We start from the raw sequence: 113,002 nt of genomic DNA on the forward strand, positions 1-113,002 counted from the left end.
TGATCGAGATCAGCGCGGCGCTCAGCACTCAACGCGATCGAAGTCGATCAAGGCAATCAATAGGCCAGAAACGCAAAACGGCGCCATCATGGCGCCGTTTTGGAAGCTTCACGCACTCGCTATTAACGGAATGCGCGGGAAGCGATGTTGCGGATTTCGTAGCGGTTGACACCGATGTCGGACAGCGTCTGGTTCGACAGGCTGGCGAGTTCGGTAAGCGTACGGCGGTAGCTGATCCAGCTCTTTGCAATGCGAATAGGGTTCATGGTCGTTTCCTTAGAATGACAATCGTGGGCGGCGTCATTGCCGCTCGAACGTGGTTGACGCTTATATAGGCTTCTGCAGTCATATTGTGCAGTGCAAATATTAGTCGCCTGCCATGCAATTGTGCATATGATGCACACCCAATGAGCAGTCGTCATTTTTTGAGCAAGTGCAAGGCACGGGAGTTGGCCGCAACCGGAGCGGTATCCAGCTGATGGACAAAAGAAAACACCCGCGGCCTGAGGCAGCGGGTGTTTCAATAAGGCGATCTGCTAGGGAGGAAGCCGATCGCTATGTATTAACGGGTTGCTTCGCGAGCAACGCGATGAATGTCGGAGCGGTCGATGCCGAGGTCGTGCAGCTCACGGTTGGTCATGCGGCCGAGTTCGCTGACCGTCTGACGATACTTGCGCCAGTTGTTGAAAGAGCGTGTAAGGTTCATTTTAAGTCCCCTTTCCGAGGGTTGCGTCTGCCAGCTGCCGCCCATCGGCGCTGACTTCCAATTCGATGACTCCAATATATGTTGCGCTGCGAAGAACTAACAGAGCCAAGATTTCAGAGCACCTATGCGGTAGCTGCATTTCTCAATGGCTGGATTGGGCTATTTTCGCCGCTCTTGATTAACGGATAGGCAGAATCCCCGATTTTTTGAGGCGTCGGCTTGGTGTCCTGCCAATCGAATCCCACGCAGGCGTGCGGCTCCGTCACCTTTGCCGGGCCGCGCGATCGCGACAGGGCAAACGAAAACGCCCACCGGGGGAGGATCCGGTGGGCGTCGTGTAGGTGACTGACGACTGGGAGGAGGAGTGTCATCAGTCTATCGGAGTGCGCTGGGAGGAGGAGTGCGCGGCTCCGAATCTCGTTACGAAGATAACTTCGCAGGCTTTCCGGCAAACCGGGCCGGGGCACCATCCCCAAGCTTCTGATCGTCTAAATAGTATGACTTATTTGATTTTTGCAGTGCAATATCGACATGGTGGGTATGCCGCTTGTGCATGGCTACTTCGATGCATCCCATTTTCGGTGTCAGGCGTTATCGCGAGATTAAGATAAGGCCCCAAACTCATGTCATGGGGAATTTGTCGCCGCCCGTTTCCTCCGCGGCCAATCAATGTCTATAAGATTGCACGTTGGGGCGCAGCGTTGCGCATATTGCGGAGTGAGGCATGTACCGCGGTCGTCTGGAAAGAGACTTAGCAACGTGGGTCGGCAAGGGGTTGTTGACCGATGAGGCAGCAGATTCGCTGCTCAAGGAATACGACACACGCCCAGCCAGCTTCAGTCTCGGCAATGTGCTGATGATTCTGGCGGCGATACTGCTGGCGGCTGCCATTCTGCTGGTCATTGCATCCAACTGGGAGCAGATCCCGCGTCTGGTGCGCGTCGGCGTGATACTAGCCTTGATCTGGGCTGTGCACCTGGGAGCTGCGGCCATGCTGGCGCGCGGTGCTGTTGCGGCAGCCAGCGGATTGCTTGTTATCGGGACCCTGAGCTTCGGCGGAGCGATCTCGCTTGTTGGGCAGATGTACCATTTGTCGGGGGACGAGCAGACCGTCATGTATCTGTGGTTTGCCATCGCTGCTGTCTCGGCCGTGCTTTTTAGATCGGCCGTCGTTACCGCAGTCGCAGGCTTCCTGTCTTGGGCGAGCTTCGCCGTCTACCTCAACGACTATGACATGCGGTGGATGAGCTTCCATCCGTGGGTGGCGCCGTTGATGACGGTCGTGATCATCGCGCTGGTACGGTACACCGGCGCCGACCGCGCTCGACATCTTGCCTATCTGCTGCTGGTCGGGTGGTTGGCATGGCTCTATACATTCGACTCGGACATCCGGTTCGCGTATGCCTATGCCATCGTCGGCATGCTGGTCTTCGTTCTCGTCGGTCTGCCTATCTCGCCATTGTCTCGACTGGCCAGGACGGCAGGCGCGGCGCCGGCATTTTACGCATTTCTTGTTGCGATCATCGGTCTGTTCTTCCTGCACGTGGAAATCGATCAAGGCGGGCATTTGATTGTCCTCGGGGTGGTCACCCTGGCATCAGCGATCCTGGCCATTGCCTTGCAGGGGCGGGACAACGGCGCCGTCCGTTATCTCGCTTACACGGTGTTTGCGATTGAGCTGCTTTATCTCGGCTCCGTGACGGTTGGATCGGTCCTGGGGACGTCGGGCCTCTTCCTATGCTCCGGGCTTTTCGTCGCCGCGGTTGCATGGGTGGTTATTCGCCTAGAGCGCAGATTTGCGGTGAAGGCCGGGGAGGTCAGCCAATGAGCATCTTTGCAGCCGCCGCTGCCTCCATACGCCGCTATTGGGTCGCAGCTATCGCCGTTGCTGCACTGCAGACGGCAGTACTTGGCTACATCATCGAAAGCCGTGCTGCGATCCTGAGGAACGGAGCGGAGGTGCTGTTGAAAACAGCGCCCGTCGATCCGCGCGATTTCCTCCGCGGCGATTATGTGGTGCTGAACTATGACATTTCCTCAGTGCCCGTTCAGTCGATCGTCGGTGGGGTGCCCGCCGAGCCCGGTGAACGCAGTCTCTGGGTGCGCCTGAAGCCGAGCGATGGCGGTTTCTGGAGTGTTGCCGAATCGTCGTTCCAGCCTTTGCCCGAACAGGCGGGGGCTGTCGTTGTGCATACCAGGCCATTCTATAGCTATGGCTCTTCGACTGGCGACAGCATCCATGTCGAGTATGGCATCGAGCGCTATTATGTGCCGGAGGGCGCGGGCAGGGCGTTGGAGCAGGCCCGGCAGGATGGCGACGTGTCTATCGCCGTGCGCGTTTCGTCCGATGGTACGCCGCAGATTCGCAGCCTGCTCGTCGATGGCAAACCGGCCTACGACGAGCCTCTCTACTGACTTCGCGCCGTATCGTGCGAAAAAGGGCATGTGAACATCGGAAATCCCTGTCATTTGCCCTTCATTTTTCCTTTGCCTCCACCAAATCGGGTGATATAGAGACGCCGCGCTCCGGAAGGCCTCATGTGCAGGCATATGCATGCGGTTTTTGAGAACGCGGGTATGGTGAAATTGGTAGACACGCCAGATTTAGGTTCTGGTGCCGCAAGGCGTGGGAGTTCAAGTCTCTCTACCCGCACCAAAGCTGGCTTGCAGGCGAGGGACCGAAACCGGTGCCCCTCGATTACCCGGCAGCAAGCGCCGTCCCGTTTAAACGGGACGAACAAGAATTGAGAACAGGCCACGCCCGGCAACTTTCCGGCGTCGTGCTCACCGAAACAAACGGCGTCTGGGCACGGCCGCCACGAATTGAAGGTAGGAAGACATGCAGGTTATCGAAACGCTCGCTGAAGGGCTGAAGCGCGAAATCAAGGTCGTAATCCCGGCCAAGGACATGGAAACCAAAATGAACGAGCGTCTGGCCGACGTGAAGGACAAGGTCCGGATCAACGGCTTCCGTCCGGGCAAGGTTCCTGCCGCTCACCTCAAGAAGGTTTACGGCAAGTCCATCATGGCCGACCTCGTTAACGAGATCGTTCGCGAGCAGCCGACCAGCATTCTTGCTGAGCGCGGCGAAAAGTCTGCTACGCAGCCGGAAATCGCGATGACCGAGGACAAGGACGAGGCAGAACTGATCCTCGCCGCTCAGAAGGACTTCGAGTTCACGCTGTCTTACGAAGTTCTGCCGCCGATCGAACTGAAGTCCGTCAAGGGCGTCAAGATCACCCGCGAAGTCGTTGATATCTCCGACGAGGAAGTCAACGAGCAGGTTCTCAAGGTTGCCGAAAGCGCCCGTTCTTACGAAACCAAGAAGGGCAAGGCTGCCGACGGCGACCGCATCACCATGGACTACGTCGGCAAGGTCGACGGCGTTGCCTTCGAAGGCGGCACCGATCAGGGCGCCGAACTCGTTCTCGGTTCTGGCCGTTTCATCCCCGGCTTCGAAGACCAGCTCGTCGGCACCAAGGCTGGCGACGAAAAGACCATCACCGTCACGTTCCCGGCTGACTATCCGGCCAAGAACCTTGCTGGCGCTGAAGCCACGTTCGACGTTACCGTCAAGGACGTTGCTGCTCCTGCAGACGTTGAAATCAACGACGAACTGGCCAAGAAGCTCGGCCTGGAATCGGCTGATCGCCTGAAGGAAATCGTTCGCGGCCAGATCGAGTCGCAGTACGGCTCGCTGACCCGTCAGAAGGTCAAGCGCCAGATCCTCGACCAGCTCGACGAAATGTACAAGTTCGAGACTCCGACGTCGCTCGTCGACGCCGAGTACAACGGCATCTGGAACCAGGTCGCCAACGACCTCGCGCAGTCCGGCAAGACCTTCGAAGACGAAGACACGACGGAAGAGCAGGCTCGCGAAGAGTACAAGAAGCTTGCTGAGCGTCGCGTTCGCCTCGGCCTCGTTCTCTCCGAAATCGGCGAAAAGGCCGGCGTCGAAGTGAGCGAAGACGAAATGCAGCGCGCCATTTACGAGCAGCTGCGTCAGTACCCGGGCCAGGAAAAGCAGATCCTCGAGTTCTTCCGCAGCCAGCCGGGCGCCGCTGCTTCGATCCGCGCACCGATTTTCGAAGAGAAGGTCATCGACCATCTGCTGACCGAAATCGACGTCACCGACAAGAAGGTAACCAAGGAAGAGCTGCTCGCCGACGAAGAAGGCGAAGGCTCGGAAAAGGAAGCCAAGAAGACTGCTCCGAAGAAGAAGGCTGCTGCCAAGGCAGAAGCTGCTGAAGGCGAAGAAGCCGCTCCGAAGAAGAAGGCCGCTCCGAAGAAGAAGGCTTCCGAGGAAGGCGCCGAGTAATCATCGGTACCAACTAGACATGAAACCCCGCCTCGTGCGGGGTTTTTTGTTTTCCGGTTCCTGAAGAGAGGTGTCGTGATCCGGACGTCATACGTCAATGGGAGAGGACGTACGCTGCATAGTTGCAATCTCGATCGATCGCGCTCAGATTGAACGCATGAAGAGGAGGCGCGGGCAATGGCATCAGGTGCGGATCTCAGGCAGGCGGTAGAAGAAATCTTCAAGGCGCGCGTCGATGGCGATATCGACCGATTGATGTCACTGGTGGATGACAATTGCGAATTCCGCGTTGTCGGCAACCAGCACCTGTCGCCGATGACAGATGCGGTCAGGGGCGTCGAGGCCATCCGCACTGCGATGGAACAGCTGGCGGCGAATTGGGATATGGCCGGGATCGAGATCGAATCCATCCATGTCGACGGCAATGTGGCATTCGTTCACCGTCGCGGCCAGATGCGCGCCGGCCCCGTGGCGTTTGATACCGAGATCATGGACAAGCTGACATTCGAGAACGGAAAGGTTCGGGAATGTGTAGAGTTCATCGATACGCTTCAGACCGCTGCCGTGCTTAACCTTGTCCAGCTAAACACTGCTCAGCAATGACAGGGCAGCATCAAGAGCGTGTCACCATCTGGGGACGACGGGTGGCGCCCCTCAAAGCGCGCCACTGGTTTGATGGGCATGGGTCAGTTCCGCCACCTTCTTGATATGCGAAACAGCGGCTAGGCCGCCGGCGGTCTTGGTGAAGAGCTCCAGCGTTTCGTCCTCGTGGTCACCGACCGGTGTCAAAGCCTGGTCCATGTAGCTCTTCGTTTTCTTGTCGCGGGCGATGAAGAAGGCGCTGATCGCCAGCCGCGCGATGGTGCCGCCGAACGAGAGATGTTTGGCGATGGTCTGCGCAACGAAACGCGGCCAGAAGACCAGGGCGCTTTCGCGAGGCAGACCGGGACGTCGTTCGGAAGGGTGCTTCAATCTCAGCAGCCCGCTTTGCAGCGGATGTACGTTTTCCAGCGGAACGGTCGTGGCAAAAGACACGAGGACCTTCACGAGGCTGGCCAGCGGCACGCCGGTCGCAACGGCACGCCGCAACAGCGTCTTCATATGCTCAGGCGAGTAGTAGAGCGACCATGCTTCCTGGTAGATGCTTTCCCATTCCTGCTTGGTCATCTTCGGGTGTGCCGTACACACATGCTCGACATCATAGATGTTGAGGTCTGCGTCCATCTCGACGCCCTTTCTCCAGAGCGTCTGGTGGTCTTCGGAGCCGGGCAGCGGTGTAAGGACGAAGAACTCGATGACATCAAGCGGCAGTTCGTGCTGGATGATGGCGATATCGCGCCGGATCGATTCCGGTGTGTCGGACGGAAAACCAAGAATATAGCCGGCGAGCGTCATGATGCCCTGGGCTTTCCAGGCCAGCAGCATCTTACGATACTCGGTGATCTTGTTCTGGTTCTTCTTGGCGACGGTCAGATTATCGGGATTGACGTTTTCCAACCCGATGAAGACGCGGGTAACGCCGGCGCGTTTCGACTTTTCGATGAAATTGGGGATCTTGTGGCACAGCGTATCGACCTGGATCATCAGGCCGAGCGGAATGCCGTCCTTCTCTCGAAGCTGGATCAACCGGTCGAAGATGGCTTCCCAATCGCGGTTGCGCGCGAAGTTGTCGTCGGTGATGAAGAACTTATGGATGCCTTGCGCCCAGTTCATGCGCACCAGCTTCTCGACATCGTCGGCTGTGCGAAAGCGGGACTTGCGTCCCTGCACGTTGATGATCGTGCAGAAGGAGCATTGATAGGGACAGCCGCGACCGGCATCGAAGCTCGTGCTGAGGCCCAGCGTCTGCGCGACATTGGCCTTCGGCAGAAACGGCACCGCGGCACCTTCGATGCTCGGCAGATCGTTCATGAAATTGTAGAGCGGTTCCAACTCGCCCTTGGCGGCATCCTGAAGGACCTTGTCAAGGCGCCCCTCTGCCTCTCCCGCGAACATGGAGATGCCCATTTCACGGCAGGCTTCCAGGCCGACAGCAGTGCCGTCCAGCATTGCGAGACAGCCCGAGACGTGGAACCCGCCCATCGATACCGGTATGCCGGCGTCGCGGAAGGGGCGGGCGATATCGAGCGCTCGCGGATACTGGTTCGACTGAACGCCGATCAGGCCCACCATGCCGAAATTGTCATTGGCCTTCAGTTGCTTGAGAAGTGCCGCGATATTGACCCGAGTATTGGTCTCATCGACCACGGTAATGTCGATCGTGACATTCGGTCCGAGCACCTTTCTCTCAGCGCAATCCGCGGCAATGCCGTAGAGGGCCGCGAGCGAGTTAGAAGGGATCATTGCCCGCCACCAGCGGATCACATAGCCATCGTCGTCGTAGTGCGACGGCTTGATGAGGATGAGCTGGAATTTCCGTTCAGCATTCTCAGACGAATCGTGCACGGCTACTCGCTGGTAAGAGAGAACCCCAGTCATTGACGCTAACAGACACGGCATAGAATACAAGCCACGCTTTGTCGCGCAGCCCGAACGAAGAAGGCGCACCCGTTCTGGATGCGCCTAAGCCGTTGTTAGGATGTATGTATTCACGAAAGCGGGAGGCGCCGAGGCGATCGCGCCAGGCGCATTACAGCTCGGATTTGATATCGCCCATTCGGTTCCAGGCATCGAGTCCGGCAATTTTGTAGGCCTCTGCCAGCGTCGGATAGTTGAAGGTATTCTCGACGAAATACTCGACCGTGCCCTTCAGATTGAGCACCGCCTGACCGATGTGAACCAGTTCGGTTGCGCCTTCTCCGACGATATGAACGCCGAGCAAGCGGCGCGTCTTCAGCGAGAAGATCAGCTTCAGCAGGCCCGTATCGAGACCCATGATGTGGCCGCGCGAGGTTTCGCGGAAGCGTGCAATGCCGCATTCATATGGAATGCCGCGCTCCTTCATTTCTTCCTCGGTGAGCCCGCAGGTCGAAATTTCCGGCACGGCGTAGATACCGTACGGGAAGTATTTCGGCGGCTCCTTGGCGACTGCGCCGATCGCCACACGCGCTGCGATACGGCCCTGTTCCATGGAGGTCGAAGCGAGGCTCGGGAAGCCTACGACGTCGCCTGCCGCAAAGATGTTCGGCACCGATGTCTGGAAGGTTTCCGGGTTGACCTTGAGACGACCGCGGCTGTCCGCCTCGAGGCCTGCTGCTGCCAGATTGAGCGTATCGGTCGCGCCCATGCGGCCAGCAGCGAAGAGAACCATGTCTGTCACCAGTCGGCGACCATTGTCCAGCTGCAGCTCGACCTTCCCATTGTCGAGCTTCGTCACCTTGTCGGCCTTGGTGCCGAGCAGGATCTTCATGTTGCGGTCGCGCAGCTGATAAGTGAAGTCTTCAACGATCTCTTTGTCGATGAAGTCGAGCATTGTCGACTTTGGATCAACGAGCGTGACGGCGGTGTCGAGCGCGCTGAAGATCGTCGCATATTCGATGCCGATGACGCCGGCGCCGATCACGACCATCGAGCGCGGCAGCTCCTCGATGTCGAGCAGCTCGTCGCTATCAAGCACCGTCTTGTTGTCGAAGGGAATGTAATCGGGCCGGAACGGCTTGGTGCCGACCGCAAGCAGGATGCTTGCGCCCGTGACCTTGACCACTTCTCCATCGTCCTTGACGATTTCGAGTGTCGAGGGATCGACGAAGCTCGCCTTGCCGCGCATGTGCTGGACACGGTTGCGGGCGAACTGGTGTTCCAGAACCTCGACTTCGTGGTCGAGCGTGATCAGGAGGCGACGCCGCAGATCGTCGGCGCTGATCTCATCCTTGACGCGATAGGCCTTGCCGTAAAAGCCACGTTCGCGCCAACCCGATAGATTGAGCGCCGTTTCGCGCAGTGTCTTGGAAGGGATCGTACCCGTGTGAACGGAGACACCACCGACACGCTTGCCCTGTTCGATGACCAGAACCTTCTTGCCGAGTTTGGCAGCCTGAATTGCGCCGCGGCGACCCGCAGGGCCGCTACCTACAACAACGAGATCGAACTGGAACATGAAGTGGTCCTGATTGGGAGGCTAGAATCATTTTGCGACGCAATATGTCGCGTGTCCACGGGTAGCTGGTCAATGTTACAGATTGTTTTACGAGCATTGCTCAGGAATAAGAGACCCAAACTTGGGTTCCGGCTAGTTGTGGCGTTCGATCCGCCGCCCAATGAACTCAGATCAGCCGCAGTCCCTTGAGGCTCGCGTGACCTTCCTTGCCGATGATGATGTGGTCGTGAACGGCGATCCCGAGCGGCTTTGCCGTATCGATGATCATCTTGGTCATGTCGATATCGGCACGCGATGGCGTCGGATCGCCGGACGGGTGATTGTGGACGAGAATGAGCGCGGTGGAGGAGAGCTCCAGCGCGCGCTTCACCACCTCGCGCGGATAGACCGGCGTGTGGTCGACCGTTCCAAGCCCCTGCACCTCGTCGGCAATCAGAGCGTTGCGCTTGTCGAGAAAGAGAATGCGGATGTGTTTCCTCGTTGAAGAAAACACATATATTACAATCGATTACGGGAGACGTCCCCCAAACGTCCCCCGCGCGTCCCTCATTCCGTGTTCTCGGTACGTTTTGCCAGCCGCATCTCTGCAACGCGACTGGTCTGCTTGAGCGTGCCGCGGTTATATCGAGCACTTGTCTGGCGGTTCTTGTGACCCGCCGATTTCATGACGTCGGTCTCAGCCGCGCCGAGATCGTACGCTTCTGTGATGGCGCCTGCACGAGCGTCCATGCTCCAAACGCCCTTGGGTATTCCGGCCTTGTCTGCGACGACGCGCCAACGCTGAGTGAACTTCCTATTCTTGTAGGGCGTGTCGTCGACACGCTCCGCGATAATCATTGGACCGACACGGCGCTCGACAGGGACCATGCCAATTTCTTCTAGGACGGTCGGATGCAGCTTCAGATCGTGCTCCACGGGAAAGCCGGTTTTTGTGTGTGTCTTGCGCAGCACCATATCGTCGTCGATGTCGCTCCACACCAGACCGTTGACCCATCGCTTGTCGCGAAAACGGATACCGCCTTCGGTCTGCTCGGCCACCGGCTCCCATTCGCCAATGACGTCCTTTTGGCGCATTGCCAGCTCGAACTGCAACACAGTCGCCAGCGCAATCGACGGAAAGCCCTCGGCGTGAGCCGTTGTCCGAATGGCTGCAACATGATCAGCCGTCATTACTGACGTGCGGGCCGGCGGCGTCTTGAACCGGATCTTGCCAAGTACCGTGTCGGCGCGAAAGCAATCTTCGATGCCGAGCGTGACGCCGTAACTGACAAGCTGGCGCACGGTATCAATGGCGTGCTTGGCTCGCCAAGGGCGAGGGGACTTACCAGGCACCTTCGGCTCGCCCCAGGACGCATGCCAGCGCTTATAATCTGGACCTAGCACCTTGCCGACATTGCGAGCGCCAACGGTTCGTTCGATGATGACGAGCGACTTGAGGATGTTCTCGCGACTGTTCCACTTGATCGTCTGGAAGGGAGAGTCCTCGTTAGTCTGAAATAGACGAGATAGGCTCTTGAACGAACCATCGTACGATGGGGCGGCGTGTTCGCCACGAGACGCCCAGGCGATCATTTCGGCCTGCTGGATCTGGCAACGCGAGGCGAGCTGCAGGCGGCCTTCCGGTGTCACCGGGTAGTGAAGACGGATCGATGAAGGCCGGTAGCCACGCTTCACGAGATCGGCGCGAGCTTCCCAGTATTCGCGGAACGTCCCGTCTTTGTTGCGCTTTCGCTTCAAACCAGGTGCATCGGTCACTGCCAATTCTCCACACCGTCAACGCCAGACGGCAACTGAGATCCGCCCAAGCCGTGGCGGCGGTCGAGGAAGGCTCGCACCGCCGGCCAATAGCGGCAGCCCGTCAATGGATCGATGCGCGGCAAGCCTTCTCGCTCCCACACGACGGCGAGGGCGGTCCACTGCGTTCGGCTTTTGGCACCGAGCACCCGTTGAGCCACGGCGGCCTCCGAGAGGTAGAGCGGCGAGTTGTCGTTGGCGGCGGCTGGCATCGGTCCTCCTGCTGTTGAAACTGGACGAAGTTCAGGACTGATTTACAAATTGTGCAAGAGCACCGGCCGGCGCGCCTCTGATGTGGGCGAGGGTGGTGACCGCGCCGGCCATAGGTGACTGGGAATAAAAGAGGGTATGCCGAGATTTGGGCATACCCGGCGCGCATTTTTCGCGCCTAAAACTCATCGCGGATCCAGCTGGTGTAGAGCAGCCAGTCGATAACTCCGCGGCTGTCGGTGCAGGTCTTGCAGACCAGGGCGAGATTATCTTTGCTGTCTCGCCCGCCGTCTGCTCTGCGGCGGAGGTGCTCTAGCATCCCCGCGTCGTGCCTCTGACGATCAGGCGGCCAGTAGCTCAGGCGGACGAACTTCCGGCAATACGCGCACCGTCCCTCTTGCAGTACGAACAGGAGCGCGGCGAGTGCCCGTTTTTGTTTCGTCGTGAACCGGCGCAAGGTATTGCCCCCGTACGGTGCGCTGCTGGCGCTCGGCGCATTGGATAGTGATGTCGTAGATCTCGCGCCCCATGGCAGTCAGCTGGCGGCCTGTGATGACCGCGCGATCGCCATGAAAATCGACCAGTTGGCCGATGCGGAATTCGAATGTGGGTCGTCTTCTGCCTACCAGACTACGAGGTAGTGCAATTCTTTCGATGTGGCTCTGTCCTGCTGGCATCTTTGGTCTCCTCGATTGCGTCACCGTTCTAAATTCGGTACAACGTATCAATATCGAAACATTTTCGATACGTCAACACGATTTTGAAGCGGTGTATCAAAAATGAATGCCACGCAGTGCAAAATGGCTCGGGTAGCCCTTAACCTTGGGGTGCGCGATCTCGCCGCTTTGGCCAAAGTAGCGCCAGGAACGATCTCTCGGTTCGAGGGTGGCGAGGAATTGAAAGAGCGTACCGTCGACGACATACGCTCCGCCCTAGAATCTGCCGGTATCGAATTCATCAACACCGACCGCGGCGACGGCGTCGTCAAGCTACGGAGCGCTCAGTGAGAGCCGCAGCCGTCCTGTCGTTTGCTTCTCTACTCTTGCCAACGGCCGCGCTTGCCTTGCAGTGCGCGCCAAAGGACAATTCAGCAAGAATCCTATCCTCACCGTCGCCTAACAACATTCATCCGGATTGGCGGGGCGATGCGTATGTCGGCATGAGCTGGACATTTGAGGCCTATGGAAGCGCCGAAGACGGAACCGGTAGGTATCTTAGAGGAAACCTTATCTCGCCCCGCGGCGGATTGGCGAATACCGACGTGTATATTCTCCGCAAAGAGTGGGACTGCGAATGACCAACAGCCTCCGCGATATGCCGCTCACTTCCGAAGACCTTGCCGTCTGCAACACGGTCCTCGACGACATCTCACGAGAGTTCGGCATTGTCGCTGACACGCAGACCGTAGCGCGGCTCGCGTCCATTATCATCGAGCTCTTCAGACAAGGCGTGCGCGATCCGGAGCAGCTCAAGCTGCTGGCCGCGGCTACGCGGGAAGAGGAAGCGTCGTGAGTAAAATATCCGATTTGATCGCGTCTGCCATTACTGTTCATGACCGCTATCGGGCCGGTCTGATGGAACGCGAGACGGTTCGGGAATGGGTGTCGCGCCTCGGCGCCTATCCTGGACCGCACGGCGAGCGCGTGCGCGAAGCAGCCGATTGGTTTCGAACAAATAAGTCGGAGCCCGTATCCGCCGAAATCTGGCTAGTGGATGTCGAGCGTCTTAAGGCAATCTCCGACGGGTGAGAGCGTGCGGAGAGACTACCTGTCAGAAACGGCAAGTCCAGTTATTCGTCGGTCTGAACCCCGCGCCGCAAGCCGGATTTCGAGAGGTCCGGGGATTGTATTGAAAGTCGGGCGGAGTCGGGTTGGGATGCGTCGTGCAGGCTGCATTCAGCACTGCCATGCCGATCATTAATCCGGCGGCTATCAATGATTAAATTTTGCTCATTGGGGAAGTTTTCATAATAAAAACCGGCCGCAAATGCAGACCGTTTTCAACCCGGTCTATTTAGCCACTTGTTTAACGTGGCTGCAAGCCGACTGGCCAAATCACCACGGGATAAAGCTGCAATACTGCCGTTGCGCGCTTGCGCGAATGTGTCGAATTTGGTCTTCTGGACTTCCTGGCAGCGGGGAATGCGGCATCAGCTTGCAGGCAAACCGCACTCTCCCGCGTCAGGTGGCTCCCCAAGGGCGGGATCAGCGCAAATGCTGATCTCGCCGACAGCCAGAAACACACTGCTATAAGTGCTCCCCTACCGCAACCAACTGTGTTGTGAAAATCGCAACTTTTCCACGACGGGATGCGCGACACGTCGCTAAAACGTCGAGTTCGTGCGCTGTCCGAGATCAGCCTGGGTTCGCGCAAGCTCGTCAGACCGAAAGAGCGTCCATCATCCCCAACGAAATCTTGAGAAGTCCAACTCAGAGATCGACTCTTAGTTGAAATTCTGTTTCGTTTTGATCGGGACATTGGGGACTCATATGAAGCTCAAAATCGCATCAGCGCTGGCAATCGGCGCGCTTCTTGCCGCGTGCCAATACAAGGCGGAGCCACTGCCGGTTGCCACATACAATGTGTACTCATCATACGACGGGAAGCTGCCCGGAAAGTATCTGCTTTACGTCGATGCCAGCAAGCTAAACAAGCCAATTAAGCCCTCAGATTACAACTGTGCGGCTCATACGTTTCCGCTAGATCTCTCGACTAGCTTTGCGAGTTCAGTACGACAGACCTTTGCCAACCTAGTGACTGAACTTGAGGTCGTACAACAGCCCGTAGGTCGTGACGATCTTAAGTCCCGAGGCGCCCGGGGTATGATCATTGTTCGCGGCGAGGAACTGAACGGACGGCTCCGGGTCGTACCGGGGTTCTGGTCAGCGGGAATGGAGACTGAGGTCGCGCTAGCGGCCTCGATCACGGTCGATGGTCTAGGTGGGCGCCTGCTCGGCACGACGGTCTCCGGCAGTGGCAACGGTCAAGCCGATGCGGGTTTGGCATGCGAAGGTGGAGCAAAGTCACTGGTGGAATCCGCGGAGCATGCACTCAAAGAGGCTCTTGGGCGCTTAGGTGAGGCGCTCACAAACTCGGATCGCGTTCGAAAAGGAGCATGAGCGTGGGAGGCGGACAATGAAAACTATGCTCGTTTTGCCAACTCCTTCGAGGATGGGCTAACTCATGGCGAACCAAGTGGGAAAACAAGCTATTCCCGGTCCTCAGCCAGAAGTCAGCGCGATGATTTTTTCTTGCGGTGTACTCGGAGGGGTGATTGCAACTGTATTTGGAGTTGTTGCAGCTGGCACCTCCCAATCCGCGTGGATCAGCGCGGCGGACTCTGCCACCTTGATATCGGGGTTTGGTGGCGCAGCGCTCGGCGGAGGAATCTCATGGCTCCTAGCTCATCAAACCTCGCGGCAGGCAAATGAGAAGGATGAAAGGCGACGGTTAGAAGAGGAGATCGCCACCGCGTCGTCGGCCTGCTTAAAGCTTCTCTCAATTGCCAACGGCCTTTTCACGCTCAGAAACTATATACGAAGAGAGCGTGATCTCCACCCGGAGGCAACTCGGCTGCATGAGGCAATACGCCCGATAACCGGTCTAATCGAGCTCAACTCGCCCTTCTTAACGTCGGATTTTGCGGCATTCTTTCGGGTAGACAAGGGTGAGTTGGCCAACCAAGCCCTGCTATTGGAACCACGCTACAGGGCGACACTTGCGGCAATCAGGACGTACAACGAAGAACATGTGCAGTTCCAGCGGATGCTTATGCCGTTCCGAAGAGGCAAGGATCAGCCCATGCGCATCGAGGCAGATCAAGCAACTTTGGCGGAGATCTTGACTAGGATAGAAATCCTCGATGCATTGATTACGCCAATCGTGGCGCATGTGGAAGCCGACTTCACGGAAGCGAAAGCGCTATGCGAAGCGTGGGACCATGCACTTTACGACCTTTATGGAAAACACTTTCTGCAGATCGCCGATGTGGCTTCGAACGACGCCACTGAATAGCTAAGTCGACCCGCCTGCCGGCCCGGAGTTCCCAAACACTCCGGGCCGGCTAGCCGACTTCAAGCCGCGACCGGATCTATCTTCTTCCCGACCTCATCCGGCCAGGTCACAAGACGACGCTGTTCGTATCCGTGCGACCGGATGATGGTCAGATCCAGATGCCCCCCGACGCAGAAGATTTGTTCCGCAGCCGGATTCGATGGATTTGGCCGCTTTCGCGCACGCATGTATTCGAACATGAATGGGCCAAATTTCTCTAGTGGCGCGACGCCGTCGCCCGGCTGCCAGCCCTGAGCAACCATTTGCTCGTGCGGTGGATGCTCGCCCTGTCCGAAACCAAAGGGCATCTTGTGCAGAGCAAATGGCGCAGGGGCGCCCAACTCGTCGAACGTCGCAAAATAGAGCGTAACCGGACCATATGTTTCGGAGATGGCGCCGATCGCAATCTTGACTGGGCTATCGCTTGCAAAACCCTCGGACGCGATAACACTGAGGGAATTCTCCAAAATGGCCATGGTGCCATCAACAGAGCCGGTCGCCATGGCTGCTTCGAGGATCATGTTGGATAGCGCGTCGATGGCGCGCACGGACCCGCTACCCGTCACGGCCAATGGGACGAACGGCGATGTTTTGACCTTGCAGCCAATCCCAACGACGGTGCCGTCCGGAAGGTACGTGGCAGCGTCGGAAAGTATCTCGACGCGATCTCGATATGGCTTCAAAGTGAATGCGGTCACGGACGGCCCTCCTCTAAGATGAAAATTGTGCCGCTTAGGCTCTCCTGAGCCTTTGTTTGCGCTTCGATCGCGGCGGTTCTCTCCTGAACCTGCTTCACCTCTCGATCGTAGTCGTCGAGCTTGTCGCGCTTTGTTTTGCCAGAGCCGGAAGACGGAACCTTGTATTTCTGGCCATCGAGGTCTACTTGCTGCGGCGTCCAGCCGTCTGGCACTTTCGGACCTTGCATCTCGCGAACGCGGCCCGTTTTCGCGCCTTTCTGTCCTAGAACGCTGTTTTGAATGGCGTCGGCGGTCAGCTTGCCGGCGTTCTCGATCTGGCCTGCAAACGCATCGTTGATGCGGCTTGTGATCAGGTCATTCTGCTTGATGGTAAGGGCGCCGCCGAAATACGATTTGACGGTTTCATCACCCGGCAGCATGTCAACGAGAGCCGCGCCAATCGCGCTGGCGCCACTTTTGTCGCCGAGATATCGGAAGAAATCTTCGGCCGTCGTACGAGCTTGATTGAAGGCCGAGGAGATTTCTCCGATTTGCAGGATGAGTTGATTAAAGTTGATCTGGTCGATTTCCGTCGAAATCTTCCCAATCGCTTTTCCGACCGTTTCAGCCGCAGAGGAATTTTCATTGAATTTTGTCGTCGCGTTGATCAGCGAGTTTCGAAGATTGTTGAAACGCTGCGCAATGGTTTGCGTCGATCCAGCCAGCTTTTCATCGAGGACGTGCGAACCTGCTTCGATCCCGTCGAAGAAAGCCCGGTTCGAAAGCTTTCCAGCCTTAACCAGGGCCGTGAGCTTGGAGACATCGCCACCCGCCTGCTTGATGCCGGATGCGGCCGCCTGAAGCAGCGCCGGCATGCCGTCGACTAGGGAACCCCATTCTTCGGCCTGTATCTTGCTGCCGCCGAGAGCTTGAGCGAGCTGCAGCAGAGCGCCGCTCGACGCCTCAGCGCTTGAACCTGAGATGCGAAGCGCCTTTCCGACATTGTCAGTCAGTCCCACGAGCTGGTCACTGGAAACGCCGAGCTGCTTTTGAACCAAGCTAACGCGACTATACAGCTGCACCAGGCTTTCGATCGGCGCCGAATTCTTCTGTGCGGATGCAAACAACCGATCATAGGTTTTCGCAAGCTCGTCACCCGAAAGGCCCGCAACCTTGAGCGCGTTCGTGATATTCGTGGCCGAGTCCGAAAGCGACTGGAAGCCGCGCGCGCCGCCAAGGATTGCGAAGGCCTTGGCCGCAGTCGAACCGATTGATGAAAATGAGTTGGAAAGGTTCTTGTTCATCGCGACAGCGCGACGCTCGATCGCCGATAACTGCTTGTTGCCGGCGTTGCTGGCGCGGGCCATCGCGCGCTCGTACTTCGTTATATCTGCCGAGAGCTGGACAACCAGCTTTTCGAGATCTTGAGCTGCCATCAGCCGTCACCTCGCAAGAGCGTGCGGAATGGTTCGCCCGTGGGGGCGTCAGCTGTAGTTTTCATCGGTTTTTCCTTAAATTCAGCGTTGTGAAAATCGCACGACGCTAGACAATTTACGCGCGAATCACCTAGCCTGCATGTTGGTTGCCATCGGCTACTTTTGTTTCGGCGATCTTCGGATCGTTACTCGGCACGGGCACGGGGCCGCATTAAGCGGAACTGGAGCGGTGGGCTCGTTCCCGCTGTGAAACGAAGGGGGATAACAACTTGACCAACAGGTTGAAGTCGAAGCTCGTGAAAGTACGGGCGTATGTCCGTCGACGGTTCAATCGCCAGGAGCACGTTCGTGCACATTGGCGGTCGCACCCGGACCAACTTTCATTCAACTTTTAGATCAGGCGCGTGCACCTGATCCGTCGATGGCAGCTACCGAATGTTTCGAGGAGGAGATTGGAATGGTGATACTCAGGTCATCTGCTATCCGGCAGGTTGAATACAATTCAGCGAGCAGCACTTTGAGCATTTGGTTTGTCGAAAGTGGCGGACCTTACGATTATTATGGCGTGCCGCAACGGATCTATGAGGGGCTTATTCGGGCACGTTCGGCGGGAACCTTCTTCAACGATTACATTCGGGACCACTATAAATCGAACCGTTAACGCCGGCGCTTGCCGCGCTTCGGCCGCGGATCACCGAATATTTCGAGCGCCCACGGTGACGGCAGTTCAGGATGGCGTGGCTTTTCCAGGTATGCCTCTCCCATAGTACGCCAGGCCTCTTCGATCACAGCGGTGTCAGGACGCCCGTACTCGTCCATTTCGACGCCCAGCATCTGCAACTCCCACAGCAGATCGTAGCCCGTCGAGAAGACGGCATCCCACGCATCTACATCTCCTTGCCGTCGGATCTGAACTCGCCGTTTTACCGGCATCAGGCGCGCCCTCCGTAGTCTCTCGTTCGTGACATTCGAGGCGCCTCAGGTGTGTCAACGCCGTCGAGGGCGAGCTCTCGCAGTAGCCGAGCGAAGGCAATTCGAGCGTTCTGCATGATGTTCACCTCGGGGCGCTCCTTTGGCTGTCCAAAACGATCGAGGAATGTCTGGCCGTCTCGATCGAGCACTTCGCGTGCGCCCTGCGCCTGGTCCCAGGCTTCGGCAGCCAGTTGCAGCAGTCGAAGGTGATGGTCCTCCAGGTCGAAGTCAGCCATCACCGAACGCCACCATTTTTGCGTCGCCGGCCGCAAATGCGGCGGCGCTTTTTGCGTTTTTGCCATCTTTTTTCACCGTTTTTGGATGGGTTTCCAGATCGAAATGCCTTGCCGCAAAGGGCTTCCAGCTGGGCCAAATATTTTCTCAACCGGGGCATCACGATTGTGCGCGATGGAGCCTCACCGTTCCGCAGAGAGGCGGCCGGCAAAGCCGTGAGTACCCCTCCCACCCACATCACCAACCGATCACGCGTTCGATGCGGTATTCAGGACACCAAGTCTCTGAGCCATCGTCGAGCTCGAGCCGATAGCTTCTGAAGAGCGGATCCGATCGACCGGTCGATACAGACATCGCGACGATCTTGCCGCTGTCACCTCGGCGCGTGCGCACGACGTCGCCAAGCGCATATTTGAATTCGACTTGCATGTGGTTACCTCAGTGGAATACCGCGGCTACGCATTGCAGCCTCAGCTTTACTGGTGGGCTTGGAACGATTGGCGACGACCGCTGCTGACGTGGTCTCGTAAGCTGGCATGCCGACCAGAGATACTTCCCAAAGCGCTGCCTCGGTGATCGTGCGGAGCGGTAGATCTTGGCCGTCATCGCGCCATTCCTCGGCAACGACAGTCATGGCAAAGGAACATCCCTTCACATCTTGTCGGCCGACCGTTCCCAGTGCTTCTTGTCCGGATGGCGTTGTCGGATCTGGCCGCAGCCAGAAGTACAGGCCGATGCGATCATCTCGAAGATCGAGAGTGCCTGCAGATACCCGACCGAGCACTCGACCCTGATCGTGAGCCAAGAGGGCCAACACGTCGGAATGATCCTTGAGCGAACGACTGAAGCAGCCAGGCGCCAACCGTTCCCGGAAGGCTCCTGCAATCACCGTCTCTTCGTTGTAGATAGCAGCATAGCCGCTAATCGCGTTCGTCATTTTCTGGCGGCCTCGATGCGTTTTGCGAGGCGAGCAGACCGGATTTCAAGCGCGATCTGCTCTGGCTTCTTGTCTGTTTGAACTGCCGACTTGCCAGGAAGGGTGACGGAACGCTTGCCGGTCCCGCGCCGCTCTATTGCTCGCTCAATTGACATGGCCGTTGCCCTTTGCTTCCGACACAAATCGGGTGACGCCGTTATCGTTGCCGGCGAAGAAAGAGGTCCGAGCCGTCGGCATATAGCCGATCTGCACTCCTTCGCGCTCGAGAGCATCGAGCACGCTCTCTGCTTCGTCATAGGCAAACTTCGCAGCTTCGAGGGCCGCGACGAACTTCCCGATGCGCTTGGCGTACTCGCCTTTGGCGATCTTACAGGCGGCCAGCGAGGCGGCGCCGAGGCGGTCGTCGCGTCGACGACGAATGATCTCGACAGCCTGCTCCAGATCTGCCGCCCGCTGGCGCAATTCGCGCAGCCGCTTGGGACGCTCAAGCAAAGATAGATCGACGGTCTCGCCGATCAGTTCGGCAACGCCTGGGCGCATGGCAGGGGCGCGGCGCGCTCGAATGTCTGCCTCAAGATCGTCAGCATCACGGGAGATCTGGGCGAGTTCATTGCTGAGAGTGGTGTAGCGCTCAGACAGCGCCCCATATTCGCTGTCGGCGTCGGCGAGACTTGGTACTTCGAATGCTTTAGCCATTGACGGCCTCCCTTATGAACTGTGCGAACGCCGATCCCGGAATGCGCGTGGCAATGCGGGCCTGCGAAGATGGCTGATGATTGGTGAGACTGCCTGCCGTCTGGAAGCGCTGGACGTTGCCGTCCGCCCAGATCAGCGCCAGTTCCGGCCACCCGTGCACGACCTCGATCGTGAGGCCTTCGAGATTGTCACCGTCTAGAGACATGCTGGCGAGAACGGCCAACTGGATCTCCGCATTTCGCGGAATGGTAAGTGGTCCGCCGCTGACGTCTGCGCCGCCAGGTGTGGTGGCAAGCGCTGCGCGGGTCGCGGACGCGACGTTTTCGAGCAACGCTCCCGACGCAGTGGCAACGGCGAGGACGATCGCGTCAGCGCGGTCGAATTCCGGTGCTCGGCCAGGCCCGCCAGCAGGGAGCATTCCGCTCTCGCGAAGTCGTCGGGACACATTGTTGACGCGCGTCAGGCGAACGCCGGTCAGTTCGCTGACAAGGCGGTGAATTTTGGTGGCTTCGGTCATGCCGCCACCCAAGCGAGTTTGTCGCCGGGCTGGGCGTAAAACGTATACTCGGTAGCTGCCGCCACGAACTGCCGCGGGCCTGACGATGCGTTGGGCACCGGGCCGAGCGATACGAAGGAATCGACCGTCGAACGAACCTGAAAGATTGGATCTCCGGCCGTGTCAGAAGATGCCGGCGCAGTGTTGGTGGTGGTGCCTGGTGACGCGAGGGTCTCGCTCCAGATGGTCCGGCCTATGGCTGATAGCGTTGCCCATCTGTTTGTGGACGAGCCTGCGTACCCGCAAGCTACATGCATTCCTGAAAGCGCCATTGGCGTTCCTTCCGAATATTTTGCTGATGGATATGTCAAAAAAAGCGCCGTGAGGCGCGTTGAGGCAGGCGGCGCGCAGCCGGGTGCCTGATGGCCGCGCGCTCTGCCGATCGACCGACGGAAAGGAAGATAACCGACGGGATGGTATCTGCGTGGCGTACATCCGGCCTCCGCAAATGGGGTCCGACGACAACCTGCCCGTTGTCGTCGGCGTTTGATGGCATCGACCAATGGCCCTGCCGTCAAAAACAAAAGGCGACCCGAAGGCCGCCAATTGAAATCATAAAACCATTATATCACATCCGGGCGGGGCGACCCCCACCCCCTATGCGACGCTTCGAATGGCCCTGCGGTTATCGTTTGCCGCCTTGTGGAAAGCGATAGGCAGATCGGCCGACTTTCTGCCAAGCGTTGTGACGTGCGGGTTCTCCATAGGCGTGTTGTCGTTTTCCGCCCGTCGCTCTTTTGCTTTCATGTCGCGCAAGTCAGCGAAGCACTCGTGCGCAATCAGAAGCGCGTCGATGACTTTCTGCCTTCCGAGCTTCGCCGAGTCTTCTTTGTTGCCGCCGTACTCGCGGCCAATCGAAGCCATCGTCTTGCCGAACACCAGGGCGTCAACCAAGGGCCGCCAAAGGTGCATGAGCCGATAGCGAACGAAGGCTGCAGCCGACTTTGCGTCGATGTGGCGCTCACTAATGCCGCGGCTCCCAGTGTTCGCTGTTTCGTACACGTCTGCGAAATCGGCAGCGGTGGAGCGAAGCTTTTCACCAATCCGGCCGGTTCGGAATTCTGCCTCTACCGGCATGCCTTCCGCGGCCCACTTACGCTCTTCGGGGGAGGCCAACAGCGGCCTGGCATCCTCGAGGAGCTCTCGACTTGCTTCCTTCGAACCTATGTTGCCGCGGACCGCAAGGCGATAGCGGTGCGGCATCTCCGTGGCCTGATCTTCGGCAGCCTTCCTGGCCAACGTGATGCGGGCGCTCTCCAGGGAGTCGCGTTCACCAGTATCGAAGAGGTGGGAATCCAACCAAGCGATGCCCGATGACAACCGAAGTTTCATCGGCTTTTTCGGGAGCGGCTTTTCGAAATCCCACCTCCCGCTCGCATCGCGGCCGTATGTCTCACCAGTGCGGTAGGGGTGCCGTTCCATTGTGCGGTAACCAGCGCCACGCTCGGTGTTGCCGAGCCAATGTGCCCGGTCTGCAATCGGTACGTCCTTGAAGTCGACGGCGTTATCGTTGGCCGGGATGTGCTTAAGGGGTGGTTTCGCAAGGGTGATTTTCTTCGACAGGGGTGCAGCCTTTCGAAAGAGGAAGTCTTGCCGCCTCGGGACGCCGAGCGGCCGGCTAAAGCCATGCCGATGCGGCTGGCCTATGTATTTAGGCTGTTGCGCGGGAAATCCCAAGTGAGCGACTTCCCAAATAGTCTAAAGTTGAAAAGCGCGAAAACCGTCAAGGGCAGGGTAGCGATTTATTTTCACGGAATGGTGGAGTTTTTGATGTAGCCCGCTTGCGCGATGCGACCGCGACAACCATCTTAGGTGCAACAAGCGAACAGCCGGGTGAAGATGGCCACCGCCCTTGCTGTAATGCTGAATGGGAAACAGCCGTCACACTGGTCTATTGTGCGCTCGCCGGCTCATCAAGGTCCACAGCACACAACGATTGGAAAGGGAGCGTCATGCACGCGAAGTTTCTTATCGAGGCCAACCAGTCGGAAGGAATGTTCCGGATGGGGTTTGATCTCAAGATCAGTATGGCCTCGGTCCTGGCTTTCTTGCGATTCTGGTGAGAAAGGCCCTCTCGCGAAAGCGGGAGGGTTTTTTGTTTGCCTGTGGATAACTTCGCCTCATTTTAGCTTTCGGGCAGCTGATTTTTCATCAGTTGGCCAACAAAAGAAAACAATGCTTTAGATGCGCTTGCCCGCAGATGCTTACCGTTTTCGCGTTTAAACGGTTGACAGTGCAAGGGAACAGAGTTATCCCCACCGTTAATTTTCCGTTAATGTATAGCTTGTGCATGGTTGCGACTCATGCGAAAAAAGGCCCGTCGAAATGATTCGACGAGCCTTTGTTTGTTTGTGCCGCGGATGCCTAGCTTGCCGCGAAGCAAGCAGTGCGTCCACAGCGGTAGTCTCAGCAACTCCGTAGATAGCGCCCAAAGGTTAATTTGGCAAGCTAGGAGAAAGAGCCATTAAGAAATGGCAAATGGAAGCAAGACTACTCCTCGCGGCCGCGACTCCAGTTCCGGCCAGTTCATCCCTGTTAGCGAAGCTGTTCGGCGCCCGAGCACTACCACGGTAGAGCGCGTGCCAAAGCCTGGCTACGGCGACACCAAGAAGTAGGCGAACATTCGGCGGCGGGATCGCTCCCGCCGCTATTGTTTTCAATGGAGAAGCCATGACAGACAGAAAACTTCCCACGCCACCCTCGACGACGTCTAAGGGTAGCCCACTGCCGGGCAGGACAGGCGTCGGAAACGCCGAAGCCACCAAGTCGTTCACCACGAACAATGTCCCCAACAAGATTGGTAAGCCCAAGCCTGGCGGCGGCTGATGGCTGACGTGTGGAGTTGGCCAAACGCGGATCTCGGTTGGCTATCTGATCTCATCACAGTCGTTGGATTACCAATCGCCATCATCGGTCTATTTGCTGTTCGCCGACAGATGAAGAACGACCGGCTAGCCGTGTCGGCTGGCGCGCTCGGTGAGCTCCGGGCGAGCATGATGCAGCGTGTTGACCGTCTGCACCACGCCAACAAAACCGAAGATGTGGTTCTCTGGTCTGACGAAGTTCAGGAACTGATGAACGATATCGAGATGGCCTGCGCGATCTACCTAGACGGCCAGATGTCAGGGCGAACCGGAAGGTTGGCAAAGAACATGATCTGCGACTTCTTGGACATGTTCAACCACGATGAAGATCTCCGCGAGGAAATGGTGAAGGCAATTCATGCGCCCGATACCTTCGCTAACATTCGAGATTTTAGGGCAAGGGTAATTCGACATGATTAGATCAAGCCAATTGGCACATAAGCGTGTCGCCGAGCTGCAACCCGGTGAGCTTCTCCGGATCAGCTTTGGTACCACAGCGGGCATTGCTGTCTTTATGAAGCATCTGAACAGTGGTGGCGGATTGGTCGGTGTGATCAAATCGGCAGATTTCAATCGGCCAATGACCTGGTACGCCCTCGATGACGGCGAGCGAGTTATGTCATACGGACCAGACTGGTTCCTTGAGGAAGTGCATGGCGACGCGACTGCTGCCGGTCGCCGTCACGTCGCTGATAGTGCACGCCTTCATGTCCAAGGACATGAATTGGTAATGACCTTCATTCCGCCGGAACATCAAGTAGGTCAGCCAGTCATATCCTTTGGTTTGAGCACGCTAGACAAGACGGAGCTCAGCCGTCACGCAGCACCTGTTGTTAAATGGCAGATATGGGAAAGCGAGGGTCACCGGGATCGAGGCGGCGCCCCTCTGGTGGATATGACGCAGCCCGCATGATGTTAGCTCACACGGCCCATTAAGCGACGTCGAGTTCTTCATCTTCATCCTCGTAGGCCGTGCCAATCTTCGCGCACCATCCACCTATCGGAGTGGTATCGACGACTTCCTTGAAGCGCTTAGTTAGACGCGGCCCGCTCGTATTTGGCACCCAAGGCCGCGAGCACGAAACGAAGCTATTGCCGTTGATCATCAGGTCGACCTTGCATCCGACCAGGTCTTGAGCGTCATTCGTCTCGACCAAGTCCACCGCCTCCAAGACCTTTCGAAGATCTTCCTGGCCACGTTCCTGTTCTCCTTGGTCGGGACTTTCGTACATGAGGAACTGCTCGATTTCTTTGCCGTCATGCGTTCGGTAGTAGATCTTCAACGACTTCCCGCCATCGTCTTCGTAGGTATAGTCTTCCACCCGCTCAATTACGCCTAAGGCAGGCTGATCGGGATACACTGTGAAGTCGGGCGCTTCCTTTTCGTCTTCGGTCTGGTTGTCGTTGGTGGGCTCTGGTGTTGGTGCCGGCGCGTTTGCCTGTTTCCCGGCCTTCTCCTTGGCCTTGTATCCTGCCGGCGGATCGCACTCGAACTCTTCGCGCTCCAGCCACTTTGCCAAGGTAAACCGGGGAGCGTCAGCTTTGCCTTGCGCAGCCCATGCGGAAAGCCAAAGGCCGGCCGCATCGACGATCCGTGTATGCAGGTCTCCATCCGGTGACAATTTCGCATAGGCGGCTTTCGCTTCAGCTTTCGCCTTGCGATATCCGTACGCTTTCCATAGCTCTTCGAATCCACCTTTCGCCGTTCCCGCCGTGTCGGCCGATAGGCCAGACAAAGGCGGCGCCACCGGCGCGGCGAAATCAATATCTCTTTCAGGTAACTCGGCCTGTAGGCCGGTTACTGTAAGAGATGTTTTGGTATCGTGGGCAATACCTCTAAAACTTCCAGAGGTATCGTCAGCAATACCGCATGAGGTATCGTGGACGATACCGCTAGTAGCGGTATCGCGTGCAATACCACTAGAGACGAAACCAAAATTGAGGGCGTATTCGGTGGGCCTGGTACCGGCGCCTTCGCGGACAACAGAGAACGCACCGTGCTCTACAAGACGTCGGGCGGACGCAATGATATTGGGGCGGGTGGCGCCAGTCTTCTCTTCAAGATAGCGGAGGCTAGCTCGCGAGTTCCCGTAGCGCCCGAAGTAGCGCTCGATGATAACTGCTGCGACCTTGTGATCGAGCCGTGTTGCCCAATCCGTGTGGATGATGGCGAGCAATAAGTGATGCTGGCTGAGCAGGCCGTCAGTTCTGTCGCTCATCACGCAGCCGCCTTAAATGCTTCAACAGCAAGTTCGGTCAGGCGGGCAGACAGGGCTTCGGAAAAGGTGGCAACGCGGCGAGATCCTGCGGCCTGCGGGGCGAAGATGAAGTGCCGACCGTCGCTTTTCTTCATCAGGCGGAGGCCGTAAATGCGAACGTGCTCGTTGAGCTCGAAATCGACAGAAGCAATGCATTCGGTGCTGCGAGGATTGCGCACCTTGTGGCAGTATAGAACCTTCAACGGTTTTCTCCCATGTTTGCGCGCACAAAGGCGCGGCCCGCCGACGGCTGCCAGCAGGCTGTTAAGTGCTAACGGAGTAGGGGACGTCACCTAACGTGACGCGGGACGCGATATAATTAAATCAATCGCTTACGATAGAATGCGGAACTGCTCGCGCGTTTCATGCGCCATGGCCGCGTGGCAGTATTGAATGACCGATGACCAGGACGACAGAACCTGCTTGCCACGCAGCTCGCCTTTCAGCGTCCTGTGAGCGACCGTCGAGACCAGTTTCAGGTCGAGCGCTACGGCTTCGCCGATCCCCTTTATCTCCTGCAGGAGCGTAATCGGCGCGCCAAATACGCCGGCCAGGGAACCGAAGCGATCCAGGAGCGCCTTCGCGATCGGTTTCGTATCCCGACGGGGTATCAGGCGAAAGAGCAGCAGTTCCAGGAGTTCATAGTCGGCGAGAGCCGTATCGCCATGTTCGCGAAAGCGGCTCCGCAGCCGCTCGCGATGTCCATGGTAATGTTCTACCGCACTCGCGGGCGCCGCTTGGTGGGATGATGCTGGTGCCCTGGCTGGATGCTGCTCGGCGAAGAACAGGCGTTCGTCCGGGGCCTCGCTGATCGCGAAGGCCTTTTCGTCATCACTTTGTGAAACGGGATCCTTCGCCATCAACCACTCATCGGCTCAAGGGAGGCAACCCAGGGCGATCAAGGCCGCCGGGCGACAGGGTGAAGATCTCGCAGCCCGTGGCCGTGACACCGACCGCATGCTCGTACTGAGCCGACAGCGAGCGGTCTCTTGTTACCGCGGTCCAGCCGTCGGCCAGGACCTTCACGTGCGGGCGTCCGAGATTGATCATCGGCTCGATCGTGAAAATCATGCCCTCGCGCAGTTCCGGGCCTTCGTTGGCGCGACCGTAGTGCAGAATGTTCGGAGAGTCGTGGAAGAGCGCACCGAGGCCATGGCCGCAGAAATCGCGCACCACAGAGCAACGCTCCGCTTCCGCATAGGTCTGGATTGCTTCGCCAATGGCGCCGGTGCGCGCGCCGGGACGGACGGCGGCAATCCCGCGTAGCAGCGATTCGTACGTCACTTCCAGCAGTCGCTCGGCAGCGCGCTTGATCGTGCCGACTGGATACATGCGGCTGGAGTCGCCGTGCCAGCCATCGACCACATAAGTCACGTCGATGTTGACGATATCACCCTCGCGCAGCGGCTTGTTATCTGGGATGCCGTGACAGACGACGTGATTGATCGACGTGCAGGTGGACTTGGTATAGCCGCGGTAATTCAACGTCGCGGGATAGGCGCCGTTGTCCATGCCGAACTCGAAGACGAACCGGTCGATCGCGTCGGTCGGCAGGCCGGGCTTCACGATCGCTGCCAATTCATCAAGGCAGCGCGCAGTCACCTGACATGCCTTTCGCATCCCCTCGAATGCCTCGGGGCCGTATAGCCTGATGGCGCCCGTGTTTTTCGTGGGCGCGGAGGAGGCTTCGATATAGTTCACCATTGCAGGGCCTTAGCAGAAATTGTCTCAGTCGTTCATAATGCAGCTATGCCGGGTTCGTCCATCGCCATCAATGGAGGGACCATGATTTCTGGCCTGATCGGCGCCCCTTGGATCAGGAGCGCGACGAAAACAGGGAGGCGAGGGTTGATGACGGCTTGCTCTGCATGCTGGTGACGACCACCAGCTGGCGGATATCCCCACGCTTGAAGGCAGCGAGGAAGCGCCTGTAATCCTTGAAGGAAACGCAACCGTTGGAATCGCCGCGGGCGCCGAGCATGTAGGTGTGCGCAAGCAGACCGACACGATTGTAGACATTGCCTGCGCCGCCGACCGGGTTGAGGCGGATCGCCTCGACACCGTGGAACAGGCTTTCGCGCATGGTGAGCTGATAGGTATGCGGCGGCGTCGGCCCACGGTTCTTTTCATGCACGAAGCGGGGGTTGTCGCGCATCTTGCCGAGACCGGAGTGCGCTTCAAGGCGCTCGCCGCTCGGAAGGTAGACCGTGTTGGCAGAGATGTCATAGACGGCTACGCCATTACGGGCGACAGCATTGGACCGCTTCGGCACCATCGGTATCTGGCCTTCGTCGTCGCCGACATCCGGCCGCGCATAGGCGAGGACGGGTTCGGCTGGGCGCGAGGCGTGGTCCGCAGCAGGCGCGCGCTTTAGCCCATCCGGGCGGGCCATCGGCAGCGGTATCGATGCATCACGATCACTGAGGACCAGATCGAATGGCTGCGTAGCATTGTCCTGTGCGGCGTCCTTCATCTCGGTGTCGGGCGCGACGCTCGCGACCTCGATGTCGGCAGTCTTGGTGGGGCCGCTGTTCGGTGCGGTCGTCGCGCGCGGTGCGCTGGCAAGCGCAAGAAGTGCCGGGCCTTCAATCGCCGCGACCTCTTCCTTTGACGGAATGACGATGCGATCGTTCGATGCCACCACGTTGGTCGCGGTTCGTACGACCGGCAAACTGTCGTCCTTGGTCTTTTGCTGAGCAGGTGCTGCGGACGCGACAACTGTTGCTGCGTGCGGCGGCGCGGCTTCCGCGACGGCGACGGGAGCGGAAGTACCAATGAACGCCGTCATCAGCGCCGACGGGGCCAGAACGCGACCGTTCTTGGACGGGCTGGGCGCCTTCTCGGCAGTCAGCATGCCCAGGCGCGAAAATTTCGTAACGTGGACAAGGCGCTGTTTCGCCGGCGCAACGGCGGCGACCTTCGGTGCGAGCGTTATGTCTGTGAGTGATCTGACCGGTGTCGACGGCGCAGCCACATGCATCGCTGCGATCGTTGTCACGATCCAGGCAGAAGCTGCAAAGCTAGCACCAACAAGAGTTGCACCCGAGAGAAAGTTGAATGAGCGGCGTAAACGAGAAATGGACTTACCTATGGGCCTGGTATTGGCAAACACATCGACCGCAAACGCCATGACACTCGTCTTTCACAACTCGTTACTAGGCCGGCGGTACTGACAGGTGAATACTTCTTCGCCGGGGCCGGTAATGGAGCAACGGGGCCAAAATGCGGCCCGGCATCATTTCCGGCTGATTTCTAGGATGACGAATTATGGTAACCAATTTCTTTACGTGAGCGATTTATCTGCTCGATAAGAAGGCACGCAGATACGATTTTTGGGGTCGTGTCCCGGAGCTTCAGCCTCCCGATTCATGCCAAATCGCCTCTATCCTTTTGTGTTAAATTGAATATTAGTGAAATGTGTTATTGGCACCAAAGTCTGCTATAAAAGCGCAACGACAACCCGCCTTTGGGAGAAGCCGATGTCTTCGACGGATGGTGTGGCCGGCAGCGATATCTCGCCGGCATTATTGGTTGATGCCATGTTCGCGACGCGCAAGACGTCGGCGATCAAGGCGGCGATCGAGATCGATCTCGTCACAATTCTGGGCGACGGCGGAACCGCCAGACAGGTGGCTGAGAAGGCGCGGTGTGCCGAGCGCGGCGTGCGGATCCTCTGCGATTTCCTCGTCGTATCGGGATTTTTGACGAAGAGCGGCGAGACCTATGCGCCGACCCCATCGAGCAAGGTCTTCCTCAACAGGCATTCGCCAGCCTATATGGGCGCCGCGATCGATTTTCTGGCCGCTCCGCAGATGCTGTCGCTTCTGCTCGACGACCCCGCAGCCTATGTTCGCAACGGCGGCGCCGTTGGCTTGGCGAACGTATCGGCCGACAATCCCGTGTGGGTGAAGTTTGCCCGCGCCATGGGGTCCTTTACCGGCACGAGTGCGATGGCCCTGGCGTCGGACGTGGCGACGTGGCCGAAGCCGCCGGCCAAGGTGTTGGACATCGCAGCCGGTCCCGGTGCGTTCGGCATAGAGATCGCCAAGGTGGCGCCATCGGCGAAGGTGGTTGCCATTGATTGGAAGCCGGTCCTAGCAGTGACCGAGGAGAATGCGACGAAGGCGGGCGTCGCCGGACGCTTCAGCTTCCAGCCCGGCAGCGCTTTCGATCTCGATTGGGGACGTGACTACGATCTCATCCTCCTTCCCAATTTCCTGCACCACTTCGATTTCGATGCGTGCGTCACGCTTTTGAAGAAGGCGCGGGCAAGCCTGGCGCCCGCGGGCCGGGTCGCAATTGTCGAGTTCGTTCCGAACGACGATCGCGTCTCACCAGAGTTTCCGGCTGCGTTTGCGCTGGTGATGCTGGCCTCGACACCGAAGGGCGACGCCTACACGGAGCGGGAATTTGGTGAGATGGCGAAGGCAGCCGGCTTCGGCGGTGTGACAATGAAACCGCTGCCGCCGACGCCAGCGAGCCTGATCTTCCTGCAGTGAGAGGGCGTTACCGAACCCCGTGAGCTCACGCTCGTTCGGTCACGTAGCTTCCCGGTGCTTCTTCAATTGCATTGAGCGCAGCCCCTCCGGGCTTTCGTGCCGGGACGCGTTTGTCGTCCTTTGCCTCGATCCAGGCCTGCCAGTGCGGCCACCAGGAGCCGGGGGCCTCTTCCGCTGTATCGAGCCAGGTTTCGTATTCGTGTTTAGCGGGGCCACCGGTCCAGTATTGATACTTCTTCTTGTCCGGCGGGTTGACGACGCCGGCGATATGCCCGGATCCAGCGAGAACGAAATCGACCTTGCCGCCGAAAAACTGGCTGCCGAGGAAAACCGACTTGGCGGGCGCGATGTGATCCTCCCGCGTGGCAAGATTGTAGATTGGAATCTTCACGTCCTTCAGCGACAGTTTCTGGCCGCCGAGAACCATTTCGTCTTTTGTCAGCGCGTTTTTGAGGTAGCAGTTGCGCAGATAGAAGGCGTGGTTTGCCGCTGCCATGCGCGTGGAGTCGGCATTCCAGAACAACAGATCGAAGGGCATCGGTTCCTGACCCTTCAGGTAATTGTTGACGAAGTAGGGCCAGATCAGTTCGGAGGCGCGCAGCATGTTGAAAGCCGTCGCCATCTTCGATCCGTCGAGATAGCCCACCTTATCCATCTGCGCCTCGAGCGACGCAAGCTGCTCCTCGTCTACGAAGACCTTGAGGTCGCCGGCGTGGGTGAAGTCCACCTGTGTCGTGAAGAGCGTGGCCGTCTTGATGCGCTTGTTCTTTTCTTTGGCATGCAGCGCAAGCGTAGCCGCAAGCAGCGTTCCGCCAACGCAATAGCCAATGGCATTCACATCCTTTTCGCCCGTCGCCTTCTCAACCGTCCCCAGCGCGAAGTCGATGCCTTCGCGGGCATAGGCGGTCCAATCCTTTTCAGCGTGGCGTGTATCGGGATTGACCCAGGAAATGACGAAGACCGTGTGTCCTTGGTCCACGCACCATTTCACGAAGGATTTCTGCGGGTTGAGGTCGAGGATGTAGAACTTGTTGATCCACGGTGGGCAGATGAGGAGAGGACGCTTCAGCACCGTCTCGGTCGTCGCCTCGTACTGGATGACCTGGCAGATCTCGTTTTGCGCGATCACTTTGCCCGGCGTCAGCGCCATGTCCCGTCCGACCGCAAACTTGCTCATGTCGGTCTGGCGCAGTTTCAGATCGCCGTGCCCGGCAACGATGTCTTCCGTCAGCATCTTCATGCCGCGAACAAGGTTGTCGCCGCTGGTTGCAATCGTCTCGCGATAGAGCTGCGGATTGGTGGCGACGAAGTTCGTCGGCGAAAGTGCCGCCGTGATCTGCTTTACATAAAAGCCGGCCTTGTGGCGCGTATGCTCGTCGAGCCCCTCGGTCTCGCTCACGAGCTTTTCAGCCCAGTCGGCGGTGATGAAATAGACCTGCTTCAGGAATTCGAAGAAGGGATTCTTCTGCCAATCCTCGTCCGCGAACCGCTTGTCCTTGCGCTCCGGCTCCGAAACCGGCGATTCGCCCTGCATGCGCTGCATCGACCGCATCCAGACGCCGAAGTAACTGCTCATGAGTTGGGTTTGCGCCTCAAACGCCCGACGTGGGTCCGAGATCCAGTATTCGGTGACCTTGGAAAGCGTCTTGACCATATCAGCCATCGGCTCTGCAACGTTCTGGCTGATTTCGCCCCGCTCGCGAGGCGCAAGCCAGGCGGAGGCCGCTTTGCCGAGATTTTCCAGGGCGCGCGCCAGGTTCATCGCCATCGCCTCCGGATCCTTCATGAGGTAAGGATCGAGGTCTTTCGCATCAAAGCTCGGGGCTTTCGCCTTCTCGTCGCTCTCGTGCTTGCTGTCGGTCACGCATATCCTCCGGCGGCAGCATGTCTCTGCATATCGAGTTGTACATCTGGAAAGATCAAGAAAACAAGTTCCGCTGAGATGCGCTCATGCTATTGCTTTGTGGGTGCGACGAATCTAACAGTCGAAGCAGCTTAGGATCTGGAACCTCTGGCATGACCAAGAACGGCATTCGCATTATCGCAAACGTTACCCGCATCGCGCTGATTGGCGCCGCCGCGGCGATGACGCTTGCGGGATGCATGCGAACGCCTGAGGAGAAGGCGGCGTTCGCAGCCAAGCAGGCAGCGCCGACGGCGGTCGTCATGAATCCGACAAAGGGTGCGGCGCCGACTGAAAGCGGCCTGGCGCACACGCCCGATGGTTATCCATCCTTCGGTGCACCGCTGACGGCGGCGAACGTTCAGATGAGCGACGAGGAAGCCGCGGGCCTTCAGCACAAGCTGTCGGCACTGGCGTCCCAGCGTAAGGCTGGAACGATCTCCGAGGCAGAGTATCAGCGTCGCGTGGCCGAATATCGCAAGCTCGCAGCCGAACACGGCGCCGACACGCTTTCCGAAATCAACAATTAAGGCCTTGCCTTCGCGGTGATTTGGAAGCAAAGCCTTCCGCGAGTAGCGGAAGATGAAATTTTCCTGATAATGCGCAGTCTGCGCGGAATTCCGTCAAAGAATCGCCGCGCGCTCAAGGTCTGATCAATACGGCGCTCGCGATTGTGAAGTTCGTATCGCAAGCGACCGGAGTTAGGACGAACTTCGATTGGCGGTCATGGTGGCCGCATTTCCGTGGGGAAAGAAATGGAAGAGTTTCACAAAGTCCGGCGTTTGCCGCCTTATGTTTTCGAACAGGTCAACCGTTTGAAAGCAAGCGCGCGAGCGGGCGGGGCCGATATCATTGATCTCGGCATGGGAAACCCTGACCTGCCGACACCCAAGGCAATCGTCGACAAGCTGTGCGAAGTGGTCCAGGACCCGCGCACTCACCGCTACTCCTCGTCCAAGGGCATTCCCGGCCTGCGCCGCGCCCAGGCCGCTTACTATGCGCGCCGCTTCGGCGTGAAGCTCAATCCGGATACGCAGGTGGTCGCCACCCTCGGCTCCAAGGAAGGCTTCGCCAACATGGCGCAGGCGATCACGGCACCGGGCGATGTCATTCTCTGCCCGAACCCGACCTATCCGATCCATGCCTTCGGCTTCCTGATGGCTGGCGGCGTGATCCGCTCCATGTCGGTCGAGCCGGACGAGAGCTTCTTCCCGCCGCTGGAACGCGCCGTGAAGCATTCGATCCCGAAGCCGCTTGCGCTGATCCTCAACTACCCCTCGAACCCGACGGCATTCGTCGCGACGCTCGATTTCTACAAGGACGTCATCGCCTTTGCGAAGAAGCACGACATCATCGTGCTCTCCGACCTTGCCTACTCGGAAATCTACTTCGACGACAACAATCCGCCGCCGTCGGTCCTCGAAGTGCCGGGCGCCATCGATGTTTGCGTCGAATTCACCTCGATGTCGAAGACCTTCTCCATGCCCGGCTGGCGCATGGGTTTTGCCGTCGGCAACGAACGCCTGATTGCGGCGCTGACGCGCGTCAAGTCTTACCTCGATTACGGCGCCTTCACGCCGATCCAGGTTGCAGCCACCCACGCGCTGAACGGCGATGGCTCCGACATTGCCGAAGTACGCAATGTCTACAAGCGCCGCCGCGACGTGATGGTGGACAGCTTCGGCAAGGCAGGCTTCGAAGTGCCGCCACCGGCCGCGACGATGTTCGCCTGGGCGAAGATCCCGGAAAAGTTCCGCCATCTCGGGTCGCTGGAGTTCTCCAAGCTTCTGGTCGAGAAGGCTGACGTGGCTGTCGCGCCTGGTATCGGCTTCGGCGAGCAGGGCGACGATTACGTTCGTCTGGCGCTCGTCGAAAACGAGCACCGCATCCGCCAGGCGGCCCGTAACATCAAGAAGTTCATGTCCACTGCGGACCAGACGATGCACAATGTCGTCTCGCTGAACGCTCACCGCTGATATAGTAATCCCTCACGGCAGCCGCTTCTGGCGGCTGCCCTTCATGACACATTTCAGGATCGATCCATGGCAGATGCCCTCAAAATCGGCATTGCGGGCTTGGGTACCGTTGGTGCTTCGCTTGTCCGTATCATTCAGCAGCGCAGCAACGAGCTTGCCGCTACGTGCGGCCGGCCGATCCTGATTACGGGCGTCTCAGCCCGTGACAAGACCAAGGACCGCGGCATCAATGTCGGCGGTATCGAGTGGTTCGATCGTCCGGAAGATCTGGCGGCCAAGGGTGATATAGACGTGTTCGTCGAACTCATCGGCGGCGCTGAAGGTTCGGCCCGGGTGGCCGTTCAGACGGCACTTGAACGAGGTCTCCATGTGGTGACCGCCAACAAGGCTTTGCTTGCCTATCACGGCGTGGGCCTGGCGACCATCGCGGAAGAAAAGGGCGTGCTCCTCAACTTCGAAGCGGCCGTTGCCGGAGGTATTCCGGTCATCAAGGCGCTGCGGGAGTCGTTGACGGGCAATACCATTTCGCGCGTCTACGGCATCATGAACGGCACCTGCAACTACATCCTCACCAAGATGGAGAAGGAAGGTCTTTCGTTTGCGGATTGCCTGAAGGAAGCGCAGCGCCTCGGCTATGCCGAAGCCGATCCGGCTTTCGACATCGAAGGCAACGACACGGCCCACAAGCTGTCGATCCTGACGACGCTCGCCTTCGGCAACCAGATTGCCGCCGATGACATCTACCTCGAGGGGATCACCAATATCTCCATTGAGGACATTCATGCAGCCGCTGATCTCGGTTATCGCATCAAGCTGCTGGGCGTGGCCCAGCGGACCGATACCGGCATCGAGCAGCGCGTGCATCCGACCATGGTGCCGGTCGATTCCGTCATCGCGCAGGTCGATGGCGTTACCAACGCCGTGGCGATCGAATCCGACGTCCTCGGCGAATTGCTGATGGTCGGTCCCGGTGCCGGCGGCAACGCCACGGCGTCGTCGGTCCTCGGCGATATTGCCGACATCGCCAAGAGCCGTCCGGGCGCGCAGCAGGTTCCGGTCCTCGGTCATCCGGCCAAGGCGCTCGAGCCCTATCGCAAGGCGCAGATACAGAGCCATGAAGGCGGCTACTTCATCCGCCTGACCGTGCTCGACCGCACCGGCGTCTTCGCCAGTGTTGCTACGCACATGGCTGAAAACCACATCTCGCTCGAATCGATCGTGCAGCGCTCGAAGCAGCATCTCGCCCCCTCGCACCACCAGACCATCATCATGGTCACCCATGCGACGACCGAGGACTCGGTCCGCAAGGCGGTCAACGCGATCAAGGAAGAGGGCTTCCACGTCGGTGAACCGCAGGTCATCCGCATCGAGCGGCCGAAAGAGAACTAGGTCGCTGACATAGAATTGCCGCCAAAGGCAACGATGAACACCGCAACGACGAAGACGCCGGCACGTAACTGTTGCCGGCGTCTTCGTTCCAATGTTCTGTGGGCAGACGTATATTCAGGTCGACACGCCTGTAATTAGCCAGACAATGCGCACAGAGGCGAATAGATCGCCACAAGCGGGTTGTTTATCGGCAGACATGATCAAACACAGAAACGATATCGACGGATTGCGGGCCTTTGCCGTCGGCTTCGTGGTTCTCTATCACTGCGGTTTCTCGAAGTATGTCCCCGGCGGATTTGTCGGTGTCGACATGTTTTTTGTGATTTCCGGCTTTCTGATCACCGGAATAGTCTACTCCGCCATTGAACGGGGTGAGTTCAGCATCGTTGAATTCTATAATCGCCGCGTACGACGCATATTTCCAGCCCTTGTCCCCGTCTATCTCGCAGTAATGGCGTGGGCGTTCATCACCAAGATGCCCTCGGGTGCCCACGAAGTGGCGAGCAATGTCATTTCGTCACTCCTTTTCGTCTCAAACTGGTTCTTCTATACCAAGGCGGGCTATTTCGACGATGCGGCAGCATCGAATTACGTCCTTCATACTTGGTCGCTCTCCGTGGAAGAGCAATTCTACATCTTTCTGCCACTTGCCTTGCTCATGCTTTCGCGTGTCAGACGCATGCCTACCGTTGCCTTGCTGGCGGCCATATCTGTTGCCAGCCTCGCTGCTGCGCAATGGATGGTCTCGGTAGACCAGTCTGCGGCTTTCTATCTCCTGCAATACCGTGCTTGGGAGTTGCTCGCGGGCGCGCTTCTGGCGATCGGGCGGTTCTCGCAGCCATCAGATGCGAGGATTGGCAACGCTTTGGCGTTGTTTGCGACGGCGCTGATTGCTGCAAGCGCTTTCGGACTTTCCGAGGCCATTCCGTTTCCCGGATTGGCGGCGTTGCCGGTGTGCATCGGGACGCTTCTGCTTATCTACACCGGGGCAGGTGGTGGAACGGTCGTGTCACGCATGCTGGGCGCTCCAGCCATCAGATTCGTCGGCCTGGTCTCCTATTCCTTCTACCTCTGGCATTGGCCGGTTTGGCTCGCCGGGTCGGAGCTGTTTGATCCGAACGGCGTCCTTGAAAAGCTCATGCTGATAGCGATCAGCTTCGTGCTGGCGGTGTTGTCGTGGCGATACGTCGAATCGCCCTTTAGGAGAACGCCTTACGGGATAAGCAGTCTTCGTGCTGTAAGCTACGGCGTGATCTGCCTGTCTGCGATGTCCGTCGCCGCAGTGTCCTTACCGCTTCTTTCGCAGGCGGTCTGGCAGGTCCCGCCGAGTGTCGAGACGCTGGATGGCTTTCGGTATTCCGGCAACGCCACCGATTATCGAAGCGGCACATGTTTCCTGTCGTCCGCGAGCGAGAAGCCCGAGAAGTTCCAATCCGACAAATGTCTCGCCATCTCGGATGTGAAGCCGGACTACCTGCTAATCGGTGACAGTCATGCCGCCCATCTCTACGCGGGACTGGTTGCCACAAGAAGCATCAATGTCTTGCAGGCCTCCGCCTCGGGCTGCAAACCCATGATCGGTTCGACGGGCGCGGAGCGCTGCACGAAGTTGATGTCGTTCGTGATGAACGATTTTCTGCCGAAGCACCGCGTGGATACCATCATGCTCTCGGCACGGTGGAAGCAGTCAGACCTTCCGAGCTTGCTGCAGACAGTTGAATGGTTGAAGCAGTACTCTGATCGCATTCTCGTCTTTGGTCCGATTGTGGAGTATGAGGAGCCGCTACCCAAGGTCCTGGCGAAATCATTGTATTACGGCGATCCTGATCTCGTTGCGGAGTATCGTGTAGATGACCAACAAGATACGGATCGCATCATGAGCGCGGAGTTGGGAAGGGCTGGGGTTGAATACATCTCTGTCTACAAGGCGCTTTGTCCCGACAAGAACTGTACCGTCTGGGACGCCGCCCACCTGCCGATCCAATTTGACTACGGACACCTGACGGGCGCCGGCTCACGCTTGCTGATCAACAGGGTCGAAACGGCTCTGCTCGAGCCGCGCAAAACCATGCGGGGAACGCGTGACGGAAATCGATAAACTATCTAGCTGGGCGTTGAATCCCTTCGCCCCCACGCCCACCAATCCAGTTTGAGATAAATGACTTTAGAACCTGCCGATCCTGTACAGCGAGCGTTTCTGGGTGTGGAGAAATCGGTTCTCGACAACCGCTGGATAGCGCGGCTGGATCAGGCTGGCCAAAACCGCGCGCTTGCGATGTCGCAGATGCATGGTCTCCCGGATCTGATTGCGCGCGTTCTTGCTGGACGTGGCGTCAGCGTTGAAGAGGCTGTCGAGTTTCTGGATCCGACGCTGCGTGGCCTGATGCCCGATCCCTACACGCTGACGGATTGCGAGACTGCTGCCAAACGTCTGGTCGAGGCGATCCGTGGCCGGCAGCAGGTTGCGATTTTCGGCGATTACGATGTTGATGGTGCATCGTCCTCTGCCTTGATGTACCGGTTCCTGACGCATTTCGGCGTGAAGGCCGAGATCTATATTCCCGACCGCATCTTTGAAGGCTATGGACCCAACCCCGCCGCGATCGATCAACTGATCGACAACGGCGCCCGCCTCATCGTCACCGTCGACTGCGGCTCGACAAGCCACGATGCGCTGGCCGCGGCGGCCAAGCGGCATGTCGACGTCGTGGTCGTTGATCACCACCAGGTGACACACGAGCTGCCGCCCTGCCATGCCCTGGTCAATCCGAACCGGGAGGACGACCTTTCAGGGCAGGGGCACCTCTGCGCAGCCGGCGTCGTGTTCCTGGTACTCGTTGCCACTTTGCGCTTATTGCGCGAGGCCGGCGATCAGCGCGCGCGTTCCATCGATCTGTTGCAGTGGCTCGATATCGTGGCGCTCGCCACCGTGTGTGACGTTGTTCCCTTGAAGGGGCTGAATCGCGCCTATGTCGTCAAGGGTCTGATCGCCGCGCGCCATCAAGGCAATGCCGGGCTATCCGCGCTGTTTCGCAAGGCCGGGCTCGCCGGACCGGTGACACCATACCATTTCGGATTTCTGATCGGCCCTCGCATCAATGCGGGCGGGCGGATCGGCGATGCCGCCCTTGGTAGCCGGCTGCTTACACTGGACGATGCGGGCGAGGCGGAGGTGATTGCCCAGAAGCTCGATGAGCTCAACCGCGACCGGCAGGTCATGGAGACGGCAATGCTGCAGGAAGCCGAAGCCGAGGCGCTGGCGGAGTATGGTGACGGCGAGGGCGCTTCCGTGATCGTGACGGCGCGCGAGAAGTGGCATCCGGGCATTGTCGGTCTGATCGCCGCGCGGCTCAAGGAGCGGTTCAAGCGACCGGCCTTCGCGATCGCCTTCGATCCATCGGGCAGGGGCACTGGTTCCGGCCGGTCGATCAACGGCTTCGACATGGGCAAGATGGTGCGCGCGGCCGTTGACGAAGGCTTGCTCGTCAAGGGAGGCGGCCACGCCATGGCGGCCGGCCTGACGGTCGAGCGTGACAAGCTGGGTCGGCTGCGAAGCTTCTTCTCCGAGCGCGCCGAAAAGACCGTGGCGGCGCTGGTCGCCAACGAAACACTGAAGATCGACGGTGCCATCGGCGCAAGCGGTGCAACGATCGACCTGATCGATCGTCTTGAAACTGCAGGTCCGTATGGTTCCGGCCATGCGCAGCCGGTTTTCGCCATTCCAGCCCACCGGCTTCGCGATGCGCGCCTCGTGGGAGAAAAGCACGTCAAGGTGACCTTGGAGGCGATGGACGGCGCCCGCCTCGACGGCATCGCCTTCCGCGCGGCTGACACCCAGCTCGGCAACCTGCTCCTGAATTCGAGAGGCGGAAGCCTCCACGTCGCGGGCTCGCTTGGCGCCGATCACTATCAAGGCTCGCGCCGTATCCAGCTGCGCGTCTTCGACGCCGCCTTGGCGCGATAACGTGCTGCCCCACCCGTCCCACGGCGCGGTGGGATCCGCGCGAGATACTAACCCATCGCATTGCCCATCAAGTGCACGGACGCCGAGAGACTACCGATTGTCCAAAGACTGGCGGCCGGTAGACGCTGCGACTCTGTCGCAGGCGATCATCTTAACCCGCTGAGTTTTCGGCCTGCCACACTGCACGCAGATGCGTATTCCGGTACCAAGTTCGGCGCGAAAAATGTGGAGACCGGACTTGGTCGCCGTCTCGCCAAGGCTTTCCTTCATCAATATCGACTTCCCGCCTTAAGTCATGGAGGCTTCTCGCAGATTAAATCGCAGGGTAGCCACCGAGGAGGGCGTGGCAAGATCAATTTTTGATTTAATTGACAAATGTCAAAAAGCAATCTCAGATTGATTTGAAGTGGAGCATTGGAACCTCGTCGACCGCCGCATCTGGACTTGGAATTAGATCATGACCACCTTCGCCAGGCTAGGCTAGCTTGGCTGCCTTGTGGTAGGCACTATCCCTCAGCCTAGTGTTGGAGCCATTGCATGAAAGGCCTTCGCATCTATGCCAGCCCGGATGGCGAGTCACATTTCGATGAAATCGAACTGCCGACGACGAAGAGGGCGGTACACTCCGAAGCCGCCCCGTTCGACGTCACCGGCAGCTATACGGCCTCCCACGTACGGATCACCCATATCCCGGCCGGGATGCGTGAGGTTGCGTGGCATAGGGTGCCGGAGCCCGTGCTGACGGTGAGACTTGATGGCTCGGTAGAGTACGAGACGAGCGACGGTGAGGTGCGGTACGTTCCGGCGGGCAGTTTCGTGCTAGTTGAGGATACCCACGGCAAAGGCCATTTGTCGCGCCATTCCCCGGAAGCGCAGACGGTCATCTGGATTTCGCTCCCCAACGGTCTTGAACTGCCGCCAGAATAGCTGGTCAACTCGGCGGACAGCGGCGTAACAGGAACGACCTTGCTGCCGGAAAGTCGTCAACTACGACCGGCCGCTTTATGACTGTTGGATAAACGTCGGATAGGGCAGGGCTTGTCCTGCAGACGAAACTTTCGCTTAGCCGCGAGCGATTTGCGTAAACATGTCGCATGGTAGCAATAAGCTATATCAGCAGACAGATTTCCCGACATCCGTATAGGGGAAAGCGGCAAAAAATCAGCGAACCCGGAAAGTCGAATTTCTGTCCTTGCACAGATAAATATTTGATTCTAAAGAGAAAACGATGGCACGCCCTAGGGGAGTCGAACCCCTCTTCCCAGAATGAAAATCTGGTGTCCTAACCGATAGACGAAGGGCGCTTCCTTCGTGGTGGCGCCCTTATAGTCAGGCACTTTGAGTCACGCAAGCGGCAAAAGAGGAAAAAATGGCGATAGGGCGTATTTTTCTTTGCCTGTGGATTAATGCCGGCATCCGCAGTCGCCGAAAAATCGAAGGTGAAGGCTTATGTCATTGATTGTGAATGATATTTAATGACAAGAAAATAGAGGCTTGCCGCACACGAGCGGTGCGGCAAGCCGATTAAGTCGTCGGCAGTTCAGGCGCGAACCTCGAAAACCATGTTGAACGGCGTCTCGGTCGCGCGGTGGAAGTGTTTGAAGCCGGCGTCGAGGGCCACCTTGCGCAACTTCATTTCTCCCGCCTGCGCGCCGAGTGCCAATCCGACGTCCTGAGACATCGAGGCCGGCGTGCAGATCATCGTCGACGCCCCGTAGTAGACGCGGCCGACCGGGTTGAGATTGTCCTTGAGGCGATCATGCGCAAAGGGTTCGACAATCATCCAGGTACCATCAGGAGAGAGCGATTCCTTGACATGCTTGCCGGCGCCGACAGGGTCGCCCATGTCGTGCAGGCAGTCGAACATGGCAATCAGGTCGTAGCGCTGAGCGGGGAAGCTTGCCGCGGATGCCTGTTCGAAGGTGACGCGATCGTCAACACCGGCCTCCTTGGCGGCGGCCCTTGCCCGTTCGATGGACGGCATATGATAGTCGAAGCCATAGAACTTGGAGGCGGGATAGGCCTGGGCCATGAGAATGGTCGATGCCCCATGGCCGCAGCCGATGTCGGCCACCTTGGCGCCTGCCTTGAGCCGTGCTTCCACGCCCTCGAGTGAGGGTATCCAGTCGGCGACCAGATTGTTGTTGTAGCCGGTGCGAAAGAAGCGTTCGGTTCCGCGGAACAGGCAGTTGCTGTGTTCGTGCCAGCCGACGCCTTTGCCGGTTCGAAATGCTTCCGCGATCCGCGGTTCGTCCGTCCACATCGCCTGCACGACCTGGAAGGCGCCGGCGAAGAAGGCGGGGCTGTCTTCTTCCGCAAAGACCATCGCCTGTTCGGGCGTAAGGCAGAAGCGGTCAGTCTTCTCGTCATAGGTCAGATAATCGGCGGCCGCGAGAGCGGAGAGCCATTCGCGAAGGTAGCGCTCCTTGATCGTGGTCTTCTTGGAAAGCTCCGTCGATGTCACGGGTTCACCATCGGCCATCGCCTTGAATAGACCCACTTCATCGCCGAGCACCACCAAAGCACCGGATACGGCAGCACCGACGTCGCCGATCAATCGGCCAACGAGGGATTCCACTTTTTGCATGTCGGGTTGGCGCATGTCATCCTCCATCAGAAATGCAGGGAAGAACCAGCGCGGTCATTCTACCACCCGCTGCCATGCTCGCGCAAACGGAACGGATGGCGCCGCATTGCCCACGCCGGCGCCCCGCTCGGTGCCCGACAATTTATCGTAGCGGTTGCGAAAATGCCGCGTTGACAAGAAAAATACCGGGAATGATAGTCGATTTGCCTATCCGAGGCGTTGGAGGAATGACCATGATCAAGCATTTGACAATTCTTGCTTCCGTTTCCCTGCTGGGCGCTCTTGCGTTCGCAACGCCATCCTCGGCGCTGAGCATGAAAGAGTGCAGCGCAAAGTATAAAGCGGCGCAGGCCGATGGCTCCGCCAAGGACACAAAGTGGAACGACTTCCGCAAGGCACAATGTGGCCCGGATGCGACCGCCGAGCCTGATGTCTCCATGGCCACCGGCGAAGAGCCCGCAAAGCCGACGATGAAAGCTCCGACAGGCGTGAAGTTCCCGACCGCGGTCGATTCAAAATATTCCAGCGAGACACCCGGCAAGGCGCGCATGCACACCTGTGTCGATTCCTATCACGCCAACAAGGACGCCAACACGCTCAACGGCCTGAAGTGGATCCAGAAGGGTGGCGGCTTCTACAGTCTCTGCAATGCGAAGCTGAAGGGCTAGTACCAGATTTCGAAAGAAGAGCCTGTCGATCCGCGAGGGCTTAGATGTTGTTAGCGAGGCTGGAACATTGTGATGATGTTCCGGCCTCGTTTGTCATTGAGATGCCGCAGCATGTGCATGGCAATAAAAAACCGCCGGGCTCGCCCGGCGGTTTTCGCTATCGCTCTTGTCGCGCGCCCTAGTGCAGGATCTGGCTGAGGAAGAGCTTGGTGCGCTCGTGCTGCGGATTGTCGAAGAACTCGGCCGGCGAGTTCTGCTCGACGATCTGCCCCTGGTCCATGAAGATGACGCGGTTGGCGACCTGGCGCGCAAAGCCCATTTCATGGGTCACGCACAGCATCGTCATGCCTTCTTCGGCGAGACCGACCATCGTATCCAGAACTTCCTTGATCATTTCAGGATCGAGCGCCGATGTCGGCTCGTCGAACAGCATGATCTTCGGGTTCATGCAGAGCGAGCGAGCAATTGCCACGCGCTGCTGCTGGCCGCCCGACAGCTGGCCCGGATATTTGTTCGCCTGTTCCGGAATCTTGACGCGCTTGAGGAAGTGCATGGCGATCTCTTCCGCCTGCTTCTTCGGCATCTTGCGCACCCAGATCGGCGCCAGCGTGCAGTTCTCGAGAATGGTCAGGTGCGGAAAGAGGTTGAAGTGCTGGAACACCATGCCGACTTCGCGGCGCACTTCGTCGATCTTCTTGAGATCGTTGGTGAGCTCGACGCCATCGACGACGATCTGGCCCTTCTGGTGTTCCTCGAGACGATTGATGCAGCGGATCATCGTGGACTTGCCCGAACCAGATGGGCCGGCGATGACGATGCGTTCGCCGCGCATGACCTTGAGGTTGATATCGCGCAGCACGTGAAAATCACCGTACCACTTGTTCATGTTGACGATGTCGATTGCCACATCGGTCGTCGACACCGTCATCTTTTTCTGTTGGGCTTCAGCCATGTTTCTTTCCCTCATTCTTATCGTTTGTGGCCGGTATCAAGATAGCGCTCCATGAAACCTGAATAGCGCGACATGCCGAAGCAGAATAGCCAGAAAACGAAGCCTGCAAAGATCAGGCCGGTCCTGGCAGTTACGGCGGTTGCCCAGTTGGCATCGGTGAAATTAAGCTTCACGATGCCGAGCAGGTCGAACATCCCGATGATTGTCACCAGCGACGTGTCCTTGAACATGCCGATGAACGTGTTGACGATGCCGGGGATGACCAGCTTGATCGCCTGCGGCAGAATGATCAGCCGCGTCTTCTGCCAGTATCCGAGACCGAGCGAATCCGCGCCTTCGAACTGTCCCTTCGGGATGGCCTGCAGACCACCTCGGATTACCTCGGCCATGTAGGCGGACGCGAAAATGGCGACGCCGATCAGCGCTCGCAGCAGCTTGTCGATCGTCCAGCCGGTCGGCAGGAAGAGCGGCAGCATCACGCTCGCCATGAACAGGACGGTGATCAGCGGGATGCCGCGGATGACTTCGATGAAGACCACGCACACCATTCTGATAACAGGCATGTGCGACCGCCGACCGAGCGCCAGGATGATGCCGAAGGGCAGGGACACCGCGATGCCCACAAAGGAGAGCACCAGCGTCACCATCAGGCCGCCCCATAGGGACGTTTCCACCACCTCGAGGCCCAGGCCGCCATAGAGCAGCCAGAAGGACAGGATGGGGAGCGCAGCGAAGAGAAGGAGGGCGTTCAACCCCTTCCTGGGTATCTTCGGAATGAGCATGGGAACGAGCAGCAGCACGAAGAGAACGCCGACGATCGTCGGGCGCCAGCGCTGATCCAGCGGATACCGACCGAAGATGAACTGGTCGAACTTGGCGTTGACGAATGCCCAGCACGCGCCGCTCCAGCCGTCCGGCTGGATGCCGCCCTGCACGGTGGTCGCGCAGAATGTACGATCGGAGCCCTGCCAGACTGCCTGGATGAACAACCAGTTGATCATGTGCGGCAATGCCCAGGCGAGAACGGCAATGGCTGCGACGGTGAGGACGACGTCCTTTGGCGTTGCGAGCAGGTTCTTGCGAACCCAGGCCGCTGCGCCCCTTTCCCCGCGTGGTGCCGGTTCCGGCGCAAGGATCGCTTTTCTGACGTAAGAGGTGTTCGATACCGACATCTTATCTCTCCACCAATGCCATCTTGGCGTTGAACCAGTTCATGAAGATGGACGTCAGGATACTGAGCGTGAGGTAGACGATCGCCCATATCAGGACGACTTCGATGGCCTGACCTGTCTGGTTGAGGATGGTGCCGCCGACGGCGACGAGATCGGAGAAGCCGATGGCGATGGCCAGCGACGAGTTCTTCGTCAAGTTGAGATACTGGCTCGTCAGCGGTGGAATGATGATGCGCAGCGCCTGGGGCACGACGATCAGCCGGGTCGTGCTCGAAGGATGCAAGCCAAGTGCGCCAGCCGCTTCGGACTGCCCTTTCGCCACGCCGCGGATGCCCGCCCGCACGATCTCGGCAATGAAGGCTGCCGTATAGAACGACAAGGCGAGAAACAGCGACATGAACTCAGGGCCGACCACAGAGCCGCCGGTGAGGTTGAACTTGCCCGCAATCGGAACATCGAAGGACAGCGGCATGCCGCTGACAAGGAAAGCCAGGGCCGGCAGGCCGACAACAAGGGCGATGGACACCCAAATGGTGTGAAACTGCTTGCCCGTTGCTTCCTGTCGCTTGTGTGCCCACCGGGCGGTGACAACGCTGGCGACAATGCCAACGAGCAGCGCCGCGCCCACGAACCACATCCCTATATCGAAGAGCGGCTTCGGAAAGGCCAGGCCGCGGTTGTTCAGGAACATGTTGAGCGGCAGGTGCAACGATTCGCGCGGCTGCGGCAGCACCGCCAGAACGCCCTGGTACCAGAAGAAGATGACCAGCAGCGGCGGAATGTTGCGAAACACCTCAACATAGACCGTACACAGTTTGGCGATCAGCCAGTTGTGCGACAAGCGCCCGATGCCGACGACGAAGCCAATGATCGTGGCGGTGATGATGCCGGCAACCGCAACGAGGATCGTATTGAGCAGGCCGACGATGATCGCCCGACCATAGGTCGAGTCGCTGGAGTAGGAGATCAGCGATTGGCCGATTTCAAAACCGGCGCGTCCGCGCAGGAAGCCGAAGCCTGAAGCCGTGTTGCTTCGGGCGAGATTCTGCGCGGTGTTGTGAGCGATCCACCAAACGAAGCCGACGAGGACAACAATGGTAAGGACCTGAAAGAATATGCCCCGTAGCCTGGGGTCATATATGACCGACCGGAAACTCCAGCCGGTGCTAGGCAAAGGTGTCGTCTGCACAGCCTCTTGCGTCATGCCGAGCCAATTCCCCTATGAGCCCTTTTTTTGGGCTTTTCTTTGTGGTGGAAAGGCGACGCTAGCCGCCTTCCCACGCTTTCAGAACCGGTGGCGCGCTTAGCGAACCGGAGGAGCGTACTGGATGCCGCCCTTGTTCCACAGAGCGTTTAGGCCGCGCTGGATCTTGAGCGGGCTGCCCTGGCCAACGTTGCGCTCAAAGACTTCGCCGTAGTTTCCGACGCCCTTGATGATGTTGTAGGCCCAGTCGTTGGTGAGGCCGAGATCCGTGCCGATCTTCGTATCGGCTTCCGTGCCGAGGAAGCGCTTGATGTCAGGGTTCGGAGAGTTCTTCATCTCGTCGACGTTCGCCTGGGTGATACCGAATTCTTCGGCATTGATCAGCGCGTAGGCCGTCCAGGATACGATATCGAACCACTGGTCGTCGCCCTGGCGAACGGCCGGGCCGAGCGGCTCCTTGGAGATGATCTCGGGAAGAATCATGTGCTCATCAGGATTCTTCAGCGTCAGGCGCAGCGAATAAAGGCCCGACTGATCGGTCGTGTAGACGTCGCAACGGCCTGCGTCATAGGCGGCATTGACCTCAGGCAGGTTTTCGAAAACGACAGGATTGTACTGGAGGTTGTTCGCCTTGAAGTAGTCGGCGAGGTTGAGTTCGGTCGTGGTGCCCGACTGAACGCAGATCGCTGCACCCGACAGCTCCAGAGCGGACTTCACGTTCAGGCTCTTGCGAACCATGAAGCCCTGGCCGTCGTAATAGGTGACCGGGCGGAAATTGAAGCCGAGAGCGGTGTCGCGGTTGATCGTCCAGGTCGTGTTACGGGAGAGGACGTCGATTTCGCCGGACTGCAGCGCGGTGAAGCGCTCCTTGGCGTTGGTCGGCGTGTACTTGACCTTTGTAGGATCCCCGAAAACTGCAGAGGCGACGGCCTTGCAGAAGTCGACGTCAAAGCCGGCCCAATTGCCGGATGCGTCTGGTTGCGCGAAGCCGAGAAGGCCGGTGTTGACGCCGCACTGGACGAATCCCTTTGCCTTGACATCTTCGAGTGTGGTTGCCGAAGCTGCCGAAGCGCCAAGTGCGAAAACCGCTGCGCCAATCGCGGCCGACAGAAGCTTAATCTTCATTTTTCCCAACCTTTTCCGTTATCTTATCTTTTCTTGTGGGAGCGCCGGCTGAAGCGCGCAGACCCCCCAAGCGACCCGACACCCTCCCGGCGCGAGTGGGTCTATCACAGTCGCAAATGTCACTATGGTCAAGTGTCGCGCTGCAAGATTGCGTGATAATTCGGCAATTCGCTAATTGAGGTGCGTAAAATAAGCAAATGACTAGGAAATGAGCACGGGTTGACGAAAAAAACTGCTTGATTTTGCTGATATATCTGGCGATTCCGCCCTGGCGCGATGTCGTCCAGTGTTTCCGGTGGGGTTGACCGCACGCAAAGGCGGGTCCAAAAGTTTCGGAAATTGCATTTCCTGCCAAAGGCTATTTCCGCATGAAAGATAGAGACGGTCTGCTTCGGAACGCAGGCATCAACACCCGCCTTTCCCACCTGGGCAACGATCCCGCAGATTACCATGGTTTCGTCAATCCGCCGGTCGTGCACGCCTCGACCGTGCTTTTCCCGACCGCCAGGGCAATGGAGACGCGTGCCCAGAAATACACCTACGGCACGCGCGGCACACCGACCACGGACGCGCTTTGCGAAGCTATCGACGCGCTTGAAGGATCGGCCGGAACGATCCTCGTTCCCTCGGGTCTCGCGGCTGTCACCGTTCCTTTCCTGGCGTTTCTCTCCGCAGGTGATCATGCGCTGGTCGTTGACTCCGTCTACGGCCCGACGCGTCACTTCTGTGACACGATGCTGAAGCGCCTTGGTGTGGATATCGAATATTACGATCCCATGATCGGTGCGGGTATCGAAGCCCTGATCAAGCCGAATACGAAGCTTGTTCATACCGAGGCTCCTGGTTCCAACACCTTTGAAATGCAGGACATTTCGGCAATTTCGGCAGTCGCGCACAAGCATGGCGCCGTGGTGACGATGGACAACACCTGGGCAACCCCGGTGTATTTCCGTCCGCTCGACCATGGTGTTGATATTTCGATCCACGCAGCAACCAAATACCCGTCCGGCCATTCCGATATTCTGATGGGGACTGTTTCGGCCAATGCCAAGCACTGGGAGCAGTTGCACGAGGCGAACATTACGCTCGGCATCTGCGGCGCGCCCGACGACGCCTATCAGATCCTGCGTGGCCTGCGCACCATGGGCGTTCGCCTTGAGCGTCACTATGAAAGTGCCTTGACGATCGCCGAGTGGCTTGAAGGCCGCGATGACGTTGCCTCGGTGCTTCACCCTGCGCTGCCGAGCTTCCCGGGGCACGATCTGTGGAAACGCGATTTCAAGGGCGCGAGCGGCATATTCTCCTTCGTGCTGAAGGCTGATGCGGCCAGCAGCTTCAAGCCCAAGGCGCATGCCTTCCTCGATGCACTGCAGATCTTCGGCCTCGGTTGGTCATGGGGCGGTTTCGAGAGCCTTGCGGTTCACGTGAACCTCAACGACCGCCGAATTGCGAAGGGGCCGACGGAAGGGCCGGTCATCCGGTTGCAGATCGGCCTGGAAGACGTTGCCGACATCAAGGCCGATATCGAGCGCGGCTTTGCGGCGGCAAGTGCCGTCTGATCAGCTGATGGCCTGGTAGCCGTAAATCCAGTCAAGATCCGCCGCGAGACTTTGCGGCGGCTTCAGCGACAGTACGACATCGCGGGCCATGCGAATGGGCCCGCGGGCATGATAAGCGAATTGGTTGAAGGCGCCGCGTTGCCGCAGACGATTGATACGCGGCACGCGATGGGCTTGGAAAAGCGGTAACGCCTCGCTGGCCGAGCGTGTGGCAAGGAAAGCGGCAAGTTCGCAGGCATCCTCGATCGCCATTGCCGCGCCTTGCGCCGCAAAGGGCATCATGGCATGCGCTGCGTCGCCGATCAGGACAGTATCGCGACCATTATGCCAGTTGCCGCCTGTCGCCTCGTAAAGTGGCCAATATGTAATGTCGCTAGCTGTTTCGAATAGGGAAACAAGCTTGCTGTCCCAGCGCGAGAATTGGCGCATCAGCTGCCGCCGTTGCGTGTCTGACGGCTCGCTCAGCCATTCGTGCGGGGCAGCATGTCCGGCAGCAATCGCCACCATGTTGAAGCTGTCCGTCTCCCGAAGCGGATAGCAGACGAGGTGGGCCGACGGTCCTAGAAACGCCGTTACGCTGTTGCGGTCGAGAAATGCAGGGGCTTTCGCCGCGGGCAGGGTGAAGCGATAGGCGATGTTGCCGGAAAATCGGGATGATGGACTGCCGGCAATAAGATCTCGTGTCTTCGACCAGACGCCGTCCGCGCCGACCGTCACATCCGCTTTGCGCGCGCCAGCGAACATGTCGCCTGCCTCGACATGGGAACCGAGATGCAGGCTACAACGTGGGTTGCTCCGAACGGCATCGAGCAAGGTGTTTTGCAGCGTCGCGCGATGCAGTACCCCGTAGGGTGCGTGCCAGCGCGCCCGGGCAAACTGGCCGGAAGGGACTGACGCGAGTTCGCGCAGCGACTTTCCCGACACCAGCCGGATCGATTGCGGCTCGAACCAGACCTTTGTCAGCTGTTCGAGAACGCCGAGCCTGTCGAGAAGCCGCGATGCGTTAGGCGAAAGCTGGAGACCCGCGCCGACGGTTGTCAGCGCAGGTGCCTGTTCGAAAATCTCGGAACTAATGCCGTGGTTCGCCAATGCGAGCGCAGCTGTCAGCCCGGCAATACCGGCACCGACGATAGCGACATGTTCGACCGGCATCAGGGGTCCGATCTCTCCGCAGTGGTGTTAGGCGACCTGGAAATGGAAAACGCAGCCGGCAGGATTCGTCTGGGTTGCCTTCAGCGAGCTGTTGAAACGGTACAGCGTCGAGCAGTAGGAACAGACCTTCTCGTCTTCGTCGCCCATGTCGATGAAGATGTGCGGGTGATCGAAGGGAACAGACGCGCCGGTGCACATGAATTCCTTTACGCCGACTTCGATAACGCGGTGTCCGCCGTCGTTCTGGAAGTGAGGAATATTGTGACCGGCCATGGTGATCTCCGAATGCCTTTGAAATGTGCGCGGACCTTATAGTCCTTCATCGCAAATGTGTAGAGCCAAAGAGACGCACAGCCGATTTTTGGTGGAGGCAGGGGTTCCCGTTCGCAGATCGATAAAATATGGTCCGGTCAAAAATAGGACTGCCCCGATGAACTTGAATACGCCTGCCTTTTCCAGCTTTACACACGATGGCCTGAACCTTGCTTACTTCGATGAAGGCGATCCGAACGGGGCGCCCGTTCTGTTGATCCATGGCTTTGCTTCGACCGCGAGCGTGAACTGGGTTCATCCAGGCTGGTTGAAGACCCTCGGCGATGCGGGCTATCGGGTGATCGGGATGGATAACCGCGGGCACGGAGCAAGCGACAAGCCGCATGACGCCGAGGCCTACAGGCCCTGGCAGATGGCGGGCGATTCTATCGCGCTTCTCGATCACCTCGGCATTCCCGAAGCCAATATCATGGGCTATTCGATGGGCGCGCGCATCTCGGTGTTTGCAGCGCTGGCGCGTCCCGATCGCGTTCGCTCTCTGGTTCTCGGTGGTCTCGGGATCGGCATGACGGATGGAGTGGGCGACTGGGATCCGATCGCCGACGCGCTGTTGGCGCCCGCGCTGGATGGTGTCAGCCATGCCCGCGGCCGGATGTTTCGCGCCTTTGCCGAGCAGACGAAGAGCGACCGCCAGGCGCTGGCGGCCTGTATCCGCGGTTCACGCGATCTTGTACCGCGAGAGGATATGGGAAAAATCGACGCGCCGACGCTGATCGGCGTCGGAACCAAGGACGACATTGCCGGATCTCCGCAGGAACTTGCATCCCTGATGCCGAATGCCGAAGCGCTTGATATTCCCGGGCGCGATCACATGCTGGCCGTGGGTGATAAAGTGTTCAAGCAGGCCGTTCTCGGCTTCTATGGCAAGGTCGCCGGTCGGTGACATTCTGCTGTCGGCCGACGGAGTAGGGCAAATGTGGGAAACCATTCTCGCATAAGCCATTTGTGTCAGCGGCTTTTTGCCTTATATACTGCCGTTCATACGGAATACGAGGAGACCTTCCATGGTCGCAAAGACAGATATTCGTCCTCTTGAGACGTCAAGCTCGCTCAAGGTGATGGATCCGATCTGGGACAGCCTGCGCGAGGAAGCGCGAGCAGCAGCGGAAAGTGATCCGGTGCTGGCGGCGTTTCTCTATTCGACGGTTCTCAACTATCGATCACTGGAAGAGTGCGTGATCTATCGCATCTGCGAACGCCTCGACCATCCCGATATGCAGGCGATCCTGCTGCGCCAGACCTTCGACCAGATGCTGGAAGACTGGCCCGAATGGGGCACGATCCTGCGCGTCGACATCCAGGCCATCTACGACCGCGACCCGGCATGCCTCCGGTTCATGGAAGCCGTGCTCTATTTCAAGGGATTCCATGCGCTGCAGACCCATCGGCTGGCGCACTGGCTGCTTAATCGCGGTCGCCGGGATCTCGCGCTCTATCTTCAGAGCCGGTCGTCGAGCGTATTCCAGACAGATATCAACCCGGCTGCCCGTATCGGTCGCGGCATTTTTCTTGATCACGCGACGGGCCTCGTCGTCGGCGAAACTGCTGTGATCGGCGATAACGTATCGATCCTCCACGGTGTGACGCTTGGCGGCACAGGCAAGGAGGGGGCTGACCGCCATCCGAAAATCGGCAGCGGTGTCCTCATCGGCGCCGGCGCCAAGATACTCGGCAACATCGAGATCGGCTACTGCTCGCGCATCGCCGCAGGTTCGGTGGTTCTGAAGGCGGTTCCTCCAAAAACGACCGTCGCGGGCGTGCCGGCGAAGGTGGTAGGAGAGGCCGGGTGTTCCGAGCCGTCGCGAGTAATGGATCAGGTTATCGGCGCCGACATCTGACGTTGCCGGCGCAGCAACAACACATGAAAATGGCCTGAACTTCGGCGGGGAAAGCAATCAAGCATCGCTTCCCGTGCCTTTACAGGCCCGTCTTTCCCGTGCAAGAAGCGGCCACCGAGACCGCTCAGGAGATGCAGTGTGAAGCCCGAAGAAATCAAGAAACTCGACGCCTATTTCAAACGCACGTTCAACCCGCAGATGATCGTCAAGGCACGTCCGCGCAAGAACGATTCCGCTGAAGTCTACATGGGCGAAGAATTTCTGGGCGTCGTTTACATCGATGACGAAGACGGCGACCGCTCCTACAATTTCTCGATGGCGATCCTCGACGTCGATCTTTGATCTGGCATTCGACGAACGTCTTCGTTGCCATTCAGCAAGTCGCACGCGATGCGGCTTGCAAATCGGCGGATAGCCGCCCCGACGTTTCGGCGCGCCTGCCGCCAATTTTCCCGAAATAGCTGAAATATATCGATTCAGTCGCCTGACAGTGGATTGAAATGGCCTTGCAGTCTGGACCACCGGCACCGCTGCCCCATCTTCCGCCCGGAGCATGTGCTCAAGCGCCAGCAAGGGGACATTGAGAATGGGTATTTTCGACAAGATCAAGCACGCGATTTTTGGAGAGGCCCAGGCGGCTCCGGTCACGCCGGCCACGGCACCGAGGGTCGAGCCGGCACAGGCGCCGGTTTCTTCTTCCGCTGCTCCGTCACCGGCACCGACGACTGCCGCGCCCGCCCAATCGGCGCCGGCTGCCGCGGTGGATATCGTACCGCTGCTCGATGCCGCTGTTAAAAAGAGTGGTCAGAAGCTTGATTGGCGCCGTTCTATCGTCGACCTGATGAAGGCGGTGGGAATGGACGCAAGCCTTGCCGAGCGAAAGGAGCTTGCCTCCGAACTCGGCTACACCGGCGACACGCACGACACGGCCACCATGAACATGTTCCTGCACAAGGCACTGATGAAGCGCCTCGCGGAAAACGGCGGCAAGGTTCCAGCCGACCTGCTGGACTGACCGATCCGGCGCCGTGGCATTATTTTGAGCAAAGCTCCTGGTTGCGGCGACCTGATATATTTTAGCAAAATCAAAGAATGATGGACGTCGCTCGGCGGCGTCCTGATCTCCATATTCTGAATATGCAATTATAGGTTGTTTTGCATCGCACAAGACTACTTGACTCTGTGTGCGGTGCAGCTAACGTCAGCTATGCCTACAGGGAGGATAAAGCATGTTGACCTTCGATGATGCCAACGGGAAGAGCAAGGAAGCCATGGACACGATACTGAAGAGCTATTCGGACACGACCAAGGGATTTCAGGCGATAGCGTCGGAAGCCACAGAGTACTCGAAGAAATCTTTCCAGGATGCGATTAGCCATTTCGAAGCGCTCGCGGGAACCCGCAGCTTCGAAGCCGCTCTGGAACTCCAGACCAAATACGCGAAGTCGGCCTATGAGAACTTCGTTGCGGAAGCAACCAAGCTGGGCGAAATGTACTCCGATCTCGCCAAGAGCGCCTACAAGAGCTACGAGGCGCCGGTTGCTGCGGCTGTCGCGAAGGCCAGCAAGGCCGCGACTGCGGTTACCAGCAACGCGGCATAGTCTGCCGCTAAAAACCAATATACCCCTTGAAAAACGAAGACCGGCTACGCACTTGCGGCCGGTCTTTTCGTTTTTCACGAAACCTCGAACGCTTGGCCCTGTAGTTTTTGTGTCTTTGCACAAACTCCGGGTGAATTGTGATTGCAGTGTGAAACGAGGGGCTTAAAATCGCTCTACGATGAACTAAGTTAGTAGTCAGATTTTCGGCGGGTAAAGCAGTCTCCCGATGCACCGTCGAACTGATCGAGGAATGAATGAACATGATCGTAAAGCCGATCCGGATGCAAAATGATAGCGAAAGGAACGGGGACAACGGAAATCGCGGAACCTCGGTCATCACACGCACGAAACCGAAGACCAAGAAACCCAATCTGTACCGCGTATTGCTTTTGAATGATGACTACACGCCGATGGAGTTCGTCATCCATATCCTGGAGCGTTTTTTTCAAAAGGATCGTGAAAGTGCCACCCGCATCATGCTTCATGTCCATAACCACGGCGTCGGCGAGTGCGGAATATTTACATACGAGGTAGCGGAGACCAAGGTAAGCCAGGTGATGGACTTTGCCCGGCAGCACCAGCATCCGCTGCAATGCGTCATGGAAAAGAAGTGAGGATCTGAACGTGCCAACATTTTCGCCTAGTCTTGAGAAGGCGCTCCATCAGGCACTGACCTTTGCCAACGAGCGGCATCACGAGTATGCGACGCTCGAGCATCTGTTGCTTGCGCTGATTGACGATGCCGATGCGGCAGCGGTCATGGGTGCCTGCAATGTGGACCTCGACGCGCTGCGCAAGACGCTTATTGAATATGTCGATAACGAACTTTCAAACCTGGTTACCGGTTATGACGAGGACTCGAAGCCGACATCCGGCTTCCAGCGCGTCATCCAGCGTGCCGTCATCCATGTCCAGTCGTCCGGCCGCGAAGAAGTGACCGGGGCAAACGTGCTTGTCGCGATCTTCGCCGAGCGTGAAAGCCATGCGGCATTCTTCCTGCAAGAGCAGGAGATGACCCGCTATGATGCCGTCAACTATATCTCCCACGGCATCGGCAAGCGCGCTGGGTCGTCCGAGTCGCGTGCGCCACGTGGCTCCGACGAGGGTGAATCCGAGAACAAGCCTGCATCTCGCGGAAGCGGCGAGCAGGAGGAAGGCGGCGCCAAGAAGCAGCAGGACGCTCTGAAGGCCTATTGCGTGAACCTCAACGAGAAGGCCAAGGGCGGCAAGATCGACCCGCTGATCGGCCGTCACGCCGAGGTCAACCGCACCATTCAGGTCCTGTGCCGCCGCTCCAAGAACAACCCGCTCTACGTCGGTGATCCGGGTGTGGGCAAGACCGCAATCGCCGAAGGCCTCGCCAAGCGCATCGTTGAAGGCAAGGTCCCGGAAGCCTTGGCTGACGCCACCATCTTCTCGCTCGACATGGGCACGCTGCTTGCGGGCACGCGTTACCGTGGTGACTTCGAAGAGCGCCTGAAGCAGGTCGTGAAGGAACTGGAAGAATATCCGGGTGCCGTGCTGTTCATCGACGAAATCCATACCGTTATCGGTGCGGGTGCGACGTCCGGCGGCGCGATGGATGCTTCGAACCTTCTGAAGCCGGCGCTGTCGTCCGGGGCGATCCGTTGCATCGGTTCGACCACGTACAAGGAATATCGCCAGTTCTTCGAGAAGGACCGCGCGCTGGTTCGTCGTTTCCAGAAGATCGACGTCAACGAGCCCTCGATCGATGATGCCATCGAAATCATGAAGGGCCTGAAGCCGTATTTCGAAGAATATCACCACCTCCGGTATTCGAACGAAGCGATCAAGACGGCCGTCGAGCTCTCGGCGCGCTACATCTCCGACCGCAAGCTGCCGGACAAGGCGATCGACGTCATCGACGAAACCGGTGCGGCCCAGATGCTGCTGCCGCCGTCCAAGCGTCGCAAGCTGATCACGGAAAAGGAAATCGAAGCCACCGTGGCGACGATGGCCCGCATTCCGCCGAAGACCGTGTCGAAGGACGACGAAGCCGTTCTCGCCAACCTCGAGCAGGAATTGCGGTCCGTCGTTTACGGCCAGGACACGGCAATCGAAGCGCTCTCGACCTCCATAAAGCTGGCGCGTGCCGGCCTGCGTGAGCCGAACAAGCCGATCGGTTCCTATGTCTTCTCCGGCCCGACCGGCGTCGGCAAGACCGAAGTGGCGAAACAGCTGGCGGCATCGCTCGGCGTGGAACTGCTGCGCTTCGACATGTCGGAATATATGGAGCGGCATACCGTATCCCGGTTGCTCGGTGCACCTCCCGGCTATGTCGGCTTCGACCAGGGTGGTCTGCTGACCGATGGTGTCGATCAGCATCCGCATTGCGTGGTGCTGCTCGACGAAATCGAAAAGGCCCATCCAGACATCTACAACATCTTGTTGCAGGTGATGGACCATGGCACGCTGACCGACCACAACGGCAAGAAGATCGACTTCCGCAACGTCATCCTTATCATGACGACCAATGCGGGTGCGTCCGAGATGGCCAAGGCTGCTTTCGGCTTTGGTTCTTCCAAGCGCACGGGCGAGGACGAAGAGGCGCTGAACCGCATCTTCACGCCGGAATTCCGCAATCGTCTCGACGCGGTCATTCCGTTCGCGCCGCTGCCGACTGTCGTCATTCACAAGGTCGTGCAGAAGTTCATCATGCAGCTCGAAGCGCAGCTTTCCGAGCGGAACGTTACCTTCGACCTGCACGAAGACGCGATCGCATGGCTGGCTGAAAAGGGTTACGACGAAAAGATGGGCGCTCGCCCGCTTGCTCGCGTGATCCAGGACGTCATCAAGAAGCCGTTGGCCAACGAAATCCTCTTCGGCAAGCTGAAGAAGGGCGGCGTCGTCAACGTCACGGTCGGCATCAAGGAAGACGGCAAGCAGGGCATCATCCTTGAGTCGGTGTCGGACAGCGCGCCGATCAAGCCCAAGCCGGAAGCCGAGGTTGTGCATCCGGAAACGGACCACGAGGATGATGGTGAGCTGAAGACAAAGTCCCGCGCCAAGAAGGCGACGGCGACCGTCAAGAAAGCCAAGGCTGCTGTCGCGGCCGAACCCGAGACGAAGAGCCCGCCCAAGAAGGGCAGTGCGGTTCCCCGGGTTCCGAAGAAGTAAGAAAAAAGGCGGCTCTTGAGCCGCCTTTTTTATTTGCCGTCAAACGTGATCCGGCAGCTTGGAGCGGAAAACCTGCGATCAAAGCTCGGCCTTGATCTTTTCCGCATTGGCCGCGAGCACGGCGTTGTCTTCCATCTTGCCCGAATGCGGTTTCAATGCCACGCCCTCGTGGCGTGGAATCACGTGGAAATGCAGATGGAAGACCGTCTGCCCGGCGGCCGGTTCGTTGAACTGGCAGACGAAGACGCCATCGGCGTCGAAGGCTTCCTTGACCGCGTTCGCGATCTTCTGGACCACCGGAATCGTTTGGGCGAGGGTCGCCGGATCGGCGTCTAGCAGATTGCGCGAGGCCGCCTTTGGGACGACGAGGACATGGCCCGGCGCCTGTGGCATCACGTCCATGAAGGCAACGGTGTGCTCGTCTTCGTAGATCCGGTGAGAGGGGATTTCACCGCGCAGGATCTTGGCGAAAATGTTGGTGCTGTCATAGGCGGCGCTTGGCATTCGATATCTCCTGGTTGCAGCATCTGGTTCGCGTAGCGCGATGAAGGCGAGCGCGTCAATCCTCCTGTAGCCGCTCGCCTTTTCGAAAGGGGCTATGCTCGGTCAGAATGTCGTTCATATGCTCGACATCGTCCCGCTCGCGCTCGAGATAGTCGGCGATCGCGCGGCGCAGGCCCGCATGGGCGACGTAATGCGCGGAATGGGTTGTCACCGGCAGGTAACCACGCGCCAGCTTGTGCTCGCCCTGCGCGCCGGCCTCCACCCGCTTCAGGCCCTTCGCCAGGGCAAAGTCGATCGCCTGATGGTAGCAGACCTCGAAATGCAGGAAGGGATGGTCCTCGATGCAGCCCCAGTGTCGGCCATAGAGCGTATCGCCGCCGATGAAGTTGATCGCACCGGCGACGTAGCGCCCATTGTGCCTGGCCATGATGAGCAGGATGTCCTCGGGCATGCGTTCGCCAATCAGCGAGTAGAACTTGCGCGTCAGATAAGGACGGCCCCACTTGCGGCTTCCGGTATCCATGTAGAAGGCGAAGAACTGATCCCAGATGCGTTCCGTCAGATCCTGACCTGTCAGCCAGTCGATGCTGATGCCGTTTTCCAACGCCGCCCGCCGCTCCCTGCGCAACGCCTTGCGTTTGCGTGACGCGAGCGTTTCGAGGAACTCCTCGTGGTTGGCATAGCCGTCGTTGATGAAGTGAAATTGCTGGTCGGTCCGGTGGAGATAGCCATCGCGCTCGAAGATGCTGACTTCGTCTTCCGGCAGGAAGGTCACATGCGCCGTGGAAACACCAAGCCGGCGCACAACCTCCTTCAGGCTCTCCGCCATTGCGTCCTGGATCGGCCGGCGGTCCAATCCTTCCGCCACCAGCAGGCGCGGGCCGGTCGCAGGCGTGAAGGGAATGGAGCATTGGAGCTTCGGGTAGTAGCGGCCGCCGGCGCGTTCGAAGGCATCCGCCCACCCATGGTCGAAGACGTATTCGCCTTGGCTGTGGTTTTTCAGGTAGCCGGGCAGGGCGCCGACGAGCTGCCCGCTATCGGTTTCCAGCAGCATATGATGCCCGAGCCAGCCGGTCTGCGCGGTGGCGGATCCGGATTCTTCCAGCGAGGACAAGAAGGCGTGTGAAATGAATGGATTATACGCAATCGCCTTGCTCGTCTTGGAGGCCCCGGAAAGCCGTGACCAGCTCTCAGGGGAAATGTCGGCAAAGGACCGCTCGATGCGGATTGAAAGATCGTCTGTCATGGAGCAAATGCGAGACCGTTTGGGAGGAGAATAGGGCTCCCGAACAGTCTGCGCATGATCTTGTCCAAAAAGCGAGCGTCAAACCGACGCGCGCGGATCGAATCCTTCGAAGGTCATCTGGTCGGCGTTCTCGAAGGTATGCTTGCGCGCCTTCTCGTCGTGGACCGTCCATGTGATGACGACGATGCCTTTTTCCCGCTGCTTCGTTATGAAGGGATTGGGGAGATCGGCGAAAAAGTAGGAGATGAAATCGAGGCCGAGGCTCATGGCCTTCTCGTGAACCTCGAACTCTTCGGCATTGTTGCCGCCGGCCGTAAGGCCCAGCGGATAGGGAGCGTTGAGTGCCTTCAGTTCGCGAAGCAGCCAATGGTCGAAGCTCATCAGCGCAACCTTGCCTTCGTACCCTTCGAGCACCTCCAGCACCGCCTCGACAAAGCCCTCATCGTCTGCTTCCCTGCCCTTGAGCTCGATCACCAGCGGAACCTGACCTTTGACGAGGTCCAGGAGCTGCTTCAGCGTCGGGATCTTGTCGCTCGTGCCGCCGACGGAGAGCAGTCCGAGTTCCTTTGACGTACGATCGCGCACGTCACCCTTCAGATTGCACAGGCGCTCCAGATCTTCGTCATGGAACACGACCGGCACACCGTCTGACGCATAGTGCAGATCGCATTCGATGGCGAAACCAGCTTCGATGGCGCGCGAGAATGCCGAGAGCGTATTCTCCCAGACGGCCTTGTTCATGTCGTGGTAGCCGCGATGGGCGACGGGCTGTTCTTTTAGCCAGGCAGCAGAGGTCATTGTCCGATTTCCATGATCGCATCGATTTCGACGGCGGCATTCATTGGCAGCGCCGCCATGCCGACGGCTGCTCGGGCATGCTTGCCGGCTTCACCGAGAACAGCGGCGATAAGGTTCGATGCGCCGTTGATGACCAGATGTTCCTCGACGAAATCAGGCGTGGCGGCCACGAAGCCGTTGAGCTTGATCACGCGCTTGATGCGTCCGAGATCGCCGCCGAGCGCTGCATTGGCCTGCGCCAGGATATTGATGGCACACAGCTCGGCTGCGCGTTGGCCGGTCGGCACGTCAACATTCTTGCCGAGGTGACCGGTGACCGCGATCTTGCCGCCTTCGAGCGGCAGCTGGCCCGATATATAGAGAAGGCCACCGCTGATGACATAGGGAACATAGTTGGCGGCGGGTGCGGCGGCTTCCGGCAGGGATATCCCCATCTCTTTGAGCCTTGCAGCGATTTGATTGGACATTTTCCTCTCCGCTTTTGTTGTCAATAGTTCTAGAATTATGCATCAAGGCCGTAATCTATTTTGTGACATCTTCGAGCCTCGATTTGGCCGAAAGCGTACTTATAACATCGCAGGCGAGTCCAACAGGAGATTATCGATGGTCCGAGCGAGTCTTGCCGCACTCTTCCTAGCAGGCGTTTCGGCGAACGCCTTCGCAGCGGCACCTGCAACCAGTGCGGCGATTGCCACGGGTCTGGTTGCGCATCGGGCCGTTTATGATCTTGAACTGAAGGATGCATCCGAGCGCTCCGGCATATCAGGCATGTCCGGGCGAATGGTCTATGAGTTCCAGGGCAATTACTGCACGGGCTTTACCACCAGCTTTCGATTCGTGACGCAGATCGACACGGGCGATGCTGTGCGCGTCAGCGACCAGCAGACCAAGACGTTCGAAAACCTGAAGGATCGGAAGTTCACCTTCGACACGAAGTCCTTCACCGACGACCAGCTCGACAAGGAAGTCAACGGTGCCGCCGAGGACCAGGCGGAAGGCGTGAAGGTCGATCTCAAGCAGCCAGCGAGCAAGGAGCTCCAACTGGCGGCAAGTCGTTTCCCGACGGAGCACATGCTCGATGTGATCCAGAACGCCAAGGCCGGAAACCGCCTTTTCGAGGCGCGCGTCTTCGACGGTTCGGATGATGGTGACAAGGCCCTCGTCACGACGACCGTGGTCGGAAAGCCTGTCACCCCGGCTACCGACGAAGCCGATTCCGGCAACGCCGGCGTCTTTTCCAAGACGGCCTTCTGGCCGGTGACGATTTCCTATTTCAACGAGAACACCAAGACGGATGCGCTGCCGGTCTACCGCATGTCCTTCAAGCTCTATGAAAACGGCATCACCCGCGACCTCACAATGGATTACGGTGACTTCGTACTGTCGGGCAAACTATCCAAGCTTGAGCTGATCGACGCCAAGACGGCTGCCTGTAAGTAATTACGGATATTGGCTGATCGGGCGATATTGGTAGGATCGCCCGATGTATCCAAAGCGACTCTCCCTGTGCTAGAAAGCAGCTTACGATTCAGTGTCGACGGCGGGTGGAGTGAGGATCTTGGCGGCAGGTTTCAGGGTTTCGACGAGTGTCGTGTTGCGGCTGGCAGCTGGAATGATGGCGGCTGGCTTCGCCAGTCCGGTCCTCTCCGCTGATTGCGGCAGCACGCCGTCGGCGGGCATCGACTGGGGTGACTGCAACAAGAAGAACCTGATGCTGGAGGGCAGCGACTTCCAGGGTGCCAACCTTGCTGATGCGGATCTTAGTCTGACCAATCTCAGCAGGACAAATCTCGTTTCCGCGAATCTGGAGAAGGCGACTCTTGTTCGCGCTTGGTTTACCAATGCGCAAGCAGGCAAGGCCAATTTCGCCAAGATCGAGGCCTATCGTTCCGGTTTCGAGAACGTTGCAGCCGAGGGAGCATCTTTCGCCGGCGCCGAGTTGCAGCGTGCCAATTTCAATGGCGCCAAACTGACCGACGTGAATTTCGAAAAGGCTGAGCTTGGACGTGCCAGCTTCAGGAACGCGACCCTGACAGGGGCGAAGTTTGGGCTTGCGAACCTCTCACGTGCGGACCTTGGAGGAGCGACGATCGAGGGGCCGGTTTCGTTTGACCGCGCCTTCATGTTCCTGACGCGAATCGAAGGACTGGACCTGTCCGCCGCAACCGGTCTGGAGCAGGCGCAGATTGACCTGGCCTGCGGAGACGCAAAAACCAAGCTGCCGGCCGGTATGACGCCCCCCGACAGCTGGCCCTGCGCGTCCGATTGAAACGGAAATGCTTCACCGGCTGGCCGATCTCCCGAGATTGAAGCGGCGACGCTCGACCCGGCGCAGATTTTTGACTCAAAGTCTTGCATTTCTGTCGAAGGGAGGGTAAGGCCACCCGCATTCCACACGTAAGGCATGGGATTGTCCGGGAGAAATCCGGATGGTTCCGCCCGGTGGCATCCTCGAAGAGGGTGCTGTTAGCCTTGCGGAGGTTCAACCGGAAAAGGATAACAAGGCATGGCATTGCCCGATTTTTCTATGCGCCAGCTCCTCGAAGCAGGCGTCCACTTCGGCCACCAGACTCACCGCTGGAACCCGAAGATGAAGCCGTACATTTTCGGCGATCGTAACAACATCCACATCATCGACTTGGCTCAGACCGTTCCGCTTCTGTCGCGCGCTCTGCAGGTTGTCTCCGACACCGTGGCCCGTGGCGGCCGCGTTCTGTTCGTTGGCACCAAGCGCCAGGCTTCCGAGCTCATCGCTGACTCGGCCAAGCGTTCCGCTCAGTACTACGTCAACTCGCGTTGGCTCGGCGGCATGATGACCAACTGGAAGACGATCTCCAATTCGATCCAGCGCCTGCGCAAACTCGACGAGATCCTGTCTTCGGAACAGTCTGGCTACTCCAAGAAGGAGCGCCTGAACCTCGAGCGCGAGCGCGAAAAGCTTGACAAGGCTCTCGGTGGTATCAAGGACATGGGCGGCACGCCGGACCTGATGTTCATCATCGACACCAACAAGGAAAAGATCGCGATCGACGAAGCCAAGCGCCTCGGCATCCCGGTCGTCGCAATCATCGACTCGAACTGCGACCCGGACCTGATCGACTATCCGATCCCGGGCAACGACGACGCTTCGCGCGCCATCGCTCTTTACTGCGACCTGATTGCTCGTGCAGCTATCGACGGTATCGCTCGTCAGCAGAGCTCGTCGGGCCGTGACCTCGGTGCATCGATCGAAGCTCCGGTTGAGCCGGCGCTCGACGAAACCGGCGCCTGATAAAAGAAGCAGGTGGGCCGAAAGCCCGCCATGCTTTCCAGAGATTGGGAAAGGCCGCTCGCGACTCTCAGAAGTTCGGCGGCCTTGACCGTTTCAGGCGAGGGCGGTTTGCCCGCCCATCGCCCTATGAGTTTCGTGATGACGCGTCTTTCATCACGCTGTCACACATACAGGTACATTTCGTGCCTCAATCCGGTGCCGCGCCGCCTTTGCGGCCCACCGTTTGAACCGACAAGAGGAAGCTTATGACCGAGATTACGGCTGCACTGGTGAAGGAACTGCGCGAAAAGTCTGGCGCAGGCATGATGGACTGCAAAAAGGCGCTGCTGGAAAACAACGGCGACATCGAAGCATCGATCGACTGGCTCCGCGCCAAGGGTATCTCGAAGGCCGACAAGAAGGCTGGTCGCGCTGCTGCTGAAGGTCTGGTTGCCATCGCCGGCGCCGGCCACAAGGCTGTTGTCGTCGAGCTCAACTCGGAAACCGACTTCGTTGCCCGTAACGACGCCTTCCAGGATCTGGTTCGCGGCATCGCCAACGTTGCCCTGACGACCGACGGTTCGGTTGAAGCCATCTCGGCTGCGACCTACCCGGCATCCGGCAAGCCGGTCGCCGACACCATCAAGGACGCGATCGCGACGATCGGCGAAAACATGACGCTCCGTCGCGCTGCCAAGCTCGAAGTCGAGCACGGTGTTGTTGCGACCTACATCCACAACGCTGCCGGCGACGGCATCGGCAAGCTCGGCGTTCTGGTTGCCCTGAAGTCGGAAGGCGACAAGGCTGTCCTGACCTCGATCGGTCGTCAGGTTGCCATGCACATCGCTGCGACCAACCCGCTCGCGATCCGCGCTGAAGAAGTCGACGCTGCTGTTGCAGAACGCGAACGCAACGTCTTCATCGAGCAGGCTCGCGAATCCGGCAAGCCGGAAGCCATCATCGAAAAGATGGTCGACGGCCGCATGCGCAAGTTCTTCGAAGAAGTTGCTCTTCTCTCGCAGGCTTTCGTCATCAACCCCGACCTGACCGTCGGTGCTGCTGTTGAAGCCGCTGCAAAGGAAGCTGGCGCCAAGATCGAAGTCGTCGGCATGGCCCGTCTTCTCCTCGGCGAAGGCGTCGAGAAGGAAGAGAGCGACTTCGCTGCTGAAGTGGCTGCGGTCGCCAAGGGCTGATCGACCTATATATGTGAAAACAGAAGGGCATCGCGTGACAACGCGATGCCCTTCGTGTATCCGGCACTCAGCGGTCATAAACGAGGAGCCAAGATGTCATTAGAGCCTGTCTACAAACGCGTTCTACTCAAGGCTTCCGGCGAAGCCCTCATGGGCAGCCAGGGATTTGGTATCGATGTAGCAGTTGCCGATCGCATCGCGGCTGATATCGCCGAAGCGCGGCAGATGGGTGTAGAAGTCGGCGTCGTTGTCGGCGGCGGCAACATCTTCCGCGGCGTGGCCGTTGCCTCAAAGGGCGGCGATCGCGTCACCGGCGACCACATGGGCATGCTGGCCACCGTCATCAATGCGCTGGCGCTGGCGACCTCGCTGCGCAAGCTCAACGTTGATACGGTTGTTCTTTCGGCCATCGCCATGCCGGAGATCTGCGAGAGCTTCTCGCAGCGCGCGACGCTCTATCACCTGTCGCTTGGCCGCGTCGTGATCTTCGCCGGCGGCACCGGTAATCCCTTCTTCACCACCGACTCGGCCGCGGCACTCCGCGCCGCCGAAATGGGTGCCGAAGCCATCTTCAAGGGAACCCAGGTCGATGGTATCTATTCGGCTGATCCGAAGAAGGTACCTGACGCGACGCGCTTCGACCATCTGACCCATAAGGAGGTCCTCGACAAGGGACTTGCCGTCATGGACGTCGCAGCGGTTGCCCTGGCACGCGAAAATGCCATTCCGATCATCGTCTTCTCGATCCACGAGAAGGGTGGTTTTGCTGAAATTCTCCGGGGCGGTGGTTTGAAGACCGTCGTCACCGACAACTGACAGAGTAGCGGCATTCATTTGCCGCGGCTTCTACCAAGACGGGAGCACTGAAATGAGCCAAGGCATAGACATCAACGACATCAAGCGTCGCATGGATGGCGCGATCAATGCGTTCAAGAGCGATATCGCATCGCTGCGCACCGGCCGCGCGTCGGCCAACATTCTCGATCCAGTCACAGTCGAAGCCTATGGTTCGCGCGTGCCGCTGAACCAGGTGGCAAACGTGACTGTTCCGGAGCCTCGCATGCTCGGCATTTCCGTCTGGGACAAGTCGATGGTCAACGCCGTGGATCGCGCGATCCGCGAAGCCAACCTCGGCCTGAACCCGATTGTTGACGGCCAGAATCTTCGCATTCCGCTGCCTGAACTCAACGAAGAACGCCGCAAGTCGCTGGTCAAGGTTGCCCATGACTACGCCGAAAAGAGCAAGGTCGCGATTCGCCATGTGCGCCGCGACGGCATGGATGGCCTTAAGAAAGCCGAAAAAGACGGCGTGATTGGCCAGGACGAAAGCCGGGCGCAGTCAGATCGTGTGCAGAAGATGACGGACGAGACGATTTCTGAGATCGATCGCTTGCTTGGCGAGAAGGAAAAGGAAATCATGCAGGTTTAGGGCGCTTTGCGCCTTAGCCTTGGCCGAGAAGAACCGGACGGAAAATGTCGGAACGAACGTTTTTGACTGTGCCAGAACATGTTGCCATCATCATGGATGGCAACGGCCGATGGGCCAAACAGCGTGGATTGCCACGTACCATGGGACATCGCAAAGGCGTTGACGCAGTGCGGGAAGTCGTCCGCGCGGCGGGTGACGTGGGCATCCGGTATCTTACGCTGTTTGCCTTTTCGTCGGAAAACTGGCGCCGTCCGGAAACGGAGGTCTCCGATCTTCTTGGTCTGCTGAAGGCTTTCATCCGGCGCGATCTGGCGGAATTGCATCGCCAGAACGTTCGGGTGAAGGTGATCGGTGATCGCTACAGCCTGCAAAACGACATTCTTGACCTGCTGGTTGATGCCGAAGAGACAACGCGCGACAACACAGCGCTGACACTCGTGATCGCGTTCAATTACGGCTCGCGCGACGAGATTGCGCGGGCTGTCGCGGGTCTTGCGAGAGATGTCGAGGCGGGGCGCCTGCGCGCCCAAGACATCACGCCGGCGTTGATCAGCGCCCGGTTGGATACGACCGGCATTCCCGATCCCGACCTGATCATCCGCACGAGCGGAGAGGAACGTCTGTCCAATTTTCTCCTGTGGCAGGCCGCTTATTCAGAATTTATTTTCGTTCCGGAATATTGGCCGGATTTTAGTCGTGAATTATTTTATTCAGCGCTGGAGACCTTCGCATCGCGCGATCGCCGCTTTGGCGGACTGGTTGCCCAGGCGGCAGTAGGGACCTGATGCAGCAGGAATTGAAGCTTCGAATCGTCTCGGGATTGATTCTCGCCGTTATCGTTCTCTGCGCCACATGGTATGGCGGGCTCGCCTTCAGCATACTGTCGGCTCTGATCGCTCTGCTGGTCTACTACGAGTGGTCAACCATCACGAAGCTGCAATCGGAACACCCTGTTGCCAATACGGTCGGCTGGATAGGCCAGGCGGCGATTGCCGTTGCTGTGGTTGCAGGGACGTCGGCCTACGCGCTGGTTCTTCTCGGGCTTTTCTTCCTGATTGCGATCGGCCTGGTCGTGATGCAAGGCGCATCACGCTGGTTTCCGGCAGGAATGGTCTATGCCGGATTGATCGGCATCTCGCTTGCAGCAATCCGCGGAGCCGACAGCATGGGCCTCTATGCGATGCTGTTCGTGTTTGCGGTGGTCTGGGCGACTGATATTCTCGCCTATTTCGTCGGTCGCGCCCTTGGTGGCCCAAAGCTCGCGCCGAAAATATCGCCAGGCAAAACATGGTCCGGGGCGGTCGGTGGGGCAGTGTCCGCAATCGTAGTCGGTAGTCTGGTTGCCTATTACTTCGTCCCCGACAGTGTTCTTATCGCTGCGCAGATTGCATTTATCCTGTCGGTCTGCAGCCAGGCAGGCGATCTGTTCGAGTCTTTCATCAAGCGCCGGTTTGGCGTGAAGGATTCCAGCCGTCTCATTCCTGGTCATGGCGGCGTCATGGACCGTGTCGATGGGCTCATTTTCGCCTGTTTTGCCGCGTTCTTGCTTGGAGGACTTTTTTCGCTGATAAAGGGCGGAGAAATAACGTCGCTCGGCTCGGCTCTGTTCGGCGTATAATGTCTGTAAAGGCTGGCGGAAAAAACTGATGGCAGGCTTGACCGAAATATTTGCGTTCCTGACGGGATATATCGTTCCGTTCGTTCTTGTGCTGTCGCTGCTCGTCTTCGTTCACGAGATGGGGCACTATCTCGTCGGCCGCTGGAGCGGTATTCGGGTCCTCGCTTTTTCCGTTGGCTTCGGGCCTGAAATTCTGGGCTTTAGTGACAGACACGGGACGCGCTGGAAGATCTCTCTCATTCCGCTCGGAGGTTACGTTCGCTTCTTTGGCGACGAGGACGCTTCCAGCAAACCCGATGAGGACAGGCTTGCCGCCATGTCGGCCGAAGAGCGGAGCCGGTCGTTTGCCGGAGCCAAGCTCTGGAAGCGGGCCGCAACCGTTGCCGCCGGGCCGATCGCCAACTTCATCCTCGCGATCGCCATCTTTACCGTGCTGTTTTCGATCTACGGTCGTTCGGTCGCCGATCCCGTCGTTGCCGAGGTCAAGGCGGGAAGCGCTGCCGCTGAGGCTGGTATCGTGCCCGGCGATCTCCTGATCGCCATCGATGGCAGCAAGGTCGAAACCTTCGACGACGTGCGCCGCTATGTCAGTATTCGTCCACAACAGAAGATCACTGTCACGATCGAGCGTAATGGCGAGAAGCTGGATGTCCCGATGGTGCCCACGCGTACCGACATGACGGACCAGTTCGGCAACAAGATCGAGATCGGTCTGATCGGTATCGTGACCAACCAGCAGGTCGGTCACTTCCGAGTGCAGACCTATTCGCCGCTGGAGGCCCTCAAGGAAGGGACGGTTCAGACCTGGCATATCGTCACCGGGACTTTCAAATACATTGGCAATCTGGTTTCCGGCTATATGAAGCCCGATCAGCTCGGTGGGCCGATCCGTGTCGCGCAGGCTTCGGGCCAGATGGCGACGCTGGGCGTTGCAGCCGTGCTTCAGCTCGCCGCCGTTTTATCCGTTTCCATCGGATTACTGAACCTAATGCCGGTTCCGGTACTTGATGGCGGGCACCTGATGTTTTATGCGATTGAAGCGGTGAGGGGAAAACCGTTGGGATCGTCGGCTCAGGACATTGCGTTCCGCATTGGTCTGGCCATGGTCTTGGGCCTGATGGTTTTTGCTACCTGGAACGATATTAGCGCGCTTATTGGCTGATTGCACGACGAGGGAAAATTACCGTTTATTTACGATGTTTCAAAGCTGTAGTGGCGAATGCGTCACGGTTTGAAATGAAGTAAACAGAAATTAACTTGCTCCCTTGCTTGTATATCAAAAGCGGGTAAAACGACACACGTGGCCGGAATCGGGGGACGCCTGAAGCCGGGGACGAGAAAAAAGGTAATGGGTGAAATGAAGGCTGGTTCAAGATTTTTGAACGCAGTATCGGCGGTTGCGCTGTCTGCTGGTGTTGTTGCTTCGGGAGCAGGTGCAACGGTTTTCGTCTCGGCTTCGACGGCTGAGGCTGCGGTAATCCAGCGTATCGATGTCCGCGGTGCGAGCCGCGTCGGCGCCGAGGCTGTACGTTCCAACCTGACGATTGCGCCCGGCAAGAGCTTCTCGAACACCGACATCGATGACTCGGTCAAGCAGCTCTATGACACCGGCTATTTCTCGGACGTCAAAATTTCTGTTTCTGGCGGAACTCTCGTTGTTACGGTTGAGGAAGCCAAGCTGATCAACCAGGTCGTCTTCAACGGCAACCGCAAGATCAAGGACGACAAGCTCGCATTGGTCGTCAAGACGCACGCTGCCGGCCCATACAGCGACGCCCAGATCCAGGCTGATATTCAGGCTATCAAGGACGCTTACGCAGCCACCGGCCGCAGCGAAGTTGAAGTCACGACACAGGTCGTTCCGCTCGGCGAAGGTCGTGTCAATCTCGCCTTCGTCGTAAACGAAGGTGATCGCACGAAGATCGATTCGATCAACTTTGTCGGCAACAACGCCTACAGCTCTGGCCGTCTGGCTTCGGTTATCAACACGAAGCGTTCCAACTTCCTTTCCTTCCTGACCCGCAAGGACGTCTACAGCGAAGACAAGCTGCACGCCGACGAAGAAGCGCTGCGTCAGTTCTACTACAACCGCGGCTATGCGGACTTCCGTATCGTTTCGTCCGATGCCGCTTTTGATGAGGCGACCAACAAGTACACGCTGACGTTCAATATCGAGGAAGGTCCTCGCTATAACTTTGGTGCTGTCTCCGTTCAGTCGACCGTGCAGGGCATTGACGGCGCGCAGCTCCAGGGTCTGGTGCGCACGCGTGAAGGCGAAGTTTACAGCGCCAAGGAAGTTCAGAAGTCGATGGAAGCGATTTCTGACCAGGTCGCGTCCGCGGGTTATCCGTTCGCTCGCGTTACGCCGCGCGGCAATCGTGACCTGAACAACAATACGATTGGTGTCGAATATCTGGTCGACCAGGGCGAGAAGGCCTACGTCGAGCGTATCGAAATCCGCGGCAACAGCCGCACGCGCGACTTCGTTATTCGTCGCGAATTCGATATGAGCGAAGGCGACGCCTTCAATCAGCAGATGATCACCAAGGCAAAGCGCCGCCTTGAGGCGCTCGGCTACTTCTCGTCGGTCAATATCACGACCCAGCCGGGCAGCTCGCCGGACCGTGTCGTGGTCGTTGTTGACGTGCAGGACCAGGCAACCGGTTCGTTTGGTATCGGTGCAGGTTATGCTGCTGGCGGCGACGGCCTGATGCTCGAAGCTTCGGTCGAAGAAAAGAACTTCCTCGGACGTGGCCAGTATATCAAGGTTACGGCAGGTGGCGGTCAGGAAGGTTCGCGGACCTACGGCCTGAACTTCACCGAGCCTTATTTCCTCGGTTATCGTCTGGCTGTCGGCTTCGACCTCAACCACAGCGAAACGTCGAGCAACGACAACTACGACTACGAAGAAAACAACGTCGTTCTGCGTGCGACCGCGCCGATCACCGAAGATCTGGCGACGACGTTCCGCTATAACTACAAGCAGATGAAGTACGACAATTCTAATGATCTGAGCGACCTGTCGGCGCCTTATCAGAACCTTGTCGAAAATGGCCCATGGGTGAAGTCGTCGGTCTCGCAGACGCTGACCTACAACACCCTCGACGATATGATCCTGCCGCGCGAGGGTATCTACGCCTCCGCGACGCACGAAATCGCCGGCCTCGGTGGCGACTCGCAGTTCTACAAGATCTACGGCAAGGCTCGTTACTACCACCTGCTGGCCGACGACGCCGATATCATCGGCTCGGTTTCCGGATCCGCTGGTTATGTCATCGGCTTCGACAAGAACCTGAACGTATTCGATCAGTTCACCCTGACGAATGGCGATATTCGCGGCTTCGAGAACAAGGGTATCGGTCCGCGCATCGCTGGCAGCAACGATGATCCGCTCGGCGGCACGACCTACTTTACTGTTTCTGCTGAAGCAACGTTCCCGCTTCCGGCCGTTCCGCGTGACTTCGGTCTGCGTGGTGCTGTCTTCGCTGACGCGGGTACGCTGTTCGGCAACGACGTCGACCCACGCGGCGATAGCGTCAACGGCGAAGATGCGTCTCTGCGCGCTTCCGTCGGTGTCGGTCTGGTGTGGAATTCGCCGTTCGGTGCCCTGCGCGTCGACTACGCCCTTCCTGTTCTCAAGGAAGACTACGACAAGGTTCAGCACTTCAAGTTTGGCATAAACAACCAATTCTGATATCGGCAGTCCGGAACCGTAAATTCGAATCCGTTCTGGAGATTTGCCGATGGAGCAAACTGGATTTTTTCTGCCCCATGATGGCGTGAAGCTCTCGGAGTTGGCGCAGTTTCTTGGGGCAGAGCTTGCTGACCTCAAGCAGGCAGATGTCGTTATCCGTTCCGTGGCGCCCGTGAGCCGCGCGAAGACGGGTGATATTTGTTATATAATATCGAAGCGCAGCAGGGACGAGCTCGCAACTTGCGAGGCGTCTGCAGTGATTTGCTCTGCTGGGCTGCAATCGATCATACCGTCGCACATCCCGGTCCTCCTGTCGAAGAACGCACATGCTGCCTTCGCCATGGCGGGCGGTTTTCTGTACCCGACGGCGCTGCAGCCGTTGACGCTGAGGTCAGACGATGCGGGCGTTTCTGACCGAGCCGCGGTAGATCCGACGGCAAAGTTGGAGGCGAACGTCGCGATTGAGCCTTTTGCTGCGATCGGCGCACATGTTGAAATCGGCGAAGGTACGCGTATTGGCGCGGGCGCCGTGATCGGCCCTGGGGTCAAGATTGGCCGCAACTGTTCGATTGCAGCAGGCGCAAGCGTTCTCTGCGCTCTGGTCGGAAACCACGTGATCATCCACAATGGCGCCCGCATCGGACAAGATGGCTTCGGCTATGCGCCTGGTCCGCGTGGAATGATCAAGATCGTCCAGATCGGACGCGTGATCCTGCAGGACAATGTCGAGGTCGGCGCTAACACGACGATCGACCGCGGGACCATGGATGATACGGTTATCGGTGAAGGAACCAAGATCGATAACCTGGTCCAGATTGGGCACAATGTCCGCATCGGTCGCCACTGCGCCATCGTCTCGCAGGTGGGTATCGCCGGCAGCGCCGTTATCGGCGACGGCGTACAGGTCGGTGGTCATAGCGGAATCAAGGGCCATATAACGATTGGCGACGGCGTACAGATTGCAGCGATGAGCGGCGTTGTCGCGGATATCCCCGCAGGGGAAAGATACGGCGGCATCCCTGCACGACCGATACAGGATTTTCTGCGCGAAGTCGCGGCGGTCATGATGCGGACGACTGGTGCCAAGAAAACGGGAGAAAAAGAATGACCGAAGAAGTCAAGAAGTCGCTTTCTTCAGCCGACATACTGGAAATCATGAAGCTGTTGCCTCATCGGTATCCGTTCCTTTTGGTCGATCGTATCGTCGATATCGACGGGGATGATGCCGCTGTCGGTATCAAGAACGTGACTGCGAACGAACCGCACTTCACAGGTCATTTTCCTGACTCGCCGATTATGCCTGGCGTCCTGATCGTAGAAGGCATGGCGCAGACCGCGGGCGCGATTTGCGCGAAGAAGGAAGGCGAAGGCGGCAATCTCGTCTATTTCATGACGATCGATAACGCGCGTTTCCGTAAGCCCGTCGTACCGGGCGATCGCCTCGAATATCATGTGAAAAAGCAGAAGCAGCGCGGCAACATCTGGAAATTCCACTGTGATGCGAAGGTCGATGGAGCGCTCGTCGCCGAGGCCGATATCGGCGCTATGATCATTCGCAAGGATCAGGCATGAGCACGATTGCAGCAAGCGCCACAATTCATCCGATGGCAGTTGTCGAAAGCGGCGCCATCATTGGTGAAAACGCGAGAATTGGTCCTTTCTGCCACGTCGGTCCACACGTGGTACTGGGCGACAATGTCGAGTTGCTGGCGCATGCCGTCGTGACCGGTCGCACGACCATCGGCAAGGGCACGCGGATCTTCCCGATGGCAGTGATCGGCGGTGATCCCCAGAGCGTCCATCACGGTGGTGAAGAGACGACACTGACGGTTGGTGACAATTGCACCATCCGCGAAGGCGTCACCATGAACACGGGAACGGCCGATTTCGGCGGAAAGACGATCGTCGGCAACAACAATCTGTTCCTCGCGAATTCGCATGTGGCGCACGATTGCCGCGTCGGCGACAACGTCATCATGTCGAACAACGTGATGCTGGCTGGCCACGTGACTATCGAGGACCGCGTCATTCTGGGTGGCGGTTGCGCCGTTCACCAATTCACGCGCGTTGGCCGGCAGGCGTTCGTCGGCGGTCTTTCCGCCGTGAGCTACGACGTCATTCCCTATGGAATGCTGAACGGTAACCCCGGCCTCTTGGGTGGTTTGAACGTTGTCGGCATGACGCGTGCAGGGATCGATCGCGCGACAATCCACACCGTTCGCCGCGCCTACAAGGCGATCTTTGAAGGCACGGGGTCCATCCGCGACAATGCGGCTGCGATACGGCACGAGTATACCGACTGCGAGCAGGCCATTCAGATCCTCGATTTCATCGCGGCTGAAAGCGATCGCGCGCTGTCCTCTCCGACCAGGGGACAGAAAGGCTGATCCTTGTCTCTCGCTGGTGATACGCCCAAAGGCCGCTTGGCAATCATTGCAGGAAGCGGCCTCCTGCCGTCGCATGTCGCCGAAGCCGCGCGCGAAGCGGGTGAAAACCCCTTCATCATCGCACTCAAGGGCGAGGTTGACCGCTCCTGGGATGGCTTTGACCACGCCGTCATCGGCGTCGGCGACTTCGCCGGCGTTATACGGGCGCTCGAGAGCAATGGCGTTGATCGCGTCGTCATGTCCGGCGGCGTCAAACGTCGACCGGAATGGCGCGAGGTGCGCCCGACGTTCAAGACCTTGATGAAAGTGCCCGCGACAATCCGTACGCTGCTGTCTGGCGGCGACGATACGGTGCTGCGCATGGTGATCAAGCTCATCGAGGTGGACGGCAGGCGCGTGGTCGGAGCGCATGAGATCGCGCCCGATCTCCTGGCCTCGGTCGGACCGATCGGAGCCGCTGGCTTCAGCGCCGACGATGCCAGGGACATCGCCAAGGCTATCGAAGCGGCGGAGGCACTCGGGCGGCTTGATGTCGGGCAGGGTGCGGTCGCCGTCGGCGGGCGCATCGTGGCGCTTGAAGGCGTCGAGGGCACGGATGCGATGCTCGAGCGGGTCGCTGAATTGCGCGCCGCCGGACGTATTTCCGCGCGCCGCCGCGGTGTGCTGGTCAAGCTTTGCAAGCCGCAGCAGGATATCCGCGCCGATCTGCCGTCGATCGGAATTTCCACGGTTTCCAATCTCCGCAAGGCCGGCCTCGCCGGTGTCGCCGTCGAAGCCGGACGCTCGCTGATCCTCGATCGCAAGGCCGTCATGAAGGCGGCAGACGACGCCGGTATCTTCGTCGTCGGTCTGGATCGGGGATTGCCGAATTGGGGACTGTCATGAGCGCGCGTCCGCTGAAGGTTGCCGTCGTCGCCGGCGAGGTCTCCGGTGACCTGCTTGGCGCCGATCTGATCGCAGCCTTGAAGCGGCAGCATGATGGCCCTGTCGAACTTCTCGGCGTAGGCGGCGAGGGGCTCGAGGCCGAGGGGCTGAAATCGCTCTTCGACTATTCCGAGTTGTCGATCATGGGCATCACCCAGGTTCTCTCCAAACTGCCGACACTGGCGAAACGCATCCGCCAGACAGCCGCTTCCATCATCGCGGCGAATCCGGATGTGCTGCTGATCATTGATAGCCCGGATTTCACCCATCGGGTCGCCAAGCGCGTTCGCGCCGCGCGTCCTGACATGCCGATCGTGAATTACGTGTGTCCGAGCGTCTGGGCCTGGAAGGAATACCGGGCGCAACGCATGCTTGCCTATGTCGATCACGTCCTGGCCGTGCTGCCATTCGAGCCCGAGGCAATGCGCGTGCTCGGCGGACCGCCGACCACCTATGTTGGTCATCGTCTGGCCGTCGATGCGGATCTGCTTGAAACACGCCGGCTTCGCGCGCAATCGCCTGTGAAGGCACCCGCCGATGTCAGGACGATCATGCTGCTACCGGGCTCGCGCGGATCGGAGATCACCAAGCTCCTGCCGTACTTCGGCGACGCCATCGCCGAATTTGTCGAGCGCAACGGCGAGACGCGCTTCATATTGCCTACCGTGCCGCGCCGTGAAGCGATGGTGCGCGAGATCGTCAAGGACTGGAAGATCCAGCCGGAAATCCTGGTGGGAGCGCCCGCCAAATGGAAGGCCTTCGCGGAGGCTGACGCCGCCATGGCCGCGTCAGGCACTGTGATCCTGGAGCTTGGGCTTTCCGGTGTCCCCACGGTGTCTGTCTACAAGACGGACTGGATCATCAGCCTGATGACGGGGCGTATCAAGACTTGGACGGGCGCCATCCCGAACCTGATTGCTGACTATGCCGTCGTACCTGAATACCTAAATAATGTGGTTCGCGGCGCAAGCATTGCGCGCTGGATGGAGAAGCTGTCGGTGGACACCCTTCCGCGGCGCGCGATGATGGAGGGATACGATCTCGTCTGGCAAAGAATGCAGACGCAAAAGCCGCCCGGCGAGCACGCGGCGGAGATCGTCCTCGACGTCATTCAAAAGAAAAAGCCCGGTCATTTCTGACCGGGCTTTTTTGTGTCCGGGTGGGCCGATTAGCGCTTGGAAACCGGCATGTAGTCGCGCTTCGGCTCGCCGATGTAGAGCTGACGCGGACGACCGATGCGCTGCTGCGGATCCTCGATCATTTCGTTCCACTGTGCGATCCAGCCGACGGTGCGGGCGAGAGCGAAGAGAACGGTGAACATGGTCGTAGGGAAGCCCAGCGCCTTCAGCGTGATGCCCGAGTAGAAGTCGATGTTCGGGTAGAGCTTCTTCTCGATGAAGTATTCATCGGTCAGTGCAATGCGCTCCAGTTCCATTGCCACGTCGAGCAACGGATCGTCCTTGATGCCGAGTTCGCCGAGCACTTCATGCGTCGTCTTCTGCATGATCTTGGCGCGCGGATCGTAGTTCTTGTAGACGCGGTGGCCGAAGCCCATCAGGCGGAACGGATCGTTCTTGTCCTTGGCGCGGGCAATGTACTCGGGAATACGGTCAACCGAGCCGATTTCCTGCAGCATGTTGAGGGCTGCTTCGTTGGCGCCGCCGTGAGCGGGACCCCAGAGGCAGGCGATGCCGGCCGCGATGCAGGCGAACGGGTTTGCACCCGAAGAGCCGGCGAGACGAACGGTCGAGGTCGAAGCGTTCTGCTCGTGGTCCGCGTGCAGGATGAAGATGCGGTCCATGGCGCGGGCAAGCACCGGATTGACCACATATTCCTCGCAGGGAACGGCGAAGCACATGCGCAGGAAGTTCGACGCATAGTCGAGATCGTTCTTCGGATAAACGAAGGGCTGGCCGATGTGGTACTTGTAGGCCATGGCCGCGATGGTCGGCATCTTGGCGATCATGCGCAGCGAGGCAACCATGCGCTGGTGCGGATCGGTGATGTCGGTCGAGTCGTGGTAGAAGGCCGACAGGGCGCCGACACAGCCGCACATGACAGCCATCGGATGCGCGTCACGGCGGAAGCCGGTGAAGAAGCGCGACATCTGCTCGTGCACCATCGTGTGATGCGTGACGCGATAGTCGAAGTCCTTCTTCTGCGCGGCGGTCGGCAGTTCGCCGTAGAGCAGCAGGTAGCAGACTTCGAGGAAGTCACCGTGCTCGGCCAATTGCTCGATCGGATAGCCGCGATGGAGCAATACGCCCTCGTCGCCATCGATGTAGGTGATTTTCGATTCACAGGATGCGGTCGAGGTAAAACCAGGATCGTACGTGAAGGAAGCGGTGTTTTTGTAGAGGGCGCCGATATCGATGACGTCAGGGCCGATCGTGCCGCTTTTAACGGCAAGGTTGACCGACTTGTCACCGATTTTCAGTGTTGCGCTTTGATCCGTCATTCTGATCCTCCAAACTGGCGGGTGGCGCCATAAAAGCGCCATAGGGTTAAGCGTCGTCTGCGATAGCTATATGATCGCGGGGTTAATGCCAAGTTCTCTTGATGCCATTTTGTGCATCGCAGTATCAACTTTTAAGCACTACAGCGATGCCCGTCACGCATAGCAGAAGCCAATGATAATCCTTGTCTTTTCCGATCATTGATCAGCCTCTTCTTTTAAATCGATTATTGTTGCGCTCGCGCTCAAGAGCTTGCATTCTGGTTGCAATGGCGGCTTATTTCGAGGCGCAATTGCATGTCGGAGTTGAAAACGATCGAGGCAATGCCGACTGCTCAGAGCGCAGATACATCTGCGCGCCTGCCGATCAAGGGGGCTGTCGACCTTCGTGCCAAATCGACGCAGCTCCAGCTTACCCAATCCCTGAGACCCTGGCGGTCGCGGGTTGCAGGTCGAGCCTCCGGATACTGGCCGCATGTTCGCGTTGCGATGTCGCAGGAAGCCGAACATGGCTGGTACTTCCTGATGTCGCCGGTTCTTTTCGGCAGCGGCGCGATTGCCTGGTTTCAGTTCGACGCCGATCCTCCACTCTTGCGGCTTTGTGCCTGGCTGGCAGTCTTCGCGGTGATTGCCTTGGCATTAGGGCCTGCGCGGCCGATCGCGCGCAAGGCGGCGCTTGCGGTCCTGCTTGTCGTGTGCGGCATGCTGTCGAGCCAGGTCGAGACATGGCAGGCAGGGACAGTAATGCTCGATACGCCAGTGACGACCACGGTCACCGGCCGCGTCGAGCGCAGGGAAGGGGACGGAGAAGGTCGGTGGCGCTATATCGTTGCTGTTACTGGTACCCGCGAACCGACACTTGGCCGACCTCCAGAACGTGTTTCGCTCGTGGCGCGCGGCGCCTCCACGCCGTTTGAAATCGGGCAGTGGGTGACCGGACGTGCTCGCCTGACCCCGCCGTCCGGCCCAGCCCTGCCGGGCCTGGATGACTTTTCGTTCGGAGCCTATTTCGACGGCGTCGGCGCGAACGGTTTCTTCTATGGCGCGCCAACAGCGACCGTGGCACCCGAGACCGGCGATAAGCGGCAATTTCTGGCGGAGGGGATCGAATATCTATACGGCCTCAGAAGCACGATTGGAGACCGCATTCGATCCATTCTTCCCGGTGACACCGGTGCCTTTGCAGCATCGCTTGTCACCGACGAGAGACGTGCGATCTCCCGCGAGACGACGGCAGCTCTAAGACAATCCGGCCTCGCCCACATTGTTGCGATTTCGGGGCTCAACATGGCTCTCTCCGCCGGTATCTTCTTTGTCGGTTTTCGAATGGCGCTCAGTCTCCTGCCATCGGTGGCCCAAGCCTACCCGACGAAGAAGATCGCCGCCGCCGGCGCTCTTTTGGCGTTGACCGCCTACTACATGATTTCGGGCTTTGCCGTGTCGGCTGAGCGGGCATATATCATGATGATGATCATGCTGGTTGCAGTGCTGTTCGATCGACCGTCGATTAGCCTTCGCAACGTCGCCTTGTCGGCGCTGGTGATCGTGATGCTGTCGCCGTCGGAGGTCCTGGGTCCCAGTTTCCAGATGTCCTTTGCGGCGACACTGGCGCTGGTCGCCGGCTATTCCATCTGGACCGGGCGAAGGCCGACCGACAACGCCTTTCTCAAGCTTCCATGGGTCATGCCGGTGGTCGCCGTCGCACGCTTCTTCGGCGGCATCGTGCTCACTTCCATGATCGGCGGCTTCTCGACGGCGTTGTTTTCGATTGAGCATTTCCATCGGCTGAGCTCGTACGGCTTGCCGGCAAATCTCATGGCGATGCCAGTCATATCCTTCGTTGTCATGCCCATGGGCATGCTTGCGATGTTGCTGACGCCCTTCGGTCTCGATGTGCTGCCGTGGAAGATCGCCGGCCTCGGGCTCGATGTCGTCATCGGGATCGCCAAGCTCGTGTCGTCCTGGGGTGGCAATGTCGATATCGGGCGCCTGCCGTCCTGGTATTTCCCGGTAGCGGTTCTCGGATTTCTGGTCCTTACTTTGCTGCGAACGCGTTTGCGCTATCTGGGCGCCGCCATCGTCGGTATCGCGACATTCACGGTGGCGCTGCTGCCTTCGTTGCCCGCACCTGACGTCGTTGTTGCGGAAGACGGATCCCTGGTGGCAATTCTGCGCGGAACCCGCATGGCTTCCAACCGGGAGCGACCGCCCGATTTCATCTTCGGCCAGTGGCAGCGAGCCCTCGCCGCCGAAGAGCATCAGCCTCCGGCGTTCATCAAGGCCACACTTCCCAAGAAGACGAAGGAGCGCAACGATCGATCATATGCTCTGTCGTTTGACGAACGACGAGCGGTGCTTCGAACAATGCGCAACGCTGCGGCGAATGGCACGGCAAACAGTTTCGTCTGCGTTAAAGGCGCCTGGTGTATTGCCACTCTCGATAACGGCTATATCGTCAACGTCATCGAGGATTTGGCCTATCTCGGGCCGGCTTGCGACGCCGCCGATATCGTCATTACCCCGGCCCGCATTCGTCTGCGCGAATGTCGGTCCGGCGCAATGCTTATTACCGGCCAAACTTTGCGTCGAAGCGGCGCGGTCGAAATCTGTATGGATCAGCAGGGCACACCAGTCCTGACAACGACGTACGATGGCCTATCACGCCCATGGCGCATACATCGCGCCTACGATTGGCGCAGCGGTACGTTTGACGTCGCCGTCAGTGATATCGGCGAATAAGCCCTACCAGCTTGCCCTGAACCTTTACGCGATCGGGTCCGAAGATGCGTGTCTCGTAGGCGGGGTTGGCCGCTTCGAGCGCAATGGATGCGCCCTTGCGGCGGAACCGTTTCAGCGTCGCTTCTTCGTCGTCGACCAGCGCCACGACGATATCGCCCGGATTGGCCGTATTGCCATTGCGGATGATCACCGTATCGCCGTCGAAAATACCGGCTTCGATCATCGAGTCGCCCTTGACCTCCAGCGCATAGTGTTCGCCTGAGCCGAGCATGTCGGCGGGGACAACGATGTCATGCGTGTTATTCTGGATTGCCGAAATGGGCACACCCGCCGCGATCCGGCCCATGACCGGCACGGAAACGGAGTTGCCGTTGTCGGCACTCGGTGCCGGCTTGGCCGGTGCCGGAGGCGTGACCAGCTGAGGCTTGCCAAGGCTCCCTTCGATGACGCTCGGCGAGAAGCCACGTCGTTGCTGAAGGCTCGGATTATAGGCCTCCGGAAGCTTGATCACCTCGAGCGCGCGTGCCCTGTTTGGCAGCCGGCGAATGAAGCCGCGTTCCTCTAGCGCGGTGATCAGCCGGTGAATGCCGGACTTGGACGCAAGGTCGAGCGCATCCTTCATTTCATCAAAAGACGGGGGCACGCCCGACTCCTTCATTCGCTCGTGAATGAAGAGGAGAAGTTCCTGTTGCTTGCGCGTGAGCATTGAAGTCGGACCCCAGGGTTGTGAAACAAAGCCAGAACAGACACTATATGTTCCATATGTGTTCCGCAAGTGGCTAAATTTTCGTAAAACTTGGCTCTGAATTGTCCGGTTTTTACACTTCATTCGATCTATGCGGCGGTAGCCTCTTGCATTGTCTCGCTTAGCAGCGCACATCATTCGCGATTTCGGGAGAGGATCTGCCATGAGTGAAGCTCATCCGCTGGACCACGTGGTGCTGCCCGTCGCCAATATCGACCTTGCCAGGGAGCGTCTCGGCAAGCTTGGGTTCACCGTCGCGGCGGATGCGCGTCATCCGTTCGGAACCGAAAACGCCTGCATCTTCTTCGCCGACAAAACATACCTCGAGCCGCTCGGTATCGCGAGCGCCGATGCCTATGACGCCTCGGTCAAGAAGGGCAATGTCTTCACTGCCCGCGATCGTGCTTTTCGCTTCCGCTGCGGCGATGACGGTCTATCAGCGGTCGTCTTCGGCACGGCCGATGCCGATCGCGATCACGCCCGCTTCAACGCTGACAGGATAAGCGGCGGCGAAATGCTGCAATTTGCTCGACCGATGAAGATGCCGGATGGTTCCGAGACGACCGCAGCCTTTCGGCTTGCCTTTGCTGCCGATCTTCGCGCCCCTGATTTCTTTCTGTTCACCTGCCAGCGGATCAATCCTCTGCCCATGGACCGCAAGGCGCTTGAGACACATGTCAATGGCGTAACCGGTATCGCCGAGATCGTGCTGGCGGCACCGGATCCCAAGGCGTTTGCCACATTCCTGCGGTTTGCCTCCGGCGTGGCGTCGGTGCGGGAGGAGGCGTTTGGTATCAGCCTTGCCACCCCGAACGTCCGCATCAGCATTTTGTCGGCGGATGGGTTGAATGCCTATTTCGATCTCGTCGCGCCCAGCGCGGATCGCGGTCTGCGTGGCGTCGGCATTGTCTACAAGGTTGCTGATCTCGCCGTGACAGAAGCGCATTTGGCTGCTAACGGGATCACCTACACGCGTAAGAACAATCGAATTCTGGTGAAGGCTGCGTCCGGGCAGGGCGCGCTCTTCGCCTTCGAGGAGAAACGATGAGCCAGACAAATTCCGAAGTAACCGTCGGCCAGGGTACCAGCCAGGTGGTGTTTTCGAACGCCGGCAAGCTCTCGCTGATCGCCGGCCCCTGCCAGATGGAGAGCCGTGATCATGCGTTCATGATTGCCGGCGTGCTGAAGGAACTCTGCGACAAGCTCGGCATCGGTCTCGTCTACAAGTCGTCTTTCGACAAGGCGAACCGGACGTCGCTCTCCGCCCAGCGCGGCATCGGCCTGGAAACGGCACTTGAGGTCTTTGCCGATCTCAAGAAGGAATATGGCTTCCCTGTTCTGACCGACATTCACACCGAAGAACAGTGCACCGAAGTCGCCACCGTCGTCGATATCTTGCAGATTCCGGCTTTCCTCAGCCGCCAGACCGATCTTCTGGTCGCTGCCGCCAAGACGGGTCGCACGATCAATGTGAAGAAGGGGCAGTTCCTCGCACCCTGGGACATGAAGAACGTCCTCAACAAGTTGAATTCGAGCGGCAATCCGAACATCCTGCTGTGCGAACGCGGTGCCTCTTTCGGTTACAACACGCTGGTCTCCGATATGCGCTCGCTGCCGATCATGGCGGCGATGGGCGCCCCTGTGGTTTTTGATGCCACGCATTCGGTCCAGCAACCCGGCGGGCAGGGCGGTTCGAGTGGCGGCCAGCGCGAGTTTGTCGAGACGCTGGCGCGCGCGGCGGTTGCGGTCGGTGTCGCCGGTGTGTTCGTCGAGACGCACGAAGATCCCGACAACGCGCCGTCGGACGGTCCGAACATGGTCTATCTCAAGGATATGCCGAGGCTTCTCGAAAAGCTTCTGGCCTTCGACGCGATCGCGAAAGGCTGACGTTCAAAAGACTGACATGTTCGTGTAATAGGCCACGCACGAACATCGCTGCGAAGCATGCGCAAAGCGCCATTGTAATTTGCGCATCTTCGATTAAGACGGATTTCAAACGATTTATCCACCCTCAAGCAGGAAAAGCCGATGACCGCAATTACCGACATTATCGCCCGCGAGATTCTCGACAGCCGTGGCAACCCCACGGTCGAAGTCGACGTGTATCTTGAAGATGGCAGCATGGGCCGCGCGGCTGTTCCGTCGGGCGCGTCGACCGGCGCGCACGAAGCCGTCGAACTCCGCGATGGGGGCAAGCGTTACCTCGGCAAGGGTGTTGAAAAGGCGGTCGAAGCCGCCAACACGGAAATCTTCGACGCCATCGGCGGCATCGACGCCGAAAACCAGATCCAGATCGACAACATCATGATCGAACTGGATGGCACGCCGAACAAGTCGCGCCTCGGCGCCAACGCCATCCTCGGCGTTTCGCTCGCCGTTGCCAAGGCTGCTGCCGAAGCTGCCGGTCTGCCGCTCTATCGCTACGTTGGTGGCGCTTCCGCGCACCTGCTGCCGGTTCCGATGATGAACATCATCAACGGTGGCGCACATGCCGACAACCCGATCGACTTCCAGGAATTCATGATCCTGCCGGTTGGCGCCGATTCGATCCGCGAAGCCGTTCGCATGGGCTCGGAAGTCTTCCACACCCTGCGTAAGGAACTCGCGGCTCAGGGCCACAACACCAACGTCGGTGACGAAGGCGGTTTCGCGCCGGGCCTGAAGAGCGCTCCTGAAGCCCTCGACTTCATCATGAAGTCGATCGAGAAAGCCGGCTACAAGCCTGGTGAAGACATCCACCTCGGCCTCGACTGCGCCTCGACCGAATTCTTCAAGGATGGCAAGTACGTTCTCGAAGGTGAAGGCCGCACGCTGGAACCGGGCGCCATGGCTGAATACCTGGCGCAGCTCGCTGCCCAGTATCCGATCATCTCGATCGAAGACGGCATGGCTGAAGACGATTGGGATGGCTGGAAGGCTCTGACGGATCTGGCCGGCAAGAAGGTTCAGCTGGTCGGCGACGATCTCTTCGTCACCAACTCGGCTCGCCTGCGCGACGGCATCAAGATGGGCGTCGCCAACTCGATCCTCGTCAAGGTCAACCAGATCGGTTCGCTGACCGAAACGCTCGACGCCGTCAACACCGCGCACAAGGCTGCCTACACCGCCGTCATGTCGCACCGTTCGGGCGAAACCGAAGATTCGACGATCGCCGATCTCGCCGTTGCCACGAACTGCGGTCAGATCAAGACCGGCTCGCTGTCGCGTTCGGATCGTCTTGCCAAGTACAACCAGCTGATCCGCATCGAAGAAGGCCTTGGCCCGCAGGCACAGTACGCCGGCCGTTCGATCCTTCGCGGCTAAGTCGTCTGATTTCAAGGATTTGGAGCCCGCGCCCTAACCGGCGCGGGTTTTTTGTTGCGCCGCGTTCATAGTCAACGGACGGTTAATCTCTGGCCGGTAGTCTCGTTCGCAAGGGTAATGCGTTTCGAGATGCGTGTATGTGGACCAAGCACCATAAGAAGAAAAAGATCGGCCGTTTCGTCATTCCGGCGATGACTGTCGCGTTTCTCTCCTATTTCGGCTATCATTGCATCCATGGCGATTACGGCCTGCGCGCAACGGAGGTGTTTGAGCGCACGCGCATCGCCCGGGAGAGGGAGCTGGCAACCCTGAAAGACAAGCGCGAGCATCTCGAGAGGCAGGTTGCGCTGCTGAGTGATGGCTCGATGGACAAGGATATGCTGGACGAAAAAGCGCGTCTTCAGCTCAATTTTTCTCGTGCCGACGAGATCGTCATATTCAATCATTATTCGAATTAACCGAAAACAAGTTAATCGAAATAAGCATATATTTATCAGTAGTTTAACGCCGAATACGAGCCATGCATTTATGGCATTGCTGTGGCGAAATTTCTTCCCTATGGTACGCGCCACCTAAGAACCGATAAACCCATAGGGAGGGTTGAATGGCGCCGCGAAAAAACGCGACCGTTTCCAGCCGCAAGACCAGCGCGAAACCAGCAGCTAAGGCATCGAATGGCGGCCCCGTCGCCGATTTCGATCGCGACGAGGAGCTGAAGGCCTATCGCGAGATGCTGCTTATCCGCCGCTTCGAAGAGAAGGCCGGCCAGCTTTACGGCATGGGCTTCATCGGCGGCTTCTGTCACCTTTATATCGGCCAGGAAGCTGTCGTCGTCGGCATGCAGATGGCGCAGAAGGAAGGTGACCAGGTCATCACCGCTTACCGCGACCACGGTCACATGCTGGCAACCGGCATGACCGCACGCGGCGTCATGGCCGAGCTGACCGGCCGCATTGACGGCTACTCCCGTGGCAAGGGCGGCTCGATGCACATGTTCTCCAAGGAGAAGCATTTCTACGGCGGTCACGGCATCGTCGGCGCCCAGGTGTCGCTCGGCACCGGTCTCGCCTTCGCCAACCGCTATCGCGGCAATGACAGCGTCTCGATCGCCTATTTCGGCGACGGCGCTGCCAACCAGGGTCAGGTCTACGAGAGCTTCAACATGGCTGCTCTCTGGAAGCTCCCGATCATCTACATCATCGAAAACAACCGCTACGCCATGGGCACGTCCACGGCCCGCGCCACGGCGCAGTCGAACTACTCGCTGCGTGGTTCCGGCTTCGGCATCCCGGGCGTCCAGGTCGACGGCATGGATGTTCGCGCCGTCAAGGCTGCGGCCGACGAGGCGCTCGAGCATTGCCGCTCCGGCAAGGGTCCGATCATCTTGGAAATGCTGACCTATCGCTATCGCGGTCACTCCATGTCCGACCCGGCGAAGTATCGCTCCAAGGAAGAAGTGCAGAAGATGCGCTCCGAGCAGGATCCGATCGAGCAGGTCAAGGTACGCCTCATTGAAAAGGGCTGGGCCTCAGAGGACGATCTCAAGGCGGTCGACAAGGACGTTCGCGACATCGTTGCCGATAGCGCCGACTTCGCCCAGGCCGCACCGGAGCCGGATGCATCCGAGCTCTACACCGACATTCTGCTGTAATCGGGGAGGGTAGACCCATGCCAATCGATATTCTCATGCCCGCCCTCTCTCCGACGATGGAAGAAGGCACGCTGTCCAAGTGGCTGAAGCAGGAAGGTGACAAGGTCACCTCCGGCGACATCATTGCCGAAATCGAAACCGACAAGGCGACGATGGAAGTCGAAGCCGTCGACGAAGGCGTCATCGGCAAGCTGCTCGTTGCCGCCGGCACCGAAGGCGTCAAGGTGAACGCCAAGATCGCTGTTCTCCTGCAGGACGGCGAATCCGCATCCGACATCTCGGCTGCACCTGCCGCTGCCGCACCGGCCGCCGCCGAGGCACATAAGGCTGCTGAAGCGCCCGCCGCTGCCGCAGCTCCCGTTCCCGCCGAGCCGAAGGCTCAGGTTCCGAACGATCCTGAAATCCCCGCCGGCACCGAAATGGTCTCCATGACCGTGCGCGAAGCGCTTCGCGACGCCATGGCCGAGGAGATGCGCGCCGACGACAACGTTTTCGTCATGGGCGAGGAAGTGGCCGAATACCAGGGCGCCTACAAGGTCACCCAGGGTCTGCTGCAGGAATTCGGCGCCCGCCGCGTCATCGACACCCCGATCACCGAGCACGGCTTTGCCGGCGTCGGCGTCGGTGCTGCGATGTCCGGCCTGAAGCCGATCGTCGAGTTCATGACCTTCAACTTCGCCATGCAGGCGATCGACCAGATCATCAACTCCGCTGCCAAGACGCTCTACATGTCCGGCGGCCAGATGGGTGCACCGATCGTGTTCCGTGGCCCGAACGGTGCCGCTGCCCGCGTCGGCGCCCAGCACAGCCAGGACTACTCGGCCTGGTACAGCCAGATCCCGGGCCTCAAGGTCGTCATGCCCTACACGGCATCCGACGCCAAGGGCCTGCTCAAGGCCGCGATCCGCGATCCGAACCCGGTCGTCTTCCTTGAAAACGAAATCCTCTACGGTCAGCACTTCGACGTGCCGAAGATGGACAACTTCGTTCTCCCGATCGGCAAGGCCCGCATCCACCGTCCGGGCAAGGACGTCACGATCGTCTCCTTCGGTATCGGCATGACCTATGCCACCAAGGCTGTCGCCGAACTCGAAAAGATCGGCATCGACGTCGAACTGATCGACCTGCGCACGCTGCGTCCGATGGACCTGCCAACCGTGATCGAATCGGTCAAGAAGACCGGCCGTCTCGTCACCGTCGAGGAAGGCTACCCGCAGAACTCGGTCGGTACCGAAATCGCCACCCGCGTCATGCAGCAGGCCTTCGATTATCTCGATGCGCCGGTTCTGACGATCGCCGGCAAGGACGTTCCGATGCCTTACGCCGCCAACCTCGAAAAGCTCGCGCTGCCAAGCGTCGACGAAGTCGTCCAGGCCGTGAAAGCCGTCTGCTACAAGTAACAAGGGAAGGGTATTTCGATGCCTATCAACATCACGATGCCTGCCCTGTCTCCGACCATGGAAGAGGGCAACCTCGCCAAGTGGCTGGTCAAGGAAGGCGATACGGTTAAGTCTGGCGATGTCATCGCCGAGATCGAAACCGACAAGGCGACGATGGAAGTCGAAGCGGTCGACGAAGGTGTCGTCGCCAAGCTCGTCGTTCCCGCCGGCACCGAAGGCGTCAAGGTCAATGCCTTGATCGCCGTTCTGGCTGCCGATGGCGAAGATGTCGCCGCCGCGGCAAGCGGCGCTGGCTCTGCTGCTCCGGCACCGAAGGCTGCTGAAGCGCCGAAGGCCGAGGCAAAGACCGAAGCCGCTCCAGCTCCGGCCGCAGCCCCCGCGGCTGCTCCTGCACCAGCAGCGGCGCCTGCCGCTGCTTCCACGGGCGGAAACCGCACCTTCTCCTCGCCGCTCGCGCGTCGTCTGGCGAAAGAAGCCGGTATTGATCTCTCGGCTGTCGCTGGCTCCGGCCCGCATGGCCGCGTCGTCAAGAGCGACGTCGAAGCTGCTGTCGCTGGTGGTGGTGCAAAGGCTGCGCCTGCCGCTGCTCCGCAGGCTGCCGCATCGGCTCCTGCCGCCGCACCGAAGGGCGCTTCCGACGAGACCGTTCTCAAGCTGTTCGAGCCGGGTTCCTACGAACTCGTGCCGCATGACGGCATGCGCAAGGTCATTGCCAAGCGCCTGGTCGAATCCAAGCAGACCGTGCCGCATTTCTACGTCACCGTGGATTGCGAGCTCGATGCGCTGTTGGCGCTGCGCGCCCAGCTCAACGATGCCGCTCCCCGCAAGGACGGCGGCGCTGCCTACAAGCTCTCCGTCAACGACATGGTCATCAAGGCCATGGCGCTTGCGCTGCGTGACGTTCCGGACGCTAACGTCTCCTGGACCGAAGCCAATATGGTCAAGCACAAGCACGCCGATGTCGGCGTTGCTGTCTCGATCCCGGGCGGCCTGATCACCCCGATCATCCGCAAGGCAGAGGAAAAGACCCTGTCGGTCATCTCCAACGAGATGCGCGACCTCGGCAAGCGTGCCAAGGATCGCAAGTTGAAGCCTGAGGAATATCAGGGCGGTACGACGTCGGTTTCCAACATGGGCATGATGGGCGTGAAGCAGTTCGCAGCCGTCATCAACCCGCCGCATGCAACGATCCTCGCGGTCGGCGCGGGCGAGCAGCGCGTGATCGTCCGCAAGGGTGAAATGGTCATCGCCACCGTGATGAGCGTCACGCTGTCGACCGACCATCGCTGCGTCGATGGTGCGCTTGGAGCGGAGCTGCTGCAGGCGTTCAAGGGCTACATCGAAAATCCGATGGGCATGCTCGTCTGAGACAACGGCGGAGACGGAAATGACGAAGACCGTTCTTTGCTATGGTGACTCTCTGACCTGGGGTTATGACGCCGCGTCGATCGGGCGTCATGACTACAAGGATCGTTGGCCGAGCGCGCTTCAGGCGGCGCTCGGCAACGAGGTCAGGGTCATTCCGGAAGGTCTGAACGGTCGCACGACCGCTTTCGACGATCATCTCGCCGATTGCGATCGCAACGGTGCCCGTGTCCTGCCGACCATTCTGCAGACGCATGCACCGCTCGACCTCGTCATTCTGTTGCTTGGCACCAACGATATGAAGCCCGTCGTGGCAGGGTCGGCGTTTGCCGCCTGCCAGGGCATCGCCCGGCTGGTGAGGCTGATCCGCAATCATGCCTGGCCCTTCGAGTTCGATGCTCCGGATATTCTGATCGTGGCTCCGCCGAAGATCTGCGAAACGGCCAATGTGCCGTTCGCGGCCTCTTTCGTCGGTGGCATCGAGGAATCGGCGATGCTGGCGACACTCTACCGGGATCTCGCAGACGAGCTCGGGTGCGGTTTCTTCGACGGCAACTCGGTCGCCAAGACGACGCCGCTCGACGGTATCCATCTCGACGCCGAGAATACCCGCGCTCTCGGGCGCGGTATGGAATCGACCGTGCGGATGATGTTGGGGCTTTGACCGTGGCGTCCTTCGTGACGCTGCGTCCCGCCACACGGGATGACGCGGCCGAACTCGCGATCCTCTCGGACATTGCCTCGCATGGCTTCGCCTCCTGGCTCTGGCTGGGTGAGCTAGGCGGCACCGGAAGCGACACGCCGATGGAGCTTGGCCGGCTGAAGATGCGTCAGGACGAAGGTTACGGCACATGGCGCCATGCGGTGCTGGCCGAAGCCTACGGAGAGACGGCGGGCGCGGCGATCGGTTATGCGCTGGGCGATGACGTAAAGAATATGGAGGTCGACCGCGTGGCTTTGCAGCCGGTGATCGATCTGCAGAAGACGGTTGTTGGCAGCTGGTTCATTGCAACGCTCGGCGTCTACAGCCATCTGCGCGGCATCGGGATCGGCAAGGAAATACTTAAAGGTCAGATCGACAGGGCAGGGATGCTGCCGGTCAGTCTGATCACCGCAAGTGACAACGAAGCGGCTCTGTCGCTTTACAAGAAGAATGGATTTTCGGAAGCGGCGCGCCAAGATGCGATGCCTCTTTTCGAAAGCAGCAGGAAACACGAGTGGGTGCTTCTCACCCGCGACGCCCGATAACAAAGGCAGGAAAACATGGCTGAGAATTACGACGTCATCATCATCGGCTCCGGTCCCGGCGGCTATGTGGCCGCTGTGCGCGCCAGCCAACTCGGTCTCAAGACCGCGATCGTCGAGCGCGAGCACCTGGGCGGCATCTGCCTGAACTGGGGCTGCATCCCGACCAAGGCTCTGCTCCGCTCGGCCGAGGTGCTCGACCACGCCAACCACGCCAAAGACTACGGCCTCGTGCTTGAGGGCAAGATGAGCGCCGACGTGAAAGCCGTTGTCGCCCGCTCGCGCGGTGTCTCCGCGCGCCTCAACGGCGGCGTCGGCTTCCTGATGAAGAAGAACAAGGTCGATGTGATCTGGGGCGAGGCCAAGATCACCAAGCCGGGCGAAATCGTCGTCGGCAAGTCCTCCAAGCCCGTCGTCGAGCCGCAGAACCCGGTTCCGAAGAACGTCAAGGGCGAGGGCACCTACACCGCCAAGCACATCATCGTCGCAACCGGTGCTCGTCCGCGCGCGCTGCCGGGCATCGAGCCGGATGGCAAGCTGATCTGGACCTATTTCGAAGCGATGAAGCCGGCAGCCCTGCCGAAGTCGCTGATCGTCATGGGCTCTGGCGCCATCGGCATCGAATTCGCGAGCTTCTACCGCTCGATGGGCGTCGACGTCACCGTCGTCGAAGTCATGCCGACCATCATGCCGGTCGAGGACGTCGAAGTCACCGCGATCGCGCGCAAGCAGCTTGAGAAGCGCGGCATGAATATCCTCACCAGCGCCAAGATCACCAAGGTCGAAAAGGCCGCTGATAGCCTGACCGCGCACGTCGAGACGGCTGACGGCAAGGTCCAGCAGATCACCGCCGACCGCATGATCTCGGCCGTGGGCGTTCAGGGTAATATCGAAAATCTCGGCCTCGAAGCCGTTGGCGTCAAGACCGACCGCGGCTGCGTCGTCATCGACGGTTACGGCAAGACCAACATCGCCGGCATCTACGCCATCGGCGATGTCGCCGGCCCGCCGATGCTCGCCCACAAGGCCGAGCACGAAGGCGTCGTCTGCGTCGAAAAGATCGCCGGCCTGCCGAACGTTCACGCCACCGACAAGGGCAAGGTCCCCGGCTGCACCTACTGCCACCCGCAGGTCGCCTCCGTTGGTCTGACGGAAGCCAAGGCCAAGGAAGCCGGCCGCGACATCCGCGTCGGTCGCTTCTCCTTTGCCGCCAACGGCAAGGCGATCGCGCTTGGCGAGGATCAGGGTCTCTGCAAGGTGATCTTCGACAAGAAGACCGGCGAACTGCTCGGCGCCCACATGGTCGGTGCCGAAGTCACCGAACTCATCCAGGGCTTCGTGGTCGCCATGAACCTGGAAACGACCGAAGAAGAACTGATGCACACCATCTTCCCGCATCCGACGGTTTCCGAAACCATGAAGGAAGCGGTTTTGGATGCTTATGGTCGTGTCCTGAACGCTTGATAATTTTCTTCGCTGCTCTCTATGAGGGATTGGATTCCATCCGGTCCCGGACTGGAAAAAGCGAAAGGAAATCATCATGTCTATGGGTACGCAGGCACTCGTCATCTTCCTCCTGATCGGTCTGGTCGCGGGATTCCTCGCCAGCCTGATCGTTGGCGGAGGCGGATTGATACGGTGCCTGCTCAGCGGCATCATCGGCGCGTTCGTCGGAGGCTTTCTCTTCAACGCGCTGGGGATTTCGCTCGGTATCGAGAATGCGCTTGTGGTGCAGATCATTCATGCCACGGTCGGCGCCATCATCGTGGTGTTGATCGCAAGGGCGATAGCTTGAGGGGATAAGACTGCATGGAAGGTGTGGGCTGGATTACGGCCATTATCGTCGGAGGCCTGGCGGGCTGGCTCGCCGGCATTCTGATGGGCATACGCTTCGGCGTTTTGATGAACATTTTCATCGGCATCGTCGGTGCTGTCATCGCCAGTGCGATCTTTGCCCGCGCAGGGATCTATGTCGCCAGCGGTTGGCAGGGTTACCTTGTGACGGGTTTCATCGGCTCTTGTATCTTGCTATTTCTGGCAAAACTCGTCAGACGCTGACGAAGAAGGCCGTTTCGGCGGTTTGAAGGCAGGTTATTGATGGTAACTATTCTCGACAGGATCAATCCAAACGCTGAAAAGCGCGTGCGGCACCCGGAAAAGGCGCATCGCCCGGATACGGAAGTCATGCGCAAGCCGGACTGGATCCGCGTCAAGGCGCCGACCTCCAAGGGCTACGCCGAAACCCGCTCGATCGTGAAGGAGCACAAGCTCGTCACCGTCTGCGAGGAGGCCGGCTGCCCGAATATCGGCGAGTGCTGGGACAAGAAGCACGCCACCTTCATGATCATGGGCGAGATCTGTACCCGCGCCTGTTCCTTCTGCAACGTCGCGACCGGCAAGCCGAACGCGCTCGACATGGCCGAGCCCGAGAGCGTGGCGAAGGCCGTCAAGGAGATGGGCCTCAGCCACGTGGTCATCACCTCCGTCGACCGCGACGATCTGGAAGACGGCGGCGCCGAGCACTTCGAGAAGGTGATCTGGGCGATCCGCGCCGCATCGCCGACGACCACGATCGAAATCCTGACGCCCGACTTCCTGAAGAAGCCCGGTGCGCTGGAGCGCGTCGTCGCCGCCAAGCCCGACGTCTTCAACCACAACATGGAAACCGTTCCGGGCAACTATCTGACGGTCCGTCCCGGCGCCCGCTATTTCCACTCCGTTCGCCTGCTGCAGCGGGTGAAGGAACTGGACCCGACCATGTTCACCAAGTCGGGCATCATGGTCGGCCTCGGCGAGGAGCGCAACGAAGTGCTGCAGCTGATGGACGACCTGCGCGTCGCCGACGTCGACTTCCTGACGATCGGCCAGTACCTCCAGCCGACCCGCAAGCACCACGCGGTCATGAGCTACGTCACGCCCGAGGAATTCAAGTCCTACGAGACGGTCGCCTACACCAAGGGCTTCCTGATGGTCGCCTCCAGCCCGCTGACCCGCTCCTCGCACCACGCCGGCGACGACTTCGCCCGCCTGCGCGCGGCCCGCGAGAAAAAAATGCTGGTGGCTGCGGAATAATCAACGAACGCTTGCATTTTCTCAAAGCCGCAGCGATCTTCCCGCGGCTTTTTGTTTGCAGGAGCGACGAGGATGCCGGCTTACATCAACGACATCGGCAAAGCCGCCGGGTTGCTGCGGCAATCCGAGCGCATCATGGTCATCGGTTGTTCTGGCGGCGGCAAGAGCACCTTGTCGCGAAAGCTCAGTCGCGGGCTCGATCTGCCTTACTTCTCCATGGACAAGGAGTTCTTCTGGCTCCCCGGTTGGATCAAGCGCTCCAAGGATGAAGAGCGCCGGCTGATCACCGATGTCGTTGGCACCGAACGCTGGCTCATGGACGGCACTGGCCCATCCACCTTCGACCTCCGTGTCCCGCGCACGCAACTGGTCATCTGGGTGCGCATGCCCCGTTGGCTCTGCCTGTGGGGGGTCTGCGAGCGCGCGTTCTTTCATTTCGGCAAGACGCGGCCGGACATGGCATCAGGATGCCTGGAGCGCGTGCCGGACCGGGAGTTTTTGACTTACATCTGGACGTTTGAAAAGCGGTTTGCACCGCTGGTGATTGACGGGCTCGACAGGCACGGCCCTGAAGTGCCGGTTTTTCAGCTGAAAAGCCGGCGAGACGTGAACCATCTTCTTGATCTTCTCGGCGCGCCCGCTTAACTGCCGCTCATGCCTCAGTTCGAAACGCATCGCCCCGTCCCGCACTCCGCTGAACAGATGTTCGACCTCGTCGCCGATGTCGAGCGCTATCCGGAATTTCTGCCGCTCTGCGAAGGGCTTGTGGTGCGCAGCCGCAAGGAACGCGACGGCAAGATCTTGCTGATTGCCGACATGACCGTCGGCTACAAGGCGATCCGTGAGACCTTCACGACCCAAGTGCTGCTGAACAAGGCGGAGCGGGTCATCGATGTCAAATACATCGACGGACCGTTCAAGTACCTCGACAACCGCTGGCGCTTCGAGGATACCGCGAGCGGCTCGAACGTCCATTTCTTCATCGACTACGAATTCAAGAGCCGTATCCTCGGTGCCCTGATGGGCTCGATGTTCGATCGCGCTTTCCGCATGTTCTCGGAAGCCTTCGAAACGCGGGCCGGCAAGATCTACAACTGAGCGAGCTGGCGGATCATCTCGAGCGCTGTCCTGACGGTCGCGAGCCGAACTTGATCGCGGCCGATATCGCCGTAGAGCATCCTTTGATGAGCAAGCCCTGATGTGCGGGACTTGGCGGCGAGGTGAACAAGCCCGACCGGCTTTTCAGCCGAACCACCACCTGGTCCCGCCACACCCGTCACCGCGACCGCGATATCGGCGCGGGAGCGGAAGAGGGCGCCGTGCACCATCTGCCGGGCAGTTTCCTCGGAGACCGCGCCGTAGCGGGCAAGCGTCGTCTCCTGCACGCCAAGCATCTCCATCTTGGCGGTGTTCGTATAGGTGACGAAACCGCGATCCACCACGGCCGACGAGCCCGGTATTTCGGTCAGTGCGCCAGCGATCAGCCCGCCGGTGCAGGACTCGGCCGTCGAGATCATCAAGCCGGCTGAGGTGAACGCGCGAACGATCGCCTCGGCTTGCGACATGATGTCAGAGGGAAAGAGGCTCATGGTTCCTTGCCCTGATAGACGACAGTGGCAGTGGCAATCGCCGCAATGCCTTCGCGCCGGCCGACGAAGCCGATGGTTTCGTTCGTGGTCGCCTTGACCGAGCAGCGGTCTATGGAAATGCCGAGAAACTCCGACAGATTGGCACGCATTGCATCACGATGCGGGCCGACGCGCGGCGCTTCGGCGATGAGTGATACGTCGGCGTTCATGATCGTACCGCCGCGTTCGCGAACGATCTTGGCCGCGTGTTCGATGAAGATGCGCGATGGCGCACCCTTCCATTGGGGATCCGATGGCGGGAAGTGGTCGCCGATATCGCCAGCGCCGCAGGTGGCCAGCAGCGCGTCGGTCAGCGCATGCAGCGCAACGTCGGCGTCGGAGTGTCCCTTCAGCCTCTGGTCGTGCGGAATGAAGACGCCGCACAGCGTCACGCCATCGCCGGCTTCCAGCTGGTGGACGTCGTAGCCGTTGCCGGTGCGCACGTCGGGAAGCTGTTGCCTGGAAAGTCTCTGGTCGGCCATCTCGATGTCCCGCCTTACTGTCAGTTTCACATTATCCGGTGATCCGTCGACGATCTTGACCTCGATACCGGCCCATTCGGCAATGGAGGCATCGTCGGTGAAATCGGTGCGTTCCTCCGCAGCTGCCTTCTCATGCGCCGACAGAATGGTCTCGAAGGCGAAGGACTGAGGCGTTTGGGCCGCGTAAAGCTGAGCCCGCGGCACCGTCTCGATGACATCGCCGGATGGGCCGGCACGTTTCAGCGTGTCCGCAACCGGCGTGGCTGGCAGAACAGCGGTGGCGCCCCCCGACAAAGCGTCCGCGACCCGATCGAGCAGCGCATGGTCGAAGAATGGCCGTACGGCATCGTGGATCAGGACATGTGTGATGTCGCTGCTAGCCTGGAGTTCACGCAGACCCGCCAGAACCGATTGCTGTCGCGTCGCTCCGCCGTGAACGATCGTGACCTTTGCCGCGGAGGGGACCGTCGAAAGTGCAGCAGCAACGAGCGCCTTGTCGTCAGGGTGAATCACCACGACGATGCGCTTCGCCCGGTCCCAGGTCTGGAATACATCGAGCGTATGGGCGATGACTGGCTTGCCGCCGATGGGGCGATATTGCTTCGGCCCTTCTTCGGGTGCCCCGGCGCGTTCTCCGCGTCCGGCAGCGACGATGACAACCCCAGCCGATATCGGTTGCTTTTGATGCATTTGCGGCATAAATCCCCAAAAAGCAGAATTTGTACTGGTGCTCTAACGGCTTGGCGCACCGAATTCCAGCATTTGCCCGAAAAATATCAATTCGGACACTGCCCCCTTGGCAAGCCCTTCAAACATGTCTAAAAATAGTGCACCCACCTGGCGTGCCTGAAAGATAATCAATTGGCTGATATGGATCTCGCATCACCTTTGCGTATCGGAAATGTTGCCGTGCGCAATCGCGTCGTGCTGGCGCCGATGTCCGGTGTGACGGACATGCCGTTCCGGCAACTCGCGTGGCGCTACGGTGCCGGCCTTGTGGTGACCGAGATGGTGGCGAGCCGGGAACTCGTCAACAATACCTCGGAATCCTGGGCGCGACTGGAGGCCGCGGGCTTTCAGCCGCACATGGTGCAGCTCGCGGGACGCGAAGCGCATTGGATGGCGGAGGCCGCAAAGATCGCAGCGGATCATGGCGCCGATATCATCGACATCAACATGGGCTGCCCCGCCAAAAAGGTCATCGGCGGCTATTCCGGTTCTGCGCTGATGCGCGATCCGGACCACGCGCTGGGTCTCATCGAGGCAACGGTCAAGGCGGTCGATATTCCTGTCACGCTGAAGATGCGGCTTGGCTGGGACGAAAATTCGATCAACGCGCCAGAGATAGCAAAGCGCGCCGAGGACGCTGGCGTGCAGTTGGTGACTATCCACGGTCGTACGCGCATGCAGTTTTACGAAGGGCATGCAGACTGGGACGCGATTCGTGCGGTTCGTGACGTGCTCCGCATTCCGCTCGTTGCCAATGGCGACGTGGAAACAAGCGAGGACGCCCAGGAGATTCTTCGCCGGTCGGGTGCAGATGCGGTGATGATCGGGCGAGGCTGCCAGGGACGACCGTGGCACGCGGGCGTGCTGGCCGGCGCGCAAGAGCCGCAGTCCTGGGAGATTCCCGACATCGCGGTCGAGCATTACAGGATGATGCTGGAGTTTTATGGCGAGGCAGTTGCCGTGCGCCATGCGCGCAAGCATCTCGGCTGGTACCTCGAGCGCTTCGCACCCGCCATAACGGCAACCGAGAAGGCAGCGATCATGACAGCGCGAGATCCCCGCGACGTTTCGCAACGGTTCCGCGATGCGCTGATGGCCGCAACATCGAAAACCGAAAATCGGGAGGCCGCATGACAAACGATACGCCGGTAGCTGCCGACCACGCGGGCAGCGCGGTTGCCATGGCTGTGCTGAATGCCATCCAGAACCCTGTCGTCATGGTCAACGAGGCAGGCCTCGTCGCCTTTGCCAACTGGGAGGCTGAGGCGTTCTTCGGCGCCAGCGCCGCGCATCTGGCGCGCTACAAGATCTCGACGTTTATTCCTTTCGGAAGCCCGCTCCTTGCCCTGATCGATCAGGTGCGGGAACGGCGTGCTCCGATCAACGAGTATCGCGTCGATCTGAGTTCGCCGCGACTTGGGCAGGACAAGCTGGTCGATATCTACGTGGCGCCTGTCATCAGCGAGCCGGGATCGGTTGTGATCGTCTTCCAGGAACGCTCGATGGCCGACAAGATCGATCGGCAGTTGACGCACCGCGCAGCCGCCCGCTCGGTTACAGGCCTAGCGTCGATGCTGGCGCATGAAATCAAGAATCCGCTCTCGGGTATTCGCGGGGCGGCCCAGCTTCTGGAGCAGTCGGCGGTCGATGACGACCGTGCCTTGACGCGTCTTATCTGCGACGAGACGGATCGCATCGTCTCCCTGGTCGACCGCATGGAAGTGTTTTCCGACGAGCGTCCCGTTGATCGCGTCCCGGTGAATATCCATTCGGTGCTTGACCACGTGAAGGCTGTGGCCAAGGCAGGCTTCGCGCGTCATCTCAAGATTACTGAAAGCTACGACCCCTCGCTGCCATCGGTTTATGCGAACCGCGATCAGCTCGTTCAGGTATTCCTCAACCTCGTCAAGAACGCTGCTGAAGCCATCGGTGACCGGCCGGACGGCGAAATCGTTCTGACGACGGCCTATCGCCCCGGTATCCGCCTGTCGGTTGCCGGTACGCGCGAAAAGATCTCGCTGCCGCTCGAATTCTGCGTTCAGGACAATGGACCCGGCGTGCCGGCCGATTTGCTGCCGCACCTCTTCGATCCGTTTATCACCACCAAGACGAATGGAAGCGGGCTTGGCTTGGCGCTTGTCGCCAAGATCATTGGTGACCACGGCGGCATTATCGAGTGCGACAGCCAGAACTACAAGACGACCTTCCGTGTCCTCATGCCCGCATCCAAGGATGCGTCGCTTGAGGATGCAACGACCATGAACCCCACAGGACCTTCTCGATGACAGCAACGATCCTCGTCGCAGATGATGATGCGGCAATTCGTACCGTGCTTAATCAGGCCTTGAGCCGCGCCGGCTATGACGTGCGTATCACCTCCAACGCCGCAACGCTGTGGCGCTGGGTATCGGCGGGTGAGGGCGATCTGGTGGTGACCGACGTGGTCATGCCCGACGAAAATGCCTTCGATCTGCTGCCCCGCATCAAGAAGGCGCGCCCTGATCTCCCGGTCTTGGTGATGAGCGCGCAGAACACCTTCATGACGGCGATCAAGGCGTCGGAGAAGGGGGCTTATGACTACCTGCCGAAGCCCTTTGATCTGACCGAACTGATCGGCATCATCGGTCGTGCTCTTGCCGAGCCGAAGCGCAAGCCTGCCAAGCTCGACGAGGACATGCAGGACGGGATGCCGCTGGTCGGTCGCTCTGCGGCGATGCAGGAAATCTACCGCGTGCTTGCGCGCCTCATGCAAACCGACCTGACGCTGATGATCACCGGCGAGTCCGGTACCGGCAAGGAACTGGTTGCTCGGGCACTCCACGATTACGGCAAACGCCGCAACGGTCCTTTCGTCGCCATCAACATGGCTGCCATTCCTCGCGATCTGATCGAATCCGAACTCTTCGGCCACGAGAAGGGCGCTTTCACCGGCGCGCAGACGCGCTCGACCGGACGTTTCGAGCAGGCGGAAGGTGGTACGCTGTTCCTGGACGAAATCGGCGACATGCCGATGGACGCCCAGACGCGCCTCCTGCGCGTCCTGCAACAGGGCGAATATACGACCGTGGGCGGCCGCACGCCGATCCGCACGGATGTCCGCATCGTCGCCGCGACCAACAAGGATCTGAAACAGGCTATCAACCAGGGCCTTTTCCGCGAAGACCTTTACTACCGCCTCAACGTCGTGCCGCTGCGCCTGCCGCCGCTGCGCGACCGCGCAGAAGACATCCCGGATCTCGTCCGCCACTTCATCCAGCAGGCGGAAAAGGAAGGTCTCGGCACCAAGCGCTTCGATCAGGAAGCGCTGGAACTGATGAAGGCCTACGCCTGGCCGGGGAACGTGCGTGAGCTGGAGAACCTGATCCGGCGTCTGATGGCGCTTTATCCACAGGATGTAATCACCCGCGAAATCATCGAGGCTGAGCTCCGTTCGGACGTTCCAGACAGCCCGATCGAGAAGGGGCCGATCCGCAACGGCGACATCACGATCGCCCAGGCGGTCGAAGAGAATATGCGGACGTATTTCGCAACTTTTGGCGAAAATCTGCCGCCTCCGGGCCTCTACGACCGGGTTTTGACGGAAATGGAATACCCCCTGATTCTGGCTGCGTTGACCGCCACGCGCGGCAACCAGATCAAGGCGGCCGATCTGCTTGGTCTTAACCGCAATACCTTGCGAAAGAAGATCAGAGAGCTCGGCGTTTCGGTCTACAGAAGCTCCCGCACAGCTTGACAATGTGACCGACTGCGTTGCATTTTCGCCACAATGCGTTGCTTATAAGTCACGCAAGGGGTTGGTGTTCTCGCGGTTGGTCTGGCGTCCGAGAACCTTGGGTCAGCGTTGAGCTGAGCCGAGGGGGAACGCAGTTCTCGATCCTGGTCCGTGGGATGCGGCAGATGAAATTCTGCCGCAAGGAGAAATAAGCGAATGAAGCAGGATGCGGTGCCGCCGGCGGCGGAAGACGAGTCGATCACGACCGTTACCGATCGCCGTGCGCTGTTTGCTCTGCCCGGTCTCGTGCTTGCCGGGGGCGCACTGCTTTGCGCAACGATGACGCTGTTTGTGTTGCTCGGGCTGACGCCGATTGCGCCGACGTCCCAGGTCGTTATCACCTCCGTGGTCGTGAATTCGTTCTTCGTCCTCGGGCTCATGGCCCTGATCGGGCGCGAGGTGTTGCGCCTTGTCAAGGCGCGTAAGCGCGGTCGTGCTGCCGCGCGGCTTCACATTCGCATTGTCGTGCTGTTTTCGCTCGTCGCGATCACGCCGGCAATTCTCGTTGCCATCTTCGCCAGTATCACGTTGAATGCCGGCCTCGACCGCTGGTTCGCCTTGCGGACGCAGTCGATCGTCAGTTCTTCCCGAAATATCGGGCAAGCCTACATGATGGAAAACGCGAGCTACCTCCAGGGGCAGACCGTTTCCATGGCAAACGATCTCGAGCGCAACCGCCAGCGGTACAGCCTCGATCGCACCGGTTTTGCAGATTTGATGACGCGGCAGGCGCGCGGACGCGGCCTTCTCGGCGCGTTTCTCGTGCGGGCGGACGGCTCCGTTCTCGCGCAGGCGGATATCAAGACCGAAAAGCCGCTGCCGGCCATACCCAAGGACGCGCTGAACAAGGCCGCTGCCGGTCAGCCCACGCTGATACCGCCCGGCGTGACCAATCTCGTGGGCGCCATCATCAAGCTTGAAGCAATCGATGGGGCCTACCTTTACACCGTGCGAGCGGTTGATCCGAAAGTCATGACCGCAATGCGCATGATGGAGGAGAACGCCACCGAATATCAGTCGATGGAGTCGGGGCGGTTCTCGCTGCAAATCGCCTTTGCGGTTCTCTACATCGGCTTCGCCCTGATCGTGCTGCTTGCCGCCATCTGGACCGCGATCGCGGTGGCCGACCGTATCGTCCGCCCGATCCGGCTGCTGATCACCGCCGCCGACAATGTCGCGTCCGGCAACATGGATATCGTCGTTCCCGTGCATGCGGTGGATGGCGACGTTGCCAATCTTTCGCGCACCTTCAACAAGATGATCTCGGAAATTCGCACGCAGCGTGACGAGATTCTGGAAGCGAAGGACGAGGTAGACGATCGTCGCCGCTTCATCGAAGCCGTTCTCTCGGGTGTCACGGCCGCGGTTATCGGTGTCGAACACGATCGTCGTATAACGATCGTCAACAGTTCCGCTGAAGCGTTGATGGCGCTGCCCGCGGCCGAGATGCTCGGCAAGCTGGTCTCTGAAATCGCGCCCGAGGTTGACCAGGTCCTGACGGAGGCGGCAACCCGCTATCGCGGCGATTTCCGCAAGCAGATCGCGTTGGTTCGTGGCGGAACGGTCAGGACCCTCAGCGTTCAGGTGACCCGTGAGGAAGTCCGCGACGCGAGCGAATCCTATGTCATCACGCTGGACGACATCACCGATCTGGTGATCGCGCAGCGCTCGACAGCATGGGGCGACGTGGCGCGACGCATCGCCCACGAAATCAAGAACCCCCTGACGCCGATCCAGTTGTCCGCCGAGCGCATACAGCGCCGCTACGGCAAGCAGATCGACCAGGCCGATCGTGGCGTCTTTGACCAGTGCACCGAAACCATCATCCGTCAGGTCGGTGACATCGGGCGCATGGTCGACGAGTTCTCGTCCTTCGCGCGTATGCCGAAGCCGATCAAGGAGCCGAGCGACCTGCGCAAGATCCTCCACGATGCGGTCTTCCTGCGCGAAATGGGCAACAGCCACGTCGCCTTCCTGCAGGAACTGGGAGACACTCCGCTGGAAGGTCAATTCGACAGTCGCATGCTTGGTCAGGCGTTCGGAAACCTGATCAAGAATGCGGTGGAAGCAATCGAAACGGTGCCGCTCGAAGAACGAGACGAGCGCAAAGTGCTGGTGCGAGCATCGCTTGATGCCGCACGCGACCGCTTTACCGTCGATGTGATCGACAACGGACGAGGGCTGCCGGTGGAAAATCGCCACAGCATCCTGGAGCCCTACATGACGATGCGAGAAAAGGGTACGGGCCTCGGCCTCGCCATCGTGAAGAAGATTATTGAGGAACATGGCGGGCAGCTCGAGCTACACGATGCGCCCGCCGATTTTGACCGAGGGCGAGGGGCGATGATCCGCGTGCATCTGCCACGCGTGGAAACAACACCCGCCGCTCCGGCCGCAAATGACAAGGAAAGCGCATATGGCCTCTGATATTCTGGTCGTCGACGATGAGCACGACATTCGCGAGATTGTCTCCGGCATTCTGTCCGACGAAGGACACGAGACACGCACGGCGCACGATAGCGATAGCGCGCTCGCGGCAATTTCCGATCGCGCGCCGAGGCTGATCTTCCTCGATATCTGGATGCAGGGCAGCAAGCTCGACGGCCTTTCCTTGCTGGACGAGATCAAGACCCGCCATCCGGATATTCCGGTGGTCATGATCTCTGGCCACGGCAACATCGAGACGGCGGTTTCGGCGATCAAGCGCGGTGCATTCGATTTCATCGAAAAGCCGTTCAAGGCCGATCGGCTTATCCTGATTGCCGAGCGCGCGCTGGAGAACTCTAAGCTCAAGCGCGAAGTGTCCGAGCTCAAGCGCAAGGCCGGCGACCCCGTCGAGCTGATCGGCACGTCTGTCGCGGTCTCGCAGCTGCGCCAGAATATCGAGAAGGTGTCGCCGACCAATAGCCGCATCATGATTTTCGGCTCCTCCGGTTCCGGCAAGGAGCTCGTCGCGCGCATGATCCACAAGCGGTCTTCGCGCGCTAATGGCCCCTTCGTCGCGATCAACGCTGCAAACATCACGCCTGACCGCATGGAGATCGCGCTCTTTGGAACGGAAGGTGGACCGGGGCAGGCGCGCAAGATCGGTGCGCTCGAAGAAGCCCACCGCGGCATCCTCTATCTCGATGAAGTCGGCGAAATGCCGCGCGAGACGCAGAACAAAATCCTCCGCGTCCTCGTCGACCAACAGTTCGAGCGGGTTGGTGGCTCAAAGCGCGTGAAGGTCGATGTCCGCATCGTTTCGTCCACCGCCTATAATCTGGAAAGCCGTATCGCCGAAGGCTGGTTCCGTGAAGATCTGTATCACCGGCTTGCCGTGGTGCCGGTCAAGGTTCCGGCTCTGGCAGAGCGTCGCGAGGACATCCCGTTTCTGGTCGACCAGCTCATGCGACAGATTTCCGAGCAGGCAGGCATCCGACCACGGCGGATCGGCGATGACGCCATGGCAGTGCTTCAGGCGCACGACTGGCCGGGCAACATTCGCCAGCTTCGCAACAACATCGAGCGACTGATGATCCTCGCGCGTTCGGACGGTCCGGATGCGCCGATCACGGCTGAGATGCTGCCGACCGATCTAGGCGACATGCTGCCGAAGGTGTCGGCGAAAAACGACTACCACATCATGACGCTGCCGCTTCGCGAAGCGCGCGAAATGTTCGAGAAGGACTATCTGATTGCGCAGATCAACCGCTTCGGCGGCAACATCTCGCGCACCGCCGAGTTCGTCGGCATGGAGCGTTCGGCTCTTCATCGCAAGCTGAAGTCGCTGGGCGTCTGATACTCCGGGACGGCGCCATGCGCGCCGTCCGTCTTTTGTCTCTCCTCCCGGCGACAACGCGCTCGCTGAACGAGCTGCGCATTGCCTAGCCCGTCAGCGTTGACGCGCTGACCACGTGATTCGTGAGACGTTGCGCCGCAACCGTATGCGCAATCGACTGTTCTGCTTGCAGATCACCCGCGGTGCCGCGTGCCGGTACCGCGCGTTTCTCGCCGAAGCCACGCTGCTCTAGCTCGCGTTCACAGAAAGCGCAGGCCCTCAATTGGCTCGACGGCGCCCGATTGGATTGAGGCTCGAAGAGCGTGGATTTTGGGCCGAGATGTTGGCCGAACGGGAGGCCTTCATCACCGCCGCGACGAGTATCTGCTTCCCGCTGGTTTCCATCGACGGGCAGGCAATCGCCAACGGACATCCCGGCAGTGTCTCCCATAAAATTCGGGAGGTCTTTTTCGACATTGCGGAAAAGATTGCGATTTGATACCAAGACTTTCTGGGCAGAGGGGATGAGGGTTGTCGGCTGCCTACTGGCGAGGTTGATTAGTATTTCACCGGCGAAACCGAGCCGGCAATAAAGAAAGAAGCGGCGCGATGGCGGAACGTTCTCAGAATTTGCAGGACTTATTTCTCAATACTGTTCGCAAGCAAAAGATTTCACTGACAATTTTTCTTATCAACGGTGTAAAGCTGACAGGCGTTGTTACGTCTTTCGACAATTTCTGCGTTCTGCTTCGCCGTGACGGTCACTCGCAGCTCGTGTATAAGCACGCAATCTCGACGATCATGCCCGGCCAGCCGATGCAGATGTTCGAGAGCGAAGAAGCCGCATCCTAACAGGACAAGCCGTTATCTCGACACGCGATACCAAGAATGATTCGATCATCCCGGAAGCAGCAAAGCACCGGGATGACATGCGCGCGACTGTCATCGTGCCCGTCCTCAAGAAGGGGCGCGGCGGACGCAGTGCTTCCGACGGCCAGCAGGCTGTCACACGCACGCCGGAAAGCCGCCTTGAAGAGGCGATCGGACTCGCGCAGGCGATCGACCTCGATGTGGTGAACGGCGTCATCGTACCGGTCAACGATCCGCGTCCGGCGACGTTGATGGGTACGGGCAAGCTCGAAGAAATCAAGGCGTCCCTCGACGAGAATGACTCCGGTCTTGTCATCGTCGATCATCCGCTGACGCCGGTTCAGCAGCGCAATCTCGAGAAGGAATGGAACGCCAAGGTCATCGACCGTACCGGCCTCATTCTCGAAATTTTCGGCCGGCGTGCTTCCACCAAGGAAGGTACGCTGCAGGTCGACCTCGCACACCTCAATTACCAGAAGGGCCGGCTGGTTCGCAGCTGGACCCACTTGGAACGCCAGCGCGGTGGTGGCGGCTTCATGGGTGGTCCGGGTGAAACCCAGATCGAAGCCGACCGACGCATGCTGCAGGACCGCATCATCAAGCTCGAGCGGGAGCTTGAGCAGGTGGTGCGCACGCGCCAGCTCCATCGCGCCAAGCGCAAGAAGGTGCCGCACCCGATCGTCGCCCTGGTCGGTTATACCAATGCCGGCAAGTCGACGCTGTTCAACCGCATTACCGGAGCCGGCGTGCTGGCCGAGGACATGCTGTTCGCGACGCTCGATCCGACGCTGCGCCGGATGAAGCTACCGCATGGCCGCACGGTGATTCTCTCCGACACGGTCGGGTTCATTTCGGACCTGCCGACGCATCTCGTGGCAGCCTTCCGCGCGACGCTGGAAGAAGTGTTGGAGGCCGACCTGGTTCTGCACGTTCGTGACATGTCCGATGTCGACAACCAGGCGCAGAGCGCCGACGTGTTGCGTATCCTCAAGGATCTCGGCATCGACGAGGCCGAGGGCGAAAAGCGCATCATCGAGGTCTGGAACAAGATCGATCGTCTCGAGCCGGAAGTGCACGAAGCCATCGTGCAGAAGGCGGAGGGGGTTGCAAATGTCGTTGCTGTTTCCGCTGTCACGGGCGAGGGCATCGATCGCCTGATGAACGAGATCAGCCGCAGGCTTTCCGGTGTGTTGACCGAAACCACGGTCACGTTACCCGTCGACAAGCTTGCTCTGCTGCCGTGGCTCTACGATCACGCTATCATTGACGGTCGCGAGGACATGGAAGACGGCTCGATCACACTCGACGTCCGCCTGTCGGAAACGGAAGCCGCCGAACTAGAGCGTCGCCTGGGCAATGGTCCCAAGGCGCGGCGCGAAGACTGGGAATAGCGACTAGCCGAGCTGACGCTCGATAGCCTTGGCCGCCTGCCAGATCTCTTCCATCCGTTCCAGTGTGGCCGCCTCCAGTGTCTCACCCTCTGCATGAAGAGTCGTTTCGATGTGGCTGAATCGGCGCCGGAACTTTGTATTGGTTCCGCGCAGCGCCTGTTCCGGATCGGCGTTAACGTGCCGCCCGATATTGGCAACGGCGAAGATGAGATCGCCAAGCTCGTCGCTGACCTTTTTCTGATCGCCTTCCTTCAGGGCCACCCGAAGCTCGCCGATCTCTTCCTCGATCTTGTCGAGAATAGGCTCGGGCGCGGACCAGTCGAAGCCGACCTTGGCGGCGCGTTCCTGCAGCTTCAGCGCCTCGGTGAGGGCCGGAAAGCTCCGTTGAACGGAGCCGAGAAAACCAGCCTTGAAATCCTCGGGGATGCCGCGGCTTGCACGCCGTTCGGCACGCTCGCGTTTCTCTGCCTGCTTGATCTCGTCCCATTGCTTCTTCACCGTATCGGGCGTGTCGGCGTCGGAGCGTGCAAAGACATGCGGATGGCGACGGATCATCTTGGCGGTGATTGCCTGCACCACATCCCCGAACGAAAACTCTCCGGCTTCCTCGGCCATGCGTGCGTGGAACACCACCTGCAGAAGCAGGTCGCCGAGCTCGTCGCACAGGTCGCCCATGTCACTACGCTCGATCGCATCGGAGACCTCGTAGGCCTCCTCGATCGTATAGGGCTTGATCGTCTCGAACGTCTGCACGATGTCCCAGGGACATCCGGTATCCGGGTTGCGCAAGGCAGCCATGATCTCGATCAGGCGTGAAATATCCTTTGAAGCTTCCATGGTCACTCAGTTCAGTGGGATATCGTTGTCGCTCTTGGACGACTGGTAGGTGGTGGAGAGGCTGTCGTAGCGCGCTTTGATCCTGGCGGTCTGTGCCTTGAGCGCTGCCTTTACGGCATCGTTCTCCGTTGCCACCAGATCGGCGATGGCAAAGCTGTTCCAGAAGGCATTGCTGCGTCTGTACCCGCCCGGTTCAAGGCCGAAAACCTCCTTCAGGATTTTGAGGTCATGCGGAATCGCGAATGCGTCGCGCGAATCTTCGTGGCTGAAGAAGTAGTAGAAATTATCGAATCCAGCCCAGGTGATTGCCGACATGCACATCGTGCAGGGCTCGTGCGTGGACAGGAAGATCAGATCCTTCGTCGCAGGCTTCTCGCCCAGTTCATAGAACCGTTTCAATGTATGAACTTCGCCGTGCCAGAGCGGGTTCTCCAGCTCGTTGTTCGTTTCGGCAATGACGAGCGAGAGATCCGACTTGCGCAGGATGGCGGCACCGAAAACCTTGTTTCCGAGCGAGACGCCGCGTTCCGTCAGTGGCAGGATATCCTGCTCCATGACATCGAGAAGGCGGGCGGCTATCGTATTGTCAGGCATGGTTTTCTCCTTGATGCTTGTACTTTATCGTTAGCCACGCTGCGGGCAAATGCCCATTTTCGCGGTAAACCTGATTTGTCACAGGCTTTCTGGTGCGCTGCGGTACGTGCAGATGTGATCGCAGCGCCTCACCGGTGACTTTTGCTCAAATCATTGACAAGCCGAGTAAAAGAATACGCGCCTGCGCGGGCTTTCGGATTCCTGTTTCTTCATTTGGCTGGTCGGACAGTGCATATTCCGGCAACTTCGAAATGGATTGATGATGCTTTCCAAGAGTGAACAACTGTCGGTGTTTCCTGCCTTCTTTCGCGTGGAAGGCAAGGTTGCGGCCGTATTCGGCAATGGCGACGAAGCCTTCGCCAAGGTGCGCCTGCTTCTGAACACCCAGGCGCGCATCGTTGCCTATGCCGACAAACCAGACGCTGCCTACCATGCCTATCTGATTGCAAACCGCATCGAGACAGTGCGTGTAAGTTTCGCCGTCGATCAGGTGCGCGGAGCCGCCCTGATTTTTGCCGCGACTGGCGATGGCGCCGAGGATCGTGCGATCGTTGACGCGGCGCGCGCCGAGCGCATCCCGGCCAACGCTGTCGATCAACCCGACTATTGCGACTTCTTCACGCCGGCGCTGGTCAATCGTGCACCGGTCGCCGTGGCAATCGGCACCGAAGGTGCTGGTCCAGTACTGGCGCAGATGATCCGTGCACAAGTCGATCAGTTGCTCGCGCCGTCGCTCGGCCGCCTCGCGCGGCTTGCGATCGGCTACAGAACAACGGTCGAGCGTCTGGTGCCAAAGGGGGCAGCGCGCCGGCTCTTCTGGCGCCGATTCTTTTCCGGCGCTGTTGCGGACGCGGTGGCCAACGAGAATCTGCCGCAGGCAAAGCGGGTGGCCAATGGTCTGCTGCAGTCGCTGGACAAGGTGCAGGGCCATGTCTGGTTGGTGGGAGCCGGCCCCGGTGCCGCGGATCTGCTGACGCTGCGTGCGCAGCGTGTGATGATGGAGGCGGATGTCATCGTCTACGATGCGCTCGTGCCGCAGGAAATCGTCGACATGGGACGGCGGGATGCCGAGCGCCTTTCCGTCGGCAAGCGCAAGGGATGCCACTCTAAGTGCCAGGAAGAAATTAACGATCTGCTGGTCCATCTCGGACGGGAAGGCAAGCGCGTCGTCCGCCTGAAGTCGGGGGATCCGCTCGTCTATGGCCGTGCGGGAGAGGAAATGGCGGCGCTGCGTGTGGCCGGTATTTCCTACGAGGTCGTGCCGGGCATTACCTCGGCATTCGCTGCCGCTGCCGATTTCGAGCTGCCGCTAACGCTGCGTGGCGTCGCATCGTCGCTGGTCTTTACGACAGGTCATGATCTCACAGGCGACGTGCTGCCCGATTGGGCCAGCCTGGCAGTCTCTGGTGCGACCATTGCTGTCTACATGGGACGTACTGTCGCGGCCTCGGTCGCTGAGCGCCTGATGCAGGCCGGCCTTCCGGCGGAAACCACGGTCGCCGTCATCGAGAACGCAAGCCGCCCCGATCGTCGGTTGCTGCATGGTATCCTGCGCGATCTCCCCGATCTGCAGCATCGCGACGAATTGACGGGTCCGGTCATGGTAATTATCGGCGATGCGGTCGCAGGCGCCAATTTCGAACTGTCCGAACCGCTGGTGCGTGAGCGTGCCCGGGTCGAGGAATTTGCAAGGAGCTGATTATGGTAGACAAGGTTCTGACCGCCAACCGATTGACGGATGGCATTGCCGTCTGGCTGAACGCCAACGGCCAATGGGTAACCTCGCTCCAGGATGCGCTCGTTGCCCGCCATGCCGAAGCCGTGGCGGCGCTGGAGGCGATTGGCAAAAAATCCTATGCCGACAACGAGGTCGTGGACGTCGCAGTCGTCGAGGTGCAGGAAACCAATGGCGTTCTCTGGCCACTTCGCCTTCGCGAGCGTATTCGCGCGCAGGGCCCGACCATGGAATATGCGCCGGGCTACAAGCCCGCCGATCCTGAATTCATCGCAGTCTGAGGAAGCAGATGTACCGTTACGACGAATTTGACCACGCCTTTGTCGCCGAGCGCGTCGCGCAGTTCCGCGACCAGGTTCAGCGCCGCCTGTCCGGCGAACTGGCCGAGGACGCGTTCAAGCCGCTGCGCCTGATGAACGGCGTCTATCTGCAGCTTCACGCCTATATGCTGCGTATTGCCATTCCCTACGGCACGCTGAACTCCAAGCAGATGCGCAAGCTGGCGCATGTCGCGCGCACCTATGACCGCGGCTATGGCCACTTCACCACCCGCCAGAACCTGCAGTTCAACTGGCCGAAGCTGTCAGATATGCCCGACGTGCTGGCAGAGCTTGCCACCGTCGAGATGCATGCGATCCAGACATCGGGCAACTGCATCAGAAACGTCACCGCCGACCACTTCGCCGGTGCCGCCGCTGATGAGGTCGCCGATCCGCGCCCATACGCCGAAATTCTGCGCCAGTGGTCGTCCGTTCATCCGGAATTCTCCTTCCTTCCGCGCAAGTTCAAGATCGCCGTCACTGGCGCCGAGCGCGACCGCGCCGCGATCCAGGTCCATGACATCGGCCTGCACCTGAAGAAGAACGACAAGGGCGAGATCGGCTTTGCTGTCTATGTCGGCGGCGGCCAAGGCCGTACGCCGATGATCGCCAAGCTCATCAAGGACTTCCTGCCGGAAGAGGACCTGCTGTCCTACACGACCGCCGTCATGCGCGTGTATAACCTGCACGGCCGCCGCGACAACAAGTACAAGGCTCGCATCAAGATCCTCGTGCATGAAACCGGTGCCGAGGAACTGGCGCGCCAGGTCGAAGTCGAATTCGCTGCGCTCAAGGACACCGAACTGAAGCTGCCGGAAGCCGATGTTGCCGCGATCACCGCTTACTTCGCGCCGCCGGCTCTGCGTCAGCGTGCCGAAGGCTGGGAAAACCTCGCTCGCTGGAAGAAGGCCGACCCGGCGTTCGCCCGTTGGGTGCAGCAAAACGTGCAGCCGCACAAGAACCCCGACTACGGCATGGTGACCATCTCGCTGAAGCCGATCGGCGGCATTCCGGGTGACGCTTCCGACAGCCAGATGGACGCGGTCGCTGATATTGCCGAGGAGTACGCATTCGACGAGATCCGTGTCAGCCACGAGCAGAACCTGATCCTGCCACATGTGGCGCTGGCTGACCTCGAAGCCGTTTATCGCGGCTTGGTCGCCATCGGTCTCGCCGAAGCCAATGCCGGCCTGATCACCGATATCATTGCCTGTCCCGGCTTGGACTACTGCGCGCTCGCCAATGCGCGGTCCATCCCTGTCGCGCAGGAAATCTCCCGCCGTTTCGGCAATCCCGAGCGCCAGGCCGAAATCGGCGAGCTGAAGATCAAGATCTCCGGCTGCATCAACGCCTGCGGCCATCACCATGTCGGCCATATCGGCCTTCTGGGAGTGGAGAAGAAGGGCGCCGAGCTCTATCAGATCACGCTCGGTGGTTCGGGTGACGAGCACACCTCGATCGGCGAAATCATCGGCCGCGGCTTTGAGCCGGAGAAGGTGACGGACGCGATCGAGAAGATCGTCGACACCTATCTCGGCCTGCGCAAGGATCCGTCCGAGATCTTCCTCGATGCCTATCGCCGCGTCGGTCCGCAGCCATTCAAGGATGCGCTCTACGGTTCGGCGGCGGAAGCGGCATAAGGAGAAGACGATGACCAAGATCTGGAGAGAAACCGGCTTCGTCGAAAACGATCCGTGGATAATCGAAACCGAGGAAGTCAAGGCAAGCGAGGGGCAGAAGCCTCTTCTCAGCCTGGACGAGCTGATCGCCAAGGCGGACGAAAGCAATGAGGTCGGCTTCGGCGTTCTGATCAAGCCCGCCGACGACGTCCGCAAGCTCGAACCCTATCTGTACCGGCTGGAACTGGTGGCGGTTGCTTTTCCGGCGTTCAACGACGGCCGCGCCTTCAGCCATGCCTCGCTTTTGCGCGAGCGCCTCGGCTATACCAACGAACTGCGTGCCGTCGGCGACGTGCTGATTGACCAGGTGCCGCACATGCTGCGCTGTGGCATCGACAGCTTCGCGGTGACCAACGAGACTGCGATAAAGCGTCTCAGCGAGAAGCGCCTGCCGGAGATTCCGCATTATTATCAGCCGACTGCGCGTGACGCGGCGCCGGGCAAGAGCTATAGTTGGCGCCGTCAGGCGAAGCCGGCGGCATAAAGCCGGCTCGCCGTTCAGAATTGACGGACGGTGCAATGAAGACTTTCGAAATAGCGGTGATCGGCGGCGGTCTTGCGGGCATGATCGCCGCAGTCTCCCTGGCGCGGGGCGGGCGCAACGTGGCTCTCGTCGCGCCGCCGGCACCGAGGGAAGACCGGCGCACTACCGCCTTGATGGACCAATCCATCCGTTTCCTCGACCGACTGACTCTCTGGGAAAAGCTGAAGCCATCCGCCGCGCCGCTTGCGACGATGCGGATAATCGACGGGACGAATCGCCTCCTTCGGGCTCCGGTCACGACTTTTCGTGCGGCCGAGGTCGGCCTCGAGGCTTTCGGCTACAATTTTCCCAACAAGGCCCTGATGGATGTGCTGGAGGGCGCTGTCGCCACCGAGGGCAACATCACGCGGTTCACCGCCTTCGCTGAAGCGATCGAAGCGACTGCCGATTCCGTCGTGATCACCTTGGCTGATGGTGAAGTGCTGACGGCTGATTTCGCTGTTGGTGCTGATGGTCGCAAGTCGAAGCTGCGCGAAACGGTCGGCATCGATGTGCGCAACTGGTCTTATCCGCAAGCGGCCATGGTCCTGAACTTCGGTCATTCGCTGCGGCACGAGAACATCTCGACCGAATTTCATACAGAAAGCGGCCCGTTTACGCAGGTCCCGCTGCCCGGCAATCGCTCAAGCCTTGTCTGGGTGCAGAACCCCTCGGATGCGGATGCTCGCAATGAACTCTCGCTGGTGGAGTTGAGCAATGTCGTCGAGGAGCGAATGCAGTCGTTGCTTGGCAAGGTGACCGTCGAGGAGGGGGGGCAGATCTGGCCGCTTTCCGGGATGATGGCGCACCGTTCGGGCAAAGGTCGCGTGGCGTTGATCGGGGAGGCGGCCCATGTCTTCCCACCGATCGGCGCGCAGGGCCTGAATCTCAGCCTGCGCGATGTCATCGTCTTGACTGATATTCTCTGCACGCGTCCCGAACTGCCGATTGCCGCCGATGCCGGCAACCAGTTCGATCGCAAGCGTCGCATGGATATCATGACGCGCACCACCAGCGTCGACCTGCTCAACCGGTCTTTGTTGTCGGATTTCCTTCCGGTTCAGGTGTTGCGCGCGGCGGGCCTTCATATCCTTTCGGCGTTTCCACCCTTGCGCAACCTCGTGATGCGCGAAGGGATCGAGCCCGGTCGCGGGCTTCGCGATATCCCGGCAGCGATCCAGGAAAAGCTAGGCCGGAAGAAAGCCTGACTTTATCGCGATCAGGAAGACGGAAACGGTCACCACCGACAGCGTCGTGGTGATCAAGATCGTCGCCGATGCGCGTTCCTGCCAGACGCCATATTGCTGGCCGATGACGAAGACATTCGTAGCGGTCGGCAACGCCGCGAGCAGCACCGCGGCGTAGACCCAAACCGGATCGAAGCCGCCGACTGCCTTCAGCGCAAGGAAAACGACGAGCGGATGAATAATCAGCTTGGCGGGAACGATATAGCCGATTTCCGCCGGTATGCGCCGGAGCGGGCGCAAAGCGAGGGTGACACCCATGGCAAACAGCGCGCACGGCGCGGCCGCCTGGGCGAGGTGGTCGACAAAGCGCTGGAAGGCGAGCGGCTGGGCGACGCCAGAGGCCGCTGCGACGAACCCGAGGGCCGTGGACAGGATAAACGGGTGGAGTGCGACCTTGCGCGCGATATCGATGATCAGTTGTCGCCGTGAACGCTGGTCATCGCCGGCCGCCGCCATCAGCGCCGGTGCCACGACGAAATGGAGTGCGTTTTCCAGGCATACGATGAGGGCGACCGGTACGGCCGCACCTTCTCCCAGCGCCAGCAACGCCAACCCCGGTCCCATATATCCGATGTTGCCGTAGGCCCCGGCAAACGACTGGATCGTGCAGTCCGCAAGCGAGTTGCCGCGCACCCATCGGCCGATCGCAAAGAGCGCGATGAAGATCGAGTATGTGGCCGCCAGGTCCGTCGCGATGAAATCGATCCGCGTGAGATCCTCGAAGGGTGTTCTCGAAACCAGCTTGAAGAAGAGCGCGGGCAGGGCGGCGTAGATGATGAAGGTGTTCAACCAGCCAAGCGCCTCGGCCGGCTGCTTTGTTACCTTTGCCGTGACGTAACCGATAAGGATCAGGCCGAAGAAGGGCAGGAGAAGACTGACGATATCGGCCAATTTCTATTCCGGGACAAGCGCGCCAAATGTCGGTTTCCATTCGGCGCGTGTTGAATCAAAGGGTTATCTCGGGGTGGCAGGATACATGGCGCTTTTCGGTTCCGAAATGGCGGAATCGCCCGAAACGGTACGCTCTCCTGCAGGCAGGCGGCCAGTTCAAGCCGCCTTGTCGGCCAGCATTGCGACAAGCACGTCGGTTTGCGAGACGATGCCGACGATTTTCCCGTCGTCGCCGGTTACTGGCAGGTAGTGCAAGCCATCGCCAGCCAGCCGCACGACCGCATCGGATAGCGACGTCTCCGGCGAGACGGTACGCACGGGGGCCGTCATGATGTCCCTTACGATGCCTGATGGTGCCCTGCCGTTCGCCATCGACAGGCGGACTCTCTGCCGGAAGCCGATGGCCGGCGTTCCGTTCTTCCAGCTTGTCTTGTCTAGGATATCGGTCTGCGTGACGATGCCGACGACCCGCGCGGTGTCGTCGGTCACCGGGAGCGCTTTGATATGGTGGAGCTGCAGGAGCTCGAGTGCGTGTCTGAGCGAGTCGTCAGGCGACACTGCGATCACGTCGCGGGACATCACGTCCCCGCATGTCGTCGTTCCGCCGCGCCGGGCATAGGACCTCAACTCAGTCCGCCGCAGGATATCGGCCAAGTCCTCGCGGTCGATGTCGATGATCTCATCATATTCCTTCAGGACTTCGTCGAGGTCTTCGGCTC

Annotated in this window: 113 protein-coding genes, 2 tRNA genes, 3 pseudogenes and 1 riboswitch (1 of these 119 running past the window's edge); of the genes and pseudogenes, 74 read left to right on the forward strand and 44 right to left on the reverse strand. The window is 59.4% G+C overall.

The window, feature by feature from the left end:
• Positions 1-122: 122 nt before the first annotated feature.
• Both A6U87_RS26255 and A6U87_RS26260 read right to left on the reverse strand, forming a co-directional pair.
• Positions 123-266: a DUF1127 domain-containing protein gene (locus tag A6U87_RS26255; RefSeq protein ID WP_065694257.1), complete on the reverse strand. Its 144-nt coding sequence runs from the start codon at positions 264-266 to the stop codon at positions 123-125.
• A 296-nt stretch (positions 267-562) separates the two neighbouring features.
• The gene (locus A6U87_RS26260) at positions 563-706 is read right to left on the reverse strand and encodes a DUF1127 domain-containing protein (RefSeq protein ID WP_065694258.1); all 144 of its coding nucleotides are present in this window, start codon (positions 704-706) and stop codon (positions 563-565) included.
• A gap of 724 nt (positions 707-1,430) precedes the next feature.
• Here A6U87_RS26260 and A6U87_RS26265 point away from each other — a divergent pair.
• The 5 genes from A6U87_RS26265 (at position 1,431) to A6U87_RS26285 (ending at position 5,627) form a co-directional block, all read left to right on the forward strand.
• Complete coding sequence (locus tag A6U87_RS26265; protein WP_065694259.1) at positions 1,431-2,534, forward strand: DUF2157 domain-containing protein; 1,104 nt, start codon at positions 1,431-1,433, stop codon at positions 2,532-2,534.
• Complete coding sequence (locus A6U87_RS26270; protein WP_065694260.1) at positions 2,531-3,121, forward strand: GDYXXLXY domain-containing protein; 591 nt, start codon at positions 2,531-2,533, stop codon at positions 3,119-3,121. Before A6U87_RS26265 ends, A6U87_RS26270 begins: the two co-directional genes overlap by 4 nt.
• 156 nt (positions 3,122-3,277) lie before the next feature.
• A tRNA-Leu gene (locus A6U87_RS26275) sits at positions 3,278-3,362 on the forward strand.
• Between the two features lie 183 nt (positions 3,363-3,545).
• Complete coding sequence (tig, locus tag A6U87_RS26280; RefSeq protein ID WP_065694261.1) at positions 3,546-5,024, forward strand: trigger factor; 1,479 nt, start codon at positions 3,546-3,548, stop codon at positions 5,022-5,024.
• Between the two features lie 177 nt (positions 5,025-5,201).
• Entirely contained in the window at positions 5,202-5,627 is a 426-nt protein-coding gene (locus tag A6U87_RS26285) for a nuclear transport factor 2 family protein (protein WP_065694262.1), read from the forward strand.
• 51 nt (positions 5,628-5,678) lie between these two features.
• Here the strand turns inward: A6U87_RS26285 and A6U87_RS26290 are convergent, their stop codons facing one another.
• The 7 genes and pseudogenes from A6U87_RS26290 to A6U87_RS30265 all read right to left on the reverse strand — a co-directional run bounded on the left by A6U87_RS26290 (position 5,679) and on the right by A6U87_RS30265 (position 11,741).
• Positions 5,679-7,469, reverse strand: coding sequence for a radical SAM protein (locus A6U87_RS26290; protein ID WP_244499572.1), 1,791 nt, complete (start codon positions 7,467-7,469; stop codon positions 5,679-5,681).
• 184 nt (positions 7,470-7,653) lie between these two features.
• Positions 7,654-9,060 (reverse strand): Si-specific NAD(P)(+) transhydrogenase, encoded by a 1,407-nt coding sequence (gene sthA, locus A6U87_RS26295; protein WP_065694264.1) that lies wholly within the window; start codon positions 9,058-9,060, stop codon positions 7,654-7,656.
• 166 nt (positions 9,061-9,226) lie between these two features.
• A pseudogene (gene radC, locus A6U87_RS26300) lies at positions 9,227-9,541 on the reverse strand (DNA repair protein RadC); the annotation flags it as partial.
• A 65-nt stretch (positions 9,542-9,606) separates the two neighbouring features.
• Positions 9,607-10,815 (reverse strand): hypothetical protein, encoded by a 1,209-nt coding sequence (locus A6U87_RS26305; RefSeq protein WP_083199686.1) that lies wholly within the window; start codon positions 10,813-10,815, stop codon positions 9,607-9,609.
• Positions 10,812-11,066 (reverse strand): hypothetical protein, encoded by a 255-nt coding sequence (locus tag A6U87_RS26310; protein ID WP_065694266.1) that lies wholly within the window; start codon positions 11,064-11,066, stop codon positions 10,812-10,814. The genes A6U87_RS26305 and A6U87_RS26310 overlap by 4 nt, the downstream gene beginning before the upstream one ends.
• 176 nt (positions 11,067-11,242) lie before the next feature.
• Positions 11,243-11,521 carry an HNH endonuclease gene (locus A6U87_RS26315; RefSeq protein WP_065694267.1) on the reverse strand — a complete coding sequence of 93 codons (279 nt, stop codon included), beginning with the start codon at positions 11,519-11,521 and terminating at the stop codon, positions 11,243-11,245.
• Positions 11,406-11,741 carry a hypothetical protein gene (locus A6U87_RS30265; RefSeq protein ID WP_198928771.1) on the reverse strand — a complete coding sequence of 112 codons (336 nt, stop codon included), beginning with the start codon at positions 11,739-11,741 and terminating at the stop codon, positions 11,406-11,408. The genes A6U87_RS26315 and A6U87_RS30265 overlap by 116 nt, the downstream gene beginning before the upstream one ends.
• Before the next feature lie 102 nt (positions 11,742-11,843).
• Between A6U87_RS30265 and A6U87_RS26325 the strand changes: the two genes are divergently transcribed.
• The 5 genes from A6U87_RS26325 to A6U87_RS26345 all read left to right on the forward strand — a co-directional run bounded on the left by A6U87_RS26325 (position 11,844) and on the right by A6U87_RS26345 (position 15,078).
• Positions 11,844-12,071, forward strand: coding sequence for a transcriptional regulator (locus tag A6U87_RS26325; protein ID WP_065694269.1), 228 nt, complete (start codon positions 11,844-11,846; stop codon positions 12,069-12,071).
• Between the two features lie 286 nt (positions 12,072-12,357).
• A complete protein-coding gene (locus A6U87_RS26330; protein ID WP_065694270.1) occupies positions 12,358-12,576 on the forward strand; it encodes a hypothetical protein in 219 nt (72 codons plus the stop codon).
• On the forward strand, positions 12,573-12,812 hold the full coding sequence (locus A6U87_RS26335) for a hypothetical protein (RefSeq protein WP_065694271.1): 240 nt from the start codon (positions 12,573-12,575) through the stop codon (positions 12,810-12,812). The genes A6U87_RS26330 and A6U87_RS26335 overlap by 4 nt, the downstream gene beginning before the upstream one ends.
• 244 nt (positions 12,813-13,056) lie before the next feature.
• Positions 13,057-13,135: riboswitch (SAM riboswitch) on the reverse strand.
• 418 nt (positions 13,136-13,553) lie between these two features.
• Positions 13,554-14,183, forward strand: a complete 630-nt coding sequence (locus tag A6U87_RS26340; protein ID WP_065694375.1) for a hypothetical protein — start codon at positions 13,554-13,556, stop codon at positions 14,181-14,183.
• 64 nt (positions 14,184-14,247) lie between these two features.
• Positions 14,248-15,078: a hypothetical protein gene (locus tag A6U87_RS26345; RefSeq protein ID WP_065694272.1), complete on the forward strand. Its 831-nt coding sequence runs from the start codon at positions 14,248-14,250 to the stop codon at positions 15,076-15,078.
• 59 nt (positions 15,079-15,137) lie between these two features.
• On the opposite strand, the gene A6U87_RS26350 is transcribed toward A6U87_RS26345, so the two are convergent.
• Both A6U87_RS26350 and A6U87_RS26355 read right to left on the reverse strand, forming a co-directional pair.
• On the reverse strand, positions 15,138-15,665 hold the full coding sequence (locus A6U87_RS26350) for a hypothetical protein (protein ID WP_141684052.1): 528 nt from the start codon (positions 15,663-15,665) through the stop codon (positions 15,138-15,140).
• A gap of 146 nt (positions 15,666-15,811) precedes the next feature.
• Positions 15,812-17,230, reverse strand: a complete 1,419-nt coding sequence (locus tag A6U87_RS26355; RefSeq protein ID WP_065694274.1) for a tape measure protein — start codon at positions 17,228-17,230, stop codon at positions 15,812-15,814.
• 457 nt (positions 17,231-17,687) lie between these two features.
• Between A6U87_RS26355 and A6U87_RS26360 the strand changes: the two genes are divergently transcribed.
• Complete coding sequence (locus A6U87_RS26360) at positions 17,688-17,891, forward strand: KTSC domain-containing protein (RefSeq protein WP_065694275.1); 204 nt, start codon at positions 17,688-17,690, stop codon at positions 17,889-17,891.
• On the opposite strand, the gene A6U87_RS26365 is transcribed toward A6U87_RS26360, so the two are convergent.
• The 7 genes from A6U87_RS26365 to A6U87_RS26395 form a co-directional block, all read right to left on the reverse strand.
• Positions 17,888-18,163 (reverse strand): hypothetical protein, encoded by a 276-nt coding sequence (locus A6U87_RS26365; RefSeq protein WP_065694276.1) that lies wholly within the window; start codon positions 18,161-18,163, stop codon positions 17,888-17,890. The genes A6U87_RS26360 and A6U87_RS26365 overlap by 4 nt on opposite strands.
• The gene (locus A6U87_RS26370) at positions 18,163-18,438 is read right to left on the reverse strand and encodes a P27 family phage terminase small subunit (protein ID WP_244499573.1); all 276 of its coding nucleotides are present in this window, start codon (positions 18,436-18,438) and stop codon (positions 18,163-18,165) included. The genes A6U87_RS26365 and A6U87_RS26370 overlap by 1 nt, the downstream gene beginning before the upstream one ends.
• A gap of 235 nt (positions 18,439-18,673) precedes the next feature.
• Positions 18,674-18,865 (reverse strand): hypothetical protein, encoded by a 192-nt coding sequence (locus A6U87_RS26375; protein WP_065694278.1) that lies wholly within the window; start codon positions 18,863-18,865, stop codon positions 18,674-18,676.
• 4 nt (positions 18,866-18,869) lie between these two features.
• A complete protein-coding gene (locus A6U87_RS26380) occupies positions 18,870-19,373 on the reverse strand; it encodes an HK97 family phage prohead protease (RefSeq protein WP_065694279.1) in 504 nt (167 codons plus the stop codon).
• A gap of 144 nt (positions 19,374-19,517) precedes the next feature.
• Positions 19,518-20,069, reverse strand: a complete 552-nt coding sequence (locus A6U87_RS26385) for a hypothetical protein (protein WP_065694280.1) — start codon at positions 20,067-20,069, stop codon at positions 19,518-19,520.
• Positions 20,062-20,586 (reverse strand): hypothetical protein, encoded by a 525-nt coding sequence (locus A6U87_RS26390; protein ID WP_141684053.1) that lies wholly within the window; start codon positions 20,584-20,586, stop codon positions 20,062-20,064. The genes A6U87_RS26385 and A6U87_RS26390 overlap by 8 nt, the downstream gene beginning before the upstream one ends.
• 636 nt (positions 20,587-21,222) lie before the next feature.
• Positions 21,223-21,957: a hypothetical protein gene (locus tag A6U87_RS26395; RefSeq protein ID WP_065694282.1), complete on the reverse strand. Its 735-nt coding sequence runs from the start codon at positions 21,955-21,957 to the stop codon at positions 21,223-21,225.
• 1,338 nt (positions 21,958-23,295) lie between these two features.
• Between A6U87_RS26395 and A6U87_RS30005 the strand changes: the two genes are divergently transcribed.
• The 3 genes from A6U87_RS30005 to A6U87_RS26410 are packed head-to-tail and all read left to right on the forward strand — an operon-like array spanning position 23,296 to position 24,402.
• Positions 23,296-23,451 carry a hypothetical protein gene (locus A6U87_RS30005; RefSeq protein ID WP_158007303.1) on the forward strand — a complete coding sequence of 52 codons (156 nt, stop codon included), beginning with the start codon at positions 23,296-23,298 and terminating at the stop codon, positions 23,449-23,451.
• On the forward strand, positions 23,451-23,909 hold the full coding sequence (locus tag A6U87_RS26405) for a hypothetical protein (protein WP_244499574.1): 459 nt from the start codon (positions 23,451-23,453) through the stop codon (positions 23,907-23,909). Before A6U87_RS30005 ends, A6U87_RS26405 begins: the two co-directional genes overlap by 1 nt.
• On the forward strand, positions 23,902-24,402 hold the full coding sequence (locus A6U87_RS26410; protein ID WP_065694284.1) for a hypothetical protein: 501 nt from the start codon (positions 23,902-23,904) through the stop codon (positions 24,400-24,402). The genes A6U87_RS26405 and A6U87_RS26410 overlap by 8 nt, the downstream gene beginning before the upstream one ends.
• Before the next feature lie 19 nt (positions 24,403-24,421).
• Here the strand turns inward: A6U87_RS26410 and A6U87_RS26415 are convergent, their stop codons facing one another.
• The 5 genes and pseudogenes from A6U87_RS26415 to A6U87_RS26435 all read right to left on the reverse strand — a co-directional run bounded on the left by A6U87_RS26415 (position 24,422) and on the right by A6U87_RS26435 (position 28,877).
• Positions 24,422-25,708 (reverse strand): hypothetical protein, encoded by a 1,287-nt coding sequence (locus tag A6U87_RS26415; RefSeq protein WP_065694285.1) that lies wholly within the window; start codon positions 25,706-25,708, stop codon positions 24,422-24,424.
• On the reverse strand, positions 25,708-25,950 hold the full coding sequence (locus A6U87_RS26420) for a hypothetical protein (RefSeq protein ID WP_065694286.1): 243 nt from the start codon (positions 25,948-25,950) through the stop codon (positions 25,708-25,710). Before A6U87_RS26420 ends, A6U87_RS26415 begins: the two co-directional genes overlap by 1 nt.
• Before the next feature lie 135 nt (positions 25,951-26,085).
• Positions 26,086-26,607, reverse strand: a pseudogene (locus tag A6U87_RS26425) (UPF0758 domain-containing protein); the annotation flags it as partial.
• A 7-nt stretch (positions 26,608-26,614) separates the two neighbouring features.
• Positions 26,615-27,451 carry a type I methionyl aminopeptidase gene (map, locus tag A6U87_RS26430; protein WP_065694287.1) on the reverse strand — a complete coding sequence of 279 codons (837 nt, stop codon included), beginning with the start codon at positions 27,449-27,451 and terminating at the stop codon, positions 26,615-26,617.
• 112 nt (positions 27,452-27,563) lie between these two features.
• Positions 27,564-28,877 (reverse strand): DUF2778 domain-containing protein, encoded by a 1,314-nt coding sequence (locus A6U87_RS26435; protein ID WP_065694288.1) that lies wholly within the window; start codon positions 28,875-28,877, stop codon positions 27,564-27,566.
• A gap of 349 nt (positions 28,878-29,226) precedes the next feature.
• Here A6U87_RS26435 and A6U87_RS26440 point away from each other — a divergent pair, with 349 nt between their 5' ends.
• Positions 29,227-30,246, forward strand: coding sequence for a methyltransferase (locus tag A6U87_RS26440; RefSeq protein ID WP_065694289.1), 1,020 nt, complete (start codon positions 29,227-29,229; stop codon positions 30,244-30,246).
• 25 nt (positions 30,247-30,271) lie between these two features.
• On the opposite strand, the gene phaC is transcribed toward A6U87_RS26440, so the two are convergent.
• Entirely contained in the window at positions 30,272-32,110 is a 1,839-nt protein-coding gene (phaC, locus tag A6U87_RS26445) for a class I poly(R)-hydroxyalkanoic acid synthase (protein WP_065694290.1), read from the reverse strand.
• Between the two features lie 152 nt (positions 32,111-32,262).
• Here phaC and A6U87_RS26450 point away from each other — a divergent pair, with 152 nt between their 5' ends.
• The 6 genes from A6U87_RS26450 (at position 32,263) to A6U87_RS26480 (ending at position 40,405) form a co-directional block, all read left to right on the forward strand.
• Positions 32,263-32,679 carry a hypothetical protein gene (locus A6U87_RS26450; protein WP_065694291.1) on the forward strand — a complete coding sequence of 139 codons (417 nt, stop codon included), beginning with the start codon at positions 32,263-32,265 and terminating at the stop codon, positions 32,677-32,679.
• A gap of 225 nt (positions 32,680-32,904) precedes the next feature.
• A complete protein-coding gene (locus A6U87_RS26455; protein ID WP_065694292.1) occupies positions 32,905-34,125 on the forward strand; it encodes an LL-diaminopimelate aminotransferase in 1,221 nt (406 codons plus the stop codon).
• 66 nt (positions 34,126-34,191) lie between these two features.
• Complete coding sequence (locus A6U87_RS26460; RefSeq protein ID WP_065694293.1) at positions 34,192-35,514, forward strand: homoserine dehydrogenase; 1,323 nt, start codon at positions 34,192-34,194, stop codon at positions 35,512-35,514.
• 196 nt (positions 35,515-35,710) lie between these two features.
• A complete protein-coding gene (locus A6U87_RS26465) occupies positions 35,711-37,612 on the forward strand; it encodes an acyltransferase family protein (protein ID WP_065694294.1) in 1,902 nt (633 codons plus the stop codon).
• Between the two features lie 60 nt (positions 37,613-37,672).
• Positions 37,673-39,478 carry a single-stranded-DNA-specific exonuclease RecJ gene (recJ, locus tag A6U87_RS26470; protein ID WP_065694295.1) on the forward strand — a complete coding sequence of 602 codons (1,806 nt, stop codon included), beginning with the start codon at positions 37,673-37,675 and terminating at the stop codon, positions 39,476-39,478.
• A gap of 537 nt (positions 39,479-40,015) precedes the next feature.
• Positions 40,016-40,405 carry a hypothetical protein gene (locus A6U87_RS26480; RefSeq protein ID WP_065694297.1) on the forward strand — a complete coding sequence of 130 codons (390 nt, stop codon included), beginning with the start codon at positions 40,016-40,018 and terminating at the stop codon, positions 40,403-40,405.
• A gap of 302 nt (positions 40,406-40,707) precedes the next feature.
• On the opposite strand, the gene A6U87_RS26485 is transcribed toward A6U87_RS26480, so the two are convergent.
• Together A6U87_RS26485 and A6U87_RS26490 are read right to left on the reverse strand one after the other, a co-directional pair.
• Positions 40,708-40,782: transfer RNA gene (locus tag A6U87_RS26485), tRNA-Glu, on the reverse strand.
• 236 nt (positions 40,783-41,018) lie between these two features.
• Positions 41,019-42,080 carry a class I SAM-dependent methyltransferase gene (locus A6U87_RS26490; protein WP_065694298.1) on the reverse strand — a complete coding sequence of 354 codons (1,062 nt, stop codon included), beginning with the start codon at positions 42,078-42,080 and terminating at the stop codon, positions 41,019-41,021.
• Between the two features lie 218 nt (positions 42,081-42,298).
• On the opposite strand from A6U87_RS26490, the gene A6U87_RS26495 reads away from it, so the two are divergent.
• The gene (locus tag A6U87_RS26495; RefSeq protein ID WP_065694299.1) at positions 42,299-42,733 is read left to right on the forward strand and encodes a hypothetical protein; all 435 of its coding nucleotides are present in this window, start codon (positions 42,299-42,301) and stop codon (positions 42,731-42,733) included.
• Positions 42,734-42,911: 178 nt separating this feature from the next.
• Here A6U87_RS26495 and A6U87_RS26500 read toward each other — a convergent pair whose 3' ends face one another.
• From A6U87_RS26500 to A6U87_RS26515, 4 genes are all read right to left on the reverse strand, one after another.
• Positions 42,912-43,685, reverse strand: a complete 774-nt coding sequence (locus A6U87_RS26500; RefSeq protein ID WP_065694300.1) for an amino acid ABC transporter ATP-binding protein — start codon at positions 43,683-43,685, stop codon at positions 42,912-42,914.
• 17 nt (positions 43,686-43,702) lie between these two features.
• A complete protein-coding gene (locus tag A6U87_RS26505) occupies positions 43,703-44,857 on the reverse strand; it encodes an amino acid ABC transporter permease (RefSeq protein WP_065694301.1) in 1,155 nt (384 codons plus the stop codon).
• 1 nt (position 44,858) lies between these two features.
• Entirely contained in the window at positions 44,859-46,061 is a 1,203-nt protein-coding gene (locus tag A6U87_RS26510) for an amino acid ABC transporter permease (RefSeq protein ID WP_065694302.1), read from the reverse strand.
• A 99-nt stretch (positions 46,062-46,160) separates the two neighbouring features.
• A complete protein-coding gene (locus A6U87_RS26515) occupies positions 46,161-47,186 on the reverse strand; it encodes an amino acid ABC transporter substrate-binding protein (RefSeq protein ID WP_065694303.1) in 1,026 nt (341 codons plus the stop codon).
• Positions 47,187-47,554: 368 nt separating this feature from the next.
• Between A6U87_RS26515 and A6U87_RS26520 the strand changes: the two genes are divergently transcribed.
• A complete protein-coding gene (locus A6U87_RS26520) occupies positions 47,555-48,745 on the forward strand; it encodes a cystathionine beta-lyase (RefSeq protein ID WP_065694304.1) in 1,191 nt (396 codons plus the stop codon).
• On the opposite strand, the gene A6U87_RS26525 is transcribed toward A6U87_RS26520, so the two are convergent.
• Together A6U87_RS26525 and A6U87_RS26530 are read right to left on the reverse strand one after the other, a co-directional pair.
• The gene (locus A6U87_RS26525) at positions 48,746-49,897 is read right to left on the reverse strand and encodes an FAD-dependent monooxygenase (RefSeq protein WP_065694305.1); all 1,152 of its coding nucleotides are present in this window, start codon (positions 49,895-49,897) and stop codon (positions 48,746-48,748) included.
• Positions 49,898-49,924: 27 nt separating this feature from the next.
• Positions 49,925-50,170, reverse strand: coding sequence for a zinc-finger domain-containing protein (locus A6U87_RS26530; protein WP_065694306.1), 246 nt, complete (start codon positions 50,168-50,170; stop codon positions 49,925-49,927).
• Positions 50,171-50,327: 157 nt separating this feature from the next.
• Between A6U87_RS26530 and A6U87_RS26535 the strand changes: the two genes are divergently transcribed.
• The 7 genes from A6U87_RS26535 to clpA all read left to right on the forward strand — a co-directional run bounded on the left by A6U87_RS26535 (position 50,328) and on the right by clpA (position 56,807).
• The gene (locus tag A6U87_RS26535) at positions 50,328-51,113 is read left to right on the forward strand and encodes an alpha/beta fold hydrolase (RefSeq protein ID WP_065694307.1); all 786 of its coding nucleotides are present in this window, start codon (positions 50,328-50,330) and stop codon (positions 51,111-51,113) included.
• A gap of 121 nt (positions 51,114-51,234) precedes the next feature.
• Positions 51,235-52,068 (forward strand): serine O-acetyltransferase, encoded by an 834-nt coding sequence (cysE, locus tag A6U87_RS26540; protein ID WP_065694308.1) that lies wholly within the window; start codon positions 51,235-51,237, stop codon positions 52,066-52,068.
• Between the two features lie 138 nt (positions 52,069-52,206).
• Positions 52,207-52,410: a DUF3126 family protein gene (locus tag A6U87_RS26545; RefSeq protein WP_065694309.1), complete on the forward strand. Its 204-nt coding sequence runs from the start codon at positions 52,207-52,209 to the stop codon at positions 52,408-52,410.
• 244 nt (positions 52,411-52,654) lie between these two features.
• Complete coding sequence (locus A6U87_RS26550) at positions 52,655-53,083, forward strand: DUF3597 domain-containing protein (RefSeq protein WP_065694310.1); 429 nt, start codon at positions 52,655-52,657, stop codon at positions 53,081-53,083.
• A 214-nt stretch (positions 53,084-53,297) separates the two neighbouring features.
• Entirely contained in the window at positions 53,298-53,669 is a 372-nt protein-coding gene (locus A6U87_RS26555; protein ID WP_065694311.1) for a phasin family protein, read from the forward strand.
• A 260-nt stretch (positions 53,670-53,929) separates the two neighbouring features.
• On the forward strand, positions 53,930-54,283 hold the full coding sequence (clpS, locus tag A6U87_RS26560) for an ATP-dependent Clp protease adapter ClpS (protein WP_065694377.1): 354 nt from the start codon (positions 53,930-53,932) through the stop codon (positions 54,281-54,283).
• Between the two features lie 10 nt (positions 54,284-54,293).
• On the forward strand, positions 54,294-56,807 hold the full coding sequence (gene clpA / locus A6U87_RS26565) for an ATP-dependent Clp protease ATP-binding subunit ClpA (RefSeq protein ID WP_065694312.1): 2,514 nt from the start codon (positions 54,294-54,296) through the stop codon (positions 56,805-56,807).
• A gap of 78 nt (positions 56,808-56,885) precedes the next feature.
• On the opposite strand, the gene A6U87_RS26570 is transcribed toward clpA, so the two are convergent.
• From A6U87_RS26570 to A6U87_RS26585, 4 genes are all read right to left on the reverse strand, one after another.
• Entirely contained in the window at positions 56,886-57,311 is a 426-nt protein-coding gene (locus tag A6U87_RS26570) for an HIT family protein (RefSeq protein WP_065694313.1), read from the reverse strand.
• 55 nt (positions 57,312-57,366) lie between these two features.
• Positions 57,367-58,557 carry a GNAT family N-acetyltransferase gene (locus tag A6U87_RS26575; RefSeq protein ID WP_065694314.1) on the reverse strand — a complete coding sequence of 397 codons (1,191 nt, stop codon included), beginning with the start codon at positions 58,555-58,557 and terminating at the stop codon, positions 57,367-57,369.
• Positions 58,558-58,635: 78 nt separating this feature from the next.
• On the reverse strand, positions 58,636-59,355 hold the full coding sequence (locus tag A6U87_RS26580) for a glycerophosphodiester phosphodiesterase (protein ID WP_065694315.1): 720 nt from the start codon (positions 59,353-59,355) through the stop codon (positions 58,636-58,638).
• The gene (locus tag A6U87_RS26585; RefSeq protein ID WP_065694316.1) at positions 59,352-59,822 is read right to left on the reverse strand and encodes a RidA family protein; all 471 of its coding nucleotides are present in this window, start codon (positions 59,820-59,822) and stop codon (positions 59,352-59,354) included. The genes A6U87_RS26580 and A6U87_RS26585 overlap by 4 nt, the downstream gene beginning before the upstream one ends.
• Positions 59,823-59,958: 136 nt before the next feature.
• On the opposite strand from A6U87_RS26585, the gene A6U87_RS26590 reads away from it, so the two are divergent.
• From A6U87_RS26590 to lpxB, 15 genes are all read left to right on the forward strand, one after another.
• Positions 59,959-60,795 (forward strand): cell envelope integrity EipB family protein, encoded by an 837-nt coding sequence (locus A6U87_RS26590; RefSeq protein ID WP_065694317.1) that lies wholly within the window; start codon positions 59,959-59,961, stop codon positions 60,793-60,795.
• A gap of 175 nt (positions 60,796-60,970) precedes the next feature.
• A complete protein-coding gene (locus A6U87_RS26595) occupies positions 60,971-61,624 on the forward strand; it encodes a pentapeptide repeat-containing protein (RefSeq protein WP_244499575.1) in 654 nt (217 codons plus the stop codon).
• Between the two features lie 237 nt (positions 61,625-61,861).
• A complete protein-coding gene (gene rpsB, locus A6U87_RS26600; RefSeq protein WP_065694318.1) occupies positions 61,862-62,626 on the forward strand; it encodes a 30S ribosomal protein S2 in 765 nt (254 codons plus the stop codon).
• Positions 62,627-62,871: 245 nt separating this feature from the next.
• Positions 62,872-63,798, forward strand: a complete 927-nt coding sequence (tsf, locus tag A6U87_RS26605) for a translation elongation factor Ts (protein WP_037177983.1) — start codon at positions 62,872-62,874, stop codon at positions 63,796-63,798.
• A 93-nt stretch (positions 63,799-63,891) separates the two neighbouring features.
• On the forward strand, positions 63,892-64,614 hold the full coding sequence (gene pyrH / locus A6U87_RS26610) for a UMP kinase (protein WP_065694319.1): 723 nt from the start codon (positions 63,892-63,894) through the stop codon (positions 64,612-64,614).
• A 52-nt stretch (positions 64,615-64,666) separates the two neighbouring features.
• Complete coding sequence (gene frr, locus A6U87_RS26615) at positions 64,667-65,227, forward strand: ribosome recycling factor (RefSeq protein WP_065694320.1); 561 nt, start codon at positions 64,667-64,669, stop codon at positions 65,225-65,227.
• Between the two features lie 44 nt (positions 65,228-65,271).
• On the forward strand, positions 65,272-66,012 hold the full coding sequence (locus A6U87_RS26620; protein WP_065694321.1) for an isoprenyl transferase: 741 nt from the start codon (positions 65,272-65,274) through the stop codon (positions 66,010-66,012).
• Positions 66,012-66,845 carry a phosphatidate cytidylyltransferase gene (locus A6U87_RS26625; RefSeq protein ID WP_065694322.1) on the forward strand — a complete coding sequence of 278 codons (834 nt, stop codon included), beginning with the start codon at positions 66,012-66,014 and terminating at the stop codon, positions 66,843-66,845. Before A6U87_RS26620 ends, A6U87_RS26625 begins: the two co-directional genes overlap by 1 nt.
• A 28-nt stretch (positions 66,846-66,873) precedes the next feature.
• A complete protein-coding gene (gene rseP / locus A6U87_RS26630) occupies positions 66,874-68,007 on the forward strand; it encodes an RIP metalloprotease RseP (protein ID WP_065694323.1) in 1,134 nt (377 codons plus the stop codon).
• 195 nt (positions 68,008-68,202) lie between these two features.
• Positions 68,203-70,539: an outer membrane protein assembly factor BamA gene (gene bamA, locus A6U87_RS26635; protein WP_065694379.1), complete on the forward strand. Its 2,337-nt coding sequence runs from the start codon at positions 68,203-68,205 to the stop codon at positions 70,537-70,539.
• Positions 70,540-70,588: 49 nt separating this feature from the next.
• The gene (gene lpxD, locus A6U87_RS26640; RefSeq protein ID WP_065694324.1) at positions 70,589-71,647 is read left to right on the forward strand and encodes a UDP-3-O-(3-hydroxymyristoyl)glucosamine N-acyltransferase; all 1,059 of its coding nucleotides are present in this window, start codon (positions 70,589-70,591) and stop codon (positions 71,645-71,647) included.
• On the forward strand, positions 71,644-72,111 hold the full coding sequence (gene fabZ / locus A6U87_RS26645) for a 3-hydroxyacyl-ACP dehydratase FabZ (RefSeq protein ID WP_065694325.1): 468 nt from the start codon (positions 71,644-71,646) through the stop codon (positions 72,109-72,111). The genes lpxD and fabZ overlap by 4 nt, the downstream gene beginning before the upstream one ends.
• A complete protein-coding gene (gene lpxA / locus A6U87_RS26650) occupies positions 72,108-72,926 on the forward strand; it encodes an acyl-ACP--UDP-N-acetylglucosamine O-acyltransferase (RefSeq protein WP_065694326.1) in 819 nt (272 codons plus the stop codon). Before fabZ ends, lpxA begins: the two co-directional genes overlap by 4 nt.
• Positions 72,927-72,929: 3 nt before the next feature.
• Positions 72,930-73,811, forward strand: coding sequence for an LpxI family protein (locus A6U87_RS26655; RefSeq protein ID WP_065694327.1), 882 nt, complete (start codon positions 72,930-72,932; stop codon positions 73,809-73,811).
• Entirely contained in the window at positions 73,808-74,989 is a 1,182-nt protein-coding gene (gene lpxB, locus A6U87_RS26660) for a lipid-A-disaccharide synthase (RefSeq protein ID WP_065694328.1), read from the forward strand. The genes A6U87_RS26655 and lpxB overlap by 4 nt, the downstream gene beginning before the upstream one ends.
• 29 nt (positions 74,990-75,018) lie before the next feature.
• On the opposite strand, the gene gltA is transcribed toward lpxB, so the two are convergent.
• Positions 75,019-76,308, reverse strand: a complete 1,290-nt coding sequence (gltA, locus tag A6U87_RS26665) for a citrate synthase (protein WP_065694329.1) — start codon at positions 76,306-76,308, stop codon at positions 75,019-75,021.
• Positions 76,309-76,794: 486 nt separating this feature from the next.
• Here gltA and A6U87_RS26670 point away from each other — a divergent pair, with 486 nt between their 5' ends.
• Positions 76,795-79,044 carry a ComEC/Rec2 family competence protein gene (locus A6U87_RS26670; RefSeq protein ID WP_244499576.1) on the forward strand — a complete coding sequence of 750 codons (2,250 nt, stop codon included), beginning with the start codon at positions 76,795-76,797 and terminating at the stop codon, positions 79,042-79,044.
• Here the strand turns inward: A6U87_RS26670 and lexA are convergent.
• The gene (gene lexA / locus A6U87_RS26675; protein WP_065694331.1) at positions 79,025-79,750 is read right to left on the reverse strand and encodes a transcriptional repressor LexA; all 726 of its coding nucleotides are present in this window, start codon (positions 79,748-79,750) and stop codon (positions 79,025-79,027) included. The two genes, A6U87_RS26670 and lexA, sit on opposite strands and share 20 nt — an antisense overlap.
• A 202-nt stretch (positions 79,751-79,952) precedes the next feature.
• Between lexA and A6U87_RS26680 the strand changes: the two genes are divergently transcribed.
• The 15 genes from A6U87_RS26680 to A6U87_RS26750 all read left to right on the forward strand — a co-directional run bounded on the left by A6U87_RS26680 (position 79,953) and on the right by A6U87_RS26750 (position 92,923).
• Positions 79,953-80,837, forward strand: coding sequence for a VOC family protein (locus A6U87_RS26680; protein WP_065694332.1), 885 nt, complete (start codon positions 79,953-79,955; stop codon positions 80,835-80,837).
• Positions 80,834-81,676 (forward strand): 3-deoxy-8-phosphooctulonate synthase, encoded by an 843-nt coding sequence (kdsA, locus tag A6U87_RS26685; protein ID WP_065694333.1) that lies wholly within the window; start codon positions 80,834-80,836, stop codon positions 81,674-81,676. The genes A6U87_RS26680 and kdsA overlap by 4 nt, the downstream gene beginning before the upstream one ends.
• A gap of 141 nt (positions 81,677-81,817) precedes the next feature.
• Complete coding sequence (gene eno / locus A6U87_RS26690; RefSeq protein WP_065694334.1) at positions 81,818-83,092, forward strand: phosphopyruvate hydratase; 1,275 nt, start codon at positions 81,818-81,820, stop codon at positions 83,090-83,092.
• A gap of 137 nt (positions 83,093-83,229) precedes the next feature.
• Positions 83,230-83,550 (forward strand): septum formation initiator family protein, encoded by a 321-nt coding sequence (locus tag A6U87_RS26695; RefSeq protein WP_065694335.1) that lies wholly within the window; start codon positions 83,230-83,232, stop codon positions 83,548-83,550.
• Between the two features lie 146 nt (positions 83,551-83,696).
• A complete protein-coding gene (pdhA, locus tag A6U87_RS26700) occupies positions 83,697-84,743 on the forward strand; it encodes a pyruvate dehydrogenase (acetyl-transferring) E1 component subunit alpha (RefSeq protein ID WP_065694336.1) in 1,047 nt (348 codons plus the stop codon).
• Positions 84,744-84,760: 17 nt separating this feature from the next.
• Positions 84,761-86,143, forward strand: coding sequence for a pyruvate dehydrogenase complex E1 component subunit beta (locus A6U87_RS26705; RefSeq protein WP_065694337.1), 1,383 nt, complete (start codon positions 84,761-84,763; stop codon positions 86,141-86,143).
• A gap of 18 nt (positions 86,144-86,161) precedes the next feature.
• Positions 86,162-87,511, forward strand: coding sequence for a pyruvate dehydrogenase complex dihydrolipoamide acetyltransferase (locus A6U87_RS26710; RefSeq protein WP_065694338.1), 1,350 nt, complete (start codon positions 86,162-86,164; stop codon positions 87,509-87,511).
• Positions 87,512-87,530: 19 nt separating this feature from the next.
• Complete coding sequence (locus A6U87_RS26715; RefSeq protein WP_065694339.1) at positions 87,531-88,172, forward strand: SGNH/GDSL hydrolase family protein; 642 nt, start codon at positions 87,531-87,533, stop codon at positions 88,170-88,172.
• Between the two features lie 2 nt (positions 88,173-88,174).
• Positions 88,175-88,756: a GNAT family N-acetyltransferase gene (locus A6U87_RS26720; protein ID WP_065694380.1), complete on the forward strand. Its 582-nt coding sequence runs from the start codon at positions 88,175-88,177 to the stop codon at positions 88,754-88,756.
• Between the two features lie 15 nt (positions 88,757-88,771).
• Positions 88,772-90,217 (forward strand): dihydrolipoyl dehydrogenase, encoded by a 1,446-nt coding sequence (gene lpdA, locus A6U87_RS26725; RefSeq protein WP_065694340.1) that lies wholly within the window; start codon positions 88,772-88,774, stop codon positions 90,215-90,217.
• Positions 90,218-90,293: 76 nt separating this feature from the next.
• A complete protein-coding gene (locus A6U87_RS26730; RefSeq protein ID WP_065694341.1) occupies positions 90,294-90,548 on the forward strand; it encodes a GlsB/YeaQ/YmgE family stress response membrane protein in 255 nt (84 codons plus the stop codon).
• A gap of 14 nt (positions 90,549-90,562) precedes the next feature.
• The gene (locus tag A6U87_RS26735) at positions 90,563-90,811 is read left to right on the forward strand and encodes a GlsB/YeaQ/YmgE family stress response membrane protein (protein WP_065694342.1); all 249 of its coding nucleotides are present in this window, start codon (positions 90,563-90,565) and stop codon (positions 90,809-90,811) included.
• Between the two features lie 39 nt (positions 90,812-90,850).
• Entirely contained in the window at positions 90,851-91,825 is a 975-nt protein-coding gene (lipA, locus tag A6U87_RS26740; protein ID WP_065694343.1) for a lipoyl synthase, read from the forward strand.
• A 72-nt stretch (positions 91,826-91,897) separates the two neighbouring features.
• The gene (locus A6U87_RS26745) at positions 91,898-92,470 is read left to right on the forward strand and encodes an AAA family ATPase (RefSeq protein ID WP_065694344.1); all 573 of its coding nucleotides are present in this window, start codon (positions 91,898-91,900) and stop codon (positions 92,468-92,470) included.
• Between the two features lie 9 nt (positions 92,471-92,479).
• On the forward strand, positions 92,480-92,923 hold the full coding sequence (locus A6U87_RS26750; RefSeq protein ID WP_065694345.1) for a type II toxin-antitoxin system RatA family toxin: 444 nt from the start codon (positions 92,480-92,482) through the stop codon (positions 92,921-92,923).
• Here A6U87_RS26750 and A6U87_RS26755 read toward each other — a convergent pair.
• Together A6U87_RS26755 and A6U87_RS26760 are read right to left on the reverse strand one after the other, a co-directional pair.
• Positions 92,914-93,414 carry a CinA family protein gene (locus A6U87_RS26755; protein WP_065694346.1) on the reverse strand — a complete coding sequence of 167 codons (501 nt, stop codon included), beginning with the start codon at positions 93,412-93,414 and terminating at the stop codon, positions 92,914-92,916. The genes A6U87_RS26750 and A6U87_RS26755 overlap by 10 nt on opposite strands.
• Positions 93,411-94,634 (reverse strand): bifunctional 2-C-methyl-D-erythritol 4-phosphate cytidylyltransferase/2-C-methyl-D-erythritol 2,4-cyclodiphosphate synthase, encoded by a 1,224-nt coding sequence (locus tag A6U87_RS26760; protein WP_065694347.1) that lies wholly within the window; start codon positions 94,632-94,634, stop codon positions 93,411-93,413. The genes A6U87_RS26755 and A6U87_RS26760 overlap by 4 nt, the downstream gene beginning before the upstream one ends.
• A 171-nt stretch (positions 94,635-94,805) precedes the next feature.
• On the opposite strand from A6U87_RS26760, the gene dusB reads away from it, so the two are divergent.
• From dusB to hflX, 8 genes and pseudogenes are all read left to right on the forward strand, one after another.
• Positions 94,806-95,798 (forward strand): tRNA dihydrouridine synthase DusB, encoded by a 993-nt coding sequence (gene dusB, locus A6U87_RS26765; protein ID WP_141684055.1) that lies wholly within the window; start codon positions 94,806-94,808, stop codon positions 95,796-95,798.
• Positions 95,795-96,949, forward strand: a complete 1,155-nt coding sequence (locus tag A6U87_RS26770; protein WP_065694349.1) for a nitrogen regulation protein NR(II) — start codon at positions 95,795-95,797, stop codon at positions 96,947-96,949. Before dusB ends, A6U87_RS26770 begins: the two co-directional genes overlap by 4 nt.
• Entirely contained in the window at positions 96,946-98,397 is a 1,452-nt protein-coding gene (ntrC, locus tag A6U87_RS26775; RefSeq protein WP_065694350.1) for a nitrogen regulation protein NR(I), read from the forward strand. Before A6U87_RS26770 ends, ntrC begins: the two co-directional genes overlap by 4 nt.
• 195 nt (positions 98,398-98,592) lie before the next feature.
• Entirely contained in the window at positions 98,593-100,863 is a 2,271-nt protein-coding gene (locus tag A6U87_RS26780; RefSeq protein WP_065694351.1) for a PAS domain-containing sensor histidine kinase, read from the forward strand.
• The gene (locus A6U87_RS26785; RefSeq protein WP_065694352.1) at positions 100,853-102,217 is read left to right on the forward strand and encodes a sigma-54 dependent transcriptional regulator; all 1,365 of its coding nucleotides are present in this window, start codon (positions 100,853-100,855) and stop codon (positions 102,215-102,217) included. The genes A6U87_RS26780 and A6U87_RS26785 overlap by 11 nt, the downstream gene beginning before the upstream one ends.
• Positions 102,218-102,276: 59 nt before the next feature.
• A pseudogene (locus A6U87_RS30550) lies at positions 102,277-102,695 on the forward strand (hypothetical protein); the annotation flags it as partial.
• A gap of 110 nt (positions 102,696-102,805) precedes the next feature.
• On the forward strand, positions 102,806-103,048 hold the full coding sequence (gene hfq / locus A6U87_RS26790) for an RNA chaperone Hfq (protein WP_003539403.1): 243 nt from the start codon (positions 102,806-102,808) through the stop codon (positions 103,046-103,048).
• A 77-nt stretch (positions 103,049-103,125) separates the two neighbouring features.
• Entirely contained in the window at positions 103,126-104,457 is a 1,332-nt protein-coding gene (gene hflX / locus A6U87_RS26795) for a GTPase HflX (protein WP_065694353.1), read from the forward strand.
• Between the two features lie 3 nt (positions 104,458-104,460).
• On the opposite strand, the gene mazG is transcribed toward hflX, so the two are convergent.
• Both mazG and A6U87_RS26805 read right to left on the reverse strand, forming a co-directional pair.
• Positions 104,461-105,294, reverse strand: coding sequence for a nucleoside triphosphate pyrophosphohydrolase (gene mazG / locus A6U87_RS26800; protein ID WP_065694354.1), 834 nt, complete (start codon positions 105,292-105,294; stop codon positions 104,461-104,463).
• 6 nt (positions 105,295-105,300) lie between these two features.
• Positions 105,301-105,888: a deaminase gene (locus A6U87_RS26805; protein ID WP_065694355.1), complete on the reverse strand. Its 588-nt coding sequence runs from the start codon at positions 105,886-105,888 to the stop codon at positions 105,301-105,303.
• A gap of 262 nt (positions 105,889-106,150) precedes the next feature.
• Here A6U87_RS26805 and cysG point away from each other — a divergent pair, with 262 nt between their 5' ends.
• From cysG to A6U87_RS26830, 5 genes are read left to right on the forward strand one after another with little or no spacing between them, the layout of a single operon-like run.
• On the forward strand, positions 106,151-107,587 hold the full coding sequence (gene cysG, locus A6U87_RS26810) for a siroheme synthase CysG (protein WP_065694381.1): 1,437 nt from the start codon (positions 106,151-106,153) through the stop codon (positions 107,585-107,587).
• Between the two features lie 2 nt (positions 107,588-107,589).
• Positions 107,590-107,904, forward strand: coding sequence for a DUF2849 domain-containing protein (locus tag A6U87_RS26815; protein WP_065694356.1), 315 nt, complete (start codon positions 107,590-107,592; stop codon positions 107,902-107,904).
• Positions 107,905-107,912: 8 nt separating this feature from the next.
• On the forward strand, positions 107,913-109,583 hold the full coding sequence (locus A6U87_RS26820; RefSeq protein WP_065694357.1) for a nitrite/sulfite reductase: 1,671 nt from the start codon (positions 107,913-107,915) through the stop codon (positions 109,581-109,583).
• 10 nt (positions 109,584-109,593) lie between these two features.
• Positions 109,594-110,106 carry a DUF934 domain-containing protein gene (locus A6U87_RS26825; RefSeq protein ID WP_065694358.1) on the forward strand — a complete coding sequence of 171 codons (513 nt, stop codon included), beginning with the start codon at positions 109,594-109,596 and terminating at the stop codon, positions 110,104-110,106.
• A 35-nt stretch (positions 110,107-110,141) separates the two neighbouring features.
• Positions 110,142-111,353, forward strand: coding sequence for a UbiH/UbiF family hydroxylase (locus tag A6U87_RS26830; protein WP_065694382.1), 1,212 nt, complete (start codon positions 110,142-110,144; stop codon positions 111,351-111,353).
• On the opposite strand, the gene A6U87_RS26835 is transcribed toward A6U87_RS26830, so the two are convergent.
• On the reverse strand, positions 111,333-112,283 hold the full coding sequence (locus tag A6U87_RS26835; RefSeq protein WP_065694359.1) for an AEC family transporter: 951 nt from the start codon (positions 112,281-112,283) through the stop codon (positions 111,333-111,335). The genes A6U87_RS26830 and A6U87_RS26835 overlap by 21 nt on opposite strands.
• A 156-nt stretch (positions 112,284-112,439) precedes the next feature.
• Positions 112,440-113,002: the end of an HPP family protein gene (locus A6U87_RS26840; RefSeq protein ID WP_065694360.1), read on the reverse strand. Its footprint extends 583 nt past the window's final position; the window shows 563 of its 1,146 coding nt (coding positions 584-1,146); the start codon falls outside the window, past its right edge; it ends in the stop codon at positions 112,440-112,442.

The organism is Rhizobium sp. AC44/96, assembly GCF_001692185.1.
Taxonomy (GTDB): Bacteria; Pseudomonadota; Alphaproteobacteria; order Rhizobiales; family Rhizobiaceae; genus Rhizobium.

Coding starts and splice junctions, on each gene's coding strand:
- A6U87_RS26255 (WP_065694257.1), bottom strand. CDS start 266: ATGAACCCTATTCGCATTGCAAAGAGCTGGATCAGCTACCGCCGTACG.
- A6U87_RS26260 (WP_065694258.1), bottom strand. CDS start 706: ATGAACCTTACACGCTCTTTCAACAACTGGCGCAAGTATCGTCAGACG.
- A6U87_RS26265 (WP_065694259.1), top strand. CDS start 1,431: ATGTACCGCGGTCGTCTGGAAAGAGACTTAGCAACGTGGGTCGGCAAG.
- A6U87_RS26270 (WP_065694260.1), top strand. CDS start 2,531: ATGAGCATCTTTGCAGCCGCCGCTGCCTCCATACGCCGCTATTGGGTC.
- tig (WP_065694261.1), top strand. CDS start 3,546: ATGCAGGTTATCGAAACGCTCGCTGAAGGGCTGAAGCGCGAAATCAAG.
- A6U87_RS26285 (WP_065694262.1), top strand. CDS start 5,202: ATGGCATCAGGTGCGGATCTCAGGCAGGCGGTAGAAGAAATCTTCAAG.
- sthA (WP_065694264.1), bottom strand. CDS start 9,060: ATGTTCCAGTTCGATCTCGTTGTTGTAGGTAGCGGCCCTGCGGGTCGC.
- A6U87_RS26310 (WP_065694266.1), bottom strand. CDS start 11,066: ATGCCAGCCGCCGCCAACGACAACTCGCCGCTCTACCTCTCGGAGGCC.
- A6U87_RS30265 (WP_198928771.1), bottom strand. CDS start 11,741: ATGCCAGCAGGACAGAGCCACATCGAAAGAATTGCACTACCTCGTAGT.
- A6U87_RS26325 (WP_065694269.1), top strand. CDS start 11,844: ATGAATGCCACGCAGTGCAAAATGGCTCGGGTAGCCCTTAACCTTGGG.
- A6U87_RS26330 (WP_065694270.1), top strand. CDS start 12,358: ATGACCAACAGCCTCCGCGATATGCCGCTCACTTCCGAAGACCTTGCC.
- A6U87_RS26340 (WP_065694375.1), top strand. CDS start 13,554: ATGAAGCTCAAAATCGCATCAGCGCTGGCAATCGGCGCGCTTCTTGCC.
- A6U87_RS26345 (WP_065694272.1), top strand. CDS start 14,248: ATGGCGAACCAAGTGGGAAAACAAGCTATTCCCGGTCCTCAGCCAGAA.
- A6U87_RS26355 (WP_065694274.1), bottom strand. CDS start 17,230: ATGGCAGCTCAAGATCTCGAAAAGCTGGTTGTCCAGCTCTCGGCAGAT.
- A6U87_RS26360 (WP_065694275.1), top strand. CDS start 17,688: ATGGTGATACTCAGGTCATCTGCTATCCGGCAGGTTGAATACAATTCA.
- A6U87_RS26365 (WP_065694276.1), bottom strand. CDS start 18,163: ATGCCGGTAAAACGGCGAGTTCAGATCCGACGGCAAGGAGATGTAGAT.
- A6U87_RS26370 (WP_244499573.1), bottom strand. CDS start 18,438: ATGGCTGACTTCGACCTGGAGGACCATCACCTTCGACTGCTGCAACTG.
- A6U87_RS26375 (WP_065694278.1), bottom strand. CDS start 18,865: ATGCAAGTCGAATTCAAATATGCGCTTGGCGACGTCGTGCGCACGCGC.
- A6U87_RS26380 (WP_065694279.1), bottom strand. CDS start 19,373: ATGACGAACGCGATTAGCGGCTATGCTGCTATCTACAACGAAGAGACG.
- A6U87_RS26385 (WP_065694280.1), bottom strand. CDS start 20,069: ATGGCTAAAGCATTCGAAGTACCAAGTCTCGCCGACGCCGACAGCGAA.
- A6U87_RS26390 (WP_141684053.1), bottom strand. CDS start 20,586: ATGACCGAAGCCACCAAAATTCACCGCCTTGTCAGCGAACTGACCGGC.
- A6U87_RS26395 (WP_065694282.1), bottom strand. CDS start 21,957: ATGAAACTTCGGTTGTCATCGGGCATCGCTTGGTTGGATTCCCACCTC.
- A6U87_RS30005 (WP_158007303.1), top strand. CDS start 23,296: ATGACAGACAGAAAACTTCCCACGCCACCCTCGACGACGTCTAAGGGT.
- A6U87_RS26405 (WP_244499574.1), top strand. CDS start 23,451: ATGGCTGACGTGTGGAGTTGGCCAAACGCGGATCTCGGTTGGCTATCT.
- A6U87_RS26410 (WP_065694284.1), top strand. CDS start 23,902: ATGATTAGATCAAGCCAATTGGCACATAAGCGTGTCGCCGAGCTGCAA.
- A6U87_RS26415 (WP_065694285.1), bottom strand. CDS start 25,708: ATGAGCGACAGAACTGACGGCCTGCTCAGCCAGCATCACTTATTGCTC.
- map (WP_065694287.1), bottom strand. CDS start 27,451: ATGGTGAACTATATCGAAGCCTCCTCCGCGCCCACGAAAAACACGGGC.
- A6U87_RS26435 (WP_065694288.1), bottom strand. CDS start 28,877: ATGGCGTTTGCGGTCGATGTGTTTGCCAATACCAGGCCCATAGGTAAG.
- A6U87_RS26440 (WP_065694289.1), top strand. CDS start 29,227: ATGTCTTCGACGGATGGTGTGGCCGGCAGCGATATCTCGCCGGCATTA.
- A6U87_RS26450 (WP_065694291.1), top strand. CDS start 32,263: ATGACCAAGAACGGCATTCGCATTATCGCAAACGTTACCCGCATCGCG.
- A6U87_RS26455 (WP_065694292.1), top strand. CDS start 32,905: ATGGAAGAGTTTCACAAAGTCCGGCGTTTGCCGCCTTATGTTTTCGAA.
- A6U87_RS26460 (WP_065694293.1), top strand. CDS start 34,192: ATGGCAGATGCCCTCAAAATCGGCATTGCGGGCTTGGGTACCGTTGGT.
- A6U87_RS26465 (WP_065694294.1), top strand. CDS start 35,711: ATGATCAAACACAGAAACGATATCGACGGATTGCGGGCCTTTGCCGTC.
- recJ (WP_065694295.1), top strand. CDS start 37,673: ATGACTTTAGAACCTGCCGATCCTGTACAGCGAGCGTTTCTGGGTGTG.
- A6U87_RS26480 (WP_065694297.1), top strand. CDS start 40,016: ATGAAAGGCCTTCGCATCTATGCCAGCCCGGATGGCGAGTCACATTTC.
- A6U87_RS26490 (WP_065694298.1), bottom strand. CDS start 42,080: ATGCGCCAACCCGACATGCAAAAAGTGGAATCCCTCGTTGGCCGATTG.
- A6U87_RS26495 (WP_065694299.1), top strand. CDS start 42,299: ATGATCAAGCATTTGACAATTCTTGCTTCCGTTTCCCTGCTGGGCGCT.
- A6U87_RS26500 (WP_065694300.1), bottom strand. CDS start 43,685: ATGGCTGAAGCCCAACAGAAAAAGATGACGGTGTCGACGACCGATGTG.
- A6U87_RS26505 (WP_065694301.1), bottom strand. CDS start 44,857: ATGTCGGTATCGAACACCTCTTACGTCAGAAAAGCGATCCTTGCGCCG.
- A6U87_RS26510 (WP_065694302.1), bottom strand. CDS start 46,061: ATGACGCAAGAGGCTGTGCAGACGACACCTTTGCCTAGCACCGGCTGG.
- A6U87_RS26515 (WP_065694303.1), bottom strand. CDS start 47,186: ATGAAGATTAAGCTTCTGTCGGCCGCGATTGGCGCAGCGGTTTTCGCA.
- A6U87_RS26520 (WP_065694304.1), top strand. CDS start 47,555: ATGAAAGATAGAGACGGTCTGCTTCGGAACGCAGGCATCAACACCCGC.
- A6U87_RS26525 (WP_065694305.1), bottom strand. CDS start 49,897: ATGCCGGTCGAACATGTCGCTATCGTCGGTGCCGGTATTGCCGGGCTG.
- A6U87_RS26530 (WP_065694306.1), bottom strand. CDS start 50,170: ATGGCCGGTCACAATATTCCTCACTTCCAGAACGACGGCGGACACCGC.
- A6U87_RS26535 (WP_065694307.1), top strand. CDS start 50,328: ATGAACTTGAATACGCCTGCCTTTTCCAGCTTTACACACGATGGCCTG.
- cysE (WP_065694308.1), top strand. CDS start 51,235: ATGGTCGCAAAGACAGATATTCGTCCTCTTGAGACGTCAAGCTCGCTC.
- A6U87_RS26550 (WP_065694310.1), top strand. CDS start 52,655: ATGGGTATTTTCGACAAGATCAAGCACGCGATTTTTGGAGAGGCCCAG.
- A6U87_RS26555 (WP_065694311.1), top strand. CDS start 53,298: ATGTTGACCTTCGATGATGCCAACGGGAAGAGCAAGGAAGCCATGGAC.
- clpS (WP_065694377.1), top strand. CDS start 53,930: ATGATCGTAAAGCCGATCCGGATGCAAAATGATAGCGAAAGGAACGGG.
- A6U87_RS26570 (WP_065694313.1), bottom strand. CDS start 57,311: ATGCCAAGCGCCGCCTATGACAGCACCAACATTTTCGCCAAGATCCTG.
- A6U87_RS26575 (WP_065694314.1), bottom strand. CDS start 58,557: ATGACAGACGATCTTTCAATCCGCATCGAGCGGTCCTTTGCCGACATT.
- A6U87_RS26580 (WP_065694315.1), bottom strand. CDS start 59,355: ATGACCTCTGCTGCCTGGCTAAAAGAACAGCCCGTCGCCCATCGCGGC.
- A6U87_RS26585 (WP_065694316.1), bottom strand. CDS start 59,822: ATGTCCAATCAAATCGCTGCAAGGCTCAAAGAGATGGGGATATCCCTG.
- A6U87_RS26590 (WP_065694317.1), top strand. CDS start 59,959: ATGGTCCGAGCGAGTCTTGCCGCACTCTTCCTAGCAGGCGTTTCGGCG.
- A6U87_RS26595 (WP_244499575.1), top strand. CDS start 60,971: ATGGCGGCTGGCTTCGCCAGTCCGGTCCTCTCCGCTGATTGCGGCAGC.
- rpsB (WP_065694318.1), top strand. CDS start 61,862: ATGGCATTGCCCGATTTTTCTATGCGCCAGCTCCTCGAAGCAGGCGTC.
- tsf (WP_037177983.1), top strand. CDS start 62,872: ATGACCGAGATTACGGCTGCACTGGTGAAGGAACTGCGCGAAAAGTCT.
- pyrH (WP_065694319.1), top strand. CDS start 63,892: ATGTCATTAGAGCCTGTCTACAAACGCGTTCTACTCAAGGCTTCCGGC.
- frr (WP_065694320.1), top strand. CDS start 64,667: ATGAGCCAAGGCATAGACATCAACGACATCAAGCGTCGCATGGATGGC.
- A6U87_RS26620 (WP_065694321.1), top strand. CDS start 65,272: ATGTCGGAACGAACGTTTTTGACTGTGCCAGAACATGTTGCCATCATC.
- A6U87_RS26625 (WP_065694322.1), top strand. CDS start 66,012: ATGCAGCAGGAATTGAAGCTTCGAATCGTCTCGGGATTGATTCTCGCC.
- rseP (WP_065694323.1), top strand. CDS start 66,874: ATGGCAGGCTTGACCGAAATATTTGCGTTCCTGACGGGATATATCGTT.
- bamA (WP_065694379.1), top strand. CDS start 68,203: ATGAAGGCTGGTTCAAGATTTTTGAACGCAGTATCGGCGGTTGCGCTG.
- lpxD (WP_065694324.1), top strand. CDS start 70,589: ATGGAGCAAACTGGATTTTTTCTGCCCCATGATGGCGTGAAGCTCTCG.
- fabZ (WP_065694325.1), top strand. CDS start 71,644: ATGACCGAAGAAGTCAAGAAGTCGCTTTCTTCAGCCGACATACTGGAA.
- lpxA (WP_065694326.1), top strand. CDS start 72,108: ATGAGCACGATTGCAGCAAGCGCCACAATTCATCCGATGGCAGTTGTC.
- lpxB (WP_065694328.1), top strand. CDS start 73,808: ATGAGCGCGCGTCCGCTGAAGGTTGCCGTCGTCGCCGGCGAGGTCTCC.
- gltA (WP_065694329.1), bottom strand. CDS start 76,308: ATGACGGATCAAAGCGCAACACTGAAAATCGGTGACAAGTCGGTCAAC.
- A6U87_RS26670 (WP_244499576.1), top strand. CDS start 76,795: ATGTCGCAGGAAGCCGAACATGGCTGGTACTTCCTGATGTCGCCGGTT.
- lexA (WP_065694331.1), bottom strand. CDS start 79,750: ATGCTCACGCGCAAGCAACAGGAACTTCTCCTCTTCATTCACGAGCGA.
- A6U87_RS26680 (WP_065694332.1), top strand. CDS start 79,953: ATGAGTGAAGCTCATCCGCTGGACCACGTGGTGCTGCCCGTCGCCAAT.
- kdsA (WP_065694333.1), top strand. CDS start 80,834: ATGAGCCAGACAAATTCCGAAGTAACCGTCGGCCAGGGTACCAGCCAG.
- eno (WP_065694334.1), top strand. CDS start 81,818: ATGACCGCAATTACCGACATTATCGCCCGCGAGATTCTCGACAGCCGT.
- A6U87_RS26695 (WP_065694335.1), top strand. CDS start 83,230: ATGTGGACCAAGCACCATAAGAAGAAAAAGATCGGCCGTTTCGTCATT.
- pdhA (WP_065694336.1), top strand. CDS start 83,697: ATGGCGCCGCGAAAAAACGCGACCGTTTCCAGCCGCAAGACCAGCGCG.
- A6U87_RS26705 (WP_065694337.1), top strand. CDS start 84,761: ATGCCAATCGATATTCTCATGCCCGCCCTCTCTCCGACGATGGAAGAA.
- A6U87_RS26710 (WP_065694338.1), top strand. CDS start 86,162: ATGCCTATCAACATCACGATGCCTGCCCTGTCTCCGACCATGGAAGAG.
- A6U87_RS26715 (WP_065694339.1), top strand. CDS start 87,531: ATGACGAAGACCGTTCTTTGCTATGGTGACTCTCTGACCTGGGGTTAT.
- lpdA (WP_065694340.1), top strand. CDS start 88,772: ATGGCTGAGAATTACGACGTCATCATCATCGGCTCCGGTCCCGGCGGC.
- A6U87_RS26730 (WP_065694341.1), top strand. CDS start 90,294: ATGTCTATGGGTACGCAGGCACTCGTCATCTTCCTCCTGATCGGTCTG.
- A6U87_RS26735 (WP_065694342.1), top strand. CDS start 90,563: ATGGAAGGTGTGGGCTGGATTACGGCCATTATCGTCGGAGGCCTGGCG.
- lipA (WP_065694343.1), top strand. CDS start 90,851: ATGGTAACTATTCTCGACAGGATCAATCCAAACGCTGAAAAGCGCGTG.
- A6U87_RS26745 (WP_065694344.1), top strand. CDS start 91,898: ATGCCGGCTTACATCAACGACATCGGCAAAGCCGCCGGGTTGCTGCGG.
- A6U87_RS26750 (WP_065694345.1), top strand. CDS start 92,480: ATGCCTCAGTTCGAAACGCATCGCCCCGTCCCGCACTCCGCTGAACAG.
- A6U87_RS26755 (WP_065694346.1), bottom strand. CDS start 93,414: ATGAGCCTCTTTCCCTCTGACATCATGTCGCAAGCCGAGGCGATCGTT.
- A6U87_RS26760 (WP_065694347.1), bottom strand. CDS start 94,634: ATGCCGCAAATGCATCAAAAGCAACCGATATCGGCTGGGGTTGTCATC.
- dusB (WP_141684055.1), top strand. CDS start 94,806: ATGGATCTCGCATCACCTTTGCGTATCGGAAATGTTGCCGTGCGCAAT.
- A6U87_RS26770 (WP_065694349.1), top strand. CDS start 95,795: ATGACAAACGATACGCCGGTAGCTGCCGACCACGCGGGCAGCGCGGTT.
- ntrC (WP_065694350.1), top strand. CDS start 96,946: ATGACAGCAACGATCCTCGTCGCAGATGATGATGCGGCAATTCGTACC.
- A6U87_RS26780 (WP_065694351.1), top strand. CDS start 98,593: ATGAAGCAGGATGCGGTGCCGCCGGCGGCGGAAGACGAGTCGATCACG.
- A6U87_RS26785 (WP_065694352.1), top strand. CDS start 100,853: ATGGCCTCTGATATTCTGGTCGTCGACGATGAGCACGACATTCGCGAG.
- hfq (WP_003539403.1), top strand. CDS start 102,806: ATGGCGGAACGTTCTCAGAATTTGCAGGACTTATTTCTCAATACTGTT.
- hflX (WP_065694353.1), top strand. CDS start 103,126: ATGCGCGCGACTGTCATCGTGCCCGTCCTCAAGAAGGGGCGCGGCGGA.
- mazG (WP_065694354.1), bottom strand. CDS start 105,294: ATGGAAGCTTCAAAGGATATTTCACGCCTGATCGAGATCATGGCTGCC.
- A6U87_RS26805 (WP_065694355.1), bottom strand. CDS start 105,888: ATGCCTGACAATACGATAGCCGCCCGCCTTCTCGATGTCATGGAGCAG.
- cysG (WP_065694381.1), top strand. CDS start 106,151: ATGCTTTCCAAGAGTGAACAACTGTCGGTGTTTCCTGCCTTCTTTCGC.
- A6U87_RS26815 (WP_065694356.1), top strand. CDS start 107,590: ATGGTAGACAAGGTTCTGACCGCCAACCGATTGACGGATGGCATTGCC.
- A6U87_RS26820 (WP_065694357.1), top strand. CDS start 107,913: ATGTACCGTTACGACGAATTTGACCACGCCTTTGTCGCCGAGCGCGTC.
- A6U87_RS26825 (WP_065694358.1), top strand. CDS start 109,594: ATGACCAAGATCTGGAGAGAAACCGGCTTCGTCGAAAACGATCCGTGG.
- A6U87_RS26830 (WP_065694382.1), top strand. CDS start 110,142: ATGAAGACTTTCGAAATAGCGGTGATCGGCGGCGGTCTTGCGGGCATG.